Origin of the sequence: Aneurinibacillus terranovensis DSM 18919 (assembly GCF_000430625.1) — a bacterium.
GTDB classification, from domain to species: domain Bacteria; phylum Bacillota; class Bacilli; order Aneurinibacillales; family Aneurinibacillaceae; genus Aneurinibacillus_B; species Aneurinibacillus_B terranovensis.
Map to the genome: position 1 here is coordinate 1 of NZ_AUMJ01000024.1, position 84,808 is coordinate 84,808.

General features: G+C 46.3%; 102 protein-coding genes, 1 tRNA gene, 3 pseudogenes and 2 riboswitches. Of the genes and pseudogenes, 15 read left to right on the forward strand and 91 right to left on the reverse strand.

Annotated elements, in window-relative coordinates; all coding sequences use genetic code 11:
- Positions 1 to 310: 310 nt before the first annotated feature.
- Entirely contained in the window at positions 311 to 1,381 is a 1,071-nt protein-coding gene (locus H525_RS22890; RefSeq protein ID WP_245590405.1) for an APC family permease, read from the reverse strand.
- A 372-nt stretch (positions 1,382 to 1,753) separates the two neighbouring features.
- A riboswitch (cyclic di-AMP (ydaO/yuaA leader) is annotated at positions 1,754 to 1,896 on the reverse strand.
- Positions 1,897 to 2,138: 242 nt separating this feature from the next.
- On the opposite strand from H525_RS22890, the gene H525_RS29325 reads away from it, so the two are divergent.
- Positions 2,139 to 2,279, forward strand: a complete 141-nt coding sequence (locus tag H525_RS29325) for a hypothetical protein (protein ID WP_211236977.1) — start codon at positions 2,139 to 2,141, stop codon at positions 2,277 to 2,279.
- Positions 2,280 to 2,388: 109 nt separating this feature from the next.
- Here H525_RS29325 and H525_RS0105225 read toward each other — a convergent pair whose 3' ends face one another.
- The 31 genes and pseudogenes from H525_RS0105225 to H525_RS0105370 all read right to left on the reverse strand — a co-directional run bounded on the left by H525_RS0105225 (position 2,389) and on the right by H525_RS0105370 (position 33,926).
- Positions 2,389 to 4,524 (reverse strand): (Fe-S)-binding protein, encoded by a 2,136-nt coding sequence (locus H525_RS0105225; RefSeq protein WP_027415333.1) that lies wholly within the window; start codon positions 4,522 to 4,524, stop codon positions 2,389 to 2,391.
- Positions 4,524 to 5,672, reverse strand: coding sequence for an acyl-CoA dehydrogenase family protein (locus tag H525_RS0105230; protein ID WP_027415334.1), 1,149 nt, complete (start codon positions 5,670 to 5,672; stop codon positions 4,524 to 4,526). The genes H525_RS0105225 and H525_RS0105230 overlap by 1 nt, the downstream gene beginning before the upstream one ends.
- Positions 5,673 to 5,697: 25 nt before the next feature.
- A complete protein-coding gene (locus H525_RS0105235) occupies positions 5,698 to 6,555 on the reverse strand; it encodes a 3-hydroxyacyl-CoA dehydrogenase (RefSeq protein ID WP_035100075.1) in 858 nt (285 codons plus the stop codon).
- Between the two features lie 216 nt (positions 6,556 to 6,771).
- Complete coding sequence (locus tag H525_RS0105240; RefSeq protein ID WP_027415336.1) at positions 6,772 to 7,743, reverse strand: electron transfer flavoprotein subunit alpha/FixB family protein; 972 nt, start codon at positions 7,741 to 7,743, stop codon at positions 6,772 to 6,774.
- A 16-nt stretch (positions 7,744 to 7,759) separates the two neighbouring features.
- A complete protein-coding gene (locus H525_RS0105245; protein ID WP_027415337.1) occupies positions 7,760 to 8,521 on the reverse strand; it encodes an electron transfer flavoprotein subunit beta/FixA family protein in 762 nt (253 codons plus the stop codon).
- Between the two features lie 26 nt (positions 8,522 to 8,547).
- Positions 8,548 to 9,324 (reverse strand): enoyl-CoA hydratase/isomerase family protein, encoded by a 777-nt coding sequence (locus H525_RS0105250; RefSeq protein ID WP_027415338.1) that lies wholly within the window; start codon positions 9,322 to 9,324, stop codon positions 8,548 to 8,550.
- Positions 9,325 to 9,464: 140 nt separating this feature from the next.
- Positions 9,465 to 9,986: pseudogene (locus H525_RS0105255) on the reverse strand (MFS transporter); the annotation flags it as partial.
- A gap of 55 nt (positions 9,987 to 10,041) precedes the next feature.
- Positions 10,042 to 10,320, reverse strand: a complete 279-nt coding sequence (locus H525_RS27770; RefSeq protein WP_162142470.1) for a hypothetical protein — start codon at positions 10,318 to 10,320, stop codon at positions 10,042 to 10,044.
- Positions 10,317 to 10,487 (reverse strand): hypothetical protein, encoded by a 171-nt coding sequence (locus tag H525_RS29330; RefSeq protein WP_155837151.1) that lies wholly within the window; start codon positions 10,485 to 10,487, stop codon positions 10,317 to 10,319. Before H525_RS29330 ends, H525_RS27770 begins: the two co-directional genes overlap by 4 nt.
- Before the next feature lie 135 nt (positions 10,488 to 10,622).
- Positions 10,623 to 11,384, reverse strand: coding sequence for a 3-oxoacyl-ACP reductase FabG (gene fabG / locus H525_RS0105270; protein WP_027415341.1), 762 nt, complete (start codon positions 11,382 to 11,384; stop codon positions 10,623 to 10,625).
- A gap of 34 nt (positions 11,385 to 11,418) precedes the next feature.
- A complete protein-coding gene (locus H525_RS0105275) occupies positions 11,419 to 12,285 on the reverse strand; it encodes a 3-hydroxyacyl-CoA dehydrogenase family protein (protein ID WP_027415342.1) in 867 nt (288 codons plus the stop codon).
- A gap of 16 nt (positions 12,286 to 12,301) precedes the next feature.
- Positions 12,302 to 13,465 (reverse strand): thiolase family protein, encoded by a 1,164-nt coding sequence (locus tag H525_RS0105280; protein WP_027415343.1) that lies wholly within the window; start codon positions 13,463 to 13,465, stop codon positions 12,302 to 12,304.
- A 5-nt stretch (positions 13,466 to 13,470) separates the two neighbouring features.
- Positions 13,471 to 15,084: a long-chain-fatty-acid--CoA ligase gene (locus H525_RS0105285; RefSeq protein ID WP_027415344.1), complete on the reverse strand. Its 1,614-nt coding sequence runs from the start codon at positions 15,082 to 15,084 to the stop codon at positions 13,471 to 13,473.
- A gap of 19 nt (positions 15,085 to 15,103) precedes the next feature.
- Positions 15,104 to 16,273 (reverse strand): acyl-CoA dehydrogenase family protein, encoded by a 1,170-nt coding sequence (locus tag H525_RS0105290; protein ID WP_027415345.1) that lies wholly within the window; start codon positions 16,271 to 16,273, stop codon positions 15,104 to 15,106.
- A gap of 22 nt (positions 16,274 to 16,295) precedes the next feature.
- The gene (locus tag H525_RS0105295) at positions 16,296 to 17,144 is read right to left on the reverse strand and encodes an ABC transporter ATP-binding protein (RefSeq protein ID WP_081413242.1); all 849 of its coding nucleotides are present in this window, start codon (positions 17,142 to 17,144) and stop codon (positions 16,296 to 16,298) included.
- Between the two features lie 106 nt (positions 17,145 to 17,250).
- Positions 17,251 to 18,081, reverse strand: coding sequence for a branched-chain amino acid ABC transporter permease (locus tag H525_RS22895; RefSeq protein WP_051330814.1), 831 nt, complete (start codon positions 18,079 to 18,081; stop codon positions 17,251 to 17,253).
- A gap of 13 nt (positions 18,082 to 18,094) precedes the next feature.
- A complete protein-coding gene (locus H525_RS0105305; RefSeq protein ID WP_027415347.1) occupies positions 18,095 to 18,988 on the reverse strand; it encodes a branched-chain amino acid ABC transporter permease in 894 nt (297 codons plus the stop codon).
- 12 nt (positions 18,989 to 19,000) lie between these two features.
- Positions 19,001 to 20,221, reverse strand: a complete 1,221-nt coding sequence (locus H525_RS0105310) for an ABC transporter substrate-binding protein (RefSeq protein ID WP_027415348.1) — start codon at positions 20,219 to 20,221, stop codon at positions 19,001 to 19,003.
- 70 nt (positions 20,222 to 20,291) lie between these two features.
- Positions 20,292 to 21,062, reverse strand: coding sequence for an SDR family oxidoreductase (locus H525_RS0105315; protein WP_027415349.1), 771 nt, complete (start codon positions 21,060 to 21,062; stop codon positions 20,292 to 20,294).
- 2 nt (positions 21,063 to 21,064) lie between these two features.
- A complete protein-coding gene (locus tag H525_RS0105320; protein ID WP_027415350.1) occupies positions 21,065 to 22,219 on the reverse strand; it encodes an acyl-CoA dehydrogenase family protein in 1,155 nt (384 codons plus the stop codon).
- Between the two features lie 453 nt (positions 22,220 to 22,672).
- Positions 22,673 to 23,170 carry an ABC transporter ATP-binding protein gene (locus tag H525_RS22900; protein ID WP_245590406.1) on the reverse strand — a complete coding sequence of 166 codons (498 nt, stop codon included), beginning with the start codon at positions 23,168 to 23,170 and terminating at the stop codon, positions 22,673 to 22,675.
- A complete protein-coding gene (locus H525_RS28425; RefSeq protein WP_081413244.1) occupies positions 23,163 to 24,617 on the reverse strand; it encodes an ABC transporter permease subunit in 1,455 nt (484 codons plus the stop codon). The genes H525_RS22900 and H525_RS28425 overlap by 8 nt, the downstream gene beginning before the upstream one ends.
- A 150-nt stretch (positions 24,618 to 24,767) precedes the next feature.
- Positions 24,768 to 24,992 (reverse strand): hypothetical protein, encoded by a 225-nt coding sequence (locus tag H525_RS29335; RefSeq protein ID WP_155837152.1) that lies wholly within the window; start codon positions 24,990 to 24,992, stop codon positions 24,768 to 24,770.
- A gap of 58 nt (positions 24,993 to 25,050) precedes the next feature.
- Positions 25,051 to 25,734, reverse strand: a complete 684-nt coding sequence (locus tag H525_RS0105335) for a 3-oxoacid CoA-transferase subunit B (RefSeq protein ID WP_027415351.1) — start codon at positions 25,732 to 25,734, stop codon at positions 25,051 to 25,053.
- Positions 25,731 to 26,393 carry a CoA transferase subunit A gene (locus tag H525_RS0105340; protein ID WP_027415352.1) on the reverse strand — a complete coding sequence of 221 codons (663 nt, stop codon included), beginning with the start codon at positions 26,391 to 26,393 and terminating at the stop codon, positions 25,731 to 25,733. The genes H525_RS0105335 and H525_RS0105340 overlap by 4 nt, the downstream gene beginning before the upstream one ends.
- 283 nt (positions 26,394 to 26,676) lie before the next feature.
- Positions 26,677 to 27,858 (reverse strand): thiolase family protein, encoded by a 1,182-nt coding sequence (locus H525_RS0105345; RefSeq protein WP_027415353.1) that lies wholly within the window; start codon positions 27,856 to 27,858, stop codon positions 26,677 to 26,679.
- Between the two features lie 4 nt (positions 27,859 to 27,862).
- Entirely contained in the window at positions 27,863 to 29,476 is a 1,614-nt protein-coding gene (locus tag H525_RS0105350; RefSeq protein ID WP_027415354.1) for a long-chain-fatty-acid--CoA ligase, read from the reverse strand.
- A 27-nt stretch (positions 29,477 to 29,503) separates the two neighbouring features.
- Positions 29,504 to 30,220 carry an ABC transporter ATP-binding protein gene (locus H525_RS0105355; protein ID WP_027415355.1) on the reverse strand — a complete coding sequence of 239 codons (717 nt, stop codon included), beginning with the start codon at positions 30,218 to 30,220 and terminating at the stop codon, positions 29,504 to 29,506.
- Between the two features lie 276 nt (positions 30,221 to 30,496).
- Positions 30,497 to 32,176, reverse strand: coding sequence for a sigma-54 interaction domain-containing protein (locus tag H525_RS0105360; protein WP_027415356.1), 1,680 nt, complete (start codon positions 32,174 to 32,176; stop codon positions 30,497 to 30,499).
- Entirely contained in the window at positions 32,173 to 33,048 is an 876-nt protein-coding gene (locus H525_RS0105365) for a ketopantoate reductase family protein (RefSeq protein ID WP_425387655.1), read from the reverse strand. Before H525_RS0105365 ends, H525_RS0105360 begins: the two co-directional genes overlap by 4 nt.
- A gap of 98 nt (positions 33,049 to 33,146) precedes the next feature.
- Positions 33,147 to 33,926, reverse strand: coding sequence for an enoyl-CoA hydratase/isomerase family protein (locus H525_RS0105370; RefSeq protein ID WP_027415358.1), 780 nt, complete (start codon positions 33,924 to 33,926; stop codon positions 33,147 to 33,149).
- A gap of 78 nt (positions 33,927 to 34,004) precedes the next feature.
- On the opposite strand from H525_RS0105370, the gene H525_RS29340 reads away from it, so the two are divergent.
- Together H525_RS29340 and H525_RS29345 are read left to right on the forward strand one after the other, a co-directional pair.
- On the forward strand, positions 34,005 to 34,220 hold the full coding sequence (locus tag H525_RS29340) for an STAS domain-containing protein (protein ID WP_155837153.1): 216 nt from the start codon (positions 34,005 to 34,007) through the stop codon (positions 34,218 to 34,220).
- Between the two features lie 11 nt (positions 34,221 to 34,231).
- Complete coding sequence (locus tag H525_RS29345; RefSeq protein ID WP_425387656.1) at positions 34,232 to 34,423, forward strand: STAS domain-containing protein; 192 nt, start codon at positions 34,232 to 34,234, stop codon at positions 34,421 to 34,423.
- A 30-nt stretch (positions 34,424 to 34,453) separates the two neighbouring features.
- Here the strand turns inward: H525_RS29345 and infC are convergent.
- The 12 genes and pseudogenes from infC to pdhA all read right to left on the reverse strand — a co-directional run bounded on the left by infC (position 34,454) and on the right by pdhA (position 46,769).
- Positions 34,454 to 34,877 (reverse strand): annotated as a pseudogene (infC, locus tag H525_RS22910) (translation initiation factor IF-3).
- A 482-nt stretch (positions 34,878 to 35,359) separates the two neighbouring features.
- Positions 35,360 to 36,382: an ABC transporter substrate-binding protein gene (locus H525_RS0105380; RefSeq protein WP_027415359.1), complete on the reverse strand. Its 1,023-nt coding sequence runs from the start codon at positions 36,380 to 36,382 to the stop codon at positions 35,360 to 35,362.
- Positions 36,383 to 36,436: 54 nt separating this feature from the next.
- Positions 36,437 to 37,204 carry an ABC transporter permease gene (locus H525_RS0105385; protein WP_027415360.1) on the reverse strand — a complete coding sequence of 256 codons (768 nt, stop codon included), beginning with the start codon at positions 37,202 to 37,204 and terminating at the stop codon, positions 36,437 to 36,439.
- Positions 37,194 to 37,946 carry an ABC transporter ATP-binding protein gene (locus H525_RS0105390; protein ID WP_027415361.1) on the reverse strand — a complete coding sequence of 251 codons (753 nt, stop codon included), beginning with the start codon at positions 37,944 to 37,946 and terminating at the stop codon, positions 37,194 to 37,196. Before H525_RS0105390 ends, H525_RS0105385 begins: the two co-directional genes overlap by 11 nt.
- A gap of 7 nt (positions 37,947 to 37,953) precedes the next feature.
- Entirely contained in the window at positions 37,954 to 38,625 is a 672-nt protein-coding gene (gene tenA / locus H525_RS0105395; protein WP_027415362.1) for a thiaminase II, read from the reverse strand.
- Positions 38,622 to 39,920 (reverse strand): acetylornithine deacetylase, encoded by a 1,299-nt coding sequence (locus H525_RS0105400; RefSeq protein ID WP_027415363.1) that lies wholly within the window; start codon positions 39,918 to 39,920, stop codon positions 38,622 to 38,624. The genes tenA and H525_RS0105400 overlap by 4 nt, the downstream gene beginning before the upstream one ends.
- Positions 39,921 to 40,055: 135 nt before the next feature.
- Positions 40,056 to 40,160: riboswitch (TPP riboswitch) on the reverse strand.
- Positions 40,161 to 40,254: 94 nt separating this feature from the next.
- The gene (locus H525_RS0105405; protein WP_027415364.1) at positions 40,255 to 41,190 is read right to left on the reverse strand and encodes a sugar-binding transcriptional regulator; all 936 of its coding nucleotides are present in this window, start codon (positions 41,188 to 41,190) and stop codon (positions 40,255 to 40,257) included.
- A gap of 232 nt (positions 41,191 to 41,422) precedes the next feature.
- Positions 41,423 to 41,770 carry a hypothetical protein gene (locus H525_RS0105410; RefSeq protein WP_027415365.1) on the reverse strand — a complete coding sequence of 116 codons (348 nt, stop codon included), beginning with the start codon at positions 41,768 to 41,770 and terminating at the stop codon, positions 41,423 to 41,425.
- Positions 41,771 to 42,040: 270 nt separating this feature from the next.
- Entirely contained in the window at positions 42,041 to 43,420 is a 1,380-nt protein-coding gene (gene lpdA, locus H525_RS0105415) for a dihydrolipoyl dehydrogenase (protein WP_027415366.1), read from the reverse strand.
- 12 nt (positions 43,421 to 43,432) lie between these two features.
- Positions 43,433 to 44,758 (reverse strand): dihydrolipoamide acetyltransferase family protein, encoded by a 1,326-nt coding sequence (locus tag H525_RS0105420; protein WP_027415367.1) that lies wholly within the window; start codon positions 44,756 to 44,758, stop codon positions 43,433 to 43,435.
- 13 nt (positions 44,759 to 44,771) lie between these two features.
- Positions 44,772 to 45,755, reverse strand: a complete 984-nt coding sequence (locus H525_RS0105425) for an alpha-ketoacid dehydrogenase subunit beta (protein WP_027415368.1) — start codon at positions 45,753 to 45,755, stop codon at positions 44,772 to 44,774.
- Between the two features lie 27 nt (positions 45,756 to 45,782).
- Entirely contained in the window at positions 45,783 to 46,769 is a 987-nt protein-coding gene (pdhA, locus tag H525_RS0105430) for a pyruvate dehydrogenase (acetyl-transferring) E1 component subunit alpha (protein ID WP_027415369.1), read from the reverse strand.
- A 251-nt stretch (positions 46,770 to 47,020) separates the two neighbouring features.
- Between pdhA and H525_RS0105435 the strand changes: the two genes are divergently transcribed.
- The 6 genes from H525_RS0105435 (at position 47,021) to H525_RS0105460 (ending at position 51,101) form a co-directional block, all read left to right on the forward strand.
- A complete protein-coding gene (locus tag H525_RS0105435; RefSeq protein ID WP_027415370.1) occupies positions 47,021 to 47,278 on the forward strand; it encodes an HPr family phosphocarrier protein in 258 nt (85 codons plus the stop codon).
- Between the two features lie 56 nt (positions 47,279 to 47,334).
- Positions 47,335 to 48,582 (forward strand): NAD(P)H-dependent oxidoreductase, encoded by a 1,248-nt coding sequence (locus H525_RS0105440; RefSeq protein WP_027415371.1) that lies wholly within the window; start codon positions 47,335 to 47,337, stop codon positions 48,580 to 48,582.
- A gap of 30 nt (positions 48,583 to 48,612) precedes the next feature.
- Entirely contained in the window at positions 48,613 to 49,047 is a 435-nt protein-coding gene (locus H525_RS0105445) for a transcriptional regulator GutM (RefSeq protein ID WP_162142471.1), read from the forward strand.
- A gap of 23 nt (positions 49,048 to 49,070) precedes the next feature.
- Positions 49,071 to 49,637: a PTS glucitol/sorbitol transporter subunit IIC gene (srlA, locus tag H525_RS0105450; protein ID WP_027415373.1), complete on the forward strand. Its 567-nt coding sequence runs from the start codon at positions 49,071 to 49,073 to the stop codon at positions 49,635 to 49,637.
- Positions 49,638 to 49,652: 15 nt separating this feature from the next.
- The gene (gene srlE, locus H525_RS0105455) at positions 49,653 to 50,651 is read left to right on the forward strand and encodes a PTS glucitol/sorbitol transporter subunit IIB (protein WP_027415374.1); all 999 of its coding nucleotides are present in this window, start codon (positions 49,653 to 49,655) and stop codon (positions 50,649 to 50,651) included.
- A 90-nt stretch (positions 50,652 to 50,741) separates the two neighbouring features.
- A complete protein-coding gene (locus H525_RS0105460) occupies positions 50,742 to 51,101 on the forward strand; it encodes a PTS glucitol/sorbitol transporter subunit IIA (RefSeq protein ID WP_027415375.1) in 360 nt (119 codons plus the stop codon).
- A gap of 101 nt (positions 51,102 to 51,202) precedes the next feature.
- Here the strand turns inward: H525_RS0105460 and H525_RS0105465 are convergent, their stop codons facing one another.
- Both H525_RS0105465 and H525_RS0105470 read right to left on the reverse strand, forming a co-directional pair.
- Positions 51,203 to 51,463: a metal-sensing transcriptional repressor gene (locus H525_RS0105465; RefSeq protein ID WP_027415376.1), complete on the reverse strand. Its 261-nt coding sequence runs from the start codon at positions 51,461 to 51,463 to the stop codon at positions 51,203 to 51,205.
- A gap of 86 nt (positions 51,464 to 51,549) precedes the next feature.
- Positions 51,550 to 53,199 (reverse strand): CoA-disulfide reductase, encoded by a 1,650-nt coding sequence (locus H525_RS0105470; RefSeq protein WP_027415377.1) that lies wholly within the window; start codon positions 53,197 to 53,199, stop codon positions 51,550 to 51,552.
- A gap of 503 nt (positions 53,200 to 53,702) precedes the next feature.
- On the opposite strand from H525_RS0105470, the gene H525_RS28925 reads away from it, so the two are divergent.
- Positions 53,703 to 53,837 carry a hypothetical protein gene (locus H525_RS28925; RefSeq protein WP_281172576.1) on the forward strand — a complete coding sequence of 45 codons (135 nt, stop codon included), beginning with the start codon at positions 53,703 to 53,705 and terminating at the stop codon, positions 53,835 to 53,837.
- An 87-nt stretch (positions 53,838 to 53,924) separates the two neighbouring features.
- Entirely contained in the window at positions 53,925 to 54,062 is a 138-nt protein-coding gene (locus H525_RS29350) for a hypothetical protein (protein ID WP_155837154.1), read from the forward strand.
- 39 nt (positions 54,063 to 54,101) lie between these two features.
- Here H525_RS29350 and H525_RS0105480 read toward each other — a convergent pair whose 3' ends face one another.
- The gene (locus H525_RS0105480) at positions 54,102 to 54,758 is read right to left on the reverse strand and encodes a stage II sporulation protein M (protein ID WP_027415378.1); all 657 of its coding nucleotides are present in this window, start codon (positions 54,756 to 54,758) and stop codon (positions 54,102 to 54,104) included.
- Positions 54,759 to 54,900: 142 nt separating this feature from the next.
- On the opposite strand from H525_RS0105480, the gene pdaB reads away from it, so the two are divergent.
- Positions 54,901 to 55,659, forward strand: a complete 759-nt coding sequence (pdaB, locus tag H525_RS0105485; protein WP_035100084.1) for a polysaccharide deacetylase family sporulation protein PdaB — start codon at positions 54,901 to 54,903, stop codon at positions 55,657 to 55,659.
- A 150-nt stretch (positions 55,660 to 55,809) separates the two neighbouring features.
- Here pdaB and H525_RS0105490 read toward each other — a convergent pair whose 3' ends face one another.
- Complete coding sequence (locus H525_RS0105490) at positions 55,810 to 56,391, reverse strand: KinB-signaling pathway activation protein (RefSeq protein ID WP_027415380.1); 582 nt, start codon at positions 56,389 to 56,391, stop codon at positions 55,810 to 55,812.
- Between the two features lie 153 nt (positions 56,392 to 56,544).
- On the opposite strand from H525_RS0105490, the gene gerD reads away from it, so the two are divergent.
- Complete coding sequence (gene gerD / locus H525_RS0105495; RefSeq protein WP_035100087.1) at positions 56,545 to 57,291, forward strand: spore germination lipoprotein GerD; 747 nt, start codon at positions 56,545 to 56,547, stop codon at positions 57,289 to 57,291.
- Between the two features lie 166 nt (positions 57,292 to 57,457).
- Here gerD and H525_RS0105500 read toward each other — a convergent pair whose 3' ends face one another.
- From H525_RS0105500 to H525_RS22915, 42 genes are all read right to left on the reverse strand, one after another.
- A complete protein-coding gene (locus tag H525_RS0105500; protein ID WP_027415382.1) occupies positions 57,458 to 58,573 on the reverse strand; it encodes an Mrp/NBP35 family ATP-binding protein in 1,116 nt (371 codons plus the stop codon).
- A 159-nt stretch (positions 58,574 to 58,732) separates the two neighbouring features.
- Positions 58,733 to 59,446 carry an N-acetylmuramoyl-L-alanine amidase CwlD gene (gene cwlD / locus H525_RS0105505; RefSeq protein WP_027415383.1) on the reverse strand — a complete coding sequence of 238 codons (714 nt, stop codon included), beginning with the start codon at positions 59,444 to 59,446 and terminating at the stop codon, positions 58,733 to 58,735.
- Between the two features lie 104 nt (positions 59,447 to 59,550).
- The gene (locus H525_RS0105510) at positions 59,551 to 59,991 is read right to left on the reverse strand and encodes a DUF2521 family protein (protein WP_027415384.1); all 441 of its coding nucleotides are present in this window, start codon (positions 59,989 to 59,991) and stop codon (positions 59,551 to 59,553) included.
- A gap of 149 nt (positions 59,992 to 60,140) precedes the next feature.
- The gene (gene rpsI / locus H525_RS0105515) at positions 60,141 to 60,533 is read right to left on the reverse strand and encodes a 30S ribosomal protein S9 (RefSeq protein WP_027415385.1); all 393 of its coding nucleotides are present in this window, start codon (positions 60,531 to 60,533) and stop codon (positions 60,141 to 60,143) included.
- 19 nt (positions 60,534 to 60,552) lie between these two features.
- Positions 60,553 to 60,990, reverse strand: a complete 438-nt coding sequence (rplM, locus tag H525_RS0105520; RefSeq protein WP_027415386.1) for a 50S ribosomal protein L13 — start codon at positions 60,988 to 60,990, stop codon at positions 60,553 to 60,555.
- A gap of 145 nt (positions 60,991 to 61,135) precedes the next feature.
- Positions 61,136 to 61,939, reverse strand: coding sequence for a tRNA pseudouridine(38-40) synthase TruA (gene truA / locus H525_RS0105525; protein WP_027415387.1), 804 nt, complete (start codon positions 61,937 to 61,939; stop codon positions 61,136 to 61,138).
- Between the two features lie 58 nt (positions 61,940 to 61,997).
- The gene (locus H525_RS0105530; protein ID WP_027415388.1) at positions 61,998 to 62,795 is read right to left on the reverse strand and encodes an energy-coupling factor transporter transmembrane component T family protein; all 798 of its coding nucleotides are present in this window, start codon (positions 62,793 to 62,795) and stop codon (positions 61,998 to 62,000) included.
- A 2-nt stretch (positions 62,796 to 62,797) separates the two neighbouring features.
- On the reverse strand, positions 62,798 to 63,688 hold the full coding sequence (locus tag H525_RS0105535) for an energy-coupling factor transporter ATPase (RefSeq protein WP_027415389.1): 891 nt from the start codon (positions 63,686 to 63,688) through the stop codon (positions 62,798 to 62,800).
- Positions 63,673 to 64,515 carry an energy-coupling factor transporter ATPase gene (locus H525_RS0105540; protein WP_027415390.1) on the reverse strand — a complete coding sequence of 281 codons (843 nt, stop codon included), beginning with the start codon at positions 64,513 to 64,515 and terminating at the stop codon, positions 63,673 to 63,675. The genes H525_RS0105535 and H525_RS0105540 overlap by 16 nt, the downstream gene beginning before the upstream one ends.
- Before the next feature lie 125 nt (positions 64,516 to 64,640).
- Entirely contained in the window at positions 64,641 to 65,003 is a 363-nt protein-coding gene (gene rplQ, locus H525_RS0105545; protein WP_027415391.1) for a 50S ribosomal protein L17, read from the reverse strand.
- A gap of 41 nt (positions 65,004 to 65,044) precedes the next feature.
- Positions 65,045 to 65,989, reverse strand: coding sequence for a DNA-directed RNA polymerase subunit alpha (locus H525_RS0105550; protein WP_027415392.1), 945 nt, complete (start codon positions 65,987 to 65,989; stop codon positions 65,045 to 65,047).
- A 208-nt stretch (positions 65,990 to 66,197) separates the two neighbouring features.
- A complete protein-coding gene (gene rpsK, locus H525_RS0105555; RefSeq protein ID WP_027415393.1) occupies positions 66,198 to 66,596 on the reverse strand; it encodes a 30S ribosomal protein S11 in 399 nt (132 codons plus the stop codon).
- A gap of 15 nt (positions 66,597 to 66,611) precedes the next feature.
- Positions 66,612 to 66,980, reverse strand: a complete 369-nt coding sequence (gene rpsM, locus H525_RS0105560) for a 30S ribosomal protein S13 (RefSeq protein ID WP_027415394.1) — start codon at positions 66,978 to 66,980, stop codon at positions 66,612 to 66,614.
- A 22-nt stretch (positions 66,981 to 67,002) separates the two neighbouring features.
- Complete coding sequence (rpmJ, locus tag H525_RS26060; RefSeq protein ID WP_057900126.1) at positions 67,003 to 67,116, reverse strand: 50S ribosomal protein L36; 114 nt, start codon at positions 67,114 to 67,116, stop codon at positions 67,003 to 67,005.
- 89 nt (positions 67,117 to 67,205) lie between these two features.
- Positions 67,206 to 67,424: a translation initiation factor IF-1 gene (gene infA / locus H525_RS0105565; protein ID WP_003322635.1), complete on the reverse strand. Its 219-nt coding sequence runs from the start codon at positions 67,422 to 67,424 to the stop codon at positions 67,206 to 67,208.
- A gap of 114 nt (positions 67,425 to 67,538) precedes the next feature.
- Positions 67,539 to 68,285, reverse strand: coding sequence for a type I methionyl aminopeptidase (map, locus tag H525_RS0105570; RefSeq protein ID WP_027415395.1), 747 nt, complete (start codon positions 68,283 to 68,285; stop codon positions 67,539 to 67,541).
- The gene (locus H525_RS0105575; protein ID WP_027415396.1) at positions 68,282 to 68,935 is read right to left on the reverse strand and encodes an adenylate kinase; all 654 of its coding nucleotides are present in this window, start codon (positions 68,933 to 68,935) and stop codon (positions 68,282 to 68,284) included. The genes map and H525_RS0105575 overlap by 4 nt, the downstream gene beginning before the upstream one ends.
- Positions 68,936 to 68,973: 38 nt before the next feature.
- The gene (gene secY / locus H525_RS0105580) at positions 68,974 to 70,266 is read right to left on the reverse strand and encodes a preprotein translocase subunit SecY (protein ID WP_027415397.1); all 1,293 of its coding nucleotides are present in this window, start codon (positions 70,264 to 70,266) and stop codon (positions 68,974 to 68,976) included.
- Positions 70,266 to 70,706 (reverse strand): 50S ribosomal protein L15, encoded by a 441-nt coding sequence (gene rplO, locus H525_RS0105585; RefSeq protein ID WP_027415398.1) that lies wholly within the window; start codon positions 70,704 to 70,706, stop codon positions 70,266 to 70,268. Before rplO ends, secY begins: the two co-directional genes overlap by 1 nt.
- 32 nt (positions 70,707 to 70,738) lie before the next feature.
- Positions 70,739 to 70,927 carry a 50S ribosomal protein L30 gene (gene rpmD, locus H525_RS0105590; RefSeq protein ID WP_035100097.1) on the reverse strand — a complete coding sequence of 63 codons (189 nt, stop codon included), beginning with the start codon at positions 70,925 to 70,927 and terminating at the stop codon, positions 70,739 to 70,741.
- Between the two features lie 11 nt (positions 70,928 to 70,938).
- A complete protein-coding gene (gene rpsE / locus H525_RS0105595) occupies positions 70,939 to 71,436 on the reverse strand; it encodes a 30S ribosomal protein S5 (protein WP_027415400.1) in 498 nt (165 codons plus the stop codon).
- A 47-nt stretch (positions 71,437 to 71,483) separates the two neighbouring features.
- Complete coding sequence (gene rplR / locus H525_RS0105600; RefSeq protein WP_027415401.1) at positions 71,484 to 71,852, reverse strand: 50S ribosomal protein L18; 369 nt, start codon at positions 71,850 to 71,852, stop codon at positions 71,484 to 71,486.
- Between the two features lie 35 nt (positions 71,853 to 71,887).
- The gene (rplF, locus tag H525_RS0105605; RefSeq protein WP_027415402.1) at positions 71,888 to 72,427 is read right to left on the reverse strand and encodes a 50S ribosomal protein L6; all 540 of its coding nucleotides are present in this window, start codon (positions 72,425 to 72,427) and stop codon (positions 71,888 to 71,890) included.
- A 29-nt stretch (positions 72,428 to 72,456) separates the two neighbouring features.
- A complete protein-coding gene (gene rpsH, locus H525_RS0105610) occupies positions 72,457 to 72,855 on the reverse strand; it encodes a 30S ribosomal protein S8 (RefSeq protein ID WP_027415403.1) in 399 nt (132 codons plus the stop codon).
- A gap of 30 nt (positions 72,856 to 72,885) precedes the next feature.
- Positions 72,886 to 73,071: a type Z 30S ribosomal protein S14 gene (locus H525_RS0105615; protein WP_027415404.1), complete on the reverse strand. Its 186-nt coding sequence runs from the start codon at positions 73,069 to 73,071 to the stop codon at positions 72,886 to 72,888.
- Between the two features lie 32 nt (positions 73,072 to 73,103).
- Complete coding sequence (rplE, locus tag H525_RS0105620; protein ID WP_027415405.1) at positions 73,104 to 73,646, reverse strand: 50S ribosomal protein L5; 543 nt, start codon at positions 73,644 to 73,646, stop codon at positions 73,104 to 73,106.
- Between the two features lie 25 nt (positions 73,647 to 73,671).
- Positions 73,672 to 74,001, reverse strand: a complete 330-nt coding sequence (gene rplX, locus H525_RS0105625; protein ID WP_027415406.1) for a 50S ribosomal protein L24 — start codon at positions 73,999 to 74,001, stop codon at positions 73,672 to 73,674.
- A gap of 43 nt (positions 74,002 to 74,044) precedes the next feature.
- Positions 74,045 to 74,413: a 50S ribosomal protein L14 gene (gene rplN / locus H525_RS0105630; RefSeq protein ID WP_027415407.1), complete on the reverse strand. Its 369-nt coding sequence runs from the start codon at positions 74,411 to 74,413 to the stop codon at positions 74,045 to 74,047.
- 49 nt (positions 74,414 to 74,462) lie between these two features.
- Complete coding sequence (gene rpsQ, locus H525_RS0105635; RefSeq protein ID WP_027415408.1) at positions 74,463 to 74,729, reverse strand: 30S ribosomal protein S17; 267 nt, start codon at positions 74,727 to 74,729, stop codon at positions 74,463 to 74,465.
- Between the two features lie 24 nt (positions 74,730 to 74,753).
- Positions 74,754 to 74,951 (reverse strand): 50S ribosomal protein L29, encoded by a 198-nt coding sequence (gene rpmC / locus H525_RS0105640; protein WP_027415409.1) that lies wholly within the window; start codon positions 74,949 to 74,951, stop codon positions 74,754 to 74,756.
- On the reverse strand, positions 74,941 to 75,375 hold the full coding sequence (gene rplP, locus H525_RS0105645; protein ID WP_027415410.1) for a 50S ribosomal protein L16: 435 nt from the start codon (positions 75,373 to 75,375) through the stop codon (positions 74,941 to 74,943). The genes rpmC and rplP overlap by 11 nt, the downstream gene beginning before the upstream one ends.
- 2 nt (positions 75,376 to 75,377) lie before the next feature.
- Positions 75,378 to 76,040, reverse strand: a complete 663-nt coding sequence (gene rpsC / locus H525_RS0105650; RefSeq protein WP_027415411.1) for a 30S ribosomal protein S3 — start codon at positions 76,038 to 76,040, stop codon at positions 75,378 to 75,380.
- A gap of 13 nt (positions 76,041 to 76,053) precedes the next feature.
- Positions 76,054 to 76,386 carry a 50S ribosomal protein L22 gene (rplV, locus tag H525_RS0105655; RefSeq protein ID WP_027415412.1) on the reverse strand — a complete coding sequence of 111 codons (333 nt, stop codon included), beginning with the start codon at positions 76,384 to 76,386 and terminating at the stop codon, positions 76,054 to 76,056.
- Between the two features lie 36 nt (positions 76,387 to 76,422).
- The gene (gene rpsS / locus H525_RS0105660) at positions 76,423 to 76,701 is read right to left on the reverse strand and encodes a 30S ribosomal protein S19 (protein WP_027415413.1); all 279 of its coding nucleotides are present in this window, start codon (positions 76,699 to 76,701) and stop codon (positions 76,423 to 76,425) included.
- A 57-nt stretch (positions 76,702 to 76,758) separates the two neighbouring features.
- Positions 76,759 to 77,589, reverse strand: coding sequence for a 50S ribosomal protein L2 (gene rplB / locus H525_RS0105665; protein ID WP_027415414.1), 831 nt, complete (start codon positions 77,587 to 77,589; stop codon positions 76,759 to 76,761).
- A 29-nt stretch (positions 77,590 to 77,618) separates the two neighbouring features.
- Positions 77,619 to 77,909, reverse strand: a complete 291-nt coding sequence (rplW, locus tag H525_RS0105670; RefSeq protein WP_027415415.1) for a 50S ribosomal protein L23 — start codon at positions 77,907 to 77,909, stop codon at positions 77,619 to 77,621.
- Entirely contained in the window at positions 77,909 to 78,532 is a 624-nt protein-coding gene (gene rplD, locus H525_RS0105675; RefSeq protein ID WP_027415416.1) for a 50S ribosomal protein L4, read from the reverse strand. The genes rplW and rplD overlap by 1 nt, the downstream gene beginning before the upstream one ends.
- A 20-nt stretch (positions 78,533 to 78,552) precedes the next feature.
- Entirely contained in the window at positions 78,553 to 79,185 is a 633-nt protein-coding gene (gene rplC / locus H525_RS0105680; RefSeq protein WP_027415417.1) for a 50S ribosomal protein L3, read from the reverse strand.
- Between the two features lie 78 nt (positions 79,186 to 79,263).
- Positions 79,264 to 79,572 (reverse strand): 30S ribosomal protein S10, encoded by a 309-nt coding sequence (gene rpsJ, locus H525_RS0105685; RefSeq protein WP_027415418.1) that lies wholly within the window; start codon positions 79,570 to 79,572, stop codon positions 79,264 to 79,266.
- Positions 79,573 to 79,963: 391 nt separating this feature from the next.
- Entirely contained in the window at positions 79,964 to 81,970 is a 2,007-nt protein-coding gene (selB, locus tag H525_RS0105690) for a selenocysteine-specific translation elongation factor (protein WP_162142472.1), read from the reverse strand.
- Positions 81,971 to 82,162: 192 nt separating this feature from the next.
- On the reverse strand, positions 82,163 to 82,564 hold the full coding sequence (locus H525_RS0105695) for a carboxymuconolactone decarboxylase family protein (protein WP_245590407.1): 402 nt from the start codon (positions 82,562 to 82,564) through the stop codon (positions 82,163 to 82,165).
- Positions 82,554 to 82,964: a MerR family transcriptional regulator gene (locus H525_RS22915; RefSeq protein ID WP_342664272.1), complete on the reverse strand. Its 411-nt coding sequence runs from the start codon at positions 82,962 to 82,964 to the stop codon at positions 82,554 to 82,556. Before H525_RS22915 ends, H525_RS0105695 begins: the two co-directional genes overlap by 11 nt.
- 251 nt (positions 82,965 to 83,215) lie before the next feature.
- Here H525_RS22915 and H525_RS27030 point away from each other — a divergent pair.
- Together H525_RS27030 and H525_RS22920 are read left to right on the forward strand one after the other, a co-directional pair.
- Positions 83,216 to 83,312 (forward strand) — tRNA-Sec (locus H525_RS27030).
- Positions 83,313 to 83,481: 169 nt separating this feature from the next.
- Entirely contained in the window at positions 83,482 to 84,417 is a 936-nt protein-coding gene (locus tag H525_RS22920; protein WP_211236978.1) for a tyrosine-type recombinase/integrase, read from the forward strand.
- 101 nt (positions 84,418 to 84,518) lie between these two features.
- On the opposite strand, the pseudogene H525_RS0105710 reads toward H525_RS22920, so the two are convergent.
- Positions 84,519 to 84,808: pseudogene (locus H525_RS0105710) on the reverse strand (helix-turn-helix domain-containing protein); the annotation flags it as partial.

An 84,808-nucleotide genomic window follows, 5' to 3' on the forward strand; every position in this document is an offset into this window, starting at 1 on the left:
GCTTTGAGATGCACACCATTCGCGGCATGGCCAAAATGAAGGTGAGATGTGGACTTGCGCTATGTGTCATGTTAGCTATGGCTTTGGGACGAATCAGAGAGAACCAAGCAGACAAGATGCGGAGTCTGGTTGCAAGGGCATAAACTTATCCACATCTGGATAAATGATGGGAATCAATCACCGGCCGAATAGGGCTGATGTGGATAACGGGATACGTATGCCCTTTGATAGGGAATATTTGGATAAATAGACCTAAATAAAAGGATTAATGGGTTCTAACGAACCAAAAAAGCATTTTTTCCCGTAGATTTCATTGGTTCCGTACAGAAATTGAGCACATCGCAAATAGCTCAATCAATAAAAGACTTGCACATACGCCTAATGAAATAATACCATAATGGAATGCTAAACGATCTCCTCGATTCGCAAACATCCGGGGCAGATTTTTATCCAGCGCCATAATGGAAGCAAGGATAGGAAACCCGTTGAAACTTGTATTGGCCGCCAACGTTAGAATTAACATCGTCGAAATCTGCATGGCATAATACATCGCGCCTCTTCCAAAGGCATGCTGCGTTACCATCGACAGTACGGAGGTATGTCCTGCAGGGTCCGGTGCTATGTCATAAGCTAACGACAAAATGGTGACTCCCCCAAAGATGACAGCTAGCAGAATCCCGAGTGTTACTAATGTTCTTTTCGCGTTTTTTTGAGAAGGGGTCCGAAAATGAGGGACCGCATCGGAAATCGCTTCAATTCCTGTTACGGCTGAACATCCGGAAGAAAACGCCCTTAATATCACAAATAATGTGAGCCCCGAGGGGACGGCCGGTGCAATCGACATCCCGCCCGCAGAGTGAGCAGATCCCGCTAATAAATCGAACGCCCCCTTCACAATAAGAGCTAACACGCAAAAAATAAAGAAATACGTGGGTATAGAAAACACGGTTCCGGATTCTGATGTGCCCCGCAAATTAAGCCAAACCATAACCCATACAAGGATAAGTGCCATAGGAACGATAAATGGTATGGTTGCCGGAAAAGCCGAGGTTATGGCTTGAACACCTGCGGAAACGGATACAGCCACGGTTAGTGTATAATCAATTAACAGTGAGACTCCCGTCAGCCTGCCCCATGTCATCCCCAGGTTTTCTTTGGCGACCATATAGGCGCCGCCCCCCTGCGGATAGGCATCGATTACCTGGCGGTAGCTGACAATCAAAATTCCAATCAACATGATAATTGCAATCGCAATCGGTAAAGCGAAAGCAAATGCAGCGGCTCCCACAGTCATAAGCGCTAATAAGATCTGTTCCGTTCCATATGCAACGGATGATAAAGCGTCCGAGGATAAAATAGGGAGACCTTTCCAAACTGGCATTTTTTCGGTCTCCATTTGGCTGGTTTTTAAGGGTCTCCCCAGAACTAATCTTTTAAATATATCAGCACTGCTCATAATGAATCCTCCGTCACAAAATAAAAATGAAGTTCCTGGTTAGTATCCACTTTTTTATAGTTTTTTACTAGCCTGTAATACCACCCCTGATGAAAGGTTTTCTCTGGTGTACCAAATTCCCGGATAATTATCATTACCCCTCATTGTATCCCCCTACTCTTTTTTTCTGGTGAAGCAACTGTTAATTTTACGATAAAGAAAATTTAACGCTAAAACAAAAAAGACCTTTAACTATTGAAAAGACTCATCCGCTGCTGTACGCAACAAAAAAAGGCCTCCTCAAATAGGCGGTCTTCTGACCTCCTTCGCTTTAGCCGACGAAGTTAGCTGACGGGTAGGATGGCGAAAGAGTATCTCATCCTTTCTACATTATGTAGAATTAACCCCACTTGATTGGGTCCTCCGTTCCCGATTATCCCGGAATTTGGCCAATATACAATTGCTTTTCACCAATTATACGGACGTAAGCGAAAAATATAAAAGGTGATTTCAGACGAAACAAACTTTTTTTACGTTTATTTATTCCGTTACAGCGCTTTTATTGGATGATTTCTTAGCGGATCGGAGTTTTTCTTGATTTTTCTGATCCTTGCTTAACTTTATACAAAAATATAAATAACTAGTGGCTCTACACCAAACTCTGGCTTGACGTTATACAAAAGTTGGAGGAATGGGAGGGTAGATGAGCAATGGAACGCCTTTACGCGACTTCCCAGCTCCAGGACCCATCAAGCGGGCCATTATAAAACATCTTTGCATCCGTTTTGTGGGCGAGCTTGATGGGTTCCGGAGCGAACAGCTTACACTTCCCTGCGGAGCGTAACGAAGCGACATGCTTCTCTCTTCTCCCATCCTTGATCTGCTTTTTATAGTGTCAAGCACAGTTTATGGTAAAGAACCTTTTGTTCCAGTACATTTTATGGTCATGCATCTTATTGGATGACTAAGGATTTTTCTAAAATTTCAATCACGTCGAGCGTCTGTACTTTTTCTTCGACTTCTTTCGCTTTTACACCGTCCGAGAGCATTGTCAAGCAGTAAGGACAGGCGCTTCCGATGATCGTTGGCTGCACTGCCAGCGCTTGCTCGGTACGCGCAATGTTAACCCGCGTGCCCTGGTGCTCTTCCTGCCACATCATCCCGCCGCCGGCGCCGCAGCACATACTGTCACAGCCGGAGCGCTCCATCTCTACAATGCTCATGCCTGGAATCGCGGATAAGATTTCCCGCGGTGCATCATAAATGTCATTGTAGCGGCCCAGGTAACAGGAATCGTGATATGTGACGCGCTCTTTCACTTCGTGTACCGGCTTCAAGCGGCCTTCGCGAAGCCAGTGGACGAGAAGTTCTGTGTGGTGATACACTTTCACGCCTTCAAGGCCAAATTCCGGATACTCCTTTTTAAAGGTATTGTAGGCGTGCGGGTCCATCGTGACAATTTTCTTGACATTATATTTCTGGAAGTTTCCGATGTTCTCCATCGCCAGCTCCTGGAACAACAGTTCATTTCCCAGACGGCGCGCCGTATCCCCGGAGTTTTTTTCATCATTGCCGAGAATGGCAAACTTGATCCCCGCTTTGTTCATAATGCGGACGAAGGATTGGGTGATTTTGATCGTTCTGTTATCAAATGAACCCATTGAGCCGACAAAAAAGAGGTATTCAAATTCTTCCGCTTCCTTCACGGTTGGTACCAGATCTTCCATGCCTTCGCACCACTTGATGCGGTTTTTGCGGTTAATCCCCCATGGGTTGCTCTGGCGCTCGATGTTGCTGAGTGCGCGCTGCGCGTCAGACGGCATCTGCCCTTCAGTCATCACCAAGTAGCGGCGCATGTCAATAATGTGGCCAACGTGTTCATTGGCAACGGGACATTGATCTTCGCAGTTGCGGCATGTCGTACACGCCCATAATTCTTCCTCTGTAATGACATCCCCAATCAGGTTCACATCATACTCAATTTTCAATGCAGAAGAACCATCGGTTGCTGCCGCTACTTCTTCAGCAACCTGGCCGGATGCGGCCTGCGCTTGCATCGCCAGCACGTTTCCTTTTGCTTCCTTAAACAGACCTGCCGGCAGCCATGGGATACGGCCCGTAATCGCAGCACCCTTCTCGGTTAAGTGGTCACGCATTTTTACAATCAAGTCCATCGGTGACAGCGTCTTGCCTGTCCCGGCAGCCGGACACATGCTGGTGCAGCGGCCGCATTCGACGCAGGCGTACAGGTCAATCAGCTGGTTCTGCGTAAAATTTTCAATGCGACCGACCCCAAACTCTTCGGCCCCTTCTTCCTCCAGCTTCTCAAAATCAATCGTGCTTAATTTTCCTGGCGGACAGGTTTTATCCTTCATCAGCCAGTTGTACGGGGCAAACAAAAGGTGTGCATGCTTTCCCTGCGGAATATACACGAGGAAGAACAGGAGGGTCAGCAGGTGAACCCACCAGAACACATAGAATGCCGCCCCGGCTGCAGAAGAACCGTTCCCCCTAAAGGCAACGGCTAAGGTTGACGCAATCGGCTGTGTCGAATGAAACGCCACATTATCAGAATGCAGCCAGATGATTTCCATCGCTTCCGATAAGAGCGTACTGATCATCAGAATTGTAATGAGCCAGACTACAAGGTTTGCTTTCCACCCCCGCTTCAAGCGCTTCAGCTTCTCCACATTCCGGCGGTACCAGGCATAAAAGATAGCAAGAAGAATGGCGACAACCACAACTTCCTGGAACAGCAGGAAATATGGATAAGAAGAGCCGAAGGGCAGATGAGACCCTGGCTTCAAGCCTTTCCAAATTAAATCGATAGCTCCGAACTGCACAAGCAGAAAGCCGTAAAATAACACCATATGCATGACACCGCTTTTGGAATCTTTTAATAGTTTTTTCTGTCCAAAAACGTTCACCCAGAATGCATTGATGCTTCGTGTGGCGTCTTCTTTCAGATCGACCGCACGCCCAAGCTTGATGTACGCCAGACGGCTGTGCACCAGGTGGGCAAACAGGTACAATGCATAACCGACGACCGCAAAAAACGCGAGCAAGTTAAACAGCGGTAAAAGAGACATTAGCTGTACTCCTGTTTTAGCTGTGCGGCGATAATATTTTTTTGAATTTCCGAAGTCCCTTCATAAATTTTCGCAATTCTCGCATCGCGATAGTAGCGCTCAATCGGGAATTCAGAGATATAGCCGATTCCCCCGTGAATTTGCACGGCTTTGTCCGCAACCCGGCTGTATACTTCAGAGCCTAGCAACTTGACCATAGCAGCTTCTTTAATGACTTTCATTCCTTGATCGACCATGCCGGCGACCCGGTAGGTCATCCAGCGAAGCGACTCAATATCGAGCGCCATTTCCGCGAGATAGTGCTGGATAATCTGCTGCTCGAAGATAGGTTTGCCGAACTGGATACGTTCCTGCGCGTATTTCATCGACATATCAAGCAACTTTTGTGCGGACCCGAGATTCCTCGCAGCAAGGCCGGCGCGCCCGTTTGCCAGAATTTTGAGCGCATTGACGTAACCCTGACCTTCCTGTCCCAGCACATTTTCTGCCGGTACCTCGCAATCTTCAAAAAACAGTTCCGCTGAGTGGGAGCCTCTCAGTCCCATTTTTTTCTCAATCTTGCCAAGCTGAAAGCCCGGAAAGTCTTTTTCTACAATAAAAGATGTGATCCCCTTGGCCCCTTTCGCAGGATCTGTGACCGCCATAACGGTGAAGACGTCGGCGATTGGAGCATTTGTAATATAGTGCTTACTACCGTTTAGAACATATTTATCGCCTTTACGCACCGCCGTTGTCTTAAGATTGGTGGCATTCGAACCCGCGCTTGGTTCTGTTAAGGCAAAAGCGCCGATTTTTTCTCCTGAAGCCATAGCAGGTAAGTATTTTTGTTTCTGCGCTTCATTTCCCATTTCAACAATGCCTACAGAACCGATGCCGGTATGAGCGCCAATAACGGTAGTAAAACCGTTATGTGTTTTTCCCAGTTCTTCATAAAGAGCGCACTTGCCCACCATACCGATGCCAAGGCCCCCGTATTCTTCCGGAATACTTAACCCAAATAACCCCATTTCCTTTGCCATGCTTAGAATACGTGACGGAATTTCATCTTTCTCCTCGATGTCCATAGCTGCCGGTTCTACTTCATACTCTACAAAATCCCGAACGCTTTGCCTCAGCAGGGCAATGTCTTCAGATGATTCAAAAATCACAAAAAAACCTCCTCTATCAAAATCTTTACCGATCAATATATTCGTAAAATCCTCTGCCTGATTTTCTTCCCAGACGGCCTGCTTTTACATACTTTACAAGAATAGGCGAAGGACGGTATTTTTCGCCCAGGTGCCTATAGAGATATTCCATATTGCGTAGCCGACTGTCCAGCCCTACCAAATCGGCCAGCTCCAGCGGCCCCATAGGGTGATTGAGCCCAAGCTTAAGCGCTTTGTCGATGTCTTGGGCGGAAGCCACTCCTCCCATTAGCATGTTCATTGCTTCGTTGCCGATCAGGCAGTTCATACGGCTTGTCACAAACCCCGGAAATTCATTCACTTCCACCGTTTCTTTCCCCATTTTTTCTGCAACCTGCTTGACCGTTTCTACGGTAGCGTCTGATGTATCAAGCCCGCGAATCAGTTCAACCAGCTTCATTTTATGAACCGGGTTAAAGAAATGCATGGCGATACATTTATCCGGACGAACGGTAGAAGCGGCGATTTCCGTAGGGCTCATCGTCGATGTATTGGTAGCCAGGATTGTATGCTCCGGCGCGTGCATATCAAGCAGCTTAAAAACCTCGATTTTTACTTCCATCACTTCCACAACCGCTTCGATGACGAGATCCGCATTTTTAGCCGCGTCCGGTATGTCGGTTGTATACGACAGGTACTGGAGCGCTTCTTCGCGTTGTCCGTCTGTAATAAATCCTCTTTCTGCGCTTTTGGCCATTTCTTTTTCCATGTATTGCTTTGCCTTTTCCAGCACGTCAGACGAAATATCCTGCAGCATCACTTCAAATCCGGCCAGGGCCGCCGTATAGGCGATTCCCCGGCCCATTGTTCCACTGCCGATGACTGCGATACGCTGAATACTCATAAGCTATTCCCTCTCCTCTTTTATACGAAAATCATGAAAATGAACGAGTGAAGAAAGAAGAAGTCAGATCCAAGGAAGAAAAAGGCATTCGCCTTTTTCCACGCTGACATCCTGGTTTCTTTCTCTCCTCTCTTTTCCTCGTGCCACCCTCATTTGTGTCCTGGACAAAACGGTTCCTTTTTATGTCGGGGTTGCGGCTGAAAAGCCATGGCTGTTTTACGACGTGACGAGCATCACTTTGAATTCCTCCGTTAACAAAGGAACGACTTCAAATAAATCTCCTACAATACCGTAATCGGCGATTTGGAAAATAGGAGCCTCTGGATCTTTGTTGATCGCTACGATAATTTTTGAGTTGGACATCCCGGCCAGGTGCTGAATAGCGCCTGATATACCGCAGGCAATGTACAAATCCGGCGTTACCACTTTCCCTGTTTGTCCGATCTGCAAAGAATAGTCGCAGTATTCGGCATCACATGCCCCGCGGGAGGCACCGACAGCTGCTCCCAGTACTTTTGCCAATTCCGCAAGCGGTTGAAAGCCTTCCGCGCTTTTAACCCCACGGCCACCGGCAATGATCACTTTCGCTTCGCTTAAATCAACAGTGCCAGACGTTTTCCGCACAACTTCTTTTACAACGGTTCGTATATCCTTAATTTCCGGCTGAAAGCTTTCAACCGCCAGTGTAGCTGGCGCTTCTGCCATTTCAAAATTATTCGGCCGCAGTGTGGCAAATATGCTCCCCTCATTGAACATCTTCTTCTGAAACGCTTTGCCCGCATAAATCGGGCGGGTAAAGATGAGAGAATCACCCTCTATCTCAAAGGCTGTACAATCAGAGATAAGTCCAAGCTGCAGCCTGGCTGCTACACGGGGTGCCAGGTCTTTTCCAAGGCCTGTATGTCCCATAAAAATGACATCCGGCTGTACCCGTTCGATCATCTGGCAGCAAGCCTGTGTGTATGCATCAGAGTTGTAAACAGACAGCGATTCATCTTCAGCGATGTATAATGTATCCGCTCCGTATCTCTCAATCCCCTCTATGTATTCGGGCTTGTGGATACCGAACAGGGCCGCAGTGACGTTTCCGCCTTCCGCTGCTTTTCTTGCCGCCGCCAGTGCTTCAAACGATACGTTGCGAATTTTTCCTTCCTTTGTTTCTATAAATATCAAAATATTTCTGCTCATCTGTTTTTCCTCCTTTTTACACCACTTTTGCTTCCATGCGCAGCAATTGGGCGAGTTCTTTCACCTGTTCCTTTATCTCTCCTTCTAGCATACGGCCTGCCTGCTTCTTCTCCGGCGTGTACTGTTGAATTACTTTTGTGCGGGGCGCCGCCGGCTCGTACGCGTCCAGGTCATCTGTGCTCAACCGGGTAAGCGGCTTCTTCTTTGCCTTCATAATGCCGGGAAGAGACGGATACCGGGGTTCATTTAATCCCTGCTGGGCTGTAACAAGCACAGGAAGATTCGTCTCAATCACTTCAATATCCCCCTCTGCGTCCCTCTCTATCGTGACTTTTTCTCCCTTGGTTGCTAGCTTTGTGATAGCGGACACATGAGCAATGCCAAGTTCTTCCGCCACACGAACCGCTACTTGGCCGGAACCCGAATCTACCGCCATGTTACCCCCGATAAGAAGGTCAAAAGATTCGTTTTTCACCGCCGCTGCAATCAGCTTTGAAATGGTATATTCGTCCGCTTCCCCCTCTTGTTCGATAACGATGCCTTTATCCGCTCCCATCGCCAATGCCGTCCTTAGCGCGCTTTCTGCCCGCTCCGGCCCCACTGTGATCACCGTAATCTCTCCGCCATGCTGCTCGCGCTGGAGAATGGCTTCCTCAACCGCGTATTCATCATACGGATTAATAACAAACTCTACACCTTCTTCATTAATTTCATTATTTTCGATGACAATTCTTTCCTCTGTGTCAAACGTCTGTTTTAATAAGACAAGAATGTTCAATGGATTCTCCTCCTTTTTTTCTGGTTCTATTTACCGGAAAATACAGCTTCCCTTTTGTCAAGAAAGGCCTGCGTGCCTTCGTTTTTGTCGTCTGAACCGAACAGGATTGCTTGCGCCAGTTTTTCAATCGTTAAAGCCGTGTCCATATCGAGATCAAATCCACGGTTGACCGAAAGCTTTGCCAGCCGAACGGCCAGCGGCCCTTTGGCCAAAATTTTCTCCGCTTTTTCTTTCACCGTGTCCCATAATTGTTCATAAGGTACGCATTGGGAAACGAGACCGATCTCCTCCGCTTTTGGACCGGTGACAAATTCCCCTGTTAAAATCATATCGATCGCCCTTCCTTTTCCTATGATGCGGGCTAAACGCTGCGTACCGCCCGCGCCGGGAATAATGGATAAATTCAATTCAGGAAGACCGATTTGTGCGTGCTCTGCTGCAATTCGAATGTCACATGCAATCGCAAGCTCGCACCCTCCGCCGAGCGCAAAACCGTTAATTGCCGCAATCGTTGCTTTGCTGCAGTTCTCAATCTCCCGATACAGAGCAGACATACTCGGAGCAAGGGCATCCAGCGCTTTTTTCTCCCTGAGCTGCCGGATATCCGCGCCTGCCGCAAATGATTTTTCGCCTTCCCCGATAAAAACAATGACGCCCACTTCCTGATCCGCTTCTAACCGGTGCAGGGCATCCTGTATTTCCCCTACCGTTTTTCCATCCAGTGCGTTTCTCACTTCAGGCCGATTGATTTTAATGACGCCAATCCGTCCTTCTCTTTGCAGCAAAATGTTCTCGTATTGCATATGCGTTCACTCCTTTTATTTTGTTAGAATGTTCGATCGCCTTTTTTCTTTCTATACTTTTTATACCTGTTGCAAAAACGATACCAACTAAAAAAATCCCTTTTAGCAAGGGATTTCTCAAAATATTCGATTCGATTTTGTCATTCTTGATTCATCTGCGTATCATGCGCTTTTGCTGCCAGTGAATCTGGTGGGGAATAATACGTTTTTGAATTATGGTGCCTTTGTAAACGGGAAAGGATGCCTATTAGCACGCCTGCTGCTCCCGCCGTAAGCAGAAGACAGAAAGCATTACTGTATACAAGCGCTGTTCCTTTCCATAAAGGATTGACATGGACGATTCCTTTCCAATCCAAAACAAGTCCAATACAGGTAACGCCAAACGCACCGCCAAAAAACTGAACCAATTGCTGCTGACCGATTGCGGTTCCGAATTTGCCAGCGGACAATGTGCGCGCCAGATAGTAAGGGATGCCTGACTGAATACAGGCAAAACCAATGCTGCAGAGAAGATAAAAAAACAGCACATACCAGACAGACAGGTATGCAAAGCTTACACATAGAAAAAGGCCGGTACACATCATTCCAATGCCTGTAGCAAGGATGCAAAACGTTCCTTTCTTATCAAGCCACCTTCCGATATAAACGTAAGCCGCAGCGGAACAGTAAACATAATAGAAAAATTAAAAAAAAAGAGAAAAAATGTAGGGAGTTTTTTCAGGATATAGCAGGAGAAATAAATGGATGATCTTTGCGGTGAATATGACGCCAGAACAACCAGAAACAGAGTATGGCACTAAAAAACACCGCGTTTTTTGTAGAAATAAAGAGCAGCAAGCCCATGACACCCACGCTAAGCAGTACAATCCCTACAATGTCTACTTTACTCTTCCCCTCTTCTTCCACCGGCAGCTGGGTATAGTATACAGGCAGCATAATAAGAGCAAAAAAAGTGATAAAAAAAAGATACTTCCAGCCTGCATGCTCCGATATCAACCCTCCGAGGAGCGGCCCGAGCCCAAACGCCAGCGTTGCGGCGAATGAGATTTTCTCATCGCTTCTCCCCGGCGGTTCATCGGTATGTAGCGATTGGTAATAATCATACTAACCCCGGGAATACAGGAAGCGCCAAGCGCCTGAATTAAACGGGCGGCAACTCTCATTTTTAATGATATTGACCGGATATTCCGGCATTCTACTCACTCCTGTTATCGATAAAGTTCCATGCTAATCCATGCTAAAAAGAACGAAAAAAGAAGAAGCCTCTCTTTCCACACTTCTCCCTTTTCCGTTCTCTGCTATGTTTTAGGTCCTCCCGCCACGTATAAAACCTGACCGTTTACAAATGAAGAATCTTCCAAAGCGAAAAATACGACCGCGTTAGCGATGTCTCCCGGTTTTCCACTGCGCCTTACGGGTATTTCGGCAGCACGGCTTATGGCGAAGTCGTCAAAGGCCACTCCTATCCTCTCCGCTGTGGCCCGGGTCATCTCCGTTTCAATAAAACCAGGAGCGATGGCATTCACCGTAATCCCGTATCTCCCCAGTTCAATAGCAAGTGTTTTGGTAAAGCCCTGGATTCCTGCCTTGGCCGTCGCGTAGTTCGCCTGCCCCCGGTTGCCGAGGGCTGAAGTGGATGAAATATTTATAATTCTGCCGTAGCTTTGTTTTACCATATAGTTTTGCGCGGCCTGGCTGCAGTAAAATGTCCCTTTGAGATGAACGTTTAGGACAGTGTCCCAATCATCCTCTGTCATTTTAAAAAATAAATTGTCACGTATGATCCCGGCATTGTTGACAAGAATATCAACCGTGCCAAAATGAGAGGCGGCCTCTGCAAAAGCTGCATCCACCTCCTCCCGGTTTGTAACATCGGCTGTCACCTTCAGAAGTGAATATCCGTGCCCGCTTAATTCATCATAGCAGCGGGTAAGACCCTCCTCGTTCATATCGAGAAGACAAACGCCCGCCCCTTCACGAGCCAGCCGTTCCGCCGCAGCTTTCCCGATCCCCCTGCTTGCCCCGGTAACGATCGCTGTTTTTCCGGATAATCGTGCCACGTAATTCTCCCCCTTATTTGCCGCGTACAATTGTTCAGGAATAAGTATAAAAACCCTTTCCGGTCTTTCGTCCCAGCTCTCCTTTTTCAAACAGTTCTGTTACCGTTTTCGAAGGTTTGGCTGATGATTCTCCGGTTTCTTCATACCGCTGCATGCGCACATAGTAGTGAACATCGATGCCGGTTAAATCGATCAAAGCAAATGGACCGATGGGGTGGTTTAGCGCTTTGGTACAGGCCAAATCGATTTCTTCCGGTGTCGCAATGCCATTCTCCAGCAGATAGATGGCTTCATCCATGAGCTTGCCGAGAATACGGTTGGCCACAAAGCCGGAGATCTCCTTTTTCAACAGGACCGGCGTTTTGTTAATACTTCTCGTAAGTTCCATCGTAAGCTGCGCTGTTTCTTCCGATGTATGCGGACCTTGCACCACCTCTACAAGTTCCATAACAAGTGCGGGATTAAAGAAATGCATATTGCACACCTTATCCGGGCGCTCCGTTGCGTCCGCGATTTTGGAACTAACAATGGTGGAGCTGTTGCTGGCGATAATTGTATGGGCAGGGGCCAGTTTATCGACCGCTGCAAACAGCTCGCGTTTTGCTTCCAGCTTTTCAACGATCGCTTCAATCACAAAATCGGTGTCATTTACCGCTTCTTCCAGCGAAGTAACAAGTTCTAGTCGGGAAAAGGCATCGTCCACCTGTTCGCTTGATAGCTTTCCTTTATCAATGCGGCGCTTCATATGACCTTCTAACGATTGCTTTGCTTTGCCTAAGCTTTCCTCACTCACATCCTGCAGGCATACATGATAGCCGGCGAGCGCGCATACCATCGCAATTTGCGAGCCCATAGCCCCTGCCCCGATGACTGAAATTTTCTTCATTTGATTTGTATTCATATTGATTCCTCCTCTATTATCTTTCTAGAATTAAGGCAATTCCCTGGCCGCCACCGATGCACGCTGTGACAAGTCCCCGTCTGGCATTGCGGCGCTGCATTTCATACGCCAGTTTCATGATCAGCATGCCGCCTGTCGCGGCAATCGGATGTCCGTGGGCGATGGCTCCCCCGTTTACATTTACTTTATCCCAGTCAAACTGCAGTTCTCGATCGCATGCCAGCACTTGAGAGGCAAACGCTTCATTAATTTCAATCAAATCGATGTCATCCAGGGTGAGTCCCGCCTTTTGCAGTACGCTGCGGGTAGCCGGAACCGGCCCGATGCCCATAATAGTAGGATCCACGCCAGCAACCGCCCAGTGTGTTACACGGGCCAGCGGCTGCAATTCTCTGCGTCGGGCTTCTTCACCGGACATCATAACAAGTGCGGAAGCTCCATCGTTCACCCCGGAGGAATTGCCTGCCGTCACCGACCCTCCCTCTTTAAATGCGGGACGAAGCTTTGCGAGACTTTCAAGTATTGTGTCCGCTCTTGGGTGTTCATCCTTATCAAACTGAATCGTCTCTCCTTTTTTCCCCCGCAGGGAAACCGGGACAATCTGCTCTTTGAAATATCCGTTATCCATAGCCTGCTTCATTCTCTGCTGACTGCGGAGAGCGAACTTATCCTGGTCTTCACGGCTGATAGAATATTTTTCTGCCAGGTTTTCAGCTGTAATCCCCATCGGCGGATCGCCAATGTGATCAGGGGACAGCTGGCGGCGAATGAATGTTGGCGGGGTTCGGTCGAACGCCTGCTCAGGCGGAGCCAATAGATACGGAGCGCGCGTCATGCTTTCCGTCCCCCCCGCTACAAAGATTTGGCCGTCTCCCGCCATAATGGCTTGAGCCGCGAGCGCTACTGTGTTAATCCCCGATCCGCACTGCCGGTCAATCGTCATGCCCGGCGTGGAGACGGGCAGACCGGCCTGCAGAAGCGAGAGGCGAGCCATATTTCCACCTCCGCCCAGACAGTTTCCAAAAATGACATCATCTACTTCCTCGCCGTTTACACCGGCCCGATCCAGCGCTTCTTTAATGACCAGCCCGCCGTACTCGGAAGGATGCAGTTTCTGCAAACTTCCCCTCATTTTTGCAATCGGCGTTCGTACCGCCGATACGATGACTGCTTCTTCCATGCTATCTATCCCCTCTTGCTCTCTGCTTTATTTGCTTTTTCTATTTCCTGCTCAACCAGTTTACGGCGAAGAATTTTCCCTACAACGGTTTTCGGCAGTGCCTCTCTGAATTCAATCAACCGGGGGACCTTATAGCCCGCCATTCTTTTTTTACACCAATTGATGATTTCCTGCTCAGTTACCGTTGTTTCCTTTCGCGGTACAATGACCGCTTTTACTGTTTCTCCCCGGTATGGGTCGGGGATACCAAACACGCACACTTCTTCCACAGCCGGATGCTGGTAAAGTACTTCTTCGACCTCTATCGGATAAATGTTATATCCACCGGCAATGATCATTTCCTTTTTTCTTCCGATAATGTAGAAATAGCCTTCCTCATCCATCATGGCGATATCGCCGGTGTACAGCCAGCCATCCCGCAGCGCAATGTTTGTTTCCTCCGGTTTTTTCCAGTATCCTTTCATGATCTGCGGGCCTTTTACGATAAGCTCCCCCGCTTCTCCAGGCGCAAGCTCCACTGTTCCTGTGTCGATATCGACAATTTTGCAATCCGTATTTGGGATCGGGAGACCAATGCTGCCTGGCTTTCTCTGCCCACGGATCGGATTGCGGTGAGTAACCGGCGAGCTTTCCGAAAGTCCATAACCCTCAATGATGCGGGATCCGGTTTTCCCTTCAAACTCTTTCATGACTTCCACTGGCATCGGAGCCGAACCGCTGTTGCATACCTTTATACAGTCAAGTCCGGCCGATTCTGCTTCCGGATGGTGCAGCAGAGCAATATACATCGTAGGTACACCCGGAAAAAAAGTAGGCCGGTATTTTCGTATTATTTCAATGACGTTATCAACCTGAAACCGCGCAACACAGATAATGGCAGCGGCGGCAAATACAGCGATGTTGAGAGCGCTTGTCATTCCGTATACGTGGAAGAAAGGAGAAATCGCAAGCATTTGCTCTCCCGGTTTTTCAAAAATTCCAGCGGAAAATGTAAAGCTCTGGTACACATTGCTAATGAGGTTGGCGTGCGTCAACATCACGCCTTTTGACCTTCCTGTCGTTCCTCCTGTGTACTGAAGTACGGCAAGGTCGTTCTGCGGATCGATAGCAAGAGACGGCAAATCGATAGAAGCGGTCGCGATTAAATCATAGAAGTCGTGTTCCTGCCGCCCATCTCCATTGGTAATGAAGATGGCGGTACCTTCATAGCCGATTTGCTCCAGCTTTTCTCTTTGCGTTTGGTGTCCAACAAACCATTTTGCTTCCGAATCTTTCAGAATGTATTCCAATTCTGACGATTGATATAAAGGATTGACTTGAACAACGACACCTCCGAGACGATGGATACCAAAATAAGCAATGATATATTCAGCACAATTCGGCAGCATGAGGGCCAGCCGGTCTCCTTTTTTAAAGCCGCGCTGGTAGAGGGCCGATGCAAAATGATCGGCAAGATTTTTTAACTGGTAATACGTGAGCTCTTTTTCGCCATCGATGATTGCTTTGCTTGCCGCATACTCCTGTTCCGTATTTTCAAGCAGTTGATAAATAGACTGGGAAGGAATATGGATATGGTGCGGAACATTTTCCGGATAGTGCGTATACCATGGCCTGTTCATACGAATCCCCTCCCCCTTGTTACCCGTTTTTATCAAGCAAACGCGAAATGACGAGACGTTGAATCTCTGCAGTCCCTTCCCAAATTTGATAAATCTTCGCATCCCGCAGCCATTTTTCTACCGGATATTCCTTCATATAGCCATATCCTCCCAGAATCTGAATCGCTTCCAGTGCGGTTTTTACGGCAATATCTCCTGCGAACAGCTTTGCCATACTTCCCTCGCCGCGGCGGAAAGGAAGTTTATTTTTTACCATCCAGGCCGCACGCCAGATAAGCAAACGGGCGGCATCGATTTCCATCGCCATATCTGCCAGCTTAAAGGAGATCGCCTGGTTTTGGATAATCGGCTTACCGAACTGCTTGCGCTCTCTTGCATAGTCCAGGGCGTATTCATAAGCGGCACGGGCAACACCCAGGGCAGCGGCGCCAACGGAGGGCCGGGTTGCCTCCAGCATTTTTAACGCTCCAAGACCGCTGATATAGGTAGGGGACCCCGGCTCCCCGCCCAGACGGTTTTCCACCGGAATGCGGCAGTCCTCCAAAATGACCTGTGCCGTATGGGATGCACGCACGCCAAGCTTCTTGTCTTTTGCTCCCATTTTAAGGCCAGGCGTCCCTTTTTCTATTACAAAGGCGGCAATGCCGTCCCAGCCTTTTGTTTTGTCTGTCTGAGCGAAAATTACGTGAATGTCAGCAATCCCACCATTGGTAATAAACTGCTTTGTTCCGTTTAATACATATTCGTCTCCATCCCGGACAGCCGTTGTTGTCATGGAAGCGACATCAGAGCCCGCTCCCGGTTCAGTAAGCCCCATTGCGCCGAGCCGGGGGTTATCCGGGTCCGTGAACATAGGGATATACTTTCGTTTCTGTTCTTCCGTTCCTGTGACCAGAATGCCTGTAGCGGCAAGCCCTGTGCCGTTAATAGCTGTTGCAATCCCGGCACATCCAAAGGACAATTCCTCTGTAATAATCAATGATGTAATCGGATCATTAATTCCGAGTCCGCCGTATTCCTCGGGATAACGGTAAGCGGTAAGACCAAGCTTTGCGGCTTTTTTAATAACATCCCACGGAACTTCTTCTGTTTCGTCATAATGGGCCGCCACCGGGCGAATTTCGTTCTGCGCAAACTCGCGGGCTAATTTTTGAAACTCTTTTTGCTCCACTGTAAGACTAAAATCGATCATCTTCTTTTCCCCTTCCCTACTAACCGGCTCTTCGATCTCCGAGATATGCTTTAATGACCTGCGGATTGTTTTGAATTTCTTCCGGTTTTCCCTGAGCGATCACGCGCCCTGAATCCAGCACGGTAATCGAGTCTGAAACTTTCATAATCAGGCGCATATCATGCTCTACAAGCAGAATGGTAACCCCGGCTTCACACAGCTTTACTAAGATTTGTTCCAGCTGTTCAATCTCGGTGTTCGTCAAACCTGCGGCCGGTTCATCCAGAATCAAAAGCTTTGGACGCGCGGCCATCGCCCTTGCAATCTCCAGGATTTTTTGATATCCGTAAGGCAAATCCCCTGATTTAGCAAAGGCAAGATGCCTCATTCCAAACCAGTCAAGAATGCGCAGCGCTTCCCGCTGGCTCTCCTTCTCTTCTTTGAGAACGCGCGGTAAAAGGAGCGATCCGCCTACGAATCCAGTCTTCCGCAAATTATGCTCGCCGATCATGACGTTTTCGATGACCGTCAATTCTTTGAAGATTTGTGCGTGCTGAAATGTCCGAGCGATGCCGATACGAACTTTTTCGTACAGCTTCAAAGAGGCAATCGATTTTCCTTCAAACAGCACGTCACCTTCATCAAATGTATACAGACCACTGATGGAGTGCAGGCAGGTTGTTTTTCCCGATCCGTTCGGCCCGATGAGCGAATGAATCGTTCCTTTCATAACTGACATCGTTACCCCATCATTGGCTACGACCCCGCTAAACCGCTTGGTCAAACTCGCGACTTGAAGGATCGCTTCGTCTCCGCCGGACGAATGCCGGGCCATGCCTGGCTTGTATTCGTCTACGACCTGTTCCATCAGCTCTTCTTCATAAAGCAAATTCTCTTTTGGTCGGTATGCTTTTGGAAGTAAGCTGGCAATACCTCCAGGGAGTCCAATAATGAAAGCAAGCAGGATTAAACCATAAATAATAAGGTGATATTCATCAAAGTCTTAGCACCTCAGGCAGGATGTACAGCAGCACGGTTCCGATAATCGGGCCGATAACGGTTCCCATTCCGCCAAGAATAACCATCGCAATCAGAAAAATGGATAAATGGGAAGTAAACGAATCAGGGCTTACATAGTTATTCGTATGGGCATACATATTGCCCCCGATTCCTGTAATGACCGCGCTCAGCACAAATGCGATTAATTTGTAGCGGTAGCGGGAAATCCCCATAGCTTCCGCTGCCGTCTCACTGTCCCGCAAGGCCAAGAACGCACGCCCTGGCCGGGTTCGTGTCAAATTCCAGAGCAGCAGTGTAATTACACCTGCCGAAACGAAAATCATGTAGTAAATCCCTGCGCCCGTCAGCGAATAGCCGAACATTTCTGGGCTTGGAATGCCGCTAATTCCGGCAAATCCACCGGTCAAATCGCCGCCTTCATGCATTACCTTTTCGATAATAATGCCAGCGCCAATCGTAACCATAGCAAGGTAATGCCCTTTTACGCGAAGGGCGGGAATGCCGATTAATAGCCCTACGATCGCGGAGCAGATAATAGACGCTGCGAGCCCTGCTATGAACGGCATTTCATAGTTGGTTGTCAAAATGGCGGCCGCATAGGCGCCAATGGCATACAGGCCTGCATGTCCCAGAGAAATCTGGCCGGCAAATCCGCTCAGTAAATTCAGACCCTGTGTTACGATGATCGTAATTCCAATCATCTGTGCCATATGAAGATAGTAATCATTAGCTGCAAACATCGGAAAAAGAGCCAGACCAAGCAGCAAAACAACCAGGAAGCCTATTTTAACGATAGATGGATTCAAATCCCTTCCCCTCCTATGCCTTTTCCTGAATGGCTTCGCCAAATAATCCGTCCGGCTTTAAGGCGAGAACCGCAATTAAAAGGATGAAAGCAACAATGTCGCGATAGCCTGGCGAGAATAAGGAACCGGCAAACACTTCACAAATACCGAGGAGTAGTCCTGCAAGAATGGCACCGTGACCGCTTCCCAGCCCCCCCATAATCGCTACGGCAAACCCTTTTAATCCAATTAAAAGACCCATTGTGCTGCTTGCAAACGTAAGCGGACTTACAAGAATACCGGCTATAGCCGAGATGCCGCCGGCGATGGCAAAAGAAAGAGAAATGACAAATGCCGTTTTAATTCCCATATATTCAGCCGCCCGTCTATTTACACTTGTCGCCTTAATCATCATGCCGATATACGTTTTGTTCAGCAGCACTTCAACCAGAAGAGCGATGGTAAGAGCTGCAAGAAAGATGTAGATCTGATTTGTATCCAGCGCCGCTCCCATAAATGAAATGTTTCTGCTGCCGAAAGGAGGAGGGACCGGCAGGAACTCTTTGCCCCAGATAATCATCGCGATATTTTGCAAAATGATAGAAAAGGCCAGCGTACTAATAATCCAGGCGATGCTGTGGCCGGCTACCTTTACTCCCTGCACAGGCCGGTAGGCGAGCCTCTCGACAAGCAATCCCACAACAGCTACAACAACCATGGCGATTGGAATGGCCGCCAGGCTTGGGATGTGAACACCTGTAACAAGTGAAAGGGTAACAAGGGCCCCCAGCATGACAAACTCTCCGGTTGCAAAGTTGATAATATGGGTCGTAGAAAAAATAATATTGTACGCAATGGCGACCAGGGCATAAATACTGCCCATGGTCAGCCCGGAAATAAGCAATTGTATAATGAAGCTGGAAGTCATAACCGGCTCCCCCTATTCTTTCAGTTCATACAATTTGTGATTCTCTACGATAATCATTCCGATATCCTTGCCTTCCCATTCTTCATGGTTGTCCGGACTATACTGGAGCTGATCCTTGGATGCGATGTTTTTATGCGCCACACTTTCGATAGCGTCGCGAATCGCCACCGGATCATTTCCTGCTTTTTCAACCGCGTTAATGACAATCATCGCTGCGTCATAAGCGAACATGAGAGAGCCGCCGTCATCGATGGAATACCCTTTCGGAAAGTATTTTTTATAGACGTTATAGGCATCCGTAATGCGCTTCGGGCGATCCCCTTCCTTTTTTAAGCGAACATGGTCGGACGGCCAGATGCTGATATTCCCGTTCGCCGCGTCGCCTGCCAGCTCCCGGAAGTTCGTTTGCTGCATCGCGGTGGAACCGATCATCGGAGCGGTAATGCCAAGCTTTTGCTTTGCTTTGGCGATTTGCGCCTGATCATGTCCGAGCGCCCATACGATGATCGCATCTGCCTGCGCTTCCTTCGCTTCGAGCACCTGAGGGGTCAAATCAGATGAACTCATCGGGAACCCGATTTCTTTGACAGGCTTTATTTTGATCTTTTCCAGGGCAGCCTCAATTTCTTTCATGCCGCCTTTTCCGTAAGCGGTTTCATCATGTAAAATAGCAAGTTTCTGGGACTTTTTCTTTTGAACGTAATGTGCAATCGCATCCGCCTGGGCATAATCCGGCGTCGTTGTACGGAAGAAATAATTTTTACCGTCCTTTGCCAGCTTTTTGGCTTCTTCTCCAATTTTTGTTCCGGTGGCTACCGGGTCTATAAGCGGAACCTGCGCCTTAAATATTTCCGGCATGATGGCTAGCGCGTTAGACGTGTTCGTTGGCCCGATGATGACAGAGACCCCTTCTTTATACAAAAGGTTTTTTACAAGCTCTTTCGATTTCGTCGGATTGGCTTCGTCGTCGCGTACGATGACCTCGAAGGTGTGTCCGTTAACTCCGCCGCTGTCATTTGCTTTATTAAAGGCGGCAATCGCCCCGTCCAAATACTGCCCGAGTGTAGCAGAAGGACCTGTACGAGCTCCGATAATTCCAACTTTTATCACTTTAGAGTCTCCGTTTTTAGCGGGAGCATTAGAAGTTTGCATGTTGTCCGTGCGTGTACACCCAACAATTGTGCTAAGAGCCAGCAGAACGCCAAGTATGATGACCCACAATTTTTTGCCCATCGTTTTCCTCCTTATTTCTACCTTCTCATTCTTGTGATCAGCGTTTATCAGGATAGCGTTTTCATCCTGCTTACAGAGTGCTGCCTCCATCTACGGAAAGCACGTGTCCGGTTACAAAGTCACTGGCCGGCGAGCTTAAAAACACAGCGGCCCCCTTCAAGGTATGGTCATTTCCGACCTTTTTTAATGGAATGTGGGAGATAATATCGTCCTCTTTCTGTTCCAGAACCGCTTTGGTCATTTTTGACGGGAAGAAACCGGGAGCCAGCGCATTGACGTATATGCCATGCCTGGCCCACTTCTGAGCCAGGTCTTTCGTAAAGTGGATAACCGCCGCTTTACTGGTACTGTAGCCGATCGCATTCAGCACTTCCGGCGGCTCTGCCCGCAGCCCGGCAGCGGAGGCTACATTAATGATTTTGCCAAACCGGTTCCTTATCATGAATTTTCCGACATATTGTGACATTAAAAAGGTACCGGTTACATTAACAGTAAACACTTTATTCCAGGCTTCAAGCGGCATTTCTTCCACTGGGGCACCCCAGGTGGCACCGCTGTTATTCACAAGAATGTCGATGTTCCCGAATTCTTTAATCACCTGGTCAACAGTGTCTTTCACATCGTCCGGGTTGGTGATATCACAGGCAAACGCGCGGGAGCGAACACCGAGAGAAGCCAGCTCCTCCATCGTTTGCCGGCAGTTTTCCAGCTTGCGGGAACAGATCGCCACATCGGCTCCCGCTTCCGCTAACCCTTCCGCTATCTGCTTGCCTAGCCCACGTCCTCCCCCGGTAACCAGCGCCACTTTTCCGGACAAATCAAATAATTGTCGGATGTGCATGTTTATTTTACACACTCCTCAAACACACGCTGGGCGATGATAATCTTCTGAATTTCATTCGTTCCTTCGTAAATTTTCGTAATGCGGGCATCACGATAAAAACGCTCGACCGGATATTCGGAGATATACCCCATTCCCCCGTGAATTTGCACGGCCTTATCCGCTACCCTGTTAAACACTTCCGTTGCAAACATCTTGGCCATTGAAGCTTCTTTAATCGCTTTTTTTCCGGAATCGATCAGGGAAGCCGCTTGGTAGGTTAGGGCCCGGGCCGCTTCTGTTTCAGTCGCCATCTCCGCAATCATCCACTGAATGCCCTGGTTTTTGGCAATCGGTTTGCCGAATTGTACGCGCTCCTGGGCATAGCGGGCGGACATTTCAATGAGCTTCTTGCAGGAACCGACGGAACGGGCGGCCAGGCCGACCCGACCTTCCCCGAGAATGCGCAGGGCGGAAGAGTATCCTTCGCCTACTTCACCGATCACATTTTCCTCAGGCACTTCACAATCCTCAAAGAGAATCTGGGAGGTAAAGGAGCCGCGCAACCCCATTTTTTTATCTACCTTCCCGACGGAAAATCCCGGAAAATCCTTTTCAACGAGAAACGCTGTAATTCCGCCCTTTGCCCCTTTTTCTTTATCCGTAATAGCAAAAACCGTAAACACATCCGCAATCGGGCCATTGGTAATAAAATGCTTCATTCCGTTAAGAATCCATTTATCGCCCTTTTTCACCGCCTTTGTAGAAAGATTCGTCGCGTCCGAACCGGCGCCCGGTTCCGATAAAGCAAATGCGGCAATTTTTCGGCCTGCTGCCATATCAGGCAGATACTTCTCCTTTAAAGCCTCAGAACCCAATTTCACAATTCCGGTACTTCCGATGCCGGTGTGCGCGCTAATCAGCGAAACAAACCCATTATGCGTACGGCCCAGCTGTTCAAGCACAATCGCCTTTCCAACCGTATTCAAGCCAATCCCGCCATACGCTTCCGGAATGCTTAATCCAAAAATGCCAAGCTCTTTCGCTTTTTCTACAAGATGCTCTGGGATCGAATCCTCTTCCTCAATTTGTTGGGCGTATGGCTCCACCTCATATTCTACAAAATCGCGTACCATTGTTTTCATCTGCTCAAGTTCTTCATTGAATGTAACCAGCATACGGTTTCCTCCTTGTCTTTCTTTCTTGCTTTATTATTGAAGCAATAAGCATGCCAAGATATCAGCCTCCTTTTGCTTCGTTTCTCCCCGGTTAAACGAACAAATAATACAAAAACGAATTGAAGCTGCAAGTACTGCGCTTTTTCATAAATTATTTCTGTATCGGCAATTCATTATTGCATTAATTTAGAATTATCAAAAAGCAAAAGAGAGAAACCCGTATGTTTCTCCCTTAAAAAACGAAAATTACATGCCAAGATACGCTTTTCTCAATCCGTCATTTCCTAAAAGCTCGCTCCCGCTTCCTTCCATTACAATACTTCCATTTTCTAATACATAGCCCCTACCGGATATTTCAAGCGCTTTATGAGCGTTTTGCTCACAAATAAAATAGTAACTCCGCTAATCACGAATTTGCTTCACAAAGTGGAACACCCACTCGACCAATTTTGGCTATAAGCCAAGCGTCGGCTCATCGAGCATCAGCAAATCCGGACAGGCCATCAGCCCGCGTCCAATCGCACACATCTGTTGCTCACCACCGCTCATGCTTCCCGCCATTTGTTTGTGTCTTTCTTTCATTCTGGGCAGCATATCATATACATGCAGAAGGTTCTCCCTCCGTTTTTGACGTGCCCGTTTTGTATAGGCCCCCATTTCCAAGTTTTCCTTGACTGACATTTGCGGAAATAACCGTCTTCCTTCAGGGACATGGATCAACCCCATTTCTACCCGGACATGCGGCGGCACCCTGGACAAATCCTTTCCTTGAAAAAACAGGCTTCCCGTTTTGTGAGCCACAGCGCCGGAAATTGTTTTCAAAATCGTAGACTTCCCAGCAGCATTCTCTCCGACAATCGTGATGATTTCTCCTTTGTTTACGTTTAGCGATATATCACGGAGCACCTGAACATCTCCGTAGAATGTATTGATTCCTCGCAGCTCAAGCATGGGCAAACTCTCCTCCCAAATAGGCTTCAATTACGGCTTCGTTGCTTGTCACTTCGGCCGGTGTTCCTTCCATCAGTTTACGGCCCTGCTGCAATACAACGATCCGTTCACATAGCGCGACAACGGCAGCCATTACGTGCTCGATCATGCAGACAGTAATCCCATGCTCACGATTTAAAACGGTGATAAGCTCCATCATATCATTCACTTCTTTTGGATTGAGACCGCCCATTACTTCATCCAGGAAGAGAAGGGAGGGCCTGGTAGCAAAGGCTCTGGCCAATTCCAGTTTCTTTTTTAAGCCGATCGGCAGTGCATGTGCACCCGGAAGACTTCCCAGGCCACCAAGTACAACGACAACGAAGGCAATAAGAACAAATTGCTGTCCCACCATCGGATAGACGGAATAAACCGGAATAAGCAGCGAACCGGCGACTCCCAGCAGGCCAAGGCCGATACCGAATGACAGCATATTGATTTTATGATTGGAAACTCCCATCAAAGCAGCCGCAAATGGGTCTTGAGACGCGCTGCGAATGGATTTTCCTGTATACGTATAATGCAAAAACAAAAACATCAACACCGTCATGACGGCCGCACATAAAACCGCAATGAGCAGCGGCACGCTAATATGAAGCGAATCTATCTTGAAGACGGCAGAAGCCACCGGTGTATTGATCGCCCAAAAATCCGCCGAAAAACCTACCAGTGCAGCATTCTGCAAAGCAACGGACAGGCCGATAAAAGCAAAAATCTGCACGACATGAGGACGGTTCATCGTTCGCTGGACGATGAATTTATACGTAATAAGCCCGATGACAAACATGAGCGGTGTCATGATAAATAAAGAAAGATACGGGTCCATGTTAAAGTGCTCAAAGAGGAAGAACGATCCAAACATCCCAAGCATGAGAAAATCCCCGTGTGCAAAATTCGCGACTTTCATAACGCCAAAAACAAGTGTCAGTCCTAGGCTGATAAGGACATAAATGTCCGGCTTTTTACCAAACTTTTGTTCATAGCGCGCAAAAAATTCTTCCTCCAATTTTTGTGCCTCCGGCGTAAGCGCTTTCTTATTGATGAGCATAGCGCTGGATGTATCGAAAATTCCATCCGCATTTTTTCCAAATGTTTTCCCAAAGTTATCCGAGCTCTGGCCCGCCCCATTCCCGATGAGAGCTTTTACATTCAAATCTAACTGCTTGGCCTGCTTCCAGAACAGTTGAGCATCTGTATCATACTGGACAACATTAATGACATCCGGCTGCAGGTTTTTAAGTTGGAGAATAACGGAAGTCAAGTCGTTCGTTCCCTTTGCGTTGTAGGAAATATCCGCGACAACGTTCATGCCTGCTTTCTCGGCGGCCGCTTTTGCTCCCTTCGTGACTCCCTGTCCAAAATCCCCGTCTTCATGGACCATCGCTATTTTCAACTCTTCTGGTTTCATGCCAAGTTTAGGTGCGATAACGTCGGAAATAAATGTAATGGACGTCGGACCGTATGAGGTTGCATCAGGATTGGGACGGAAAATATGCTTATAGCCGCGGTTGGTTAAGCGCGGATCTGTGGCAGCGACTTCCCACAGAATGACTTTATTTCACGGTAGCCGTTGCCGTGGGAACGTCCGCTTTAACCAGCTCGATTTTATTCGGTTGATCATGACAATGTCCTTAGCGATTTCCGTACCGTTCGTGCACGATTGCCCTATTTTAGCCAGGTTCCCCGAGACAGGAAACGCAACGCCGACCCGGAGTCCTTTTTTCTGTGCCTTCCGTTTTGCTTGAACAGCCGGTGACTCAGCTAAGCCCCATCGTACACACAAACAGGAGTGCCCACGCTTTTTTTCTCGTTCGCAACATTACCCCTCTTTTCCTTGTAGTTTATATTCGCACCGGCGCAAAGCTAGCCGGCCGCTGAACAATCTGAAGCGTATCAGAAATATCAAAATGTGCCGGTGTCATACTTTTTACCTGTTCAAGCGTAACATCCTCCACCAGCTCCTCCAGCACCATCTGTTTTTCTACAAAACGAAAGACACAAAACTCAGTAATAAGCATATCGACTTCTTCCTTAGCGGTTAAAGGGTACGTGCAGAACGGCAGAATTTTCGGTTCCCCCTGTAACGTAAGATGTGTCGCTACGGCAATTACTGTTTTTGCCCCTACCGTTAAATCCATTGCGCCTCCCACCCCCAGCACGTCTTTGCCTGGAACCGCCCAGTTGGCAATATCCCCTCTTTCGCTTACCTGCAGAGCGCCAATAATCGTCTTATCAATATACCCGCCGCGCATCATCGAAAAGGACAGGGCTGAATCAAAGTACGAGGCGCCAGGCGCTTCCGATATCGGCAGCTTGCTTGCGTTAATCAAATCCGGATCCTGTTTGTCCGGCGGCGGCGTAGGCCCGACGCCAAGAATTCCATTTTCCGATTGGAGAAAGATTTGTCCTTCTTCCGGAAGATAGTCAGCCACAAGGACAGGAATGCCAATACCAAGGTTCACGATCTCCCCGTCTTTTAGTTCCCGGGCAGCGCGCCAGGCAATGTAATGTTTCGCATTTTTCATAGAGGGGTCTCCTTTTTTACAACAATATTGACAAAAATATGCGGGGTAACAATGGCTTCCGGATCAAGCTCTCCCACTTCGACAACATCGTCTACCTCAACAATCGTCAAGTCAGCCGCCATCGCCATCACCGTATTGAAGTTCCTGGCTGTCTTGTAATACACCAGGTTGCCATAACGATCGGCTTTATGCGCCTTAATAAGTGCCACGTCGGCCCGTATACTTTCTTCCAGAACGTATTCTTTTCCGTCAAAAACCCTGGTTTCTTTTTTCTCCGCCAGCAGCGTTCCAGCAGCTATCGGTGTATAAAAAGCGCGGATCCCGCTTCCCCCCAGTCGGATCGCCTCGCTAAACGTCCCCTGCGGAAGCAGCTCAACTTCCAGCTTCCCTTCCCGTTTATAGCGTGAAACATCCGGATTGCTCGTAAAATACGTTCCGATTGCCTTTTTAACCCGGTTTTCCAGCAACATCTTGCCGATCCCCTGTCCTTGCTGGCCTACATTATTGCTGATCACCGTAATGTTACGCGTATTTGTTTCCAGCAGCGCCTCTACCAAATGAATCGGCTGCCCCGATAATCCAAATCCTCCGACCATCATCGTACATCCATCCGGGATGAAAGAGACCGCTTCTTTGGCGGTCATAAACTTTGCCGGCATGCATATCGCTCCCCTTTCCCTGTCTTTGGGTGTAAGAAAACAGCCTCTCCCTTTTTTGTGAAAATCACGAAAATGAACACGCGAAGAAAGAAGAAGTGAGATCTGCGGAAGAAAAAGGCATTCGCCTTTTTCCACATTGAAATCCTGGTCTCTTTCTCTCCTCTCTTTTCCTCGTACCACCATCATTTGTGTCTCGGCAAAACGGTACCTTTTCATGTCGGGGTTGCGGCTAAAAGCCATGGTTGTTTTGTGAGGAGAGAGGCGGCACGTCGTACATGTAAAATTAAAGCTGTTCGATAACAATAGCCATACCCTGTCCACCGCCTACACAAAGGGTTGCCATTCCGAACTGCTCATTGCGGCGCTGCATTTCATGCAGCAGGGATACCATAATTTTTGCTCCGGTAGCCCCGAGCGGATGCCCTAAAGCGATTGCGCCGCCATTTACATTGACCCGTTCCATGTCCAAGCCCACCTCTCTAATAACAGCAAGGGATTGCGCGGCAAACGCTTCGTTTAATTCAATCAGCGGAAAATCAGACACATTCATCTTCGTTCTTTCCATAAGCTTCTGAATTGCCGGGATGGGACCGACACCCATAATCTCAGGAGAAATACCGGAAACCGTCCAGTCAACAATGCGTGCGAGCGGTACCAAACCAAGGCTTTCCGCTTTTTCACGGGACATCAGCACCATCGCGGCGGATCCGTCATTTCTTCCGCATGCATTTCCAGCCGTGACTGTTCCCCCCTGCTTAAAAGCAGGCCGTAATGCTGCCAGCTGCTCTATTGATGTTTCGCGCGGAAACTCATCCGTATCAAATATAACGGTTCTCTTCTTTTGCTTCACTTCGATTGGAACAATCTCATCTTTAAATTTCCCGGCACGAATGGCGGATGCGGCCCTTTGCTGGCTTTGCAAAGCAAAATCATCCTGGTCTTCCCTTGTTATTCCATACTTTTCCGCTACATTTTCCGCTGTCATTCCCATGCCAAGCTGGCTTCCATATTTCTCAATCGGCTGCTGTCCGTTCTCAAGATTAGAATCCACGATCACCGGGTTTCCATCACCAAAACGGGCATTGCGCAGATACATTGGGGAACGGCTTAGGCTTTCTGCCCCTCCAGCTACTACAATATCTGCCTGGCCAAATGCAATTTGCTGGGTGGCTGAAGCAACGGCCTGCATTCCGGATGCGCACAGCCGGTTGACCGTGTATGCGGTTGCAGTTTCAGGTATACCGGCGCGCAACGCGGCAACACGGGCCATATTGGAAGATTCCGTCGACTGCCGCACTTCTCCCATAATGACTTCATCTACCATTTCTGGTTCAATCCCGGCACGCTGTACCGCTTCTTTGATTGCAATCGCTCCTAACTGTCCCGAGTTCATATCCTTTAGCGTCCCACCAAATTTGCCAACGGCTGTGCGAACAGCCGATACAATAACGATCTCGTTTCTCATTTTATCACCCTACCCCATTCATTTTCTTTTTTTCTGCTTCTATCAATTCCCGTCTTAAAAGCTTACCGACCACTGTCTTTGGCAGCTTCTCTAAAAATTCAACAAACCTAGGCACCTTATATTTTGTCATCATCCCGGCACACCACCCGATAAGTTCTTCCTCAGTTATAGAGGTGCCCTCACGCAAAACGATGGCCGCCTTGACAACCTCGCCGCGGTAAATATCCGGTACGCCAAAGACGCATACTTCTTTTACCGCGGGATGCTGGTACAACATTTCCTCAATTTCATTCGGATAAATATTATACCCGCCGGAGATAATCATTTCCTTTTTTCTCCCGACAATGGTAAAGTAACCATCTTCATCCATCGTGGCAATGTCCCCTGTGTAAAGCCATCCATCACGCAGGGCGATAGCGGTCTCCTCCGGCCTATCCCAGTAGCCTTTCATGACTTGTGGCCCTCGAACGATCAACTCGCCCGCTTCGCCCGGCGCAAGTTCATACATGCCGGTTTCCAGATCGACAATCTTACTGTCCGTGCCGGGAACGGGAATGCCGATTGTCCCTGGCTTTCTCTGTCCGCGGATGGGATTGCGATGGGTAACAGGCGAAGCTTCCGACAGACCGTATCCTTCCATAATGGTCGCCCCTGTCTTCTCTTCGAACTCTCTCATCAACTCTACCGGCATCGGGGCCGAGCCGCTGTTGCATACTTTAATAGATTCAAGTCCGGCTTCCGGCGCTTTTGGATGATGAAGCAGCGCCATATACATCGTAGGCACACCCGGGAAGAAAGTAGGCCGATGTTTTTGAATGAGTTCAATCGCCTGATTGACTTCAAACCTGCGCATACAAATAATGGTGGCCGCTCCGAAAACGGATGTATTCATGCAGTTGTTCATCCCATATACATGAAAGAAAGGCGAGATGCTCAGCATACGTTCTCCTGGCCGTTTGAATGTAGAGCCAAAGGTTGTATAAATTTGATAGATATTGGCTACGAGATTGTAGTGCGTTAACATCGCTCCTTTTGAGCGCCCGGTGGTGCCGCCGGTATACTGCAGAACAGCCACATCTTCTTTCGGATCAATGGAAATAGCAGGGAGATCTGTTCCAGTCGGAACAAGAAGCTCGGAAAAATCCCACGCATCCTTTTCCTCTTCCGGTTTTCCTGTATAAATTTTGATCAGCGCCTGCGAATAAGCAATCTGGTTGATTTTCTCCCGCACTTCATATTGACCGATAAGCCAGCGGGCCTGAGAGTCTTGCAGAATAAAGGCCAGTTCGCTTTTCTGGTACATGGGATTTATCTGCACTACGACCCCGCCCAAGCGCTGGACGGCATAGTAGGCAATAACATATTCTACGGAGTTGGGCAAAATGAGAGCGGTACGATCCCCTTTGTGAAATCCAAGCTCGTAAAGATGCGCGGCCGCGTATTCCGTACATTCTTTCAGCTGGCGATACGTCATTGTACGTTCCCCGTCAATTACGGCGATCCTGTTCGGATAATCTTTTGCCGAGCGTTCAAGAAAGCTATACAATGAAACGGTAGGAACTTCAATATCTTTCGGAACACCTTCTGGATAAAAGGCATGCCATGGCCGTTGTGTCATGTTTCTCCTCCTGTGTTGTCTGCTTTCCTAGCTAACCTGTCCTAAGTACACTTCTTTTACATAGCTGTCCCCGAGAAGGTCGGCTGATTTCCCCTCGACTACGACTTTGCCGGTTTCGATCGCATACGTACGATGGCTCACTTCGAGCGCCCGGTATGCCTTCTGCTCCACAAGCAGCACGGTGAGCCCCTTCTGGTTTAAATCAGCGATAATAGTAAACAAATTGTCGACGATATTCGGCGCAAGACCAAGCGTAGGCTCATCCAGCATTAACAGCTTGGGGCGGCTCATCAACGCTCTTCCCACGGCCGCCATTTGCTGCTCTCCCCCGCTCACGGTCCCAGCCTTTACCTTTAAACGCTCTTTGAGACGCGGGAACAGATCAAGCATTTCTTCCGCACGTTCAATCACTTCTTTCCGGTTTCGGAAATAGTTCATATATCCGCCCATAAGCAGGTTTTCCCAAACCGTGAGATGAGGGAAAATCTGCCTCCCTTCCGGAACGATGGCGATTCCTTTCTTAATAACACCGGAGACAGCGCACCCGGTAATGGCATCGCCTAAAAATTCCACGGCTCCTGCAGTAGGCTTTAGTTCACCGAGAATGGATTTAAGTGTCGTTGATTTCCCCGCTCCATTGCTGCCAATGATGGCTACAATTTCTCCTTCTTGTACCTGCAAATCAATTCCATGAAGCACTTGAATTTTTCCGTAGGCTGCTGCAAGCTGTTTGACTGCTAGCATATAACCCCCCCTTATTTACCTTTCCGATACCTTATACATTGCAAGCATTATGCCAGCTTTTTTCGCGGATTTTACCCGCTTTCTTGCAGAGAAAGAAAAAATTAATTCAAAAATGTATCTATATTTAGAAAATAGAAAAAAGTTGGTATCATCTTTGCTCCACGCGTAACTCATTTTTGTATCACAAAATACAAAAATGTATCGGGCGGGACATTTACGCGAAACGTCTTAACGCCCCCACGACTGCCTAACAAAGAAGCACTGAATGCAGTGCTTTCATAAATTGTATTTTTTCAATTTCCGGACGATGGTTGGCTGGCTCGTCCCCAGCACTTCTGCCATGCTGTACGTGCTGGGGAATTTTTTAACCGCAAGCGCCAGCAGCTCTCGCTCTGCCGTCTCTACCGCCTCTTTTAATGTTATTACTTTTGTATAACGAACCAGCTTTTCCTCGCCTTCCTGATATTCTACGGGAAGGTCATCTGGCGTGATTGTTTTTGATGTCACAGTCAAAATCAACCGCTCAATCAGATTGGCAAGTTCGCGAACATTTCCCGGCCATGAGTAATGATAAAAAAATTCGCGCAGCCCTCTATCAAACTCCTTTGTCAATCCGTATTTTCCATTAAGCTTTTCAAGATAATACTGGACAAGCGGAAGAATATCATCCCTTCTGTTCCGTAGAGAAGGAAGAGAGAGGGGAAGGACATTCAAACGATAAAACAAGTCTTCCCTAAACGTTCCCTGGCTGACCATTTCTTTCAGGTTTCGGTTGGTAGCCGCAATCACCCGCACATCGACATCCTTCGGCTTCGTACCGCCAATACGCTGAATTTGTTTTTCCTGTAATGCCCGCAGAAGCTTTACCTGCAGGGCAAGGGGAAGTTCTCCTACCTCATCAAGGAAAAGAACCCCTTTATGCGCCAATTCGAACATTCCCGCTTTACCTGTCCGGTTCGCACCGGTAAAAGCACCCGCTTCATACCCGAATAGTTCGGACTCCAAAAGTTCATGCGGAATCGCTCCGCAGTTAATTTTGACAAATTCGCCCTTTCCGTATCGATTCCCTGAACGATAAATATGTCTGGCTAATACGTCTTTTCCGACACCGGTTTCGCCAAGAATGAGAACGGTTGCATCTACATCGGCAATCCGTTCTCCCATTTCGTATATCTCTTTCATCTCCTGGCTTTCGATAATCACTTCCGGGATTGTTATTTTTTTGGCTTTTAGCTTGTCCAGTTCCTTTTTATACTGATTGTTTAACTCTTTTACTTTGTCCAGTTCATTTCGCAATTCATTTAACTCTGATAAATCACGAATGTTGGTTACTACTTTTTCAACTTCGCCCGCTTCATTGAAGATGGGACTTCCTGTCATTAACGTTTCTTTTCCGGCGAAGTTTCTTTGGATAATACTCACAGGCTTTTTCTTTTCAATCACTTTAAAAGTAACTGACTCTTGCAATACCCCTCTTGTGACAAGTTGAGAAACATTTCTGCCAATATAATATTGCTTTGGGATGCCCGTAATGCGTTCGATGGCCGAATTCGTTTTAAGCGTTTTACCGTCCCGATCGGTAATATAAATAACATCATATGAGTTTTCGATAATTGTATCCAGTTCGCTATTCGTTTTATCGAGGCTCTTAATTTGCTGTTTCAGCAGTTGAATATGAGTTCCATCCACAACAACATAAAGAAGCAGCGACTCTTGGTTCCAGATGAAAGGTTTATACAGCAGCATGTGATAAGAATCTAACAATCTTACCAGCACCGCTTCAGGAGACTGAACCTCCCATTGCGTAAAAAGTTTTTTTATATCCTCCCATCTTTCACATATCCTGTCGGTGAATAGTCCTGCAAACAACGGATTGCGATATTGAATGATTCCTTTCTCATCGGCAGCGGCAGCAGGAAACGGCATATCATCCATCCACTTTATTTGCACCTTCATTGCGTTGCAAACCCCTTTTTCTCAATGGAAGATAAAATAGAATACAGCGTATGTAACACAGGAGTATGAGCATGTAAGGCAGAACCTTTGTGAACAAAGTAGCCGCATAGAGACTCTATCTCCATTTGTTTTCCTCTCTCCCGATCCTGAAGCATAGACGTTTTATGCTGCCCGGCTTTTTCTGCCGAAGTGAAAATCCTCTCAATCACTTTAGGGCTGCTCATTATGCCCAGCTTTTTTCCAACGGCCACAGCTTCATCCAGCACGCATTCAGCCGTATATCGAAGCTTTTTCCATAAGAGCTTGTCCCATTTTTTCTGCTTGATATTGTCGGACGTTTTACAGTAAATTCCGGCCTGCTCAAACAACCGGGCAATCGTTTCAGCCCGTGCCTGCGTTTCTTCCTGCATCCCCCCGATAACAAGCGATGCTTTTCCCGCCTGTTTAATCACACCCGGACGTTCAAGTGCTGTCGTGATGTACGCGGCACCACTTATTATGCGGGAGTCTCCCACAATATCACCAAGCACTTCTTCGTTATCAATCCCGTTCTGCAGTGTCAGCAACATTGTATCCGTTTTCAAATAAGGACGTAATTGAAGCGCCGCTTCTTTTGTCTGCGCAGACTTCACTGTGAAAAGCACAAGATCAACGTTTTCCATTTCTTTATAGCTATCTGTAAACGTTTCGCAAATAAAAAAGGATTCATCAGAATCATTGTACAGGCCATTTTTTTGCATCGCTTTCAGGTGCTCCCTACGCGCTAAAAAAATGACATCATGGCCGGCCCGCTTAAGAAGCGCGCCAAAAAAAACACCAACCGCTCCCGCTCCTACAATTCCGATGTTCATCTCTCTCGCCTCTTTTCCCATGATTCCTTTTCTGCTCTTCCCTCTATTTCTATTGTAGTAATGTTTATGTAATATTGTCAATTTTTCTACTATATTTACATAAAACTTCTCAGTAACCGTTACTTCCCTTGAAAGGCAGGGACGCGCTTTTCAAAAAAGGCCTGCACCCCTTCTTGGAAGTCCCCCGTTTGTAAACATACTTCCTGTGCGATCGCTTCTGCCGCCAAAAAAGAACGCAATGTTTGATGTACCTGCTGATTTAGCAGTTTTTTGGTCAATCCTACCGCTACCGGTGCCTTTGCAGCTATCTTTTCTGCTAGTTTAATTGCAGACGAAAGCGCTTGTCCTGAAGATACGAGCTGATTTACTATGCCAAATTGATAGGCTTCCTTTGCATCTACTTTTTCTCCGAGAAACATCCATTCCTTCGCTTTTTTATCCCCTGCAAGAGAAGGTAAGAAATGGATTCCTCCGAAATCAGGAACTAGCCCTACATTTACAAAGCTTTGAACAAAAAAGCTATCCTCTTCCGCTACAATCAAATCGCAGGCTAATGCCAAATTAAATCCGGCACCGGCGGCTGCTCCATGGACAGCAGCAATGACCGGCTTCTCCATCTCCAACAGCGTAAACAAAAGCTGATATCCCCGCTCCAGTCTTTTTTTCCCTTCCAGAGGCTGCAGTTTACGCAGAGCATGCAAATCCCCTCCAGCAGAGAAAGCTTTTCCTTTACCGGCTAAAACGACAGCCCGTATCTCCATATCCTGCTCTGCGCCTTGCAAAGCGGTAATTAATTCCTCCCTCATTTCCGCTGCCAGAACGTTACGCATCTCCGGCTTGTTTAATTGAATAATAGAGACACTGTTATGTTTTTCAATCGAAATATACGCATATGACACCGTTTCATCCTCCTTTTTGTTACAAATTTCATTTGCAATTTTAATACCAAGTATCCAATTTGCTATCTTCTTGACCTTGTGCTTCATGAAATCATTAAAGCATTCGATGACATTGATGACATTAAGGATAAAATTCTTAAATTAACACAGGAAGAGGTTAGTGAATTAACAGCCCCTATTGTGCCCATCCATGAAGGAATCGCCGTGATGCCACTTATTGGAGCTATCGATTCTTCTCGGGCCAGACATATCTTAGAGAAGGTTATTCTCCTAAAGTCTCACAACTACACGTAGAGCACCTCATCATTGATTTCTCTGGTATACAGGCACTTGATACGATGGTTACAGATCACATCTTCAAAATTAATAAGGTACTGGTGTTATTGGGAATTCGCGTATCGCTAACCGGAATAAGACCGGCGCTGGCGCAAACGGTCGTTAAAGTCGGAATCGATCTATCATCTATAAAATCATCGCAACGGTACGTCAGGCATTAAAAGAAAGCGGAATAACAGAAGCAGAAGATACTACTCCGTGACTCGCAAAGGTTTTAAAACAACACTAACCTGCTTACCGCTTACCTGGATACCCTTATCTTTTTCCGCACAATCAGATAAATCCCGAACCAATTCCTGTACAAGCTGTTTAGCCGCTTCACTTTCTTTTCGTTGCAAGCGTACAGTAAGCTGCGCTCAGGCGAATTTCCTTGATTTTCGGTCCTTTTTCCTGCTTGTTTAGCACCTGTTTTCCTTTCGCTTTTTTCTTCTGGGCTGCTTGTCTTGCCATCAACTGGCATGGCGGTGGACTGGAAGCAAGTGACGTACATACAAGATCTACCTCCAGTTTTTTTGCCATCTCCAGCGCCTCTTTTGTGGAAACGATGCCTAGTTCTTCCCCATATACTCCCGTTAGCTCTACTTCTGATGCTTTGATTTTTTCATTAATAATCATGATAAAAAGGCGTTTCCTCCACCCCCCTCTAAAGAAGGGGGGAGGAAACGCCTTCTCTCCTTTCAATGAGCAATGATGTGGCTCGGGTAAGCAAAGTGAGTTTTTTGACGCTGGCGCTGGCATGAACCTTGGTTCCATCCAACAGCCGAAGATCAAAGTACCCGCTACTCCTGCGGCCAAAGATGAAGCTTTCTTTCCCTTCAAATCGCACATGATCAAATAACTGGAACCCATGTACGTATTTCGGTGCAATGTTATTCTGCCGCTTTCCACCTTTACGTATCGTTGCTTTGTGAAGCTGGCGGTTGTTCCGACGAAAATCCCAACATATTGCCCTGCTGATACTCGATTCCCTGAATATCCGGGTTCTTGAGCTTCTCCTATTTCTACTTCAGAACAAAATATTCAGTGAATATAAATAAAGAGGAAGCTGCTTGGCTCCTCTTTAACTTATTATTCAATGGGGTATAAGATATGCCTCCTTAGAAATTTACGAATGCATCCTGTGCTTTGACCGGGGTTTTTAACACTTTGTTGTTATACAGCCACTTCGCAACATTCTCCCAGGAAGCTGCATCCTGATAACCGAATGGTTTATCTTTTGCGTCCATGAGCGGCAAAAGGATTTGTAAACTCTTTGTTTCGACACCTTTATCCAGCGGGGACGATTTATCTTCATGCTGAAGTAAAATAGATAAACCTTTATCCGGATGATCCTGAACATATTTTTGCCCCTTGGCAATCGCAGTCATAAACTTCTTAAATACTTCCGGTTTTTCTTTGATCCCTTTTTCGCCGGCCACCAGTACTAATTCATAATAATCAGGAACACCATATTTTGTTGGATTAAATGTCCGCATCGGGTGACCCTCTTTATCAAGCAATAACGTCTCATGGTTGATGTATCCGCCGATGAGGGCATCGGTTTTTTTAGTTGCCATCGCCGGAATCAAATCAAATCCCACATCCACCATTTTTACCTGCTGCGGGTTTCCGCCGGCAGACGTCACCATCGTATGTACGATCGCTTCATCTAATGGAATCGAAGGGTACCCAACCGTTTTTCCAACCAGGTCTTTTGGTGATTGAATCGGCCCGTCGGCAGGAACCATTAAACAGTTCAGCGGATGGCGAACGAGAGCTCCGAATGATTGAACGGGAATATTTTCCCCGCGTGCGACTAATACCTCCGGTTCATAACTAATCGCCATGTCTATCTGACCGGCCGCAACCAGTTTTAAAGGATCGTTTGTATCTGCGGGCATTTTAATATCCACATCCAGACCCTGTTCTTTAAAATACCCGTTAGCCTGTGCCGCATAAAGAAAGGAATGCACAGCATTTGGATACCAATCCAACATTAAACTAATCTTCTGCAGCTTCTGGTTCGATGGAGAACCTGCGGAGTTGTTACCGGAAGTGCCCGGGTTGTTCGCATTCCCTGCACCGCAACCGCTCAATAAGAGCAATGACAGACATAACATGATATAAAACCATTTTTTCATCGAATTTTTTCGTCCTTTCTGCATCGTAATCGTTCGTTCGATGCGGTTCCTATTTTATTGAAATTTATTTTTCAGCACCCGCTTTTCGAAAAAGGCAATCAATAAAAATAATACGATGCCCAGTAAAGAAAGCAGAAATACTGCGGCAAACACTGCATCTGCCTGCATATTGCCCGACATTCGCCGGCTAAAGTAACCCAACCCTTCACTTGCGCCCAACCATTCTCCAATCGTAGCTCCCACAACGCAGTAAACGACAGACATCTTCAACCCTGACAAAAAAGTAGGCAAAGCGAGCGGGATTTGGATTTTCTTAAAAATATCCCAGCGATTAGCACCCATGGTCAGGAGTAACTCACGGTATTCCATTCCCCCTAATTTGAGTCCGTCATACGTACTCACAACAATCGGAAAAAAAGCCGTTAAAATAGTCACTGCGACTTTACTCCAAATAGAATAGCCGAACCACATGATAAAGATAGGGGAAATCGCAATGAGCGGAACCGTTTGTGAAATAAGAATAAAGGGATAAAGTACCTTTTCCAACGCCCGAAAAAAATGCATGCCCACACCCAGTAGAATTCCACCTATCACTGAGAGGACAAAACCAATTAGAACCTCCTCAAGCGTGGCGGGTAAATGCTCTTGCAACAAAAGTTGTTGGTTATCAACCAAAGATTCCCAGATGGCGGATGGAGCAGGCAAAATAAAGGATGGTATCCACCCTTTGCGAACGACCCATTCCCATATGCTCACAAGAAAAACTACAACCAGCAAAAACAGGCCATAGTCTTCCGTCCATTTTTTCCATCTACCTTTCATCGCGTATCAGCCGCTCCAATTCTTTTCTCATCTCAATAAATTCGGGTTCATAAATAAGTTCCGGACTTCTCGGTCTAGGCAGATTGACCTTCACTTCCTGAATTACCTGCGTGCCAGAACCTGACAGCAGATAAATCCGGTCACTTAACAAAATTGCTTCCTCCAGGTCGTGGGTGATGAACAACACCGTCTTTTGTAAATCTCCCCACAGTTCCAATAACCAGCCGTGCATTTTACGTTTAGTCAGTGAATCAAGAGCGCCAAACGGCTCATCTAATAATAAAAGGTCTCTTCCGGTCATAATCGTTCGTAAAAAAGCAACGCGTTGCCTCATTCCTCCCGATAGTTCATGAGGATAGGCTCTCTCATAAGCGGCCAAACCAAAACGACCCAACCAATCCTTTATTTCCGCAATTTTCCGCTGCTTATTTTCTTTAGTAAGCTCAAGAGGAAGCAAAACGTTGTCCATTACCGTTCTCCAGGGCAAAAGCAGATCCTTTTGCGGCATATAGCCCACTTTCCCCAATCTCTTCCCCGATTGTTTTCCGTCTATCCATATCTGTCCCTGGTCAGGTTCAAGTAAACCTGCGATCAGCTTAAAAAGCGTACTTTTTCCCGAACCGCTCGCTCCTATAACGGAAACAAACTCTCCTGCCTGAACATCCATCGATATCTTTGAAAAAATCGAAGCTGCGACTCCCGCATTTGGAAAAGCATACGATAGATCTTGTAGCGATAACACCGGCGAATTATACAGGCCAATCGCCTCCCTGATAAACCATATCCCAAAACATATATTCAAAGCGGGATGTCGTAAGGAAATGTTCTTCTAAGATTTGCAGCTCACGCTCCGGTTTCCCGTCAGCCAATCGGTCTAACAAATCAATTAACCATTTGGCAAGAGAACCAAATTCACTCGAAGAGTACATTTTAATCCAGTCGCCATATAAAGGATGTTCAACTGATTCTGGATAGTTCCCGGCCAGCATTTGGCCAATCTCCCAATAGCTCCACATACAGGGCAATAAGGCAGAGACCAATTCTTCCATCGACCCATTTTGCGCAACAGACAGCATATAACGCGTGTAGGCCAAATTGACAGGCATTGGCTTCGTTTCTTCTAATTGTTGATGGGTAATGCCAAATCTTTCGGCGTATTGGCGATGCAGATCCATTTCCCCGTGCAGCGTTTCATGCAATAGTTTCGCAAAAGCGGCCATCGTCTCAATGTCTCTTGCTTTCATCGAACCTAAAGCAAAAAGCTTAGCGTAGTCGATTAAAAACACGTAATCCTGTTTCATATAACGGATAAACGACTCGACAGGCAAATCGCCCCTCCCCATCCCTGTGACAAAAGGATGCTGATGGGTTTGTTTCCAAACTTCATTAACTTTTTCATAAAGGATTTGCGTAAACGTCACCTCTGCTCCTCCTTCCTGGTATTGCACCACTGAGCGATAAATGTCGCTAATACTTTCGTGAAATCTAACAATTGGCGAATTTTAACTTTCTCATTCACGGCGTGGGCATCTTCTAATTTTCCCGGTCCAAAAATGACCGTCGGAATACCGGCATGTCCCAGCCACCCGGCATCGGTAACGGTTGGTGACATTCCAACGGTTGGTTTTTCCATTAACAGTTTTTCATACGAGCGGGCTAGACAACGAGTTCCCGGATGCTCGGGATCAATCTCTAACGAAGGGAAAATTTCTCCCCGATCCACTATCATGGATTTTCCTCCCCAAATAAATTGCGGCGGATTATCCCTCAACCACGGATCGGCAGATGCCACAAAACCAATATGCTGTTCAATCTCTTTTATAACCTCTTCGTAGTCTTCATTTGGATAAAAATGAACCGTGACCCACAGAGCACAGCGATCTGCGATAAAAGCGGCATGCCTGCCGCCTTCAATGACGGCCGGATTAATGGTGTTGGTGCCCGGGGCAAATCCTTCATAGCTTTTTGTAACCGCCCAGTGGTGCTCCAACTCCTGAAGACCAGCGATGATTTTCATCATTTTCTCAATGGCGCTTGCCCCTTTGATTCCACCGCCAGCATGAATCATCTTCCCTCGAATTCCATCGTGATAGGTCTCTTTGCTTTGAATCGTAATCCAACCTGTAATGACTCCGCCCTGTCCTTGAATATGCAGATTGCTTGTATCGACAACTACAGCAAAGTCAGCTGTATACCCTCTCTCCGTGCAAGCCAGTGTTCCGGCTTCCCCTGCTTCCTCCCCGATAACGGACTGAAACTGCAGATCACCTTGAAGGGTAATTCCAAGTTCTTTTAAAATTTTAATAGCAATAAGCGATGCGGCGATGCCGCCTTTCATATCCGCCACTCCACGTCCATAAATATAGGAATCCTTCACAAGTGCAGTAAAAGGTGGCGAGTTCCACTCTTTATCATCCCCGACTTCCGCTACATCAACATGACCGTTTACAATTAAACTATTATAATGTCCGGGAGATTTCCCGGGTAAAATGCCTACAACGTTAGGATCACCGGCATAAACATCCCACATATCCGTTTCAAATCCCAAGTCATCCAAATAGCGTCTGATAACATTCTGAACATCATTTGTATTGCGAGCAGGAGGACTTACCGTTGGAAACGAGATGAGGGCAGTCAATAGCTCAATGATTTCATCTTGCCTCGCTTCCACTTCGTGTGAAATCCGTTCGACTAACTCCTCAGATTCAGTTGTCATACGCTCACTCCTTTAGATAATCAGGCTTACGCCAAGTCATAGAAAACGGCGACCATAGCAGCAAATATAAAACCCACTCACTTCCGGAGAAATGGGTGGGTTGAAGACTCCTGTCATTAAAACCAAAGATGGCATGAATGGTTCTTTCCACTTTCCTCCGCTGGTATGATCCAGTTCAGGTTCAAAGGGTTCGGAACACAACAAGTTCCATCTCAGCCGTTGGCCCCCCTAGTGAAATTCAATAAGTTATATTCAATTTAAAATCTATTTTAAACTATAGCACAGAATGAAAATATGTAAAAGAAGACGATTACACCTCACCATGTTTTCTAATTCAGTCTTCTAATAATTTTTCTGCAGTAAGGTTATCAGTAACTAAAACGTTAATCAACCGTCCAACAAGCGCTGCATGAATCGCTTTTAACTTTTCCTCCCCGTAAGCAACGCCTATGACAATCGGAATTTCCTTTAAAGCATTTAGAGACAATGAAATCACTCTGGAGTTCCATGAATTGTTACATGCTTCTCCCTTTTCATTTATAAAATTATAGCAAATATCCCCTATAACTCCTGATCCAATCAATTCATCTAAATGATCTTCTCCAATGTAGTTTTTTACCATAGTCGAGTACTCAGGTGTTCCCCCTATACCTACTATAGCAATATCGCAACGACTAGATAGACTAAAAATATCTTTAATAGAGGATTGCCTTAAAAAAAATTCTTTCGCTTCAGCCGAATCAACAACTAAAGGAGCATGTAAAAGTTTATATTCCGCACCAAGCTTATCAGCAATTTGAGCTGCAATTTGATTCGTGTGCGTCTCTATTCGTTCACTACCAGTTCCACCAACAAGAGGTATAACGGTTACCGACACACTTCCACTCGGCATCGCCTGCGCTACCTCGTACATAGTAGTTCCCGAGGACACACCAATAATTTGATTTTTTTTAGCTACCCTTAGAACATAATTCCCTGCCGCAAAACCAAGATTACGTTTAACTCCGTTTGTACCAGCTTCAGGAACAACAATCACTTCTCGAAGTTTATATTTCTGTTCTAACTTTGTTTCTAAAGTGGTATATGGATGGGCAAGTTCATCATGAATGATAATTTCAACTATTCCCAATTCCCTGGCCTTTGCCAGATACTTGGAAATGAGTGGACGAGATACACCTAAGATTTCAGCGATTTCCTGCTGGGTCGCTCCCTCGTCGTAATACATATGAGCGATTTTAAGAAGAATTCGTGAATCATCTGAGTATGCCACAAGAGTACACCCGCTTTTTGTTGGTTATTGGTTTACATCTTTTAATATTTTATCATTTGATAATTATTTCTACAATTGTATTGGCCATTCTGTAATATGCGGGCAAAAACGGGAACCATACGTTTATTTTCAATAGCCACATTACCTTAAGAAAATCTAATGTAATAAAGGCAACATAACAGTTACTAGATTGTTATGTTGCCTTTATCGTGTAAGTTTATTTATGCTAAGGTTACTTGACATCCTTTTCATCTGTTTTCTTTTTTTTATAAACATAACTCCGCAAGCCTTCCAATTCCTTATAAAAACGAAATGGTTTACTTATTATTCTTGACGGTAAAGACGATATTGTTTTACTTGGATGTTTTTCAATTTCATCCTTTAACCTGTGAGGTTTAGATAAAATTCGCTCTAAGTATTCACCATATATATCTTTAACAACGTCGGGCTTTGTTATGGTATGGCCGCATTCCTCACAAGTTAATTTATATATATTACCGTTTAAATAGACAATGGTGTGTAATGAATCCTTCAGGCATGCGCCACAAAACAGTTCCGTTTGAATTTCTTTTTTGTTCATTTTTTCAACGCCTTCTTTAAAGTTTTTTACTAATAAATATTAGAACTTTTAAAAGGGCCACAAATATATTAGCTGTAGTAACGTTATTGTCATTGAACGTTTAGTATTACTATTATATAATCCACTATCTATATTAGCTACATTTTCTTCAAATTATTCATACAGTTAGTGATGAATAAACAATGTTAGAAACGATAAAAAGTGTCGAATCATTTCATATAATCAAAACAACCTGAGTCGTAACGCATTCTCAGGTTGTTTTGATTATATTTACGAGTGAATACCTTTGCCAAGCCAACTCGCGGCGGCTTCCATCATGGTTTCCGATACGGTTGGGTGCGGAAAAATCATATTCGCCATTTCTTCAACAGTTCCTTCCAGATACATAAAGGCCGATGCCGTAGAAAGCATTTCTGTTACATGCGAACCCACAAACACTGCACCCAGAATTTCCCCATATTTTTCTTCTGCAATGATTTTCACAAACCCATCCGCATCATCACTGGCAATGGCTTTTCCATTACCCGCATGATGGTATATTTCTACTTTGACTTTATATCCTTTTTTACGCGCCTCTTCTTCCGTTAGTCCTACACTGGCAATTTCGGGCTGGGTATACACACATCGTGGAACGACCCGGTAATCCATCGGTTGACATCCTCCAACCGCATTGATCACCGCTACAGTTCCCTCGGCACTGGCTACGTGGGCCAACTGCCAACCCCCGACGAGATCGCCCACTGCGTAAATTCCCCTGATGCTGGTTTCCAAATAATCGTTTACCGCTACAAACGGGCCATTCATATTCAATCCTAACCCTTCCATTCCAGATAGATTAGGTTGACGACCGACGGCGATTAAGATTTCCTCGCAATCCAACTCGATTCCCTTTCCGTCAGGGCTTGTTACCCTAACGACCCGATCATTTCTCTTGGTGTCTATCGATTCAACTTTTGTTTGGGTCATAATAGTAATGCCTTTTTTTTCTAACGAGTTTTGAATGGCAGTAGCTGCATCCGGATCTTCATTCGGCACCAATCGGTCAGCCATTTCTACGATGGTTACGTTTGTCCCTAAACTTTCAAAGATGCAGGCAAATTCAATCCCGATAACACCGCCGCCGATAATGACGATGGAATTCGGGATTTCTGTCAACCTAAAAATGGTATCACTCGTATGATAAGCCACTTCCTTTGTGCCTTCGATCGGGGGAACCAAAGGAACGGAACCCGTAGCTAAAATCACGGAATCGGCTTGAATCGTTTGATTCTCGTTTCCGGAAATCAGGATCGTTTTATCTTTCTGAACCGTACCTTCCCCCTGGTACACATCTACCTTCCCTGCTTTAAGCAAGGAAGCGATCCCCATTCGCAGGCGTTTGATGACTTGATCCTTGCGAGCCATCATTTTTTCAAGAGAAAGAGTCAGCTCCCCTGTTTCAATCCCCCAGTTTTTCGCTGCTTTAATATCCTGGATCACTTCCGCATGGCGCAGGAGGGTTTTCGAAGGGATACAGCCGCGATTTAAACAGGTTCCACCTAACTGATCGGCTTCAATCAACGCGACCGTCTTTCCTTCCTTTGCCGCACGGATCGCCGCTACATAACCACCTGGACCGCCGCCGATCACCACAATATGATAAGATTTCATGATTATTTCCCCCTAAACGATCAGTTGATAAGGATTCTCTAACGCATCTTTTACTTCTTGAAGGAACTCGGCGGCTGGCGCTCCGTCGACGACGCGATGGTCAAAGGAAAGGCTCAGCGTCATCATCGGTCGGATTTCAATGTTTCCTTGGACGGCTACAGGCTTCTCGAGAATTCGTCCTACGCCAAGGATGGCGGTTTCCGGCTGATTGATGATCGGGGTGAAAGCGTCAATCGCATACATCCCCAGATTACTGATCGTAAACGTACCCCCGGACATATCGCCTGGAAGAAGCTTATTTTCTCTGGCTGCTTTTGCTAACTGTTTGCAATCCGCTGTCAGATCCGCCAGCCCTTTTTGTTCGGTTTGCTTGACAACAGGAACAACCAAACCATTCGGAACCGAAACAGCCAATCCAATATGGACATGCGGATGGTAGACGATATAGTCCCCCTGCAAGGAGGCATTAACGCTTGGATGTAAGACAAGCGCATGAGAAACGGCCTTCATAATAATTTCTGTATACGATAAACGAAATCCGGTTTTCTTCTCAACTACCGGGAGCAATGCTTTTCTCATGCCAATGGAACCCGTCATATCTACTTCCGTTGTTAAGGTTACGTGCGGTGCCGTCGTTACACTCTGGAGCATGCGCTGCGCGATAACTTTACGCATGCCTTCCACTTTCACCCGGTCGCCACCTTCCGCAGGCAGTTGTTGAGTCGGTTGACGATACGTTTGATTGAGCACATCTTCTTTGCGCACTTTCCCCTGCGGACCCGAACCGGTAATGGATTCGAGAGAAACGCCTTCCGCCTTCGCTATTTTCTTCGCTAAAGGCGTAGCCTTTACCAGCGTATAATTTTCTACATCGGCTTTGTGAATCCGTCCATGGGGACCGGATCCTTCGATTTCTTGAAGAGAAATCTTTTTTTCTTTCGCTATCTTTCTGGCAGCAGGCGTAGCCCGTACTTTTTCTGTTTCTCGTACGTTCCCGGCTTCTTCCTGAGAAGAGGATTCAACGTTTTCGGTTTCCGCAGGACGTTGTCCACCATCAATGGATCCATCCATACTTGGCGGAACATCAGGTACCACTTCCCCTTCGGCGCCGATGTAACCAATCACTTGATTAACAGGAACGACCGCATCCGGTCCATAGTAGATTTTCAATAGTTTCCCCGTTGCATACGATTCGACTTCGATATTGATTTTGTCGGTTAAGACCTCGAGTAAGATGTCTCCTTCCTGGACATCATCCCCTTCCTCCTTAAACCATTGAAGGATCGTACCCGTTTCCATCGTCATACTTAACTTGGGCATGAATACGTCTGTTGCCATGCTCTCTCCCCCTCTACGCTCGGTTTACGGTCTCTTTCACGGCTGCGATAATATCCGGCACCTGCGGAATCGCTGCTTTTTCAAGAATCGGGTTATAGGGCATGGGAATGGCTAACCCTCCCAATCGTTTGATCGGGGCATCCAGGTAATCGAATGCTTCACTTTCAGCGATCATACTGGCGATTTCACCACCGTATCCACCCCGTTTCACGGCTTCATGGACGACGACAAGCCTTCCTGTTTTCTTTACGGAAGCAATAATTGTTTCTTCGTCGAGGGGTACGAGAGTGCGTGGATCCACAATCTCTACACTAATCCCTTCTTTGTCCAGTTCTACCGCTGCTTCCAGTGCTTTATGAACCATAATCGCGGTTGCGACAATCGTGACATCTGTTCCTTCCCGTTTAATATCCGCTACACCGAGAGGGATCGAATAGGAACCTTCCGGTACATGTCCTTTCGTTCGGTAGCATAGTTTATGTTCATAAAAAATAACCGGATTTTCATCATCCATCGCGGCTTTTAACAATCCCTTGGCATCGTACGCGGTAGAAGGTTGGACCACCTTTAATCCGGGAATATGAGCCATCCACGCTTCCAGGCTTTGCGTATGCTGTGCGGCAGCTCCCGTACCCGAGCCAGCGGGAGTACGTAGAACCAGCGGAACTTTCCCTTTTCCACCGAACATGTACCGATTTTTAGCTGCCTGGTTGACGATTTGATCGGTGGCTATCGTAATAAAATCAGAAAATTGCAATTCAATGATCGGTTTCATCCCTGTCATGGCCGACCCCACAGCTGCACCTGCAATGGCTGCTTCGGAAATGGGTGTATTTCGTACACGTTCAGGGCCAAATTCCTCAATCATTCCACGAGTAACCCCGAAAGCGCCTCCATATACCCCGATGTCTTCCCCCATAATGAACACATCCGGGTTAACTCTCATTTCTTCCTGCATGGCTTCTCGTACAGCTTCTAAATAGGTGATCTCTCTCATCCTTACTCTCCTTCCTGCATCTCTGTATTATGCGTATACATCTTCTTCTAACGTATCGAGAGAAGGCATCGGGCTATTTTGCGCAAACTCCACAGCCTCTTCAATCTGTTTTTTTGCCTTTTGTTCGATTTCATTGGCCTGCTCTTCTGTCAGAATCCCTTCAGCGATAAGGTCTTTCTTCATGCGGGCAATGGGATCCCGATGATTTCTCCATTCCAGTTCTTCTTCACGTGTGCGGTATTTTTTCGCATCACTCTTGGAATGCCCTTTCCAACGATACGTTTTGGCGTCGATAAGCGTGGGGCCTTTTCCGCTTTTTGCGCGTTCTACTGCTTCGGCCATCACATTCATCACGGCGAAAATATCATTTCCGTCCACAACAACTCCGGGAATTCCATATGAGCTTGCCCGATCTGCGATATTTTCAATGTTGGTCATTTCTTTGACAGACCCAGACATCCCGTATTGATTATTTTCACAAAAGAAAATGACCGGAAGATCCCAAATCGAAGCCATATTCAGTGATTCATGGAAGCTTCCCTCGTTGGAGGCACCGTCCCCAAAGAAAGAAACCGTTACGTACCCAAGATTCTTCATTTTGGAAGTTAAAGCCGCCCCAACCGCGATAGGAATTCCGCCGCCCACAATTCCGTTGGCTCCTAAGTTCCCCTTGTCAACATCCGCAATATGCATGGAGCCGCCTTTTCCTTTGCAATACCCCGTCTCCCTGCCAAACAGTTCTGCCATCATGCGATTTACATTGGCTCCTTTTGCGATACAGTGACCGTGTCCCCGATGGGTACTGGTGATTTTATCCTGTTCCTCCAACAAAGCGATCGCACCGGCAGCTGTAGCTTCTTGCCCGACACAAAGATGAGTTGTTCCATGTATAAGACCCTTGGCAAAAAACTCATCCACTTTTTCATCAAAAAAACGAATCAGCCACATTTGGTGAAATAACTCAACAAGCTTTTCTTCTTTTATATTGCTTGGAAATTTTATACTATGAATCATGTCCAAGCCTCCTTTACAATTGTTCCAATACGTAACTTTGGTTCATAGTATAACAATTCGCTCTATTTACAGTCAATACATTTGTTTTAATGTATATCAAATGTTATTTGAGTTTGAAAAGTTAAAAAAATATTATTGACTTATGCTTTGGATTCGCTTACAATTCGATTTAACATATGGTAAACATGTTAACATATGATAAAGAATACCCAATACAACTGTTTGTACTCCATTAAAGGTGGTGAAAAAAAATGGTGGCGACAAATGTAAAAGTGATGTTGAATTCAGGATTGCATGCACGCCCGGCTTCAAACTTTATAAAAATCGCGAGTAAATATACGTGCGATATCTCCTTAGAGAAGGAAGGCAAAAAAGCTAACGCTAAAAGCATTATGGGGGTCATGTCTCTTGCCATTACGAAAGGAACTGAAATTACCGTCTCCGCTGAAGGAGATGACGCGGAAAAAGCACTTGCTGAGTTAACGGAATTTCTTTCCCGGGAGCACTAATCCGGACGTATGGAATTGTAAATAACTACAAATATTTAACAGTAGGAGTGAGAACTATGTCGATTTATCATTTATTAAAGTTGCGCGAACAGGAAGGCAGTTCTATTGGTGTGGCCGTCATTGGCGCAGGTCAAATGGGTTATGGATTAATCGCTCAAATTTCAAGAATACCTGGCATGCAAGTTCGTGGGGTTTGTGATGTGAATGTCTCGGCTGCGGAGAGAGCCGCTAACTACTATCTGGGACAGTTGGGTGACCGTAAGCATGATATTCTTGTAAATAAAGATTTCAGAAAAGTTATTCAACAAGAAACTGTTGACGTAGTAGTAGATGCAACCGGTGTTCCGGAAGTTGGGGCTAAGCTGGCCCTGGAAACGCTGTTAGCGAAAAAACACTTAGTTCTTTTAAATGTAGAGGTTGACATCACGATTGGCTCCATTCTTTCCCAAATGTTTAATGCTGCCGGTCTGGTATATACCGGTTCTGCAGGAGATGAGCCAGCCGCTACTATGGAACTTGTTGAATTTGCCCAATCTATTGGACTTGACGTTGTTGTGGCAGGCAAAGGTAAAAACAACCCCTTTATTCCTACTGCAAACCCGGATACATGCGCCGACGAAGCCAAACGCAAACATATGAGCCCGCACATGCTCGCTTCCTTTCAGGACGGAACAAAAACAATGGCTGAAATGAACCTGTTAAGCAACGCCACCGGGTTTATTCCCGACAAAGTTGGAATGCATGGAGTATCGGCTGACGTGAAAACCGTTGGAGACAAATTAAAGCTTATTTCTGAAGGCGGAGTTCTTGAGAAGTATGGTGTTGTAGAATATGTTCACGGCCTTGCCCCGGGAGTATTTGTTATTGTTCATAGCCCCTTAGAGCCAGTAGATGCAGAGCTTCGTTATTTATCCGTCGGTAAAGGACCTTACTATACGCTGTACCGTCCGTATCACCTGGCCAGTTTAGAAACTCCTATCTCTGTAGCAAGAGCTTTACTGCTTAATGAGCCAACGATTCAAACGATTGGCGGACCTGTTTCTGAAACGGTAGCCGTCGCTAAACGCGATATCGTTGCTGGAGAGAAAATTGATGGAATCGGTGGTTATTCTGTTCGTGGTGTAGTCGAAACCCACCGGGAAGCGGTAGAACAAAAACACATTCCGATCGGTCTCATTGCCGGGGATGTGGTGGCAAAACGAAATATTGAAGTTGGCCAATTTTTAACGTATGACGACGTTGAAATGGATACAACCACGACAGTATGGCACCTTCGTCAGCTGCAAGATGGTCTATTCCGTTAATATTATTTGACCTTGAGAGGAGGTGAAGTCTTGAATACCTTGTTATGGATTACACTGGGGGCTGCGGCCTGGTTGTTGCAATATGCGTTTACCCTTATTCAAATTCGGCATTACCGCTCCGCAATGAAAGAATTGGTCGATCAATATCGTGGTTTGGACGGTTTTCATCTCTTCTCGGGTATTTCCAGAAAAGCGTTAGGTTCCGGCGCGATTGTATTGCTCATCGTGGACGATGATTATCGGATCCACAATTGTAAGGTTCTGTCTGGTATTAGCGTCTTTACCCGCTTCAAGCCATTTACAAAATGTGAAGGTCAACACGTGGCAGAGGTTCTCGCAGAAGCTTACAAAACGGTAAAGAACCGAAGAGCCAGAGTAAGTGCCAAAAGTAAATCGTTGGCGAAAGCGTTTCAAATGGCCTCTGAAAATGCAATTCAAGTTATTTCGTCAAAAAAGGCGGCCTAAATCTTAATTAAGGAGGAAGTTTCATGCACTGGATCGTATGGGCAGGTTCACATTTTATCGGCATGTTTAATGAAGGTGGCAAAACCTTCATGGGTCTCGTCACCGGTATTATTCCGACATTGATTGTTCTATTAACCTTTACCAATGCCATTATTAAATTGATTGGAGAAGAACGGACAAATAAAGCACTTCGCTTTGCTTCGAAATACCTCATTCTACGCTATACGTTAATGCCTGTGTTAGCGGTTTTAATTCTTACGAACCCCATGTGTTATACATTTGGGCGCTTCTTACCAGAGAGACAAAAGCCAGCTTTTTATGATGCCTCTGTTTCCTTTGTGCATCCTGTAACCGCTTTCTTCCCTTATGCGAATGCCGGGGAGCTGTTTGTTTGGCTGGGTATAGCAAATGGAGTGGAAAAAGCCGGATTTAATATTGCCCCGTTAGGTGTCCGCTATTTCTTAGTCGGGATTGTTGTTATCTTCATTCGTGGGGTTGTGACTGAATATATCACAAAGTACTTAACTGCTCGTGGCGAAGCCAGAAATAAAGCAGCGGCTGGTTCGGATGAATTAGCCGAATCAGTATAGAAATGGGGGAGTATCATGGCAAAATCAATTCGTGTTAAAAAAGGTTCCGGTGGCTGGGGGACAGGTTTTATCATCACGCCAAAAGGAAAGAAGGCCAAAGTCGTTTCCATTACCGGCGGCGGAATTCACCCGGTTGCCCAAAAAATTGCCGAACTGGCTGGAGTTGTGGCCGTAGATGGATTCTCTACATCAGTTCCCGAAGATGAAATGATGTGTGTCGTCATCGACTGTGGCGGAACGGCCCGCATTGGAGTTTATCCCATGAAACGGATTCCCACCGTTGACGTTCTGCCTTCGTCACCTTCCGGTCCTCTGTCTAAATTTATTAAAGAAGATATCTTTGTATCCGGTGTAACAGTTAATGACATAGAAATTGCTGAAGGTGAAGCACAGGCACAAGAAATAACTGAAAAGTTTGAACCGATTAATGCAAAAACATTTGAAGAGAAAAAAGCAGCAGCGAAGAAAGCGGCGGCGGCTTCCCAGAAGTCCAACTGGCTGCTGCGAATCTCTAAATCCATTGGGTATGTGATAGGAGTTCTTTATCAGGCTGGTCGCGACTCTGTTGATATGCTTCTCAAAAACATTATCCCTTTCATGGCTTTCGTTGCAATGCTAATGGGGATTATCAACTACACAGGCTTAGGGCAGCTATTAGCGAAGGGACTAGTGCCGCTGGCAGGTTCACTAGGCGGGCTAATCGTGTTGGTTGTTATTTGTACCATTCCTTTCTTATCTCCCGTTCTGGGCCCCGGGGCCGTAATTGCTCAAATTATTGGAGTTTTGATCGGAAGCCAGATTGCCATAAAAGCAATTCCAGCCTCCTATGCCTTGCCCGCTTTGTTTGCGATTGATGGGCAGGTTGGATGTGACTTTGTCCCGGTAGGATTGTCCCTTGGGGAAGCCAAACCGGAGACGATTGAATACGGGGTGCCCGCTGTGCTTTACAGCCGTTTGATTACTGGTGTTGTGGCTGTAGTGATTGCTTATTTTGCAAGCTTGGGCATGTATTAATATTCAAAAGTATCTTATATTCAATTTATATCAGTCACTCTTCTAGTGAAAAATGACTATGCATTTTTATTATTACGAGGAGGAATTCATGTGAAAAAATCAGTTGTATCTCAAATAGGGCCGATGGCTTTGGAATTTGAAGAAGAAAAGGTGCTGATTTTTTTCGGCCCGCAGGCCCCTGAAGAATTAAAAGAAGTCGCGGTCATTCATGAAATTCATGAACACCATGAGAAACCGATTTCTGCGGGGGACACATTAATGATCGATGATCAGACATATCACATTGTAAAGGTTGGAACAGAAGCGAATAAAAATTTAAACGAACTCGGACATATTTCGATTTACTTCACCGAAGCACCTGAAGATGTTTTGCCCGGTTCTATCTACGCTACCCCTCATGTATACCCTAAGATTGTGGAGGGTTCTCAGATCGAGTTTTTAAAGAAGTAAGCGGCATAGAATATGTGCTAGAATCAAAAAAGCCGAGCTAGTCCAGACGAAAAACCTGAACCTGCTCGGCTTAAATTTACCTATCTCTTATCCGCTGTATGTTATCTGCTTTTTACAAGCAGATCAACTGCTTCTTTGATAACCGATTCAGGATTATTTCCCTGTTCCAGTTCCTTGCGAATGCACGCCTCGATATTGTTTGCGACGACTACTCCCACCACACGATCCACTGCTGAACGAATAGCCGATAATTGTGTCACCACATCCCGGCAATCCTTCTCTTGCTCCATCATGCTTAATACACCACGTATCTGACCTTCAATTCTGCGCAGCCGGTTTTTCATTTGATCGTTGTATTCCATATCAAAGTTACACCCCAGATTTATAATATACGATCTTGGGTATTATATTTTTTTTTACATCTATTGTCAACCTGCTTGACTGCCTTTCACCCTTGCTGTACAGCGGAATACGTTTTCCAGCCTCCATCCAGGTTTTTCACCTTGTATCCATTTTCCATGAGAATACGGGCGGCAAGGTATCCTCTAAGTCCTACCTGGCAGGAAACGTAGAGTTCCTGATGTTTTGGAATTTCATTCATCCTCTCCCGAATTTGGCCCAAAGGTATGTTTATTGACCCCTTGATATAACCCATTTCGCGTTCCGCTTCCTCCCTCACATCAATCAGGAGTCCGCCATTTTTAACAATGTCATCAATCTCGTACCACTGTACAGTTTCTACTTTCTCTTCCATTATGTTCGTTGCTACATACCCAAGCATATTGACCGGGTCTTTTGCAGAAGAATAAGGTGGTGCATACGCCAATTCAAGGTCCGGCAAATCCAGTACGGATAGCCCCCCTTTTATCGCTGTGGCAATCACATCGATTCTTTTATCCACCCCATCAAAACCGACTCCTTGAGCCCCAAATATTTTTCCGGTACCCGGCTCAAACAAAAGTTTAAGAGCCATCGATGAAGCCCCCGGATAATATCCTGCATGCGAACCCGGATGAATATGAATTGCCCGGTAATCAATGCCCAATCTCTTTAACGTTTTTTCGTTATTGCCTGTGGCAGCGGCCGTAAAATCAAACACCTTAACAATTGATGTCCCCATTGTTCCTCTGTACGCAGCTTTTTTTCCATAAATATGGTCAGCTACGATTCTAGCTTGGCGATTGGCCGGCCACGCCAGTGGAATCATGGTTGGTTGTCCGTTAATATAATCCGTGACTTCAATAGCATCTCCCAGGGCGTAAATATACGGGTCAGAAGTCTGTAACGCATCATTGACTTTAATGCCCCCTCTTTCACCCAACTCCAGCCCGGCCTCACGAGCAAGCTGATTTTCCGGCCGTACACCGATTGAAAGGATAATCATATCGGTCTCAAGTTCTCTTCCACTGGTAAGCATAAGTTTATTGCCATTTGGGGCAACCTCTGTTACTCCGTCATTTAAAATCAATTCTACTCCCTTATTTCGAACGTGTGTATGAAGAATGGAAGCCATCTCGAAATCGAGCGGTGCCATAATTTGATTTGACATTTCAACGAGCGTGACCTGTATCCCATGGCTGCTCAAATTCTCGACCATTTCTACCCCGATAAATCCTCCTCCGACAATGACCGCTTTTCGAGGCTTCTTCTCATCGACAAACGCTTTAATTTTGTCGGTATCCGGGATGTTCCGCAGCGTGAATACATTGGACGCCTCCAATAAGCCCGGGATAGGGGGAACAACCGGTTTTGCGCCCGGGGATAGCACAAGCACATCATACTCTTCCTCATACGTTTTGCCCGACTGTATATCTTTTATTTCAAGCGTTTTTCTTTCCTTATTGATGGATACCGCTTCACTTTCTACACGGATATCCAGATTGAACCGTTTAGCCATTCCTTCAACCGTTTGAACGAGCAATGCATTACGATTTGTAATAATCCCGCCGATGTAATAAGGCAGGCCGCAGTTTGCAAAAGATATAAATTCTCCTCTTTCAACTAGGACAATATGCGAGTTCTCATCCAGCCTTCTTAGACGCGCAGCAGTTGTTGCACCACCAGCGACGCCCCCGACAACGACTATCTTTTTCCCCATTAGTTAGCCTCCTATATACCATACAGGGTATTTATTGTTTCTTTTATTTTACTGCAAAAATAAAAAAAAGGTAAGGCTAATTATGTCAAATGGATGATTTTTAAAATTTTATGTTAGACCGCCACTTGCTCTCACAAATCGCTGCGCTTAATCATTCGGTATGCAAACAATATAAGGGCGACTAAACCAAGCTTCATGCAAACAAACAATGCCAGGAACATCCCTCTTCCCCCCCTGTAACAGTAAACAACGTTACTTTCTAACAGCACATATTGATTAAGTATATAGCAGGATTATCATTGTGAGTATGAGGGTTTTCCCCTAATCGCAATCAAATTGTGACATTTATTTGAAAATAGATAAGCTCAAAGAAGACAAACCGTTCCATTCCCTAAAAAATAAGAAAAACTCGCAGGCGTTGCCGCTCGTCCTTTTTCTGCAGGGAAGCGAAACGGCCGCTTAGTGACCGGAAGGTCGGACCGACAAAACATCCGGGTACCTCAATGATGGAGACAATTGTCGGTCTGATCGACCTTCCGGCCACACGCTCCACATCGAAAAAGCAACGTTCGGCACACTCCCGCGAGTTTTTCTCAGGTGACCCATGGAGGAAAGTATATGTTGCTTTAATACTGTAAAGCAACATATACTTTCTTTAACGGTAAGAAAAACTCGCGGGCGTTGCCGCTCGTCCTTTTTCTGCAGGGAAGCGAAACGGCCGCTTAGTGACCGGAAGGGGACCGACAAAACATCCGGGTATCTCAAGGATGGAGACAATTGTCGGTCTGATCGACCTTCCGGCCACACGCTCCACATCGAATAAGAAATGGCGCGAAAAACGCGCCAATCTAATTTCATTCTAATTTTTATGGTCTAATTTCATAATTGTAATGCTTATCTTCTTATTTCATTAAATGCTTCATTGTTTTGATCTGTTCTCCCATCACCCCGTGAAGCAAAAGAGGCGTAATGGTACTTTCAATAATCGCCGCTAAAAAGAGCATCACAACAACCGTACTGATAATTATCGGCAAATCCTTCAGCATGTCGTGGAACCGTGTCGATACAACCGCCCTATTTGAAGGCACAAACAAACCGGCAAACCATTGAAATACAACCACACCAAACTTAATTCCAATCGATGCGGCAAAAATAATAGCCGTTAGTTCAAGAATGCCATGCGGCAAAATTCCCACCGCAAAAAGCTCCAAAGGGTTAACCCCATCCATCTGGTACATCTTAAGAAGAAATCCCAAAATAATCCCGTTCATTACCAAGCCTATGATCGGATAAATACCGATAAAGAAAATTCCGAGTCCGACCATACTCGCGGCGGCCAGAACATTGTTTTTAAAAATAATCCAAAACGTATATAACGGGTTATTAACGGAATTTATGTCGCGGGCAATGCGATCTAATCCCTGAAATAGTGCGCGTATCACACTCTTAATCAAAGGGGCGTTAAAATATCCCACAAGTACACCGAGCAGCATGAGGGCAGCGCCTAAACCGATATACCCTTTGTTTTCTTTAATGATACCTCCCAGCCGTTTGAGCATTCGCTTATTCGTTCCCCTTTCAACGTGGCTTCTCTATGATGATACCATAATTTTCGAATGCTGCCCTGTCATTCATAAGTCATATCCCTGTCCAAACCGCATACATATGTAGTGGACAAAACCTAATCGGGGGGTGTACAGATTGTTTTGGATATACAACGCCAAACGTCTCAAACAGTATTTTATCATTTTTACCGCAGCACTATTCGCAGTCGGCATCGGATGGGCAGAACGCGATAATATGTCTATTTTTACATCCAGTAACGCGGAACCCCACGCCATCTACAAAGTGAACACGAAAGAAAAGAAACTAGCCTTAACATTTGATATTAGTTGGGGGGAGCAACGGACGGGTCCAATTCTTGATATTTTAGAGAAAAAGGGTGTGAAAAAAGCAACCTTCTTTCTCTCTTCACCATGGAGCGAGACCCATCCGGAAATCGTAAAACGCATTAAAGATATGGGTTTTGAAATTGGTTCTCATGGCCATAAACACGTAAATTACAGCAGTCTAAGCGATGAAGAAATCAAAACACAAATCGGAAAAGCCGATGCTATTCTGAAAAATCTTACAGGAGCTTCTCCTAAACTCATACGCACCCCGAACGGTAATTTTGATCAGCGGGTATTAAAGACTGCCTCATCAATGGGCTATACGGTTATACAGTGGGATACAGACTCAAAAGACTGGTTGAATCCTGGAACGGAGCAGATCGTGGCGAATGTAACGAAAAAGGCCCACCCCGGAGACATTATTCTTTTGCACGCTAGCGACACGTGTAAACAAACACACATTGCCCTTCCAATCATTATTGATCAACTGAGGCAAAAAGGATATGAGTTTGTTACTGTATCGGAGCTTTTGGCAGGGGCCAGCGTGAATGCGAAAGAAGTACAATGAAAAAAGTTCAGCTTTTATTCGTCCTTTTATAGGAAAAAAACCCGGGCGTAGCACGCACCCGGGTTTTCTATACAGCCGGCAATAAGTTTGAGCTTTCTTACGAACACAAAGTAACCAAACCAGTTTTCCACGCCTGTGAGCCCGGTACAATCAACTGCTTTTCACCAGTCTGTGCAGCTGCATAATCTGCCATATATTGCACAGAAAAAGCGGAATTAGCATAAACAGCATAGATTTTATATTATTCGTCCGCAATGCCGGCACCCATTCCAGTGTAGTCACCGCAAACATAAAAAACACTGTTGGAATCCATGCGGTCCTGTTGGTGGCTTGAACTTTAAAAAATGCGACAACAACGGCCAGCACCAGCAGTACTGCAGGCAACACGACATAGCTTAAAAGCGAAGCCTGCCCCGCAAAAATGTCGTGCCGCAATACAACGAGATCAATGAATACCAATAAAATAAGGATGATTTGAATGCCTTCCCAAAGGCTTTTCTTCTTAAAAAACCCCAGGGCCATATAATTTATCGTGAGATAAGCGAAAAAACCCATTTGGCTTATTACACTAAACATAATTCCAGCAAGCACATTGCCAAACAGCCCCATTCCAAAATTAGCAAACCCGTTTTTAAATGTTTCCTGGCCGATGATAACCCCCGAGACGAGGCCCCCTATACCGCCAAGTAATAATGTTGAAAAGAAAAGAAAAGACCATTTCTTCAGATTCATCGGTAACCAACCCCTCCAGATTTCCCAGCCCATTTGATTGTATCAACACAAGTTATAAAAAACCAGTAATTTTACGTATTTGAAAAGGGATAAACAAATACCGCCTTTCACATTCTAAAAGTATAAACGAAGGAAGAAAGGTGGTATATACTGGTGAATGTACGGAAAAATGTACGCTATTTCTATCTCATTCTTGCTTTTACTATGGTAACAGGTTGTGGCGCCGGGGGCGGAAATACCAATGCATCATCCCCTGACTATAGAGAAATGAAGCCCATGGTGGTAGATATCCTTAAAACAACTGAGGGAAAGCAGGCCATTAAAGAGGCGATGCAGGGCTCTGACGAATCGGGAGGACAACAGAAAGGCGGCATGTCAACAAAAAGCACAGGTGGATCCGGCGGGCAGGGCGGATCCAATCAAAGCCAGGGAGGCGGCGATACTGGTGACACGACGATGAAAATCCACCAAATGATGCAGGACCCGAAAATTGCCGCTTCATTTGCAAAAACGATGACAGAAGAAAACAGAACGCTGATTAAAGGATTGATAAAGGACCCGGAATACCAGAGAATGCTGATGGATGTTATGCGGGACCCGCAGTTTGAAAAAGTGTTGCTTGAAACAATGAAGAGCCCTTCTTATCGCCAGCAGACGATGTCCGTTATGAAGGATTCTCTGCAGAGCCCTCTGTTTCGTGTAGAAATGGTCAATTTAATTCATAAAGCCCAGCAGGAAATGGTCAGGCCTGAAGGCGGACAAATGGACCAGGGCACTCAACAGCAAGGCGGGGGCCAGGGCGATCAGGGTGGCAAAAGCAAGGGCGGTAAAGGTAATAAAGAAGGAAAAGGCGGTAAGGGAGGCGGCGATAGCAGCGATGGCGGCGGTGGCGGCAGCTGATTACACACGTCATCTCCAGATCATAAATGTTTCTTATACATTAAAGAAAACGCTGCTCTTCTTAAAAATGAGCAGCGTTTTTTTACCAGCGCAACCAGCTTCATAATCTATAACAAGTATTTTATACTGGCGTACGAGTATCGTGATACATCACGACAGATTCTTCTTATAAGTGCACTTTACATTTTTTATCGACGGTTCTCGCCAATTCCATATACACGTTTCCGATCGTCTCATTTTCCCGGTAAACGGACGGAGCGTAGCGTTCTTCATCACGCATAGGCTCAGGCTGTCCAAGCGGAATTTGCGCCAGCAATTCCGAGTTGAGCTGTTCTGCCAGCTTCTCGCCGCCGCCGCTGCCGAAAATCGGGTCCTTTTCCCCGGTTTTATTCACATAATAAGACATATTTTCTACGACACCGAGGATTTCATGGTTGGTTTTTAACGCCATTGCCCCGGCACGGGCCGCTACAAAAGCCGCTGTTGGATGCGGTGTTGTTACAATGATCTCTTTACTGTGGGGAATCATTTGATGGACATCCAAAGCCACGTCCCCAGTTCCCGGCGGGAGGTCAAGAATCATGTAATCCAGTTGCCCCCAATGAACTTCACTAAAGAAATTGCGGAGCATTTTACCAAGCATTGGGCCGCGCCAGATAATCGGCGAATTGTCCTCGACAAAAAAACCCATCGAGATCACTTTCACACCCAGCCGCTGAACAGGCATAATGGTATTGTCCACAACCACGGGCCGCTGCGTGATGCCCATCATATCCGGGACGCTGAATCCGTAGATGTCTGCATCAATCACGCCGACTTTCTTGCCAAGTCGGGCAAGGGATGCCGCGAGATTAACGGTGACCGTTGATTTGCCAACGCCGCCCTTACCGCTCGTTACTGCGATGAATACGGTGTTAGATTCCGGGCCAAGAATAGGCGAAATGGCGTTCAATCCAGCTCCATGCCCCTGCACTCCCGCGCTCTGTGCCTGATTCGGATTGCCGCTGCGAATGATAGCGGATACGCGGGCCCGTTCTTCATCTGTCATGGATCCGAAATGAACGGTCACCTGTTCCGCACCCAAGGATCTAATTGCATTTTCTACATCTTCCTGGATTTTTACTTTAAGAGGGCATCCTTGAATCGTAAGGATGATATCGAGTTCAACTTTTGTATCATTAATCTTGATGTTTCGAACCATTCCCAGTTCTACGACACTGCGATGAATTTCCGGATCTTCCACATCTTTTAACGCTTCTAACACTTTCTCTTCTGTGATCAAAGAATTCACCTCTTTAGATATTGACTGCTTATTTGTTTGTAGAGGAGGAAAGTATAGCTTTCTTTCTCTACACAGGTGCAACTAAGGCTATGACCAGGCCCGCGGATCGGCGTTAGCCAGGTTTTCTTTATTATAGCATTCCTTGCTTGTTCGTCTAGATTATTGGCCGGACATCGGTTTTTCTCCCGAATAATATCGCAGAATCCCCTGATAAATAGCGTTTGCCATTTTTTTTTGATATTTGGTATCGGAAAGCAGGCGGGCTTCATTTTCGTTGGAAAGAAAGCCGACTTCGACAAGCACAGCCGGCACTGACGAAGCGCGGAGAATATATATATCATGATTCCTTTTTGCTTCTCTGTCTGTATTATTGATCACACGACGAATTTCACTCTGAATCAATTGCGCGCACCGCTGTGAATCCTCATACGCCGGATGATAAAAGACCTGCGCGCCTGACCATTTCGGGGATGGGATCGCATTCAAATGAATGCTTACTAAAAGGTCTCCCTGGTTTTCCTTGACAAGGCGCGCCCGGCGAATTAAATCTTCAGTTTTTCGCTTGCTCAACCCTTTTGTATTCGGGTGGGCCAAATCCGTGTCATTTTCCCGGGTCAGCACAACAAGAGCTCCTGCTTGCTGCAGAAAATCACGAAGAGATAACGTAATGAGCAGCGTAACATCCTTTTCTACCAGCCCGTCCTTACTCACAGCACCTCCATCAGGCCCTCCGTGTCCGGCATCGAGTACAATAATTTTACCCGACAAAGGCAAGGACCATCCTGACCACGAGTCATCAATTGGAATTTTATATGTAAACAGGGCGATTACGGTACAAAGGGCCGCTATCCAGCCTAATACTTTGCGCGTCATGAACGAATTATCCCTCCTTCTGATTTAGCTGCTTATAAACCATATGGTACAACCCGTTCATTTATGCATAAAAAGCAAAAGGCGAACCTTTAATAAGTTCGCCATTAGAGCAGCCGTAATTTTCGCTGCTTCTCCCCGTACGCCATTCCTTTGCGAAACCATTTGCCGGATAAGTCTTCTGCGATAATAAAAACAGAATAAGCGTCCCATTCACCAATACAACGGTTCACCTTAAACATATCTGCTATCTCCTGGATGTGCAGCGCAAAGCGCACCTCATACATTTGTTCAATTTCCTGCCCGCTGCGCCCGGTTCTGTATAATTTACTCGCTTGCACGCCTACATAAAAGAATTCCGCTATGATTTCCAGCAAAAACCGCTCGACCATATAGCGCTGCAGAAATCTCAAATGACTGATGGAAGGACGAATAATCGTATGACAATAATTTAAAATCTCCCCACCGTCAATTCCATCGAGAACTTTCTCCCTAAGCCACTCATCTTTTTCCTGCGACCATTGTTGAAATGAAACAACGTTATCCATGCCATCACCCTTGTATGTCCTGTCCATTTCCTTCTATTCTTTTCCATATGGAATGGCGGGCATACGCAAGGGATTTTTTACATGAAAAAAAGCCGATTCGAATAATCGAATCGGCTTTTTACCGTTAGGCTGCACGCACAGACCCCAAATCAACGTTTGGAGAACTGAGGTGCGCGGCGAGCTGCTTTAAGACCGTATTTTTTACGTTCTTTCATACGTGGGTCACGCGTTAAAAATCCGGCTGCTTTTAAAGCTCCACGAAGCTCAGGATCCGCTTCGAGCAGAGCGCGTGAGATACCATGGCGGATCGCGCCTGCTTGCCCTGTTGTTCCGCCACCATTCACATTTACATGTACATCGTATTTACCGTTCAATTCAGTAAGAACGAGCGGTTGTTTTACGATAAGCTTTAGCGTTTCAAGGCCGAAATATTCGTCCATTGGCCGCTTGTTAATTACGATTTGACCATCGCCTGGTACTAAACGTACGCGAGCAACGGAATTCTTACGACGACCAGTTCCGTAGTATTGTACTTGTGCCACGTATTTACCCTCCTTTTACTTACCCGCGCAGTTCCCATTTTTCAGGTTGCTGTGCTTGGTGCGGATGCTCAGATCCAGCGTAGATGTTCAATTTAGTTGCCAATTGGCGTCCGAGGCGGTTTTTAGGAAGCATGCCTTTAACCGCTGCTTCAAGAACCCGCTCAGGCTTCGTTGCGAGCATTTGGCCTGCTGTCGTTACACGCAGACCGCCCTGGTAACCGGAATGACGGTAGTATTTCTTATCCGTCAATTTTTTTCCTGTGAAAACAACTTTTTCAGCATTAATGATGATTACGAAATCACCAGTATCAATATGTGGTGTATATTCAGGCTTTAACTTACCGCGAAGAATGGAAGCTACTTCGCTGGCAAGACGACCAACAGTTTGACCTTCAGCATCAATAACATACCACTTACGCTCTACTTCATTCGGCTTGGCCATGTATGTGGTGCGCATTACTTTCCCTCCTAAGGCAAATTACAATTTGCTTTTGTTCCGATAATCCATATATTTCAAAAACCGACAAGTTCGGGGCCAGTGGGTTTTTTAAAATACCAAAGAATATAATACAACACTGCGATATGAGAGTCAAGAAAAAGATTTACACACCAGGCACCGTTGATAAAGAAGAAGGTTCATCATAACGAACTTCCCACAGGTACAATCCGTGTGGTGGGGCGTTTATCTTTGCGATATCCCCGTTTTTTATCTCCAGCAGCCATTTTACGTGTTCTGCCGGCACTTTTCCTCTTCCCACTTCCAGAAGGGTACCGGTCATCATGCGAACCATATTGTAGAGAAACCCATTTCCGCGAAACGTAAGCCAGATATCCTTACCCTGCCCCGGAATGCCGGTATCTCTTTGTGTTTCTTCAATGCGAATCTCGTGTAGAGTTCGGACTTTATCCACCACCTTCGTGCGGACCGAACAAAACGAGGTAAAATCATGAGTTCCAATCAAATAGGCAGCCGCCCTTCGCATCTTATCCAGATCCAAAGGCGCTCTCACATGATAGGCCCAATCTCGCAAGAAAGGGTCGGGAAACAGCTGATTAAGCAGACGGTAGCGGTAAGTTTTTTCTGTTACATGGTAACGGGCATGAAAATTCTGTGGAACGTCACACGCCTCCAAAATAACAATGTCATCCGGCAGGATGGTATTCATCGCATAAGGCAGCCGATTCGCCGGGATCGGGTGATTCGTCCGAAAATGGGCGACCTGCATGCGGGCATGCACACCGGAATCCGTCCTGCCGGAAGACACCAGCGCCGCCTCATGTTCGAGAATTTTGCGCAGCGCTTTCTCGATCTCCTCCTGGATGCTCGGCCCGTTTTTCTGGCGCTGGAGGCCAAAATAAGCGGTTCCCTGGTAACTAAACGTTAGTTTAATTTTGCGCCATTCCATCTGTCTGTGTTCCCTCCCTGCCAACCTGCCGCTCTAGCTGTGAAGGCCTGTTAAAACTCTACGTCCGCAAACCCCAAACGGCTACGGCAAGCACAAGAATAATGAGCATTAAAAACGTATCACGCAGTTCCCATGTGAGCCTGCGATATTTAGTGCGGCCTTCCCCGCCGCGATAACCGCGTGCCTCCATCGCTAAAGCTAAATCCTCCGCACGCCGGAACGATTGAATAAACAGCGGCACGATGAGCGGGATGATACTGTACACCCGCTGAATAAGAGAGCCGCTCACAAACGTAGCTCCACGCGAAATCTGGGCTTTGGCTATTTTATCCGTTTCTTCGAGCAACGTCGGAATGAACCGCAGCGAAATCGACATCATGAGAGCCAGTTCATGAGCCGGGAACCCGAAACGTTTCAGCGGAGAAAAAAGGCTTTCCAATCCGTCGGTCAACTGGATGGGCGAGGTCGTCAACGTTAATAACGAAGCGGAAATCATCAGCAAAATGATCCGTCCCGCGACGAATATCGCTTCTTGTACGCCTTTCTCGTAAATATGAATAAAGTTCCACTCCAACAATAGTTGGCCGCCCTGGGTAGTGAAAATCTGGAGGATCACCGTCAGCGCAATAATCCATAAAGCCGGCTTTAGCCCGCGCAGAATATACAGGACCGGGACGCGTGAAACAAGGATACCCACTATACAGACTGCGGCTAACACCAGTAAACCTAACATGGTTTTGGCCAAAAAGATTAAAAGGATAAAGAAAAAGATAAATAAGAGCTTGGCGCGCGGGTCGCAGCGGTGTATATAAGAAGCGCCCGCAACATACTGGCCAATCGGGATGTTCCCAATCAAACTCATGCCTTCCCGACCCCCTTTCGCACCCGGCGGGCCAATTCATCTATCAGCTTGCCGGTTTCAAAAATATCGAGGGGCAGAGGTTCCATGTTTTCCCTCCGTCGGCCGATTCGTTCATTGAACTTGAGAATAAAGTCCGTTACCTCCGGCAAATCGAGACCAGCCTGCCGGATTCGCTGAGGATCCCGGAACACCTCTCCTGGAGTCCCTTCCATCCATATTGTTCCCTCGTTCATCACATACAGATAATCCGCATAGCGGGCGGCATCTTCCATGCTGTGCGTGACGAGAATCGTCGTTCGCTTCTCCTCCTGGTGAACGCGGTCAATCACATCCAGAATCATACGATGTCCGGCCGGATCAAGCCCCGCTGTCGGCTCATCCAGAATAAGAATCTTCGGCTTCATCACGAGTACACCGGCCAGTGCCACTCTTCGCATCTGCCCGCCGCTTAACGCAAAGGGTGACTTTTCCCCGTACTCCTCGATATCAAGCCCCACCAATTCCAGGGCTTCCCGTACACGGGAGGCGATCATTTCCTGCGGTACGCCCATATTCTTCAACCCGAAAGCCACGTCTTTCGAGACCGACTCCTCAAAAAGCTGATACTCCGGGTATTGAAAGGACAATCCGACCTGCTGCCGGAGCTTCTCCAACCCCTTCTGTTTCTTAACAGGCAGCACAAAATTGCCAACCTGCATCTTCCCTTCCGTCGGCTGCAAAAGACCATTTAACAGTTGAATAAGTGTCGATTTGCCCGATCCGGTATGACCGATAATCGCTATATAGCGGCCGTACGGAATATGCAGGGAGACGTCATGCAGAGCGGTATGTTCAAAAGGAGTTCCTTTACCATAGGTGTACCCTATCTTCTCTAAACGAATGTCCATAGCCCGTCGAGCACCCCTTCAGCAGATGTTGAAAAGTTCGGAAGTTGAATCCCTTTTTGCCGGAGACGATACTGCACATCGCAGGCAAAAGGCACATCAAGGCCCAGCCTGCGCAGCCAATCTGCCTGTTTGTATATCACATCCGGCGACCCTTCTCCGACTGCCTGCCCGTTATCCATCACAACAATCCGATCGCTGGTAAGCGTCTCCTCCAGATAGTGAGTAATCTGAATGACCGTCATTCCTGCATCGCGGTTCATCTTTTTCACAACCTCGAGTACTTCCTTGCGTCCACGCGGGTCGAGCATAGCCGTTGCTTCATCTAACACGAGAACTTTCGGACGTATCGCCAGCATGGCTGCAATAGCAACCCGCTGCTTCTGACCACCTGATAACCGGTGCGGTTCCGCCTGCCTGAATTCAGTCATGCCGACCTTTTCCAGCGCATCCATAATTCTTGACTCCATTTCCTCTCGCGGAACCCCGATATTCTCAAGTCCAAAGGCAATATCATCTTCCACTGTAGGGGCCACGAATTGATTATCAGGATTTTGAAAAACCATACCAACCCGCCGACGGATTCTCCATAGTTCCTCTTCATTGGCGGTTGAAAGCCCATCGACATTCACTGTGCCGGACACGGGGAGAAGCAGTCCGTTCAGCATTTTTGCCATCGTTGACTTTCCTGAACCATTATGGCCGATAATCGATAGAAATTCCCGTTCCCGAACCTCAAGCGAAACCCCGCGAACCGCCAATTCATCCGGAGAGGTCGGGTCGTAACCAAACTGAATATCTTGAAGACGCACAATTGTGTTCTTGTCCAAAACCATCACGTCGCTTTCTCAGTTTAGGAGCTTAGGAGCTGTAAAACCTCTCACTATTCACGCAATACCGAAGAAAGAAAAAAAGGGTGAAATCTCCTCACCCTTTCTTGCGCCAATGCTCACTATTAAACTAACTCAAGGTATACCATAGGAGCTCCGTCCCCACGACGAGGTCCTATTTTCAAGATGCGAGTGTAACCACCTTGACGCTCAGAGAAGCGAGGTGCAAGCTTATCAAATAATTTTTGAATTGCATCCTGACCGGATTCCTGGTCAGCTACTTCTTTACGCACAAAAGCGGCTACTTGACGACGAGCGTGCAGGTCACCGCGTTTAGCCAAAGTAATCATTTTTTCAACAATTGAGCGGACTTCTTTCGCCTTCGATTCAGTCGTCTCAATGCGTTCATTAATAATAAGATCAGTAACCAGATCCCGGAAAAGTGCTTTCCGAGCAGCACTGTTGCGGCCTAATTTAGACTGTGCCATGTTATTCCCTCCTTTAGACCCTGATTCAACGACTCTTTATTCTAATCATCTTTTCGCAAACCAAGTCCAAGCTCTTCAAGCTTCTCCTGAACCTCTTCCAGAGACTTGCGGCCAAGGTTACGAACTTTCATCATATCTTCTTCCGTTTTCTGCGTCAGCTCCTGCACGGTATTAATACCGGCACGCTTCAGGCAGTTATAAGAACGAACGGAAAGATCAAGTTCCTCGATGGTCATCTCAAGAACTTTTTCTTTCTTGTCTTCTTCTTTTTCAACCATGATTTCTGCTTCTTTGGCTTCATCCGTAAGACCGACGAAGAGATTAAGATGCTCCGTCATAATCTTAGCACCCAAGCTTACCGCTTCTTCCGGACGGATGCTGCCGTCTGTCCAGACTTCAAGCGTCAGTTTATCATAGTTAGTGACCTGTCCAACGCGCGTATTCTCTACCTGGTAATTTACACGGCTAATCGGCGTATAAATGGAATCAATAGGAATTACACCAATTGGCATATCACCACGCTTGTTCGCGTCAGCTGCTACATAGCCCCGTCCTCGATTAGCAGTCATACGAATGTGGAGACGAGCATCGTCTTCCAGCGTAGCAATATGCAGATCCGGATTAAGAATCTCCACATCACTATCCGCACGAATGTCGGCAGCTGTAACCGCTCCGCCACCTTCTGCATCGATTTCGAGTACTTTCTCTTCGTCCGAATGGATTTTGAGAGAAAGAGTTTTTAAATTTAAGATGATCTGGGTAGTATCTTCTACTACGCCTTCGATCGTGGAGAACTCATGCAGAACCCCATCGATTTGGACGCTGGTAATTGCGGCGCCAGGAAGTGAAGATAACAAAATACGACGCAGTGAATTGCCAAGGGTCGTACCATATCCTCTTTCTAGAGGTTCAACCACAAACTTACCATAGGTAGAGTCTTCGCTTACTTCTACCACTTCGATCTTTGGCTTCTCTATTTCGATCATCAACCAAACCCTCCTTCAAAACGTGGAAAATTCCGGACGGGTCATAGGATCCCCACGACCGGAACTCCCCTTAGGCGGTTACCACTGTTACTGCGGGCAATCAAGCCGTGGGGTGCTGTCTAGCATCGTTTTACCCTTACTTTTCGTACCCTAGTATTTCCAGGTGGATAACTTCTTAAACTGCTAGTTTGTGCAAAGTTACGCCAAATTATACGCGGCGACGTTTCGGAGGACGGCAGCCATTATGAGGAATAGGAGTTACATCTTTAATCATGTTCACTTCCAGACCTGTAGCCTGTAAGGAACGGATAGCGGCTTCACGGCCGGAACCAGGTCCTTTAACCATAACTTCAACGGACTTCATACCATGTTCCATTGCAGCTTTAGCCGCTTGCTCAGCAGCCATTTGCGCAGCAAACGGTGTGCTCTTACGAGATCCTCTAAATCCAAGCCCACCGGCACTTGCCCAAGAAATTGCATTTCCATGGGGATCAGTGATAGTAACGATGGTATTGTTAAACGTAGAACGAATATGCGCTACACCAGATTCAACGTTTTTTCGATCGCGACGACGTGTACGAGTCGCAGCTACTTTTCTTTTCGCCAACTTCATTTACCCCCTTTACTTCTTCTTGTTAGCAACGGTACGACGCGGACCTTTGCGTGTACGAGCATTTGTTTTTGTGCGCTGTCCGCGAACAGGCAGCCCACGACGGTGACGAATGCCACGGAAAGAGCCAATTTCAATAAGACGCTTGATATTCAGAGATACTTCACGACGAAGATCCCCTTCAACCTTAATGTTCTTATCGATGTATTCACGAAGCTTAGCTGCTTCATCTTCAGTAAGATCGCGAACACGGGTATTTTCAGAAATACCGGTCTCACTCAGAATTTTATTGGCAGTAGAACGCCCAATGCCAAAAATATACGTTAACGCGATTACAACGCGTTTATCACGAGGTAAGTCGACTCCCGCAATACGTGCCATATTTCGTGCACCTCCTTATTTATTAGCCTTGTCTTTGCTTATGTTTAGGGTTTTCACAGATTACCATAACTTTCCCTTTGCGACGAATGATTTTGCATTTTTCGCAAATGGGCTTTACAGATGGTCTTACTTTCACTTGGATAACCTCCTGTCATCTTCTGGAGAGTAGAAATATTAGAGGTTGGAGGTCAATCATTCGCACCTCTAACTTCTCGTTCCTACTTCCTATTTGTAGCGATATGTGATCCGCCCGCGGGTCAAATCATAAGGCGATAATTCAACCGTTACTTTGTCACCAGGCAAAATGCGAATGAAATGCATGCGAATTTTACCCGATACATGTGCAAGTACTTTATGACCGTTCTCTAACTCCACACGAAACATTGCGTTCGGCAGAGGTTCAATCACAGTGCCTTCCACTTCAATTACATCTTCTTTCGCCATGAAGGGCATTCTCCTTTCTCCAGCACTTCAGCTTGAGCTTTTTATAGCCGGTCAAAACATAAGTCCCACCCGCTATCATAACATAACGCACACGTAAAAGAAACTATGCGATTGTTATACTCTGGTTAGTATGTCGTAGCCGTCTTCCGTAATTACAATCGTATGTTCAAAATGCGCACACATTGAGCCATCCGTTGTAACCACTGTCCATTTGTCTTCCAATGTCCGTACATAACGTTCCCCTGCGTTGACCATTGGTTCGATTGCAAGCACCATGCCAGGCTTCAATCTCGGACCACGTCCGGGAGGTCCGAAGTTCGGAATTTGCGGGTCTTCATGTAAGTCTCGACCAATTCCGTGCCCGACATACTCTCTGACAATCGAATACCCCGCATTTTCTACATAAACTTGAATCGCGTGGGAGATATCCGTTAAACGGGCGTCCGGTTTAGCCACAGCCAGCCCCTCAAAAAGAGATTTCTCTGTCACATCCAGCAACCGCTGATTGTCGGGAGAAATATCTCCGATGCCATAGGTCCAGGCTGAATCTCCGTGGTACCCTTCTACCTCAGCCCCAATATCGAGACTGATGATATCCCCTTCGTTAAGTCTGCGTTTTCCGGGAATCCCATGAACAAGTTCTTCATTAACGGAAGTACATATACTACCCTTAAAGCCTCCGTAACCTTTAAAAGAAGGGTTTGCTCCATGTTTTCGAATGAAGCGTTCTGCGATGTCATCTAACTCTTGCGTGGTAATGCCGGAGTGCAGCGCCTTCTGTAACTCCTGGTGAGTCAGGGCCACAATACGGCCAGCTTCACGCATGATGTCAATCTCAGCTTTTGATTTGCAAATAATCATTCAGCCTGCCCTCTCAATAAACTAGCAAGGTCAGCAAATACTACGTTTATATCCTGTTGCCCGTTAATGTTCCGGAGCAATCCTTTTTCGGCATAGTATTTCAAAAGTGGTGCAGATTGTTCGATGTTTACATCGAGACGAGTCGCAACGGTTTCCTCATTGTCATCGCTTCGCTGATATAACTCTCCACCACATTTATCACATATTCCCTCTTGGGCCGGCGGGTTGAACACAACATGATACGTTGCGCCGCAGCTTTTACAGATACGGCGGCCTGTCAGGCGTTCCAACAGAATGCTACGGTCTACATCAATATTAATCACATGGTCAATTCCACGTCCCAGTTCCGCAAGTGTGGCATCGAGAGCCTCGGCCTGCGCAAGCGTGCGCGGAAACCCATCAAGCAAAAAGCCTCTTTCACAATCAGGCTTCGCCAAACGTTCCTTGACAATTCCGATGACCACTTCATCCGGAACAAGAAGTCCTTGATCCATAAACGATTTTGCCTGTAAACCCATTGCCGTCTCTTCACGAATAGCCGCGCGAAACATATCACCGGTCGAAATATGAGGAATACCAAATTCGTCAACAATTCTCTCAGCTTGCGTTCCCTTCCCCGCACCGGGCAATCCCATTAAGATAACATTCACATCTACCCCTCCATACGTCTCTAATGTAACAGCATATACTACTTAATAAAACCTTTGTAGTGGCGCTTCACTAACTGGCTCTCCAGTTGTTTCATCGTATCAAGCGCAACCCCAACTACAATAAGCAGTGCAGTACCACCAATTCGAACAGACTGTGGCAACCCGCTCACTGATGAAAATAGCATTGGAAGCACAGAAACGGCTGCCAGGAAGATTGACCCTGTTAGCGTGATTCGATTTAAGGTTCTCGTAATATACAGAGCTGTCTCATTACCCGGACGTATGCCTGGAATGTAACCACCGTTCTTTTTCATGTTGTCAGCCATTTCATCTGGTTTCATCTGTACGAATGTGTAAAAATATGAAAACCCGATAATAAGCACAACATATAATACCATCCCTACCGACGAGCGGTAGTCAAAGGTTCTTTGAACCCAGTCCGCAAACGGATGTCCGCTCCAGAACTGAGCAATTGTAGGTGGAAAAACGATCAAAGATAGAGCGAAAATAACAGGAATAACTCCGGCTGTATTCACCTTTAAAGGAATATGCGTAGACTGTCCACCATACATCTTCCTGCCAACCACACGCTTCGCGTATTGCACCGGAATCTTACGATAAGCCTGCTGGACATACACAACAAGGGTGACAATAAGGATAACAGCAATGAGGATGATAAGGATTTTTACGACGTTCATGAATACATCATTTTGTCCGCCGGTAAATTCCGTGGCATAGATATTCTGAGCGCCACCTGGAATCGCCGCAACAATACCTGCAAAGATGATGATCGAAATCCCGTTTCCGATACCTTTTTCCGTGATTTCCTCACCCATCCACATGAGAAAAGCTGTTCCTGCAGTGAGGATGAGAGCAATCAACGCGTACGATGCAAAGCCTGGATGGATCACAAGGCCCGGAACCATACGGTTAAAGCCGATTGAAAGGCCAATTGCCTGGATCAGTCCAAGAACAACAGTGAAGTAACGAGTGAACTGCGCCGTTTTGCGCCGTCCAATGTCCCCTTCTTTGGCCCATTCCGTAAATTTCGGAACGACGTCCATTGCCAGAAGCTGCATAATAATCGAGGCGGTGATATACGGCATAATCCCCATCGAGAAAACGGAGAAATTCTTTAATGCACCACCCGAAAAAGTGTTCAGAAAGCCAACAATGTTATTTTTCTGGGAAAGTTGTTCCAGTAACGTTACATTAATACCCGGAACCGGAATCTGGCTCCCAATCCGAAAGACGACAAGCATCAAAAGGGTAAAAAGAACCCTTCGACGCAAGTCGGCAATCTTGAAAATATTAATGAAGGTGTTAAACATTAGATCACCTCGGTTTTTCCGCCTGCAGCTTCAATTTTCTCAATAGCGGATTGAGAAAATTTCTGGGCTTTAACCGTCAATGAAACGTTTAATTCTCCATTTCCTAAAATCTTCACGCCATCGCGTGCATTTTTTACAGCGCCTGTCTCCAACAATAACTCAGGAGTTACTACTGTGCCCGCTTCAAACTCGTTCAGCCGGTCAAGGCTTACAATAGCAAACTCTTTACGGTTTGGATTGGTGAAGCCCCGCTTAGGTAAACGACGATACAATGGGTTTTGACCACCCTCGAAACCAGGGCGCACTCCACCGCCGGAACGAGCGTTTTGCCCTTTGTGACCGCGTCCAGCCGTTTTGCCGTTCCCGGAACCGATACCGCGGCCAACTCGTTTACGTGTGTGGCGGGAACCTTCCGCAGGTTGGATTTCGTGTAATTTCATCGTTGCACCTCCTCCTTGTAGCAAATTATCTATTACTCAGCAATTTCCTTAACTTCAACCATGTGAGATACTTTGTTTACCATGCCGCGAATAGCCGGATTATCCTGATGTTCAACAGTCTGGTGAATTTTGCGAAGGCCGAGTGCTTGGACGGTTGCTCTCTGAACTTCCGTACGTCCAATCAAACTCCTCTTGAGGGTGATTTGCAATTTAGCCACGATTCATTCCCCTCCTAACCTAATAGCTCTTCCGTAGATTTGCCGCGAAGTTTCGCAACTTGGTCAGCCGTTTTTAAGCGGCCAAGGCCTTCTAATGTTGCGTTAACCATGTTAATTGGGTTGTTAGAGCCTAAAGATTTACTTAATACATCGCCTACACCTGCAAGTTCAAGCACCGCACGTACAGGACCGCCTGCGATAACTCCGGTACCTTCAGAAGCTGGCTTCATAAATACTTTACCAGCACCAAAACGGCCGTTTACTTCGTGAGGAAGCGTCGTTCCTACAAGGGGAACTTTAATTAAGTTTTTCTTAGCATCGTCAATAGCCTTGCGAATCGCATCAGGTACTTCTTGGGCTTTCCCCATTCCCGAACCAACGTGACCATTACGGTCGCCGACTACTACTAAGGCGCTAAAGGAAAAACGACGTCCACCTTTAACAACTTTAGCAACACGATTGATGGCGACGACTTTTTCTTCCAACTCAAGGTTGCTAGCGTCGATACGCATGAAATTCCCTCCTTATATAAGGATTTACGTTCTGTTGTTACGTTTTATTAGAATTGCAGGCCTGCTTCACGAGCAGCATCTGCGAGTGTTTTAATACGTCCGTGATACAGGTAGCCTCCGCGGTCAAAAACCACTTCAGAAACACCTTTTTCAAGGCCACGTTTGGCAATCAAAGCGCCAACTTTTGCAGCGGCCTCTTGATTTCCACCGTGAGTTATTTGATCTTTAAGCTCAGGATCGACTGTGGATGCAGAAGCAAGCGTCACACCTGCTACATCATCAATCAGTTGAGCATAGATATGTTTAGAAGAACGGTACACATTTAAACGAGGTGCTTGAGCTGTGCCCGAAATTTTCTTGCGCACTCTCAAATGTCTTTTCTTCCGTGCTTTGTTTTTATCTTGTTTAGAGATCACGTTACTTTCACTCCTTTCGTCACACTCTTACGCGATTACTTCTTACCGGTCTTACCTTCCTTACGACGTACACGTTCACCCTGGTAACGAATACCTTTTCCTTTGTAAGGTTCTGGTTTGCGTACTGCACGAATTTCAGAAGCGATTTGGCCTACACGTTCTTTGTCAATTCCTTTAACAATGATTTGTGTTTGAGCCGGCACTTCGAACTCAATGCCTTCTTCCGGAGTGATTTCTACAGGATGAGAATAACCAACGCTTAACGTAAGGTTGCTTCCCGATTTAGCTGCACGGTATCCAACACCCACGAGTTCAAGAGTTTTGGAGAATCCAGTCGTTACGCCTTCCACCATGTTGGCAATAACACTGCGAGTCGTCCCATGAAGGGCCCGGTGCAATTTATTATCAGAAGGGCGTGTTACAACGATTTCGTTGCCTTCCACGTTTACTTGAACTTCATTATGAAGCGTACGAGTCAAAGTTCCTTTAGGCCCTTTAACCGTCAGTACATTTCCGTCCAGTTTCACTTCTACTCCAGTTGGAATAGAAACTGGCTTTTTACCAATACGAGACATACATCACACCTCCGTTCTCGTCTAAATGATTACCAAACGTATGCTAATACTTCGCCGCCCACTTGTTGTTGGCGGGCTTGTTTATCCGTCAATACACCGTGAGAAGTTGAAAGAATAGCGACTCCCAATCCGCCCAGAACACGGGGAACCTCATCTTTCTTCGCATATACACGCAATCCCGGTTTACTAATACGTTTTAATCCAGTGATTACACGTTCGTTATCCATGCCATACTTAAGGAAAATACGGAGAATGCCTTGCTTGTTATCCTCTACATATTCCACGTCGCGGATAAAGCCTTCCTCTTTCAGAAGATTCGCAATGTCACGCTTGATTGTGGAAGCTGGAACTTCCAGTTTCTCGTGACGAACAATATTGGCATTACGAATCCGTGTAAGCATATCTGCTATTGGATCTGTCATCGACATATGTTTAACCTCCTTCCCGTTACAGGGGTTTTACCAGCTTGCTTTTTTAACGCCAGGCAGTTGACCTGCATAGGCCAATTCGCGAATACAAATCCGGCAAAGTTTAAATTTACGATATACAGAGTGCGGACGTCCGCAACGTTCGCAGCGGGTGTATTCCTGGACTTTAAACTTAGGCTTACGGTTGGCTTTTACAACCATAGATTTTTTTGCCACGTGTTTCCCTCCTTATCGTATCAATCTAGAAATTACTTACTGAAGGGCGCGCCCAGTTGGGTTAACAGTTCGCGGGCTTCTTCGTCCGAATTAGCTGTCGTTACAATTACGATATCCATCCCACGAATCGCATCCACTTTATCGTATTCGATTTCAGGGAAAATCAATTGTTCTTTAAGTCCGAGTGTGTAGTTTCCGCGTCCATCAAATGCTTTGTTTGAAATGCCGCGGAAGTCACGTACGCGTGGAAGTGCCACATTAAACAATTTGTCTAAAAAGTGGTACATACGCTCGCCGCGCAGCGTTACTTTGCAGCCGATTGGCATGCCTTCACGAAGGCGGAATCCGGCGATGGACTTCTTCGCACGTGTAACCACCGGTTTCTGACCTGTGATTAACTCTAAGTCACGAATCGCCCCGTCGAGTACTTTAGGATTAGAAACAGCTTCCCCTAAACCAACGTTAAGAACGATTTTTTCGATTTTAGGAGCCTGCATAATGGATTTGTAGTTAAACTTCGTCATTAATGCAGGAACAATTTTTTCGCTATAAGTTTCTTGCATTCTTGCAGCCATCTAAGTGACCTCCTTTCCGACCTGGTTACTTGTCAAGTATTTCGCCAGATTTTTTTGCAATACGAACTTTCTTTCCGTCAACAATTTTATGACCAATACGAGTCGGTTCACCCGTTTTCGGATCGATAATCATGACGTTGGAAGCGTGAATCGCTGCTTCCTGTGTGACAATTCCACCCTGTGGATTTGCTGCGTTTGGACGAGTGTGTTTCTTAACCAGATTTACACCTTCAACCACTACGCGACCGGTTTTAGGGAAAGCAGTAAGAATACGTCCTTTTTTACCTTTATCTTTTCCGCTGATAACCATAACTTCATCACCGGATTTTACGTGTAATTTAATACGTTCGGACATGACGGCACCTCCTTGTCGAACAAATTAGCTTTGATTTAAGGAATTACAGTACTTCAGGAGCCAGGGAAACAATTTTCATAAAGTCTTTTTCGCGAAGTTCCCGGGCAACAGGTCCGAAGATACGAGTTCCGCGCGGGCTTTTGTCATCACGTACGATAACCGCTGCATTCTCATCAAAGCGAATATAAGAGCCATCATTACGGCGTGCGCCGCTCTTGGAACGAACGATAACAGCTTTTACTACATCGCCTTTCTTGACAACGCCGCCTGGTGTTGCTTGTTTTACCGAACAAACAATAACATCACCAATGTTAGCGAACTTACGACCGGAACCGCCGAGTACTTTAATACACATAAGTTCTTTCGCACCGGAATTATCTGCTACGCGTAAACGTGTTTGAGTTTGAATCACGGAGAGTCCCTCCCTTCAGTTGTGACTAAACGTTCTTTAATTTATTTGATTAGATGATAACGGCTTTCTCAACTACTTCCACCAGTCTGAAACGCTTATCTTTAGAAAGCGGACGAGTTTCCATAATTTTTACAAGATCGCCGATTTTTGCAGTGTTTTGCTCATCATGCGCTTTGAACTTCTTGGAGTACTTCACGCGCTTACCGTAGAGCGGGTGTTTTTTGTACGTCTCAACAAGAACAACAATGGTTTTATCCATTTTGTCAGAAACAACTTTTCCGAGCACAACTTTACGATTGTTGCGTTCTTCTGCCATGTTTGCGACCTCCTCTCTTAACTATTAGCGAATTCCTAGTTCACGTTCACGAAGAACGGTTTTGGCTTTAGCGATAGCCTTACGTACTTGACGAATACGAGCAGGGTTATCTAATTGACCTGTTGCTAATTGAAAACGGAGGTTAAAAAGCTCTTCTTTCATGGAAGTAACTTTTTGTTCGATTTCGGCAGTGGTTAAATCACGAATTTCATTAGCTTTCATTTACGTCACCACCCAATTCTTCCCGTTTCACGAACTTACATTTGATTGGGAGCTTGTGCATAGCAAGACGCATAGCTTCTCGAGCCACTTCTTCCGATACGCCTGCGAGTTCAAACATAACTTTGCCAGGCTTGACGATGGCTACCCAATGTTCAACAGAACCTTTACCGGAACCCATCCGTACTTCTAAAGGCTTCTGGGTTACAGGTTTATCCGGGAAAATTTTAATCCATACTTTACCGCCACGTTTGATGTAACGGGTCATCGCAATACGAGCGGCTTCAATTTGGCGATTTGTAATCCAGGACGCTTCAAGAGCTTGAAGGCCATATTCGCCGAAAGCAACGGTTTGACCGCCTTTCGCTTGCCCTCTCATTTTTCCGCGATGCTGTTTACGGTGTTTAACACGTTTAGGGATCAACATAATTATTGGCCTCCTTCCTCTGTGTTTCTTTTCTTCGCTTGAGGAAGAACTTCTCCACGGTAAATCCAGACTTTCACACCAATTTTTCCGTACGTTGTATCAGCTTCAGCTGTACCGTAATCAATGTCGGCACGAAGTGTATGAAGAGGAACCGTGCCTTCGCTATATCCTTCAGAACGGGCAATGTCCGCTCCGCCAAGACGTCCGCTTACCATTGTCTTGATACCTTGAGCACCTGCACGCATTGTGCGTTGGAGCGCCTGCTTCTGTGCGCGGCGGAAAGAAATGCGGTTTTCTAACTGACGGGCAATGCTCTGGGCAACAAGAGTCGCATCGAGATCAGGATTCTTAATTTCATTGATGTTGATGTGAACCTTCTTGCCAGTTAAGCTTGACAGAGCTTTACGAAGTTTTTCAACTTCCGTACCACCTTTACCAATAACCATACCTGGCTTGGCAGTGTGGACAGTAACGTTTAAACGATTGGCTGCGCGTTCGATTTCAACAGTAGAAACGGAAGCGTCTTTCAGTTGGTCTTGAACATATTTACGAACCTTCAGGTCTTCATGTAAGAGTGTAGCATAATCTTTATCTGCGAACCATTTCGATTCCCAGTCACGGATAATGCCAACCCGAAGTCCTACCGGGCTAACTTTTTGACCCACGCGCTATCCCTCCTTATTTTTCAGATACTACGACCGTAATGTGACTAGTACGTTTGTTAATCCGGCTCGCACGACCCATAGCGCGCGGACGGAAACGTTTCAATGTCGGACCTTCATCAACGAACACTTTGCTGACAACAAGATCGTTCGAATCCAGGTTTAAGTTATGTTCAGCATTGGCAACAGCAGACATAAGAACTTTCTCGATGACTGGTGAAGCTCCTTTTGGCGTATGACGCAGAATAGCAATCGCCTCGCCTACTTGCTTGCCTCGGATTAAATCGACTACAAGTCGAACCTTGCGAGGAGCAATACGGATATAACGAGCAACAGCTTTTGCTTCCATGTGGGTACCCCCTCTCTTGCGTTCAGTAAATGTCTATTATCGTTTTGTTTTCTTATCTGAATCTACGTGTCCTTTAAACGTACGAGTCGGAGCGAATTCTCCGAGCTTGTGTCCGACCATATCTTCAGTTACATAAACAGGTACATGCTTACGACCATCGTACACTGCGAATGTGTGTCCAACGAAATCTGGGAAGATTGTAGAACGGCGAGACCATGTCTTAATGACACGCTTTTCGCCTTTTCCATTTTGCTCTTCGACCTTTTTCATTAAATGATCATCAACAAAAGGCCCTTTTTTTAAGCTGCGTCCCATGAACGAACCTCCCTTCGTGATAGAAGTGCGGTTGTAATCCACCGCACCTTGCTAACATTATTTTTTGCGGCTGCGAATAATGTACTTACTAGAGTGTTTCTTTTTCTTGCGGGTTTTCGCGCCAAGAGTCGGTTTACCCCAAGGAGTAACAGGACCGCTGCGTCCGATAGGCGCACGACCTTCACCACCACCATGCGGGTGATCGTTAGGATTCATTACTGAACCGCGAACTGTCGGGCGAATCCCTTTCCAGCGTGAACGTCCGGCTTTACCAATATTAATCAATTCATGGTCAAGATTACCTACCTGACCGATGGTAGCGCGGCATTCTTTGCGAATCATGCGAGTCTCACCAGATGCAAGGCGTACAATCGCATAGTCGCCATCTTTACCAAGAAGTTGAGCTTCCGCACCTGCAGAACGAACCAGTTGGCCGCCTTTACCAGGTTTTAGTTCGATGTTGTGGATGACTGTACCAACCGGAATATTTTCCAGTGGAAGAGCGTTACCCACTTTAATATCTGCATCAGTACCGGACATAATAACAGTACCGACAGTTAATCCGTTCGGAGCAAGAATATAACGTTTTTCACCGTCTACATAATTGATGAGAGCAATGTTAGCGGAACGGTTCGGATCGTACTCAATTGTTGCTACTTTGCCAGGAATCCCGTCTTTGTTGCGTTTGAAGTCGATAATACGGTATTTCTGCTTATGACCGCCACCATGATGACGAACTGTGATTTTACCTTGATTGTTACGGCCTGCTGTCTTAGATTTAGGAGCAAGCAGAGATTTCTCAGGAGTTGAGGTTGTAATCTCTTCAAAAGTAGACACAGTCATTTGACGGCGACCAGGAGAAGTCGGTTTATACTTTTTAATTGCCATTTAATTTCCCTCCTTCGCTCTGTCGTTTATTAAACACCTTCAAAGAATTCGAGAGCTTTACTATCTTTACTCAATTCAACAATCGCCTTTTTCCAATCAGAGCGATATCCGAAATATTTACCCACACGCTTCGGCTTACCTTTAACACGCATTGTGTTTACATTAACAACCTTCACATCAAAAATACGTTGGACGGCATCTTTGATTTCCGTTTTGTTTGCACGTAAATCCACTTCGAATACGTATTTGTTATCAGCCATGAGGTCAGCTGTACGTTCGGTAATAACCGGGCGCTTGATAATATCGCGAGGATCTTTCATTATACAAGCACCTCCTCAACTTTTGCGACTGCGTCTTTCGTAATGAGCAACTTGTCATGATGGAGAACATCAAGCACGTTGATTCCATTCGCAGCAACAAATTTCACACCAGGAATATTGCGGGCAGAAAGAGCAACCGCATCATTGTACTCATCCGTTACAACAAGAACTTTTCTGTCAAGGTTCAGGTTGCCAAGCACTTTCACCATATCTTTTGTTTTTGGCGCATCAAACGTTAAAGCATCCAATACTACCAGCTCATCGTTTTGCACTTTAGAAGAAAGAGCAGATTTGATAGCCAGACGACGAACTTTCTTAGGAAGCTTGAAAGAGTAGCTGCGAGGAGTCGGTCCGAAAACAACACCACCGCCTACCCATTGTGGAGCACGGATGCTGCCCTGACGAGCGCGTCCTGTTCCTTTTTGTTTCCAGGGTTTACGACCACCGCCACGCACCGCTGAACGGTTTTTTACAGCGTGTGTTCCAGCGCGCAGAGAAGCTTGTTGCATAATTACAGCATCAGCAAGTACAGATTTGTTAGGCTCAATTCCGAATACGGAATCCGCTAATTCAATTTCGCCTACCTGTGAACCTGTTTGGTTGTACATTGTTACTTTAGGCATTAGGAGTCCTCCTTTCTTGTTTATTTGTTGCCTTTAACGGCAGATTTAATAGTTACGAAGCTATTTTTAGGGCCAGGAACAGCACCTTTTACGAGCAACAAGTTGCGGTCTGTATCAACAGATACCACTTCAAGGTTCTGGATGGTTACTTTCTCTCCGCCCATGCGTCCAGGCAATGCCTTCCCTTTCAGAACACGGTTGGCAGCGATAGAACCCATCGAACCAGGACGACGATGATAACGGGAACCGTGCGCCATAGGTCCACGGCTTTGTCCGTGGCGCTTAATTGCACCTGCAAAACCTTTCCCTTTTGAAGTACCGGTTACGTCAATCACGTCACCTTCTGCAAAAACATCAGCTTTTAACTCTTGACCTACTTCGTATTGGTTTAAATCTACATTACGAAGTTCACGTACGAAGCGCTTAGGTGTTGTATTTGCTTTTGCTGCATGGCCTTTTTCAGGCTTGGTAGCGCGTACTTCCTTCTTGTCAGCGAAGCCGATTTGAATCGCTTCATAGCCATCTGTTGTCACGTCCTTCTTCTGAAGAACAACGCAAGGACCTGCTTCGATAACAGTTACAGGAACAACTACGCCTTCCGCAGTAAAAACCTGGGTCATCCCAATTTTTTTACCTAAGATTCCTTTAGTCATTAGAGCCACCTCCTAAATAATCATTTTGTATCCTTTATTTATTCGTTCATTTTCGTTCATTAACGTCGAATTCAAAACTTACAGTTTGATTTCAATGTCCACACCGGATGGCAGGTCAAGACGCATAAGCGAATCAACAGTTTGCGGTGTTGGATTTACAATATCGATCAAGCGCTTGTGTGTGCGCATTTCGAATTGCTCACGAGAATCTTTGTATTTGTGTACCGCACGCAAAATCGTGAAGACCGATTTCTCAGTCGGAAGCGGAATCGGGCCAGATACCTCTGCACCTGAACGCTTTGCGGTGTCAACAATCTTTTCTGCGGACTGGTCAAGAATTCTGTGATCGTATGCTTTCAAGCGAATACGAATTTTTTGCTTTGCCATTTTAGTCCCTCCTTTTCGCCCATTTTATAAACGGACATTTCTCAGTGGAAAAAACCTGACGCCGGCCATGGCATCGGAGCCGGGTGTGTCAGCAACCTCCCACTTCATCGCGTCCATCGACCAACATTCAACATTATATATAAATACAATGGAGAATGCAAGGGTTTTTCTCGGCCGTTTATGCAACAGCCCAGACCTTGAATATGTTATCGTATATTAATTGAAAAAGCAAGGAAAAAGGCGAATAAAATTTTGAATTTCGGATGGTTAAACAAAAAGGATGCCGCTGATCTATTTAAATGAAACCAGTTCTAATGATTGTTGAACGATAGTGCCGTTCAGCAAAGGTCGGAAAACCAATCACCCGCACCCATCCTAAATGCTTGTTGAACTATAAACTTCCAGACGGCAGCCACTCCCGCCCGGCCTCCGTTCGTTTCGTTTGTCTATATTTATCAAGCGATTCGAGAAACGGGATCAGGTATTTGCGGGACAAGCCCAGTATATCTTTTGCAAGAGCGGGTGTGAGAATGTCATCCGGCTGACTCTCCGCACGGAGCTTTTCCACACCGCGCAGCCATTCCTTCTTATCTATATAGATTTCTTCCGTTAAGGGCAAAATCTCTTCCCGCTGTGTCAGCAGAGCTTTTAGTTCACTCCCCAATTGCCCTGTGATGCCGTGTTCCCGCATCAGCGCCTCCCAGGATGGCGGTGTAAGTCCGGATTGTTGAAGAGCATCGAGTGCCTTGTGGATCGACTCCCGCTGGGCCTGAGGGTACTGTGGAGTATGGGATGCCAGGTAAATCATATCGTTGGACTCTTTGATTTTTTCGTTTCGGCCTGTTTCTTCTACTAAATAACGCCACAGCTTGTCAGGCATGTTTTTGAATAAGCTGCTTTTCATTGCTGCTTTGCCGGCTCCCACCCGCAGCGGATAGGTCGCATGGTAATTACGGAGTTCGCCGGTGAGGCGCTCCTCCCAGGCCGTTAGCGTACGCGTAAGCAGAACAAACGTCTGGCGGGATGATTCTTGACGGAATGCTCCCTGGTCAGGCGACCCCTGTTGGGTTGGATCCTGGTAGGATGACTCTTCTCTGCCGAGGAGTTTCACGTCTCCAGATTGGATGCTTCCCTTGAGGAGAGCCCGCACGCCCTCTATATTCATCGCAAGCTGGTGGGCCAATTCTTCCTCCGTAGCAAACTCTGCCTGTTCAAGATACTGGATAAGCTGTTCTTCGGGGGAATCTTCGGCCAACCTGTTGAGGCGCCGCACAGTCTCCTCTCCAAAGCGATGCCGAGCTGCGTACGGGTCAACCACATACCCGCCGCCAAGAGTGGTCACGGGCGAGAGTCTTCTCAGGATAAGCGGGTCTCCCTTCTTGGTGACAACCGATTCTTCTAGCTGCAGCTGGCATACCGTTTCTTCACCGGGCTTCATCTCGTTGCGGTCAAAAAAGACAAGTTTCCCGATGACCTCGGCGGTTCCCATATGAAGCCGGACGCGGGTACGTTGCTTAAGGGAGAAGTCGAGGCTTCCAAGCATCGTAAAGTGGAGATCAAGCCTTGATGTTGCCTGAAAATACCCGGGTGAGGTTAAGGTCATTCCCCGTTCGACTTCCCTTGTACCCACAATGTTGAGGGCGGCGCGCTGCCCCGCGGCTGCCTGCTTAACCTGCTGATGGTGGACATGAATTTGGCGAACGCGCAACATGGTTTCGTCGGGGAGCAGTTGCAAAGAATCCCCTTCCACAACCGTCCCCTCGTAAATGGTGCCGGTCACAACGGTTCCCGCCCCTTTAACGGTAAACGCCCGGTCAATCGGCATACGGAAAGGGGCAGCCGAACTGCGCTGCGGGATGCCGGAAATCTCCTTTTCAATCGTATGGAGGAGTTCCTGCATCCCCTCTCCCGTTTTATTGCTTACGGCAACGATCGGCGCATCGGCCAGAAACGTTTCCTGCGCCCAGTTGGCCACTTCCTCCTTCACCATCGCCAGCCACTCTTCCTCTACACTGTCGATTTTAGTGAGCGTAATAATGCCCTTTTGAATCCCAAGAAAGCGAAGGATGTCGACATGCTCGCGCGTCTGCGGCATAATGCCCTCATCGGCTGCAATAACAAGAAGCACCAGGTCAATCCCTGCCGCACCCGCAATCATCTGGCGAATAAACCGCTCATGACCCGGCACATCAACGATGCCAACGGTTTGGCCATTCGGCAGGACACACGGTGCGAAGCCAAGTTCAATGGAAATGTTCCGCTCTTTTTCTTCTTTCAGCCGGTCGGTATCTACCCCGGTGAGATTTTTTGTTAAGGACGTTTTCCCGTGATCAATATGGCCGGCAATTCCTATCGTGTGGTGAAATGAGTTTGTTTGTTGGTTTGGTTGTTCGTTCATGCGTTCTCCCTCTTGCATGTGTTCTTCTCTTCTCCTTTCGCCGCTATCATCTCTCATTCGTTGAATCCAGTATACCGCAAGGAGAAAGGGCAGGACAAAAACAGGGAAAGCACTAGCACGTTAGGTTGAGCTAATTCAAGAGATAAAATGAGCCAAGCAGGGGAAACAAGTGAACAGGCAAGCTGACTTTTTTCATCCAGCCCCATCTTCCTTTTTAAGCTGGCGGAGTATGTTTATTGCGTTAATAGCGGTAGGAAATCCGGCATATGGCACGGTTTGAATGATGATTTCCTCCACTTCTTCATAAGTTAATCCAACGTTTAACGCTGCTCTAATATGCACCTTTAACTGGGGTTCACGGCCCCCCAGCACCGTAAGCATACCAACCGTCGCGATTTCACGTTCCCGCAAGTTCAGCCCCTCCCGGCTGTAAATATCACCAAACGCAAATTCAACGATATATTTTCCCAAATCACCCAGCGGAGCCACCACTTCTTCTCCCACGTGGCCGTCAACTTCGGCAAGCCTGGCCAGCCCGCGCTCATACCGTGCACTCTCACTCATTTGTTCGACTGCCGTTTGTTCAGTCTTCATCTGTTCGACTCTCCTCTGCTATCTTCGTATAATAGTCAATCTTTTCACCAATGACGGCGAGGTTCTTTTCCAGCTCCTGAATCTGTTCCTGAACGTTTCGACGGTGCTCCTCGAGCAGGAGCTTACGTTCTGTGACCGTGATAGGACCCTGGCTGCGGAGAGTTGCAAAAGTCTGCATCTGCCGGATGGACATTCCTGTCGTCCGCAGGCGGTCCAAAAATTCAATCCATGCGAAATTCTCCACAGAATACAGGCGATAGCCGTTCGCATCCCTTTTTACCGGCTCAAGGAGACCGATCCGCTCGTAATACCGAAGCGTATGAACACTCATTCCGGTCATTGATGATACCTGTTGAATTGTGAGTTCTTTGAGTTCTTTTTCCATATCATTAATGTACACGTTTGAGCGCGCTCAAAGGCAATCCCCTTTTTTAGATTTTTTATGGTTTTATCAAACGCCGGATCACGGTAGAAAAAGTTAAGTGTCTATGTGATAAGTATAGTTTTAAATTTTCCAGATTTTAAAGAAGGAAGAAGGAAGTAAGAAGGAAGTAAGAGAGGCGCGCAGCCAGGAAATGCGCTCACGAAACTCGTGTAAAAACTTCGCAAAAGTTGTAATGATAAAGGGATTTCATTATACTAGGATAGCATGGGGGTGGATGAGGCGCTGGTGCCCTCCCCGGTCTTCAAAACCGAGCGGGACGTCCGTGAGGCGTCCGGTGGGTTCGATTCCCACCCTCTCCCGCCAAAAACGTTGATTTGACGCGGTTTATCGAATGTGATGACGATATGTGAAACGTCGTGTGTGCGCTGTAAAAACCGTGTGTATACATATTACTCACACAGTCTCTCTTTTCGTGTTGGAACACGTATTCGTGCGTTCTCGACTATGAAAGGAGAGATTTTTTATGCCGAAAATGCCATTTGAACAACGTCTGCGAGGTCAAAAAGAAGCGGTAGGAGGTGATTTCGATAGGTCCCTTCAAATTTTTATCGCAGATAGAAAACGGGCTGGCTGTACGGAAAGAACCATTGAATGGTATGAGGAAGTGTTAGGTTGTTATTTTCGTAAATTCCTAGAAGAAAGGCGCTTGGACTTAAATCCTAATAAATGGATTTCTACAGACATTGAAGATTACATGGACTATTTGCTTAATGAACGTGGCTGTAAGCCCGTTACGTGTAAAAATCGATTCTCTGCAATCAGGGCATGGTGCAACTTCTTATACAAAAAAAATTATATTGAATCTAATCCTATAGCAAGCCTTGCGCCAATGAAAGTAAAAAAGGAAGTAACTAAAACATTACCGGATGAGGTACTTGATAAAATTTTGAAGAAACCAGATATGGCAAAATGTACGTTTGCTGACTTTAGGGATTGGGCAATCATGTGGACATTATTTGATACGGGGATTCGCGTGAATGAATTAGTTCATATTCGTATTCAGGATGTTCATCTTGATGAAGCCTACATTTTAATTACGCACGGAAAGGGACAAAAAGAACGCCCTGTAGGTATCTCTAAAACGTTATTCCGCGTTCTCCAAAAATACTTGACAATACGGGAACCTCAAACAGAATACGATTTCTTATTCTGCAATTCATTCGGGGAACAGTTAAGTAAGGATACCGTGCGAAAGAGACTTCATGAGTACGGTGATAAGGTAGGAATAAAGGGAATGACTTTATCGCCGCATAAGTTCCGCTATACTTTCGCAAAACATTACATTAAAAATGGCGGGGATCCGTTTCGATTACAAAAGGCACTCGGTCATTCTTCTATTGAAATTGTTCGCAACTACGTCGAGATGTTTGGTTCTGATGTGATCGAAGCTCATGAACAAATTATCTAAGCTTTGTCCTTCTTTTGCGTGTTTCAGTCGATACTTTTTTAGAATTATAGTTATCTGCTGGACTGTATAGCTAAGTAAATAACACGGAGGTCGTTCAATTTCCTTTTTGACTTGAAACGTGGTGCATCATTTTGCTTCTTGAAGAATCGTGAGTACGCATCGGCAAGATTTTTTACTGCCGACTGAATAGCGATGCTGTCTACTTCTTTGAGCCATGGCAACTCTTTTTTCAGGTTCGGCAGTTCGGAAGAACATACTTCGTATGATAATCCTTTACCCGTTTCTTTGTACGTTTCATTCCACTTCGCCAAGAAGTGGTTAAACACAAATCGACTGCAACCAATCGTTTTAGCGATTAGGACTTCTTGTTCTTTGTTTGGATAGATACGGA

What these genes read in the sequence shown, in the direction of transcription:
- H525_RS0105335 (WP_027415351.1), bottom strand. Translation starts at nt 25,734, where the DNA reads ATGAAAAATGCGAAACATTACATTGCCTGGCGCGCTGCCCGGGAACTA.
- H525_RS0105360 (WP_027415356.1), bottom strand. Translation starts at nt 32,176, where the DNA reads ATGAAGGTGCAAATAAAGTGGATGGATGATATGCCGTTTCCTGCTGCC.
- H525_RS0105305 (WP_027415347.1), bottom strand. Translation starts at nt 18,988, where the DNA reads ATGACTTCCAGCTTCATTATACAATTGCTTATTTCCGGGCTGACCATG.
- H525_RS22900 (WP_245590406.1), bottom strand. Translation starts at nt 23,170, where the DNA reads ATGCTTGAGCTGCGAGGAATCAATACATTCTACGGAGATGTTCAGGTG.
- H525_RS0105235 (WP_035100075.1), bottom strand. Translation starts at nt 6,555, where the DNA reads ATGAGTATTCAGCGTATCGCAGTCATCGGCAGTGGAACAATGGGCCGG.
- H525_RS28925 (WP_281172576.1), top strand. Translation starts at nt 53,703, where the DNA reads ATGATGGAGACAATTGTCGGTCTGATCGACCTTCCGGCCACACGCTCC.
- H525_RS0105425 (WP_027415368.1), bottom strand. Translation starts at nt 45,755, where the DNA reads ATGAGAGAGATCACCTATTTAGAAGCTGTACGAGAAGCCATGCAGGAA.
- rplD (WP_027415416.1), bottom strand. Translation starts at nt 78,532, where the DNA reads ATGCCTAAAGTAACAATGTACAACCAAACAGGTTCACAGGTAGGCGAA.
- H525_RS0105340 (WP_027415352.1), bottom strand. Translation starts at nt 26,393, where the DNA reads ATGCCGGCAAAGTTTATGACCGCCAAAGAAGCGGTCTCTTTCATCCCG.
- H525_RS0105535 (WP_027415389.1), bottom strand. Translation starts at nt 63,688, where the DNA reads ATGGACATTCGTTTAGAGAAGATAGGGTACACCTATGGTAAAGGAACT.
- selB (WP_162142472.1), bottom strand. Translation starts at nt 81,970, where the DNA reads ATGAACGAACAACCAAACCAACAAACAAACTCATTTCACCACACGATA.
- H525_RS0105435 (WP_027415370.1), top strand. Translation starts at nt 47,021, where the DNA reads ATGGTGGCGACAAATGTAAAAGTGATGTTGAATTCAGGATTGCATGCA.
- infA (WP_003322635.1), bottom strand. Translation starts at nt 67,424, where the DNA reads ATGGCGAAAGAAGATGTAATTGAAGTGGAAGGCACTGTGATTGAACCT.
- H525_RS0105310 (WP_027415348.1), bottom strand. Translation starts at nt 20,221, where the DNA reads ATGGGCAAAAAATTGTGGGTCATCATACTTGGCGTTCTGCTGGCTCTT.
- H525_RS0105380 (WP_027415359.1), bottom strand. Translation starts at nt 36,382, where the DNA reads ATGAAAAAATGGTTTTATATCATGTTATGTCTGTCATTGCTCTTATTG.
- rplO (WP_027415398.1), bottom strand. Translation starts at nt 70,706, where the DNA reads ATGAAATTACACGAAATCCAACCTGCGGAAGGTTCCCGCCACACACGT.
- rplW (WP_027415415.1), bottom strand. Translation starts at nt 77,909, where the DNA reads ATGAAAGATCCTCGCGATATTATCAAGCGCCCGGTTATTACCGAACGT.
- H525_RS0105695 (WP_245590407.1), bottom strand. Translation starts at nt 82,564, where the DNA reads ATGAAGACTGAACAAACGGCAGTCGAACAAATGAGTGAGAGTGCACGG.
- H525_RS0105315 (WP_027415349.1), bottom strand. Translation starts at nt 21,062, where the DNA reads ATGCACATCCGACAATTATTTGATTTGTCCGGAAAAGTGGCGCTGGTT.
- H525_RS0105250 (WP_027415338.1), bottom strand. Translation starts at nt 9,324, where the DNA reads ATGCAATACGAGAACATTTTGCTGCAAAGAGAAGGACGGATTGGCGTC.
- srlE (WP_027415374.1), top strand. Translation starts at nt 49,653, where the DNA reads ATGGCAAAATCAATTCGTGTTAAAAAAGGTTCCGGTGGCTGGGGGACA.
- rplF (WP_027415402.1), bottom strand. Translation starts at nt 72,427, where the DNA reads ATGTCTCGTATTGGTAAAAAGCCAGTTTCTATTCCAACTGGAGTAGAA.
- rplC (WP_027415417.1), bottom strand. Translation starts at nt 79,185, where the DNA reads ATGACTAAAGGAATCTTAGGTAAAAAAATTGGGATGACCCAGGTTTTT.
- H525_RS0105385 (WP_027415360.1), bottom strand. Translation starts at nt 37,204, where the DNA reads ATGAAAGGTAGATGGAAAAAATGGACGGAAGACTATGGCCTGTTTTTG.
- lpdA (WP_027415366.1), bottom strand. Translation starts at nt 43,420, where the DNA reads ATGAAATCTTATCATATTGTGGTGATCGGCGGCGGTCCAGGTGGTTAT.
- rpsM (WP_027415394.1), bottom strand. Translation starts at nt 66,980, where the DNA reads ATGGCACGTATTGCGGGAGTCGACTTACCTCGTGATAAACGCGTTGTA.
- H525_RS0105225 (WP_027415333.1), bottom strand. Translation starts at nt 4,524, where the DNA reads ATGTCTCTTTTACCGCTGTTTAACTTGCTCGCGTTTTTTGCGGTCGTC.
- cwlD (WP_027415383.1), bottom strand. Translation starts at nt 59,446, where the DNA reads ATGACGCGCAAAGTATTAGGCTGGATAGCGGCCCTTTGTACCGTAATC.
- H525_RS0105465 (WP_027415376.1), bottom strand. Translation starts at nt 51,463, where the DNA reads ATGGAATACAACGATCAAATGAAAAACCGGCTGCGCAGAATTGAAGGT.
- pdhA (WP_027415369.1), bottom strand. Translation starts at nt 46,769, where the DNA reads ATGATTCATAGTATAAAATTTCCAAGCAATATAAAAGAAGAAAAGCTT.
- H525_RS0105550 (WP_027415392.1), bottom strand. Translation starts at nt 65,989, where the DNA reads ATGATCGAAATAGAGAAGCCAAAGATCGAAGTGGTAGAAGTAAGCGAA.
- rplQ (WP_027415391.1), bottom strand. Translation starts at nt 65,003, where the DNA reads ATGGCACAGTCTAAATTAGGCCGCAACAGTGCTGCTCGGAAAGCACTT.
- H525_RS0105400 (WP_027415363.1), bottom strand. Translation starts at nt 39,920, where the DNA reads ATGACAACTGAATCTGAGGAGTTAGTCGAACGGATTTCACACGAAGTG.
- H525_RS0105275 (WP_027415342.1), bottom strand. Translation starts at nt 12,285, where the DNA reads ATGAATACAAATCAAATGAAGAAAATTTCAGTCATCGGGGCAGGGGCT.
- H525_RS0105410 (WP_027415365.1), bottom strand. Translation starts at nt 41,770, where the DNA reads ATGAACAAAAAAGAAATTCAAACGGAACTGTTTTGTGGCGCATGCCTG.
- H525_RS0105470 (WP_027415377.1), bottom strand. Translation starts at nt 53,199, where the DNA reads ATGGGGAAAAAGATAGTCGTTGTCGGGGGCGTCGCTGGTGGTGCAACA.
- H525_RS0105480 (WP_027415378.1), bottom strand. Translation starts at nt 54,758, where the DNA reads ATGCTCAAACGGCTGGGAGGTATCATTAAAGAAAACAAAGGGTATATC.
- rplX (WP_027415406.1), bottom strand. Translation starts at nt 74,001, where the DNA reads ATGTCCGAACGTATTAAATTACACGTAAAATCCGGTGATGAAGTTATG.
- H525_RS29330 (WP_155837151.1), bottom strand. Translation starts at nt 10,487, where the DNA reads ATGAGAGTTGCCGCCCGTTTAATTCAGGCGCTTGGCGCTTCCTGTATT.
- rpsJ (WP_027415418.1), bottom strand. Translation starts at nt 79,572, where the DNA reads ATGGCAAAGCAAAAAATTCGTATTCGCTTGAAAGCATACGATCACAGA.
- rplB (WP_027415414.1), bottom strand. Translation starts at nt 77,589, where the DNA reads ATGGCAATTAAAAAGTATAAACCGACTTCTCCTGGTCGCCGTCAAATG.
- H525_RS0105240 (WP_027415336.1), bottom strand. Translation starts at nt 7,743, where the DNA reads ATGAGCAGAAATATTTTGATATTTATAGAAACAAAGGAAGGAAAAATT.
- H525_RS22920 (WP_211236978.1), top strand. Translation starts at nt 83,482, where the DNA reads ATGCCATTTGAACAACGTCTGCGAGGTCAAAAAGAAGCGGTAGGAGGT.
- H525_RS0105510 (WP_027415384.1), bottom strand. Translation starts at nt 59,991, where the DNA reads ATGGATAACGTTGTTTCATTTCAACAATGGTCGCAGGAAAAAGATGAG.
- H525_RS29325 (WP_211236977.1), top strand. Translation starts at nt 2,139, where the DNA reads ATGAGCAATGGAACGCCTTTACGCGACTTCCCAGCTCCAGGACCCATC.
- H525_RS0105280 (WP_027415343.1), bottom strand. Translation starts at nt 13,465, where the DNA reads ATGGAAGAAGCAGTCATCGTATCGGCGGTACGAACGCCGATTGCAAAA.
- rplV (WP_027415412.1), bottom strand. Translation starts at nt 76,386, where the DNA reads ATGGAAGCAAAAGCTGTTGCTCGTTATATCCGTATTGCTCCTCGCAAG.
- secY (WP_027415397.1), bottom strand. Translation starts at nt 70,266, where the DNA reads ATGTTTAACACCTTCATTAATATTTTCAAGATTGCCGACTTGCGTCGA.
- map (WP_027415395.1), bottom strand. Translation starts at nt 68,285, where the DNA reads ATGATTATTTGCAAATCAAAAGCTGAGATTGACATCATGCGTGAAGCT.
- rplM (WP_027415386.1), bottom strand. Translation starts at nt 60,990, where the DNA reads ATGCGCACCACATACATGGCCAAGCCGAATGAAGTAGAGCGTAAGTGG.
- H525_RS22890 (WP_245590405.1), bottom strand. Translation starts at nt 1,381, where the DNA reads ATGCCAGTTTGGAAAGGTCTCCCTATTTTATCCTCGGACGCTTTATCA.
- rpsS (WP_027415413.1), bottom strand. Translation starts at nt 76,701, where the DNA reads ATGGGACGCAGCTTAAAAAAAGGGCCTTTTGTTGATGATCATTTAATG.
- H525_RS0105345 (WP_027415353.1), bottom strand. Translation starts at nt 27,858, where the DNA reads ATGAGAAACGAGATCGTTATTGTATCGGCTGTTCGCACAGCCGTTGGC.
- rpsQ (WP_027415408.1), bottom strand. Translation starts at nt 74,729, where the DNA reads ATGGCAGAAGAACGCAACAATCGTAAAGTTGTGCTCGGAAAAGTTGTT.
- truA (WP_027415387.1), bottom strand. Translation starts at nt 61,939, where the DNA reads ATGGAATGGCGCAAAATTAAACTAACGTTTAGTTACCAGGGAACCGCT.
- srlA (WP_027415373.1), top strand. Translation starts at nt 49,071, where the DNA reads ATGCACTGGATCGTATGGGCAGGTTCACATTTTATCGGCATGTTTAAT.
- H525_RS0105440 (WP_027415371.1), top strand. Translation starts at nt 47,335, where the DNA reads ATGTCGATTTATCATTTATTAAAGTTGCGCGAACAGGAAGGCAGTTCT.
- rplP (WP_027415410.1), bottom strand. Translation starts at nt 75,375, where the DNA reads ATGTTGATCCCTAAACGTGTTAAACACCGTAAACAGCATCGCGGAAAA.
- rplE (WP_027415405.1), bottom strand. Translation starts at nt 73,646, where the DNA reads ATGGCTGCAAGAATGCAAGAAACTTATAGCGAAAAAATTGTTCCTGCA.
- H525_RS0105355 (WP_027415355.1), bottom strand. Translation starts at nt 30,220, where the DNA reads ATGCTAGCAGTCAAACAGCTTGCAGCAGCCTACGGAAAAATTCAAGTG.
- rpsH (WP_027415403.1), bottom strand. Translation starts at nt 72,855, where the DNA reads ATGTCGATGACAGATCCAATAGCAGATATGCTTACACGGATTCGTAAT.
- H525_RS0105320 (WP_027415350.1), bottom strand. Translation starts at nt 22,219, where the DNA reads ATGCTGGTTACATTCAATGAAGAACTTGAGCAGATGAAAACAATGGTA.
- H525_RS0105350 (WP_027415354.1), bottom strand. Translation starts at nt 29,476, where the DNA reads ATGACACAACGGCCATGGCATGCCTTTTATCCAGAAGGTGTTCCGAAA.
- H525_RS0105365 (WP_425387655.1), bottom strand. Translation starts at nt 33,048, where the DNA reads ATGGGAAAAGAGGCGAGAGAGATGAACATCGGAATTGTAGGAGCGGGA.
- H525_RS0105285 (WP_027415344.1), bottom strand. Translation starts at nt 15,084, where the DNA reads ATGAACAGGCCATGGTATACGCACTATCCGGAAAATGTTCCGCACCAT.
- rpsE (WP_027415400.1), bottom strand. Translation starts at nt 71,436, where the DNA reads ATGCGTATCGACGCTAGCAACCTTGAGTTGGAAGAAAAAGTCGTCGCC.
- H525_RS28425 (WP_081413244.1), bottom strand. Translation starts at nt 24,617, where the DNA reads ATGAAACCAGAAGAGTTGAAAATAGCGATGGTCCATGAAGACGGGGAT.
- H525_RS0105420 (WP_027415367.1), bottom strand. Translation starts at nt 44,758, where the DNA reads ATGGCAACAGACGTATTCATGCCCAAGTTAAGTATGACGATGGAAACG.
- H525_RS0105490 (WP_027415380.1), bottom strand. Translation starts at nt 56,391, where the DNA reads ATGAATCTGAAGAAATGGTCTTTTCTTTTCTTTTCAACATTATTACTT.
- rpmC (WP_027415409.1), bottom strand. Translation starts at nt 74,951, where the DNA reads ATGAAAGCTAATGAAATTCGTGATTTAACCACTGCCGAAATCGAACAA.